The organism is Streptomyces sp. YIM S03343 (assembly GCF_054729195.1).
Genome location: NZ_JBPUKX010000001.1, coordinates 1,309,031 through 1,424,373, shown reverse-complemented (window position 1 = coordinate 1,424,373; position 115,343 = coordinate 1,309,031). Strand labels below are relative to the sequence as shown.

At 70.9% G+C, this 115,343-nt stretch carries 95 protein-coding genes, 2 tRNA genes, 5 pseudogenes and 1 riboswitch (2 of these 103 running past the window's edge); of the genes and pseudogenes, 62 read left to right on the top strand and 40 right to left on the bottom strand.

Annotated features, from left to right (window positions below; genetic code table 11):
• From ACSYGN_RS06395 to ACSYGN_RS06385, 3 genes are all read left to right on the top strand, one after another.
• Positions 1–15: the final stretch of a hypothetical protein gene (locus tag ACSYGN_RS06395; protein ID WP_460392722.1), read on the top strand. 666 nt of this gene lie to the left of the window's left edge; 15 of the gene's 681 nt are visible here — the last part of the coding sequence; its start codon lies beyond the left edge, outside the window; its stop codon occupies positions 13–15.
• Positions 16–300: 285 nt separating this feature from the next.
• Positions 301–2,355: a phosphocholine-specific phospholipase C gene (locus ACSYGN_RS06390; protein ID WP_460392720.1), complete on the top strand. Its 2,055-nt coding sequence runs from the start codon at positions 301–303 to the stop codon at positions 2,353–2,355.
• A 52-nt stretch (positions 2,356–2,407) separates the two neighbouring features.
• Positions 2,408–3,226 (top strand): phospholipid scramblase-related protein, encoded by an 819-nt coding sequence (locus ACSYGN_RS06385; RefSeq protein WP_460392718.1) that lies wholly within the window; start codon positions 2,408–2,410, stop codon positions 3,224–3,226.
• Between the two features lie 44 nt (positions 3,227–3,270).
• On the opposite strand, the gene ACSYGN_RS06380 is transcribed toward ACSYGN_RS06385, so the two are convergent.
• Entirely contained in the window at positions 3,271–4,377 is a 1,107-nt protein-coding gene (locus ACSYGN_RS06380) for a DMT family transporter (RefSeq protein ID WP_460392716.1), read from the bottom strand.
• Positions 4,374–5,390, bottom strand: coding sequence for a phosphatase PAP2 family protein (locus ACSYGN_RS06375; protein ID WP_460392714.1), 1,017 nt, complete (start codon positions 5,388–5,390; stop codon positions 4,374–4,376). The genes ACSYGN_RS06380 and ACSYGN_RS06375 overlap by 4 nt, the downstream gene beginning before the upstream one ends.
• Before the next feature lie 377 nt (positions 5,391–5,767).
• Here ACSYGN_RS06375 and ACSYGN_RS06370 point away from each other — a divergent pair, with 377 nt between their 5' ends.
• Positions 5,768–6,421: a TetR-like C-terminal domain-containing protein gene (locus ACSYGN_RS06370; protein WP_460392712.1), complete on the top strand. Its 654-nt coding sequence runs from the start codon at positions 5,768–5,770 to the stop codon at positions 6,419–6,421.
• 110 nt (positions 6,422–6,531) lie between these two features.
• Here the strand turns inward: ACSYGN_RS06370 and ACSYGN_RS06365 are convergent, their stop codons facing one another.
• A complete protein-coding gene (locus ACSYGN_RS06365; protein ID WP_460392710.1) occupies positions 6,532–7,683 on the bottom strand; it encodes a DUF2510 domain-containing protein in 1,152 nt (383 codons plus the stop codon).
• Between the two features lie 513 nt (positions 7,684–8,196).
• On the opposite strand from ACSYGN_RS06365, the gene ACSYGN_RS06360 reads away from it, so the two are divergent.
• Positions 8,197–10,881, top strand: a complete 2,685-nt coding sequence (locus ACSYGN_RS06360; protein ID WP_460392708.1) for an ATP-binding protein — start codon at positions 8,197–8,199, stop codon at positions 10,879–10,881.
• 236 nt (positions 10,882–11,117) lie between these two features.
• On the opposite strand, the gene pcaDC is transcribed toward ACSYGN_RS06360, so the two are convergent.
• From pcaDC to ACSYGN_RS06330, 6 genes are all read right to left on the bottom strand, one after another.
• On the bottom strand, positions 11,118–12,251 hold the full coding sequence (pcaDC, locus tag ACSYGN_RS06355; RefSeq protein ID WP_460392706.1) for a bifunctional 3-oxoadipate enol-lactonase/4-carboxymuconolactone decarboxylase PcaDC: 1,134 nt from the start codon (positions 12,249–12,251) through the stop codon (positions 11,118–11,120).
• On the bottom strand, positions 12,248–13,606 hold the full coding sequence (gene pcaB / locus ACSYGN_RS06350) for a 3-carboxy-cis,cis-muconate cycloisomerase (RefSeq protein ID WP_460392704.1): 1,359 nt from the start codon (positions 13,604–13,606) through the stop codon (positions 12,248–12,250). Before pcaB ends, pcaDC begins: the two co-directional genes overlap by 4 nt.
• The gene (pcaG, locus tag ACSYGN_RS06345) at positions 13,603–14,208 is read right to left on the bottom strand and encodes a protocatechuate 3,4-dioxygenase subunit alpha (RefSeq protein WP_460392702.1); all 606 of its coding nucleotides are present in this window, start codon (positions 14,206–14,208) and stop codon (positions 13,603–13,605) included. The genes pcaB and pcaG overlap by 4 nt, the downstream gene beginning before the upstream one ends.
• Before the next feature lie 6 nt (positions 14,209–14,214).
• Positions 14,215–14,988: a protocatechuate 3,4-dioxygenase subunit beta gene (gene pcaH / locus ACSYGN_RS06340; RefSeq protein WP_460392700.1), complete on the bottom strand. Its 774-nt coding sequence runs from the start codon at positions 14,986–14,988 to the stop codon at positions 14,215–14,217.
• 108 nt (positions 14,989–15,096) lie between these two features.
• Complete coding sequence (locus ACSYGN_RS06335) at positions 15,097–15,765, bottom strand: CoA transferase subunit B (protein ID WP_460392698.1); 669 nt, start codon at positions 15,763–15,765, stop codon at positions 15,097–15,099.
• Positions 15,765–16,520: a CoA transferase subunit A gene (locus tag ACSYGN_RS06330; protein WP_460392696.1), complete on the bottom strand. Its 756-nt coding sequence runs from the start codon at positions 16,518–16,520 to the stop codon at positions 15,765–15,767. Before ACSYGN_RS06330 ends, ACSYGN_RS06335 begins: the two co-directional genes overlap by 1 nt.
• 220 nt (positions 16,521–16,740) lie before the next feature.
• Here ACSYGN_RS06330 and ACSYGN_RS06325 point away from each other — a divergent pair, with 220 nt between their 5' ends.
• A complete protein-coding gene (locus ACSYGN_RS06325; RefSeq protein WP_460392694.1) occupies positions 16,741–17,205 on the top strand; it encodes a MarR family winged helix-turn-helix transcriptional regulator in 465 nt (154 codons plus the stop codon).
• Positions 17,206–17,299: 94 nt separating this feature from the next.
• Here ACSYGN_RS06325 and ACSYGN_RS06320 read toward each other — a convergent pair whose 3' ends face one another.
• Positions 17,300–18,262 (bottom strand): DUF3048 domain-containing protein, encoded by a 963-nt coding sequence (locus ACSYGN_RS06320; RefSeq protein WP_460392692.1) that lies wholly within the window; start codon positions 18,260–18,262, stop codon positions 17,300–17,302.
• A 201-nt stretch (positions 18,263–18,463) separates the two neighbouring features.
• Positions 18,464–19,540: an ATP-dependent DNA ligase gene (locus ACSYGN_RS06315; RefSeq protein ID WP_460392690.1), complete on the bottom strand. Its 1,077-nt coding sequence runs from the start codon at positions 19,538–19,540 to the stop codon at positions 18,464–18,466.
• A gap of 202 nt (positions 19,541–19,742) precedes the next feature.
• Here ACSYGN_RS06315 and ligD point away from each other — a divergent pair, with 202 nt between their 5' ends.
• Both ligD and ACSYGN_RS06305 read left to right on the top strand, forming a co-directional pair.
• Positions 19,743–20,795 (top strand): non-homologous end-joining DNA ligase, encoded by a 1,053-nt coding sequence (ligD, locus tag ACSYGN_RS06310; RefSeq protein WP_460403258.1) that lies wholly within the window; start codon positions 19,743–19,745, stop codon positions 20,793–20,795.
• A gap of 113 nt (positions 20,796–20,908) precedes the next feature.
• Positions 20,909–21,994, top strand: a complete 1,086-nt coding sequence (locus ACSYGN_RS06305) for a LacI family DNA-binding transcriptional regulator (RefSeq protein ID WP_460392688.1) — start codon at positions 20,909–20,911, stop codon at positions 21,992–21,994.
• A gap of 112 nt (positions 21,995–22,106) precedes the next feature.
• Here ACSYGN_RS06305 and ACSYGN_RS06300 read toward each other — a convergent pair whose 3' ends face one another.
• Positions 22,107–22,892, bottom strand: coding sequence for a VOC family protein (locus tag ACSYGN_RS06300; protein ID WP_460392686.1), 786 nt, complete (start codon positions 22,890–22,892; stop codon positions 22,107–22,109).
• A 280-nt stretch (positions 22,893–23,172) separates the two neighbouring features.
• On the opposite strand from ACSYGN_RS06300, the gene ACSYGN_RS06295 reads away from it, so the two are divergent.
• Positions 23,173–23,436 (top strand): WhiB family transcriptional regulator, encoded by a 264-nt coding sequence (locus tag ACSYGN_RS06295; RefSeq protein ID WP_460392684.1) that lies wholly within the window; start codon positions 23,173–23,175, stop codon positions 23,434–23,436.
• 129 nt (positions 23,437–23,565) lie between these two features.
• Here ACSYGN_RS06295 and ACSYGN_RS06290 read toward each other — a convergent pair whose 3' ends face one another.
• From ACSYGN_RS06290 to ssgD, 4 genes are all read right to left on the bottom strand, one after another.
• Positions 23,566–24,543: an acyl-ACP desaturase gene (locus ACSYGN_RS06290; RefSeq protein WP_460392682.1), complete on the bottom strand. Its 978-nt coding sequence runs from the start codon at positions 24,541–24,543 to the stop codon at positions 23,566–23,568.
• Between the two features lie 281 nt (positions 24,544–24,824).
• Positions 24,825–25,601 (bottom strand): dimethylargininase, encoded by a 777-nt coding sequence (ddaH, locus tag ACSYGN_RS06285; RefSeq protein ID WP_460392680.1) that lies wholly within the window; start codon positions 25,599–25,601, stop codon positions 24,825–24,827.
• A 146-nt stretch (positions 25,602–25,747) separates the two neighbouring features.
• On the bottom strand, positions 25,748–27,391 hold the full coding sequence (locus ACSYGN_RS06280; RefSeq protein ID WP_460392678.1) for an ABC-F family ATP-binding cassette domain-containing protein: 1,644 nt from the start codon (positions 27,389–27,391) through the stop codon (positions 25,748–25,750).
• Between the two features lie 296 nt (positions 27,392–27,687).
• Complete coding sequence (ssgD, locus tag ACSYGN_RS06275; RefSeq protein WP_460392676.1) at positions 27,688–28,101, bottom strand: spore wall synthesis regulator SsgD; 414 nt, start codon at positions 28,099–28,101, stop codon at positions 27,688–27,690.
• Between the two features lie 167 nt (positions 28,102–28,268).
• Here ssgD and ACSYGN_RS06270 point away from each other — a divergent pair, with 167 nt between their 5' ends.
• A complete protein-coding gene (locus ACSYGN_RS06270) occupies positions 28,269–28,958 on the top strand; it encodes an endonuclease V (RefSeq protein WP_460392674.1) in 690 nt (229 codons plus the stop codon).
• 150 nt (positions 28,959–29,108) lie between these two features.
• Here ACSYGN_RS06270 and ACSYGN_RS06265 read toward each other — a convergent pair whose 3' ends face one another.
• Positions 29,109–30,287 (bottom strand): saccharopine dehydrogenase family protein, encoded by a 1,179-nt coding sequence (locus ACSYGN_RS06265; RefSeq protein ID WP_460392672.1) that lies wholly within the window; start codon positions 30,285–30,287, stop codon positions 29,109–29,111.
• A gap of 281 nt (positions 30,288–30,568) precedes the next feature.
• Between ACSYGN_RS06265 and ACSYGN_RS06260 the strand changes: the two genes are divergently transcribed.
• The 5 genes from ACSYGN_RS06260 (at position 30,569) to ACSYGN_RS06240 (ending at position 37,998) form a co-directional block, all read left to right on the top strand.
• Positions 30,569–31,705, top strand: a complete 1,137-nt coding sequence (locus ACSYGN_RS06260) for a CaiB/BaiF CoA transferase family protein (RefSeq protein WP_460392670.1) — start codon at positions 30,569–30,571, stop codon at positions 31,703–31,705.
• 59 nt (positions 31,706–31,764) lie between these two features.
• Complete coding sequence (locus tag ACSYGN_RS06255; protein ID WP_460403256.1) at positions 31,765–32,907, top strand: acyl-CoA dehydrogenase family protein; 1,143 nt, start codon at positions 31,765–31,767, stop codon at positions 32,905–32,907.
• 72 nt (positions 32,908–32,979) lie between these two features.
• The gene (locus tag ACSYGN_RS06250) at positions 32,980–34,194 is read left to right on the top strand and encodes an acetyl-CoA C-acetyltransferase (protein WP_460392668.1); all 1,215 of its coding nucleotides are present in this window, start codon (positions 32,980–32,982) and stop codon (positions 34,192–34,194) included.
• A gap of 95 nt (positions 34,195–34,289) precedes the next feature.
• On the top strand, positions 34,290–36,491 hold the full coding sequence (locus ACSYGN_RS06245) for a 3-hydroxyacyl-CoA dehydrogenase NAD-binding domain-containing protein (protein WP_460392666.1): 2,202 nt from the start codon (positions 34,290–34,292) through the stop codon (positions 36,489–36,491).
• Positions 36,492–36,657: 166 nt separating this feature from the next.
• Positions 36,658–37,998 carry a glycoside hydrolase domain-containing protein gene (locus ACSYGN_RS06240; protein WP_460392664.1) on the top strand — a complete coding sequence of 447 codons (1,341 nt, stop codon included), beginning with the start codon at positions 36,658–36,660 and terminating at the stop codon, positions 37,996–37,998.
• 14 nt (positions 37,999–38,012) lie between these two features.
• Here the strand turns inward: ACSYGN_RS06240 and ACSYGN_RS06235 are convergent, their stop codons facing one another.
• Positions 38,013–38,798, bottom strand: a complete 786-nt coding sequence (locus tag ACSYGN_RS06235; protein WP_460392662.1) for a MerR family transcriptional regulator — start codon at positions 38,796–38,798, stop codon at positions 38,013–38,015.
• Positions 38,799–38,895: 97 nt separating this feature from the next.
• On the opposite strand from ACSYGN_RS06235, the gene ACSYGN_RS06230 reads away from it, so the two are divergent.
• Both ACSYGN_RS06230 and ACSYGN_RS06225 read left to right on the top strand, forming a co-directional pair.
• Positions 38,896–39,381 carry a macro domain-containing protein gene (locus tag ACSYGN_RS06230; RefSeq protein ID WP_460392660.1) on the top strand — a complete coding sequence of 162 codons (486 nt, stop codon included), beginning with the start codon at positions 38,896–38,898 and terminating at the stop codon, positions 39,379–39,381.
• Between the two features lies 1 nt (position 39,382).
• Complete coding sequence (locus tag ACSYGN_RS06225) at positions 39,383–40,306, top strand: PfkB family carbohydrate kinase (protein WP_460392658.1); 924 nt, start codon at positions 39,383–39,385, stop codon at positions 40,304–40,306.
• A 46-nt stretch (positions 40,307–40,352) separates the two neighbouring features.
• On the opposite strand, the gene ACSYGN_RS06220 is transcribed toward ACSYGN_RS06225, so the two are convergent.
• A complete protein-coding gene (locus ACSYGN_RS06220; RefSeq protein WP_460392656.1) occupies positions 40,353–41,855 on the bottom strand; it encodes a M1 family metallopeptidase in 1,503 nt (500 codons plus the stop codon).
• Positions 41,856–42,155: 300 nt separating this feature from the next.
• On the opposite strand from ACSYGN_RS06220, the gene ACSYGN_RS06215 reads away from it, so the two are divergent.
• Complete coding sequence (locus ACSYGN_RS06215; RefSeq protein WP_460403254.1) at positions 42,156–44,075, top strand: Xaa-Pro dipeptidyl-peptidase; 1,920 nt, start codon at positions 42,156–42,158, stop codon at positions 44,073–44,075.
• 15 nt (positions 44,076–44,090) lie between these two features.
• Here the strand turns inward: ACSYGN_RS06215 and ACSYGN_RS06210 are convergent.
• Positions 44,091–45,114 (bottom strand): annotated as a pseudogene (locus ACSYGN_RS06210) (FAD-dependent oxidoreductase).
• A gap of 99 nt (positions 45,115–45,213) precedes the next feature.
• On the opposite strand from ACSYGN_RS06210, the gene ACSYGN_RS06205 reads away from it, so the two are divergent.
• Positions 45,214–46,854, top strand: coding sequence for an ABC-F family ATP-binding cassette domain-containing protein (locus ACSYGN_RS06205; RefSeq protein ID WP_460392654.1), 1,641 nt, complete (start codon positions 45,214–45,216; stop codon positions 46,852–46,854).
• A gap of 257 nt (positions 46,855–47,111) precedes the next feature.
• Here the strand turns inward: ACSYGN_RS06205 and ACSYGN_RS06200 are convergent, their stop codons facing one another.
• The 3 genes from ACSYGN_RS06200 to ACSYGN_RS06190 all read right to left on the bottom strand — a co-directional run bounded on the left by ACSYGN_RS06200 (position 47,112) and on the right by ACSYGN_RS06190 (position 51,357).
• Positions 47,112–49,523: a Tex family protein gene (locus tag ACSYGN_RS06200; RefSeq protein ID WP_460392652.1), complete on the bottom strand. Its 2,412-nt coding sequence runs from the start codon at positions 49,521–49,523 to the stop codon at positions 47,112–47,114.
• Positions 49,524–49,691: 168 nt separating this feature from the next.
• A complete protein-coding gene (locus ACSYGN_RS06195) occupies positions 49,692–50,561 on the bottom strand; it encodes an SCO6745 family protein (RefSeq protein ID WP_460392650.1) in 870 nt (289 codons plus the stop codon).
• A gap of 49 nt (positions 50,562–50,610) precedes the next feature.
• Positions 50,611–51,357, bottom strand: coding sequence for an enoyl-CoA hydratase/isomerase family protein (locus tag ACSYGN_RS06190; protein ID WP_460392648.1), 747 nt, complete (start codon positions 51,355–51,357; stop codon positions 50,611–50,613).
• A gap of 295 nt (positions 51,358–51,652) precedes the next feature.
• Between ACSYGN_RS06190 and ACSYGN_RS06185 the strand changes: the two genes are divergently transcribed.
• Positions 51,653–52,144, top strand: coding sequence for an ATP-binding protein (locus ACSYGN_RS06185; RefSeq protein ID WP_460392646.1), 492 nt, complete (start codon positions 51,653–51,655; stop codon positions 52,142–52,144).
• A 56-nt stretch (positions 52,145–52,200) separates the two neighbouring features.
• Here ACSYGN_RS06185 and idi read toward each other — a convergent pair whose 3' ends face one another.
• Together idi and ACSYGN_RS06175 are read right to left on the bottom strand one after the other, a co-directional pair.
• On the bottom strand, positions 52,201–52,794 hold the full coding sequence (gene idi, locus ACSYGN_RS06180; RefSeq protein WP_460392644.1) for an isopentenyl-diphosphate Delta-isomerase: 594 nt from the start codon (positions 52,792–52,794) through the stop codon (positions 52,201–52,203).
• Between the two features lie 172 nt (positions 52,795–52,966).
• Positions 52,967–53,905, bottom strand: a complete 939-nt coding sequence (locus ACSYGN_RS06175) for a cation diffusion facilitator family transporter (protein ID WP_460392642.1) — start codon at positions 53,903–53,905, stop codon at positions 52,967–52,969.
• Between the two features lie 662 nt (positions 53,906–54,567).
• Between ACSYGN_RS06175 and ACSYGN_RS06170 the strand changes: the two genes are divergently transcribed.
• From ACSYGN_RS06170 to ACSYGN_RS06075, 20 genes are all read left to right on the top strand, one after another.
• Positions 54,568–56,397 carry a DUF5941 domain-containing protein gene (locus tag ACSYGN_RS06170; protein WP_460392640.1) on the top strand — a complete coding sequence of 610 codons (1,830 nt, stop codon included), beginning with the start codon at positions 54,568–54,570 and terminating at the stop codon, positions 56,395–56,397.
• Positions 56,394–57,146: a phosphocholine cytidylyltransferase family protein gene (locus tag ACSYGN_RS06165; protein WP_460392638.1), complete on the top strand. Its 753-nt coding sequence runs from the start codon at positions 56,394–56,396 to the stop codon at positions 57,144–57,146. The genes ACSYGN_RS06170 and ACSYGN_RS06165 overlap by 4 nt, the downstream gene beginning before the upstream one ends.
• Positions 57,134–58,195 carry an iron-containing alcohol dehydrogenase family protein gene (locus ACSYGN_RS06160; protein ID WP_460392636.1) on the top strand — a complete coding sequence of 354 codons (1,062 nt, stop codon included), beginning with the start codon at positions 57,134–57,136 and terminating at the stop codon, positions 58,193–58,195. Before ACSYGN_RS06165 ends, ACSYGN_RS06160 begins: the two co-directional genes overlap by 13 nt.
• On the top strand, positions 58,173–58,952 hold the full coding sequence (locus tag ACSYGN_RS06155) for a CDP-alcohol phosphatidyltransferase family protein (RefSeq protein ID WP_460392634.1): 780 nt from the start codon (positions 58,173–58,175) through the stop codon (positions 58,950–58,952). Before ACSYGN_RS06160 ends, ACSYGN_RS06155 begins: the two co-directional genes overlap by 23 nt.
• Positions 58,949–59,842, top strand: coding sequence for a glycosyltransferase family 2 protein (locus ACSYGN_RS06150; protein ID WP_460392632.1), 894 nt, complete (start codon positions 58,949–58,951; stop codon positions 59,840–59,842). Before ACSYGN_RS06155 ends, ACSYGN_RS06150 begins: the two co-directional genes overlap by 4 nt.
• 93 nt (positions 59,843–59,935) lie before the next feature.
• Positions 59,936–60,862 (top strand): ABC transporter permease, encoded by a 927-nt coding sequence (locus ACSYGN_RS06145; protein WP_460392630.1) that lies wholly within the window; start codon positions 59,936–59,938, stop codon positions 60,860–60,862.
• A complete protein-coding gene (locus ACSYGN_RS06140) occupies positions 60,855–61,634 on the top strand; it encodes an ABC transporter ATP-binding protein (protein ID WP_460392628.1) in 780 nt (259 codons plus the stop codon). The genes ACSYGN_RS06145 and ACSYGN_RS06140 overlap by 8 nt, the downstream gene beginning before the upstream one ends.
• A gap of 370 nt (positions 61,635–62,004) precedes the next feature.
• Complete coding sequence (gene hpnC, locus ACSYGN_RS06135) at positions 62,005–62,907, top strand: squalene synthase HpnC (protein WP_460392626.1); 903 nt, start codon at positions 62,005–62,007, stop codon at positions 62,905–62,907.
• Positions 62,904–63,854 (top strand): presqualene diphosphate synthase HpnD, encoded by a 951-nt coding sequence (gene hpnD, locus ACSYGN_RS06130; protein ID WP_460392624.1) that lies wholly within the window; start codon positions 62,904–62,906, stop codon positions 63,852–63,854. The genes hpnC and hpnD overlap by 4 nt, the downstream gene beginning before the upstream one ends.
• Positions 63,854–63,994: a DUF6380 family protein gene (locus tag ACSYGN_RS06125; protein ID WP_460392622.1), complete on the top strand. Its 141-nt coding sequence runs from the start codon at positions 63,854–63,856 to the stop codon at positions 63,992–63,994. The genes hpnD and ACSYGN_RS06125 overlap by 1 nt, the downstream gene beginning before the upstream one ends.
• A complete protein-coding gene (hpnE, locus tag ACSYGN_RS06120) occupies positions 63,991–65,499 on the top strand; it encodes a hydroxysqualene dehydroxylase HpnE (RefSeq protein ID WP_460392620.1) in 1,509 nt (502 codons plus the stop codon). The genes ACSYGN_RS06125 and hpnE overlap by 4 nt, the downstream gene beginning before the upstream one ends.
• Before the next feature lie 74 nt (positions 65,500–65,573).
• On the top strand, positions 65,574–66,638 hold the full coding sequence (locus ACSYGN_RS06115) for a polyprenyl synthetase family protein (RefSeq protein ID WP_460403252.1): 1,065 nt from the start codon (positions 65,574–65,576) through the stop codon (positions 66,636–66,638).
• Between the two features lie 116 nt (positions 66,639–66,754).
• Positions 66,755–68,761, top strand: coding sequence for a squalene--hopene cyclase (gene shc, locus ACSYGN_RS06110; RefSeq protein WP_460392618.1), 2,007 nt, complete (start codon positions 66,755–66,757; stop codon positions 68,759–68,761).
• Positions 68,761–69,402 carry a phosphorylase family protein gene (locus ACSYGN_RS06105; protein WP_460392616.1) on the top strand — a complete coding sequence of 214 codons (642 nt, stop codon included), beginning with the start codon at positions 68,761–68,763 and terminating at the stop codon, positions 69,400–69,402. Before shc ends, ACSYGN_RS06105 begins: the two co-directional genes overlap by 1 nt.
• Before the next feature lie 5 nt (positions 69,403–69,407).
• Positions 69,408–70,430, top strand: coding sequence for an adenosyl-hopene transferase HpnH (hpnH, locus tag ACSYGN_RS06100; RefSeq protein ID WP_460392614.1), 1,023 nt, complete (start codon positions 69,408–69,410; stop codon positions 70,428–70,430).
• A gap of 4 nt (positions 70,431–70,434) precedes the next feature.
• Entirely contained in the window at positions 70,435–71,592 is a 1,158-nt protein-coding gene (ispG, locus tag ACSYGN_RS06095) for a flavodoxin-dependent (E)-4-hydroxy-3-methylbut-2-enyl-diphosphate synthase (RefSeq protein WP_460392612.1), read from the top strand.
• 27 nt (positions 71,593–71,619) lie between these two features.
• A complete protein-coding gene (dxs, locus tag ACSYGN_RS06090) occupies positions 71,620–73,827 on the top strand; it encodes a 1-deoxy-D-xylulose-5-phosphate synthase (RefSeq protein WP_460392610.1) in 2,208 nt (735 codons plus the stop codon).
• A gap of 36 nt (positions 73,828–73,863) precedes the next feature.
• Complete coding sequence (locus ACSYGN_RS06085) at positions 73,864–75,249, top strand: aspartate aminotransferase family protein (protein WP_460392608.1); 1,386 nt, start codon at positions 73,864–73,866, stop codon at positions 75,247–75,249.
• Positions 75,250–75,409: 160 nt separating this feature from the next.
• The gene (locus ACSYGN_RS06080) at positions 75,410–76,042 is read left to right on the top strand and encodes a helix-turn-helix domain-containing protein (RefSeq protein WP_460392606.1); all 633 of its coding nucleotides are present in this window, start codon (positions 75,410–75,412) and stop codon (positions 76,040–76,042) included.
• Positions 76,039–76,158: a DUF6126 family protein gene (locus ACSYGN_RS06075; RefSeq protein WP_360951234.1), complete on the top strand. Its 120-nt coding sequence runs from the start codon at positions 76,039–76,041 to the stop codon at positions 76,156–76,158. The genes ACSYGN_RS06080 and ACSYGN_RS06075 overlap by 4 nt, the downstream gene beginning before the upstream one ends.
• 62 nt (positions 76,159–76,220) lie before the next feature.
• Here the strand turns inward: ACSYGN_RS06075 and ACSYGN_RS06070 are convergent, their stop codons facing one another.
• Positions 76,221–77,018 carry a tyrosine-protein phosphatase gene (locus ACSYGN_RS06070; RefSeq protein ID WP_460392604.1) on the bottom strand — a complete coding sequence of 266 codons (798 nt, stop codon included), beginning with the start codon at positions 77,016–77,018 and terminating at the stop codon, positions 76,221–76,223.
• A gap of 216 nt (positions 77,019–77,234) precedes the next feature.
• Between ACSYGN_RS06070 and ACSYGN_RS06065 the strand changes: the two genes are divergently transcribed.
• From ACSYGN_RS06065 to ACSYGN_RS06005, 13 genes are all read left to right on the top strand, one after another.
• Positions 77,235–79,334, top strand: a complete 2,100-nt coding sequence (locus ACSYGN_RS06065; protein ID WP_460392602.1) for an alpha-galactosidase — start codon at positions 77,235–77,237, stop codon at positions 79,332–79,334.
• A 374-nt stretch (positions 79,335–79,708) separates the two neighbouring features.
• Positions 79,709–79,874: riboswitch (cyclic di-AMP (ydaO/yuaA leader) on the top strand.
• Positions 79,875–79,878: 4 nt separating this feature from the next.
• A complete protein-coding gene (locus ACSYGN_RS06060) occupies positions 79,879–80,841 on the top strand; it encodes a M23 family metallopeptidase (protein ID WP_460392600.1) in 963 nt (320 codons plus the stop codon).
• A 286-nt stretch (positions 80,842–81,127) separates the two neighbouring features.
• Positions 81,128–81,913, top strand: a complete 786-nt coding sequence (locus tag ACSYGN_RS06055) for an SGNH/GDSL hydrolase family protein (protein WP_460403250.1) — start codon at positions 81,128–81,130, stop codon at positions 81,911–81,913.
• Positions 81,914–82,216: 303 nt separating this feature from the next.
• Complete coding sequence (locus ACSYGN_RS06050; protein ID WP_460392598.1) at positions 82,217–83,500, top strand: MBL fold metallo-hydrolase; 1,284 nt, start codon at positions 82,217–82,219, stop codon at positions 83,498–83,500.
• A 537-nt stretch (positions 83,501–84,037) separates the two neighbouring features.
• Positions 84,038–86,089 (top strand): sensor histidine kinase, encoded by a 2,052-nt coding sequence (locus ACSYGN_RS06045; RefSeq protein ID WP_460392596.1) that lies wholly within the window; start codon positions 84,038–84,040, stop codon positions 86,087–86,089.
• Positions 86,090–86,184: 95 nt separating this feature from the next.
• Positions 86,185–86,628: a roadblock/LC7 domain-containing protein gene (locus ACSYGN_RS06040; RefSeq protein ID WP_460392594.1), complete on the top strand. Its 444-nt coding sequence runs from the start codon at positions 86,185–86,187 to the stop codon at positions 86,626–86,628.
• A 2-nt stretch (positions 86,629–86,630) separates the two neighbouring features.
• Positions 86,631–87,002: a DUF742 domain-containing protein gene (locus ACSYGN_RS06035; protein WP_460392592.1), complete on the top strand. Its 372-nt coding sequence runs from the start codon at positions 86,631–86,633 to the stop codon at positions 87,000–87,002.
• Complete coding sequence (locus ACSYGN_RS06030; RefSeq protein ID WP_460392590.1) at positions 86,980–87,612, top strand: GTP-binding protein; 633 nt, start codon at positions 86,980–86,982, stop codon at positions 87,610–87,612. Before ACSYGN_RS06035 ends, ACSYGN_RS06030 begins: the two co-directional genes overlap by 23 nt.
• Positions 87,613–87,702: 90 nt before the next feature.
• A complete protein-coding gene (locus ACSYGN_RS06025; RefSeq protein WP_460403248.1) occupies positions 87,703–88,278 on the top strand; it encodes a GAF domain-containing protein in 576 nt (191 codons plus the stop codon).
• Between the two features lie 220 nt (positions 88,279–88,498).
• On the top strand, positions 88,499–89,530 hold the full coding sequence (gene tdh, locus ACSYGN_RS06020; protein WP_460403246.1) for an L-threonine 3-dehydrogenase: 1,032 nt from the start codon (positions 88,499–88,501) through the stop codon (positions 89,528–89,530).
• Between the two features lie 27 nt (positions 89,531–89,557).
• The gene (locus ACSYGN_RS06015; protein ID WP_460392588.1) at positions 89,558–90,751 is read left to right on the top strand and encodes a glycine C-acetyltransferase; all 1,194 of its coding nucleotides are present in this window, start codon (positions 89,558–89,560) and stop codon (positions 90,749–90,751) included.
• A gap of 76 nt (positions 90,752–90,827) precedes the next feature.
• Positions 90,828–91,736 carry a LysR family transcriptional regulator gene (locus ACSYGN_RS06010; RefSeq protein WP_460392585.1) on the top strand — a complete coding sequence of 303 codons (909 nt, stop codon included), beginning with the start codon at positions 90,828–90,830 and terminating at the stop codon, positions 91,734–91,736.
• Positions 91,737–91,800: 64 nt separating this feature from the next.
• Positions 91,801–92,160, top strand: a complete 360-nt coding sequence (locus tag ACSYGN_RS06005) for an MmcQ/YjbR family DNA-binding protein (protein WP_460392583.1) — start codon at positions 91,801–91,803, stop codon at positions 92,158–92,160.
• Positions 92,161–92,183: 23 nt separating this feature from the next.
• Here ACSYGN_RS06005 and ACSYGN_RS06000 read toward each other — a convergent pair.
• Positions 92,184–93,099: pseudogene (locus tag ACSYGN_RS06000) on the bottom strand (transketolase family protein).
• A gap of 129 nt (positions 93,100–93,228) precedes the next feature.
• Entirely contained in the window at positions 93,229–93,936 is a 708-nt protein-coding gene (locus ACSYGN_RS05995) for a transketolase (RefSeq protein ID WP_460392581.1), read from the bottom strand.
• A 156-nt stretch (positions 93,937–94,092) separates the two neighbouring features.
• Here ACSYGN_RS05995 and ACSYGN_RS05990 point away from each other — a divergent pair.
• Positions 94,093–94,166: transfer RNA gene (locus ACSYGN_RS05990), tRNA-Pro, on the top strand.
• A 119-nt stretch (positions 94,167–94,285) separates the two neighbouring features.
• On the opposite strand, the gene ACSYGN_RS05985 is transcribed toward ACSYGN_RS05990, so the two are convergent.
• The 5 genes from ACSYGN_RS05985 to ACSYGN_RS05965 all read right to left on the bottom strand — a co-directional run bounded on the left by ACSYGN_RS05985 (position 94,286) and on the right by ACSYGN_RS05965 (position 99,190).
• A complete protein-coding gene (locus ACSYGN_RS05985; protein WP_460392579.1) occupies positions 94,286–94,810 on the bottom strand; it encodes a site-specific integrase in 525 nt (174 codons plus the stop codon).
• The gene (locus ACSYGN_RS05980; protein ID WP_460392577.1) at positions 94,797–95,351 is read right to left on the bottom strand and encodes a hypothetical protein; all 555 of its coding nucleotides are present in this window, start codon (positions 95,349–95,351) and stop codon (positions 94,797–94,799) included. The genes ACSYGN_RS05985 and ACSYGN_RS05980 overlap by 14 nt, the downstream gene beginning before the upstream one ends.
• A 60-nt stretch (positions 95,352–95,411) precedes the next feature.
• A complete protein-coding gene (locus ACSYGN_RS05975) occupies positions 95,412–95,894 on the bottom strand; it encodes a hypothetical protein (RefSeq protein WP_460392575.1) in 483 nt (160 codons plus the stop codon).
• A 57-nt stretch (positions 95,895–95,951) separates the two neighbouring features.
• Entirely contained in the window at positions 95,952–97,874 is a 1,923-nt protein-coding gene (locus ACSYGN_RS05970; protein ID WP_460392573.1) for a hypothetical protein, read from the bottom strand.
• Between the two features lie 566 nt (positions 97,875–98,440).
• Positions 98,441–99,190, bottom strand: coding sequence for a hypothetical protein (locus ACSYGN_RS05965; RefSeq protein WP_460392571.1), 750 nt, complete (start codon positions 99,188–99,190; stop codon positions 98,441–98,443).
• Positions 99,191–99,625: 435 nt separating this feature from the next.
• On the opposite strand from ACSYGN_RS05965, the gene ACSYGN_RS05960 reads away from it, so the two are divergent.
• Positions 99,626–103,003 carry a pyruvate carboxylase gene (locus ACSYGN_RS05960; protein ID WP_460392569.1) on the top strand — a complete coding sequence of 1,126 codons (3,378 nt, stop codon included), beginning with the start codon at positions 99,626–99,628 and terminating at the stop codon, positions 103,001–103,003.
• 78 nt (positions 103,004–103,081) lie between these two features.
• Here the strand turns inward: ACSYGN_RS05960 and ACSYGN_RS05955 are convergent, their stop codons facing one another.
• Positions 103,082–103,618, bottom strand: coding sequence for an NUDIX hydrolase family protein (locus ACSYGN_RS05955; RefSeq protein WP_460392567.1), 537 nt, complete (start codon positions 103,616–103,618; stop codon positions 103,082–103,084).
• Between the two features lie 72 nt (positions 103,619–103,690).
• Positions 103,691–104,542 carry an SAM-dependent methyltransferase gene (locus ACSYGN_RS05950; RefSeq protein WP_460392565.1) on the bottom strand — a complete coding sequence of 284 codons (852 nt, stop codon included), beginning with the start codon at positions 104,540–104,542 and terminating at the stop codon, positions 103,691–103,693.
• Positions 104,543–104,729: 187 nt separating this feature from the next.
• Between ACSYGN_RS05950 and ACSYGN_RS05945 the strand changes: the two genes are divergently transcribed.
• Positions 104,730–105,620, top strand: a complete 891-nt coding sequence (locus tag ACSYGN_RS05945; protein WP_460392563.1) for a Cof-type HAD-IIB family hydrolase — start codon at positions 104,730–104,732, stop codon at positions 105,618–105,620.
• 72 nt (positions 105,621–105,692) lie between these two features.
• On the opposite strand, the gene ACSYGN_RS05940 is transcribed toward ACSYGN_RS05945, so the two are convergent.
• Positions 105,693–106,553, bottom strand: coding sequence for a lysophospholipase (locus ACSYGN_RS05940; protein WP_460392561.1), 861 nt, complete (start codon positions 106,551–106,553; stop codon positions 105,693–105,695).
• 163 nt (positions 106,554–106,716) lie between these two features.
• Here ACSYGN_RS05940 and ACSYGN_RS05935 point away from each other — a divergent pair, with 163 nt between their 5' ends.
• The 3 genes from ACSYGN_RS05935 (at position 106,717) to ACSYGN_RS05925 (ending at position 109,695) form a co-directional block, all read left to right on the top strand.
• Entirely contained in the window at positions 106,717–107,904 is a 1,188-nt protein-coding gene (locus ACSYGN_RS05935; protein ID WP_460392559.1) for a thiolase family protein, read from the top strand.
• A gap of 209 nt (positions 107,905–108,113) precedes the next feature.
• Positions 108,114–108,887: a sulfite exporter TauE/SafE family protein gene (locus tag ACSYGN_RS05930; protein ID WP_460392557.1), complete on the top strand. Its 774-nt coding sequence runs from the start codon at positions 108,114–108,116 to the stop codon at positions 108,885–108,887.
• Between the two features lie 49 nt (positions 108,888–108,936).
• Positions 108,937–109,695, top strand: a complete 759-nt coding sequence (locus tag ACSYGN_RS05925) for a cobalt-precorrin-6A reductase (protein ID WP_460392555.1) — start codon at positions 108,937–108,939, stop codon at positions 109,693–109,695.
• A 74-nt stretch (positions 109,696–109,769) separates the two neighbouring features.
• Here ACSYGN_RS05925 and cobF read toward each other — a convergent pair whose 3' ends face one another.
• Positions 109,770–110,573, bottom strand: coding sequence for a precorrin-6A synthase (deacetylating) (cobF, locus tag ACSYGN_RS05920; RefSeq protein WP_460392553.1), 804 nt, complete (start codon positions 110,571–110,573; stop codon positions 109,770–109,772).
• A 217-nt stretch (positions 110,574–110,790) separates the two neighbouring features.
• The gene (locus ACSYGN_RS05915; protein ID WP_460392551.1) at positions 110,791–111,294 is read right to left on the bottom strand and encodes a DUF309 domain-containing protein; all 504 of its coding nucleotides are present in this window, start codon (positions 111,292–111,294) and stop codon (positions 110,791–110,793) included.
• A 180-nt stretch (positions 111,295–111,474) separates the two neighbouring features.
• Between ACSYGN_RS05915 and ACSYGN_RS05910 the strand changes: the two genes are divergently transcribed.
• Positions 111,475–111,548: transfer RNA gene (locus ACSYGN_RS05910), tRNA-Pro, on the top strand.
• A 192-nt stretch (positions 111,549–111,740) separates the two neighbouring features.
• Here the strand turns inward: ACSYGN_RS05910 and ACSYGN_RS05905 are convergent.
• Positions 111,741–111,818: pseudogene (locus ACSYGN_RS05905) on the bottom strand (integrase); the annotation flags it as partial.
• A 430-nt stretch (positions 111,819–112,248) separates the two neighbouring features.
• On the opposite strand from ACSYGN_RS05905, the gene ACSYGN_RS05900 reads away from it, so the two are divergent.
• Positions 112,249–112,974 carry a glycoside hydrolase family 11 protein gene (locus ACSYGN_RS05900; RefSeq protein ID WP_460392549.1) on the top strand — a complete coding sequence of 242 codons (726 nt, stop codon included), beginning with the start codon at positions 112,249–112,251 and terminating at the stop codon, positions 112,972–112,974.
• A gap of 497 nt (positions 112,975–113,471) precedes the next feature.
• On the opposite strand, the pseudogene ACSYGN_RS05895 reads toward ACSYGN_RS05900, so the two are convergent.
• Positions 113,472–114,656, bottom strand: a pseudogene (locus ACSYGN_RS05895) (PucR family transcriptional regulator); the annotation flags it as partial.
• Here ACSYGN_RS05895 and ACSYGN_RS05890 point away from each other — a divergent pair.
• Positions 114,656–115,343 (top strand): annotated as a pseudogene (locus tag ACSYGN_RS05890) (Hsp70 family protein) (its annotated part continues 29 nt past the right edge of the window); the annotation flags it as partial. The pseudogenes ACSYGN_RS05895 and ACSYGN_RS05890 sit on opposite strands and share 1 nt — an antisense overlap.

The following is a 115,343-nucleotide window of genomic DNA, read 5'->3' as shown; positions in this document are numbered from 1 at the left end:
GCCGCGACAGGCTAGGACCTGTCGCTCGGATCAAGTCGCAGCGTCTGCGGCGTGATCCAAACGACAATCCCCGCTCATCGGGGGATCGACTCGTCGGCGGTCGGCGGTCGGCGGTCGGCGGTCGGCGTCATGCGGTGGCGCGGGCCGGCTTCGACATGCGGATCCCGCACGTACCGCCGGGTTTCACGCGGATGCCATCGCACCCTTCCCTGACGTTCGCCGCTCTTGGAACACTCGCACCGCGCTCCACAGTTCGAGGTCCGGACATCCGGCACGACAGGACGAGAGGGTTCCTACGCCATGCCCGAGGTCAACCGGCGTCGTTTTCTCCAGCTCGCGGGCGGTACCGCGGCGTTCACCGCGCTCTCCAGCAGCATCGAACGGGCCGCCGCGCTGCCCGCCAACCATCGCACCGGGTCGATCGAGGACGTCGAGCACATCGTCGTCCTGATGCAGGAGAACCGCTCCTTCGACCACTACTTCGGCACCATGAGAGGGGTCCGCGGCTTCGGCGATCCGCGCCCCGTGGCCCGGCCGGACGGCAAGCCGGTCTGGTACCAGTCCGACGGGAGCAGGGACCTGCTGCCGTTCCGTCCCGACGCCGACGACCTGGGCATGGCCTTCATCCAGGACCTTCCGCACGGCTGGAACGACGGCCACGCCGCCGTCGACGGCGGCCGGTACGACAAGTGGGTGCCGTCCAAGGGCGCCACGACGATGGCGTACCTGACCCGCGACGACATCCCGTTCCACTACGCGCTCGCCGACGCCTTCACCGTCTGCGACGCCTACCACTGCTCCTTCATCGGCTCCACCGACCCGAACCGCTACTACATGTGGACCGGTTACACGGGCAATGACGGCAGCGGCGGAGGTCCCGTTCTCGGCAACGACGAGGCCGGGTACGGCTGGACGACCTACCCCGAGCGCCTGGAGAAGGCCGGGATCTCCTGGAAGATCTACCAGGACGTCGGCGACGGCCTCGACGCGAAGGGCAGCTGGGGGTGGATCCCGGACGCCTATCGCGGAAATTACGGGGACAACTCCCTGCTCTACTTCAAGCAGTACCAGACCGCCCAGCCCGGCGAACCCCTCTACGACAAGGCCCGCACCGGCACCGACGCCCGCAAGGGCGAGGGCTTCTTCGAGCAGCTGAAGGCCGATGTCCAGGGCGGCACGCTGCCGCAGATCTCCTGGGTCGTCGCGCCCGAGGCGTTCACCGAGCACCCCAACTGGCCCGCCAACTACGGTGCCTGGTACGTCGCGCAGGTCATCGACGCGCTCACCTCCGCCCCCGAGGTGTGGGCGAAGACGGCCCTGTTCATCACCTACGACGAGAACGACGGCTTCTTCGACCACCTGGTCCCGCCGTTCCCGCCCGGTTCGGCGGCGCAAGGCAGGTCGACCACCGACGTCGGCCCCGACGCCTTCAAGGGCGACGGCAGTCATGTGGCCGGTCCCTACGGGCTCGGCCAGCGGGTGCCGATGCTCGTCGTCTCCCCCTGGAGCAAGGGCGGGTTCGTCTGTTCGGAGACCCTCGACCACACGTCGATCATCCGGTTCATGGAGCGGCGCTTCGGCGTGCACGAGCCGAACATCTCGCCCTGGCGGCGCGCGGTCTGCGGCGACCTCACCGCCGCCTTCGACTTCTCCCGCCGGGACACCCGCCCCGTCGCCCTGCCCGACACCGACGGCTACCAGCCTCCGGACAAGGTCCGCCACCCGGACTATGTGCCGACCCCGCCGGCCGATCCGGCGCTGCCGAGGCAGGAGCGCGGACTGCGTCCCGCCCGGCCGCTGAAGTACGCCCCGGTGGTGGACGGTTCGGCCGACCCGGCCGCCGGGAGGTTCGGACTCACCTTCCGCTCCGGCCCCGCGGCCGGTGCCGCCTTCCTCGTCACCTCCGGCAACCGCACCGACGGACCGTGGACCTACACCACCGAGGCGGGCAGGTCTCTGTCCGACACCTGGAACTCCGCGGTTTCCAACGGCTCGTACGACCTCACCGTGCACGGCCCCAACGGCTTCCTGCGTGTCTTCAAGGGGCCGGGCGGCACCGCCGGACCGGAGGTCACCGCGCGCCAGACCGGCGACGACATCGAACTGACCTTCACCAACAAGGGCGCCTCGACGGTCGAGTTGAGGCTCACCGACGGCTACGGCAGACGGCGTGCCACGACCTTCCGGGTACGGCCCGGCGCCACCGTACGGCACACCGTCGATCTCTCGTCGAACCGACGCTGGTACGACCTGAGCGTCACCGCCGGTGCGAATTCGGGGTATTTGAGGCGGTTTGCCGGACATATCGAGAACGGGCGTGCCGGGGTGAGCGATCCCGGAATCGTGACGGTCTGATGCACGCCACGGAGTTGGTTGCTTTCCAGCCGCCTCGCGGTAGTGTGCCCCGGTGACCACGCAATCGAACACACCTCCAGGCTGGTACCCGGACCCGCACGGGGCAGCCCAGACGCAGCGCTACTGGGACGGCACCCAGTGGACGGAGCACACCCAAGTCGCCCAGGGCCAGCCCGCGCCGCAGATACCGCAGCAGGCCGCCGGGCACGACCCGCGTGTCCAGCAGCAGGTCCAGCAGCAGGCCGGTGTCGCACCCAGCGGCGCCGGCGGCGGCACCCTGTTCACCGAGCCGGTCCTGGTGGTGAACCAGAAGGCCAAGCTCATCGAGGTGACCAACGAGTACAAGGTCTTCGACCAGGCCGGCAACCAGATCGGCTCGGTCACCGAGGTCGGGCAGAGCGCGTTCAAGAAGGTCCTGCGCTTCGTCTCCAGCCTCGACCAGTTCATGACACACAGGCTGGAGATCCGCGACTCCTACGGCCAGCCGCAGTTGACGCTGACCCGGCCCGCGAAGTTCTTCAAGTCCCGCGTCATCGTGACGCGTCCGGACGGCTCGCCGGTGGGTGAGATCGTCCAGAAGAACATGATCGGGAAGATCAACTTCGCCATGATCGCGAACGGCCAGGAGGTCGGCGCGATCAAGGCGGAGAACTGGCGGGCGTGGAACTTCGCGATCGTCGACCACACGGACAAGGAGGTCGCCCGGATCACCAAGACCTGGGAGGGCCTCGCCAAGACCATGTTCACGACGGCGGACAACTACGTCCTGCAGATCCACTTCCAGCTGCCCGAACCGCTGCGCAGCCTGGTCGTGGCGACGGCGCTCACCGTCGACACCGCACTCAAGCAGGACTCGCGCGGACTGGGCTGACGATCCGTCATTTCTTACCAGGGCGCGTGCTGCTCCGGCACCGGCTACGGCCGGGGCGGCATCACCGGTTCCACGGCGACCGCGTACGGCAGTGCCACCGCGGACAGGGCCACTGCGAACACCGGTGCCGGTACGACGGCCGCGGGCGACGACTGCGCCTCGCGGCCGTCGGCGTGTGCGGGCGGAAGCGGCGCGAGTGCGGTGGCGGGTGCGGGTATGAGGTCCGGCAGCGGTGCGGGTGCGGGTACGAGGGCCGGTGCGGGCGTCGTGCTGGGTGTGACGTCGGGAGCGGCCGAGGCGGTCCCCGCAGCTTCCGTGACCGTCGTGGCCGACCCCGCCGCCCGGGTCAGCAGCATCACGCCCCACGACGCCAGCGCCGCGCCCGCCAGCGCCAGTAGAACGCCCGCCACGCCGCCGCGCAGTTCTTCGCCGAGCAGCGCGAGTCCGATCGCCGCCGCGGCCACCGGGTTGGCCAGCGTCACCACCGCCAGCGGGGCTCCGAGGCCGCCCCGGTAGGCAGTCTGCGACAGCAGCAGGCCGCCCGTGGCGAACGCGGCGACGAACAGCGCCACCACGACCACCCGCACATCGAGCACCGGGCCCGAGCGGTCGGTCGCGGCCACCGTGACCGTCTGGGTGAGCGCGGATGCCACGCCCGAGGCGACACCGGACGCGGTCGCGTGCCGCAGCCCGGGCCGGGCACCGGGCCACGACAGCATGCCGATCAGACCCGTCGTCGTAGCGGCGACCGCCAGCGCCCCCGGCAGACTCAGCCCCTCGTCGGGCGCCGGACCCGACGCCGTGACCAGGATCGCGGAGAGTCCGAGCAGGGTCAGCGCCGTGCCGCGCCACTCCACCGGGCTGACCCGCCGACCCGCCGCCCTTGCGCCCATCGGCACCGCCGCGACCAGAGTGAGCGCGCCGAGCGGCTGGACCAGGGTCAGCGGCCCGTACTTGAGCGCGACGACGTGCAGCAGCGCGGCCGAGGCGTTGAGCATCACCGACCCCCACCAGGCGCCGTCGGCCAGCAGCCGCAGCGTGCCGGTGCCGTCGGGGGAGCGGGCGGCGAGCCGTTCCTGGGCGACGGCCGCGGCGGCGTACGCCACGGCGGAGACGAGCGAGAGCGCTACGGCGACGAGCGGGGCGTTCACCGGCTGGCTCCGACCGCTCTGCCCGGGCCGACCGGAGTGCCCGGGCCGACCGGTGTTCCGGCGCCGACCGTGACGGCGCCGACCGGTCTGCCTGGGCCGACCGGTGTGCCTGGTGCGGTTCCTCCGGCCTCTCCCACCGCTCCGACCAGGACGTCCTCCCCGCTGGTCCCGCCGTTCCCGCCGTTCCCGCCGTTCCCGCTGGAGGCCGCAGCCGGCCGGGGTGCCGTCCCCTCGGCGGTCCGCGCGGGGGGTACGAGGCCGCGCAGGCCGTGGCCCGCCGTGGTGGCTGTGCGGTGCGGCCCGGGTATCAGCGCGAGTGCGACGCCGAGCATGGCGGTCGCCGCGATCGCGTCGAGCCAGTAGTGGTTCGCCGTGCCCACGATCACCAGCAGTGTCACCAGCGGGTGCAGCAGCCACACCGCCCGCAGGCGCGAGCGGGTGGCGGCGATCAGGCCGACGGCGACCATCAGGGCCCAGCCGAAGTGCAGCGACGGCATCGCGGCGAACTGGTTCGACAGATGGTCGCTGCTCGGCGGGCCGTAGACCGAGGGGCCGTAGACACGCGCGGTGTCCACCAGACCGGTGGCCGCCAGCATCCGCGGCGGGGCGAGCGGGAACGTGAACGGCAGGACCAGCGCGGCGGCCGTCACCGCGGCGAGCACGCGGCGGGCCCATATGTAGTGCGCGGGGCGTTTGAGGTAGAGCCAGACCAGGAAGGCCGCGGTGGCCGGGAAGTGGACGGTCGCGTAGTAGGTGTTCGCCACGCGTACCACGGTGTCGCCGTGCAGCATCAGGGACTGCACGGCTCCCTCGCCGGGCAGGTCGAGCACCCGCTCCAGGTGCCAGACGCGGCCCGCGTTGTGCAGCGCCTCGGTGGTGTGGCCGGTGGCCAGTTGGCGCCCGGCCTTGTAGACGAGGAAGAGCCCCGCCACGAGCAGGAGCTCGCGGACGAGCGGCGGCCGGGCCGCGCGGCCCGGCCGCCCCGCCCGGACAGGCTCGGTTAGTGCATCCATCCCCCCGGCCCCTTCACTTCACTGACCGTCCGTGTGCGCTGCCGGCGTGGGTGCACGCCGTCGCGCCGCTGTCTCGTGCTGAGACCCGGGAGGTGACCCGGACTCATCGGCACGGCATCGTCCGAAACGCTCCCGTCCCGAAACGCGAGCGTGCCGAAACGCTGTCGTACCGATACGGCAGTGTACCGATACGATCGAGTACCGGTACACTTCCGTATCGGTACACTGACGTATCGCTGGGAGTTCGCCTAGACATTCCCGGTTCAGGGAAGAAAAACCGGACCTGGGACCGGGGTCCATACAGGACCGGAGACCGGGTATCCGGTAAATGGGCTGTGGCGGGCAGCCGGACCGCAGCGAGGCGAGGAGAAGAGCAGATGACGTCGCAGGCCGCGAAGGGACCGGAGACGGTTGCCGCCTCGCGCCGCTCCAAACTCACGCCGGAGCGTGAGCAGGAGTTCTTCGACGCGGTGCTCGACCAGATCCGCCAGTGCGGTTACGACTCCGTCACCATGGAGGGCGTCGCCGCCAGCACCAGATGCAGCAAGTCGACGCTGTACCGGCAGTGGCACACCAAACCGCAGTTCGTGGCGGCGGCACTGCGCGCCAGCCGCCGGGTGCGGTTCGCCGGTATCGACACCGGGTCGCTCGCCGAGGACCTGCGCCAGGCGGCACGGGCCGCCGGGGACTGGTCCGGCCAGGACACCCGGCTGCTCCAGGCGCTCGGCCACGCGGTCACGGAGGACATGGGGCTGGCGCAGGCACTGCGCGAAGCCCTCGTCGACCCCGAGGTCGGCGCGCTCGAGGACATCCTGCGGCGCGGGGTGGACCGGGGCGAGGTGGCTGCCGGGCACCCTGCGCTGGAGTATCTGCCCGCCATGATGTTCGGCGTGCTGCGTGTACGGCCCATGCTGACCGGGAAGTACGCCGACGCCGGCTATCTGGTCCGGTTCGTGGACGCCGTAGTGCTGCCCGCACTGGGGTTCCCGTACGACGGGCCCTTGGACCCAGGTCGCCGTCCCCAGGGATGAGCGGACGGTGACCTGCCTGCGCCGCACCGTGGGGACGGGGGCGGCGCACACCCCCCGGCCGGGTGGGGTTCCTCTGGAGCGGAGGGGCGCCCCACCCGGCCGACCCGGTCTCAGACGTCCTGGCCGCTGCCGCTGCCGGAGGACACCTTGATGCCTTTGGTGATCTCGTCGATGACGGACTCGTTCTGGCCGACGTCGATGCCGAAGCGCACCACGACCATCTGGTTCGAGCTCGACGGCGACGGGAAGGCCAGCGACTCGACGATCCCGTCCGCGCCCTTGCTGGTGACCGCCTTCCAGCGGACCAGATATCCCTTCTGACCGGCCACGGTCACCGCCTCGGAGGCCAGCACCTTGTGCGAGGTGATCGAGCCGTAGGTGGTGCCGCCGTAGGACTGCTTGGCGTTCGCCGCGATGTCCGCCTTGGCGACCTCCTCGGCTGTGCTGCCGCTGGTGCCGAGCGCCACGGCGGGCGCGGAGTAGGCGCCGCCGGTCGTGCAGCTCTTCGAGGTGTTGCCGGGGCACTTGTAGGTGCTGTCGGACGTCACCTCCGCACCGACGGTGATCGACTGCCCGGTCCACTTCTGCGGCACGGGCAGGCTGATCCCGTTGATCGTGTCGGAGACCGTGCCGCCACCCTCGACCTTGGGTTGCGCCGACTGGCTCGGCGACGGCGTCTGGCCGTCCGTGCCGCCGGAACCGCCCTGACCGTCGCCCGGCGCGCCGAAGGGCCCGCCCTGGCCGCCCTCCGTCCCGCCCTGGCCGCCGGGAACCTGCTGCGAACCGGCGGTTTTGCCGTTGCCGCCGCCGTCGTTCGTCAGCGCGAACACCCCGACCCCGATGCACGCCAGTACGGCGGCCGCCACACCGACGGCTATCCCCGTACGCATCCCGCGCCGCGGGCCGGCGGGCGGCTGACCGGGGTACGGCGGATAGGCCCCGTAGGCCTGATACGCGGGGTACGGCTGGGCCGGCCCGAATCCCTGCCCGTAGCTCTGGGCCGGGTCCTGATGCGGACCCTGCCCCTGGTCCTGCCCCTGGTCCAGCCCCTGTCCCTGGTCCAGCCCGTGCCCTGGGTCCTGTCCCTGGCCCGGCTCGGCCCCGGCGGGCGACGGCTGCGGCGGGGGACCCCATACGGCGGCCGACCCCACGGGGCGGGTCTGGTCCGTCCATGCCTTGCCGTCCCACCAGCGCTCGGTGGGGGGAGCGTCACTTGTCTGCCCCGGGTCGGGGTACCACCCGGGGGGAGTCACCTGCGTCATGCCCCCACCGTATGAGGCATCGGTGAAAGAGGGATGAGAGGACCCCACTCCGATCCGCGAAGAACCCCTCCCCGACCCAAGGGCGACCCGGGAACGGTGGGACAGACCGGGACATACAGTCCCGTCTGGGTGACGCAGGGGAGCCCGCACGGCGTTGCCCGCCCCGAACTGTGCCTGCCCTCTCCAGGTGCCACCAACACCCTGAAGGGGCGCGGGGAACTGCGCGACAAGCCACAACCGGCCCGGACCCGACAAAACAACCGAACCCCCCACCCTCCAGGGGCGCGGGGAACTGCGCGAGAAACCACAGCGGATCTGCACCCGACGAAAGAATCCCGCCAACTCCCGTGCGAGCCAGCAGAATCGTCACGTCGGCTGGACGCATGTGCCCCTATCATGCACCCCCCTTCCCCCCTCCCGGCAACACCTGGCGAGACCCGCCTCCCGGTGCGCGGGGCGCGGGCTACGCTCGAGTACGGTACGGCGGTCGGGCGACTCGGGGAGGGGTACGGGATGACGGAGGAACGGCCCGCCGCGGCCGCCTCGGCCTCCCTGTGGGAGCGTGACGCGGAAATCCGTCTCGTCGCCGCGGCGCTCGACGAGCTGTGCGCGGACCGCTCGTCCGCGGGCAGTGTGCTGGTGTTCCGGGGCGAGGCAGGGCTCGGCAAGACCGCGCTGCTCGCCGAGACCCGCAGGCTGGCCGAACTGCGCGGCTGCGCGGTGTGGTCGGCGCGTGGCGCCGAGACCCTGAAGTCCGTCCCGTTCACCGTGCTGCGGCAACTGCTCCAGCCCGCCCTCGTCACCCTGCTGCCCGAGGAGGCCCGCGAGTATCTCGGCGACTGGTACGACCTCGCGGGCCCCGCCCTCGGCGTCACCGACCCGGGCGAACGCCAGGCCGATCCGCAGGGCGTCGTCGACGGACTCGTCGCCGCCGTCCGCAGGCTCGTCGAGCGCGAGTACCCGCTGGTCCTGCTGATCGACGACGCCCACTGGGCCGACCAGGAGACCCTGCGCTGGCTCGCCGCGTTCGCCGAACGGCTCGGCGACCTGCCGGTGCTGGTCGTGGTGGCCCGCAGGACCGTCGACGTCAGCGGCACCGGCGCCCGCCTCCTCGACGCGGTGGCCGCCGCCGCGCGCGGCCCCGTCAGCGACCTCGCCGCGCTCACCCCGGACGCCACCGCAGGGCTCACCCGCGCCACCCTCGGCCCGCACGCCGACGCCCCGTTCTGCCGCGAGGTGTGGGCTGTCACCGCGGGCAACCCCTACGAGACCGTCGAACTCCTCGCCAAGGTGCTGGACACCGAACTCGAACCGGTCGAGGCGCAGGCCGGCGATCTGCGCGCCCTCAACCGATCGGCCCGTGGCGGCGGACTCGTCTCACGCCTCAAGAGCCTCGGCATCGACGCCACCCGCTTCGCCTGGGCGGCCGCCATCCTCGGCACCGGCATCACGGTCGCTCTCGTGGCCAAGCTGGCCACCATGGACGAGCGGGACGCTGCCCGCTGCGCCGAACTCCTGTGCACCGCCCGCATCCTGACCGAACCCGACCCGGCGAACCGCCAACCCGCCGACGGCGACCTGGTGTTCGTGCACCCGCTGATCGCCACCGCCGTCTACAACTCGATCCCCGAAGCCCTGCGCACCGCCATGCACGGCATCGCCGCCAAGGTCGTCACCGACAGCGGCTCCGGAGCCGCGGCGGCATCCCGGCATCTGCTCCAGGTGCACCCGGACGACGACGGCGAGGTCGTCGACCAACTCCGCGAGGCGGCAAGGGAACACCTCGCCGTCGGCGCGCCCGACGCCGCCCGCCGCTGTCTGGAACGCGCCCTGCGTGAACCGCCCGCCTCCGACATCCACGCCCATGTGCTCTACGAACTGGGCTGCGCCACCCTCCTCACCGCGCCCGCCACCACCATCGGCCACCTCCGCGCGGCGCTCGGGATGCCCGGGCTCGACTCGGCAACGCGCGTCGACGCCGTCGTACGGCTCTCCCAGGCCCTGCTGCACAACGACCAGTTGGAGGACGCCGTCCGCACCGTCGAGGCGGAGGCCGCCCGGCACGAACCCGGCCCGGTCCGGCTGAGGTTGCAGGCCGTCCAGTACATGTGGGAGGGCATCCACGCCGGAGAGGGCACCTCGCCCGGACGCTCCGAACGGCTCGCCGGACTCGCCGCCACCTGTACCGGACGCGACAACGCCGAACGAGCGCTGCTGATCCTGCGCGGCTTCGACGCCCTCGCCCACGGCGAGAACGCCGAGGAGGTCGCCGAACTCTGCGACCGCACCCTGGTCAACGGCCGCCTCGCCCCCGGTCTCGGCTGGACCGACACCGAGTGGGGCATCGAACTCCTGCTGATGCTGGCCAACACCTACGCCTACACCGACCGCCTCGACCGTGCCGAAGCCCTCTACACCGAGGCCCTGCGCACCTACGAGACCGCGGGCTGGAGCGGCGGCCATCTCGCCCTCGCCCATGGCTACGTAGGCCTGGGACACCGCAGGAGGGGACGGCTCAGGGAGGCGGAGACATCGCTGCGCGAGGCACTGCGCCTCGCCGAACGCGTGGGCCGCGGGCTGCCGTTGTACTGGACGGCGATCTGCAACCTCATCGACACCCTGCTCGCCCGCGGCCATGTCGACGAGGCGTGGTCGGTCGCCGAACGGCACGGCTTCAAACCGCCCTACCCGTCCATGATCGTGCTGCCCGACCCCCGCTCCGTGCGCGGCCGGCTGCTGCTCGCCGCCGGCCGCACCGCCGACGGCATCTGCGAACTCGAGGCCGCCGAGAAGGCCGCCGCCCTCCGCGGCCACCACAACCCGGTGATGGTGCCCTGGGCCATCGACCTGGCCCGAGCCCTGGCCGTCCGGGAGCCGGCCCGTGCCGCACAACTCGCCGCCGACGCCCGCCGCCAGGCCGAACACTTCGGCACGGACACCGCGATAGGCGAGGCCCTGCGTTGCGCCGCCGCCCTGGAGACCGGCCAGCGCGCGGTACGGCTGGCCGCCCAGGCCATGGCCTATCTCGCGGCCTCGCCCTGCCAGTACGAACACGCGGCGGCCTGCGTCGAGTACGGCATGGCCGCCCGCTCCACTCCCGATCTCCACCGGGGCCTGGCACTGGCCCGCTCCTGCGGGGCCGACGGACTGGTCGCACAGGCGCGGGAAGCGCTGCGGGCGAACGGCGCCCTCGGCTGAGCAGGCATCGGTCGAGGGCGCCCGCCGCGCCGGACGCGGTCGGGTTTTCGCCCCCGCCGCCCTTCCCGTTCCCGTCCCTGGGGGCTGCGCCCCCAGACCCCCCTGGTCGGCCCTGCGGGCCTCGTCCTCAAACGCCGGACGGGCTGAAGATCAGCCCCTCCGGGGTTTGAGGAGCGGGGGTACGGCGGCGACCCAGCCGGGCCCGGCCGGAGACGGCGGGCCAGCCACCCCGCGGCTCAGGCGTCTTCCTCCTCCGCCAGCACCCGCTGCGCCGTCGCGAACGCCGTGTTGGCCGCCGGGACCCCGCAGTACACGGCCGTCTGGAGCAGCACGGCACCGATCTCCTCCGGCGTCAGCCCGTTGCGCCGCGCCGCCCGGACATGCATCGCCAGCTCGTCGTAGTGCCCGTGGGCGACCAGCGCGGTCAGGGTGATCATGCTGCGCTCGCGGCGGGTCAGTGTCGGGTCGGTCCAGATCTCGCCCCAGGCGTAGCGCGAGATGAAATCCTGGAAGCGGGCCGTGAACGGCGTCTGGCGGGCCTGCGCCCGGTCCACATGGGCGTCCCCGAGCACCTCGCGCCGTACCGCCGTGCCACGCCCCGTGCCACGCCGGACGCCGTCGCTCAGGTGCGCCCGCAGGGCTGTCAGCACCGCCTCCGGGCACTGTGCGGGTGCCAGGTGCGAGGCGCCGGGGATCTCCACGAGCGCGGCGCCGGGCACCGCGTCGGCGATCTCCCTCAGGTGCGCGGGCGGGGTCGCCGGGTCCTCGCGGCCCGCGACCAGCAGCGTCGGCACGGTGATCGAGGCCAGCCGCCCGGTCACGTCGAAGGCGGCGAGCGCGTCGCAGCAGGCGGCGTAGCTCCCGGGGTCGGCCTCCCGGTGATCGCGTACCAGCTCCGGCACGGTGAAGCCGTGCGTGAACCAACGGGCGTCCGCGCTCTCCACCAGCCACTCCAGCCCCTCCCGCCGTACCCGCTCGGCCCGTTCCTGCCACGGTCTGCTGCCGTTGAAGTGGGCGGACGAGCAGATGATTGCGAGCGAGGTGAGCCGTTCCGGCCGGCTGAGGGCGAGTTCGAGGCCGACCGCGCCGCCGAGTGACACCCCGGCGTACGCGAACCGCTCGATGCCGAGCGAGTCGGCGAGCGCCAGCACCAGCTCGGCGAGGTCGCCCACGGTGGCGCCGGGGCCGATCAGACCGGCGGGGGAGCCGCCGTGCCCGGGCAGGTCCCAGCGCACCACCCGGTGGGTGGCGGTGAGTTCGGGCGCGACCCGGTCCCACAGGGCGTACGACGTGCCGAGCGACGGACCCAGCAGCAGCGCGGGAGCAGAAGCGGGGCCCTCGGCGAGGTGGTTGAGCATCGCGCGTGTCAAAGTCGCTCCAGGGCGAGGTCGGTGAGGGCTCCGGCCGAGCCGGTGTAGCGGGCGGAATCGGTGAGTGCGTCGAGGTCGAGACCGGTGTCCCGCAACTCCGGTACCTCGGCGAGGAGTCCGGCGAGGTCACGGTTCTCGGCGTGGCTGCGCCGGGCGAGTTCCGTGAGCAGCTCCTTCGCGCGGGCCCGGCCGAGCAGCGGGGCCAGCTCGGCGGACAGCCGCTCGGAGACGATCAAGCCGTGGGTGAGATCAAGGTGTTCGCGCATCGCCGCCGTGTCCACCCGTAGCCCCTCGGCCAGTTCGGCCATGTCATGGGCCGCCCCGCCCACCAGCCGCAGCAGGTCCCGCAGCGGCTCCCACTCGGCGTGCCAGGCCCCGGCGGGGCGTTCGTCCTCGGCGACGAGACAGCCGTAGAGCGTGGCGGCGAGCTGCGGGGCGCGCCGGGCCGCCGCCGCGATCATGGTGGTGCGCACCGGGTTCGCCTTGTGCGGCATGGCGCTCGATTCTCCGCCGCCGCCCTCGGCGATCTCGCCGATCTCCGTACGGGCCAGGGTCAGCACATCGACGGCCGTCTTGCCGAGCGCTCCGGCCGTGAACGCCAGCCCACCGGCGAGGTCGGCGACCGGCGTGCGCAGCGTGTGCCAGGGCAACGCAGGCTCCTGGAGCCCGAGTTCACGGGCGTACACAGCGGGCAGCGCCGTTGCGTCGGTGGCGCCGTACGCAGTGAAGGCGGCCAGTGTGCCGGCCGCGCCGCCCAGTTGGGCGGGCAGGGAGTCGCGTACGGCGGTGAGGCGGTCGCGGGCGTCGAGGACCAGGGAGCGCCAGCCGGCCGCCTTCAGCCCGAACGTCGTCGGCACCGCGTGCTGGGTGAGCGTCCGCCCCGGCATCGGGGTGTCGCGGTGCGCGGCGGCGAGCCGGGCCAGCGCGGCCCCGGCGCGGCCGAGATCGGCCAGGACCAGGCCGAGAGCACGGGCGGCGACCAGCATCATCGCCGTGTCCATGATGTCCTGGCTGGTCGCGCCACGGTGGACGTACGGCCCGTGCTCCGCACCGACGGCCCTGGTGAGATCGGCGACCAGGGGAATGACCGGATTGCCGCCGGACCGGGCGCGGGTGGCAAGGGAGTTCACGTCGAAACCGCTGCCGCCCGCCCCTTCCGCCACCGCCTTCGTCACCGCCTCCGCCACCGCCTGTGCCGCGGCGGCCGGGGCGAGCCCCAGCTGGGCCTGCACGCGGGTGAGCGCGGCCTCGGCGTCGAGCAGCGCCCGCAGGAACGCCGTATCGCCGGTGGCGGAGGCTGCCGGGGAGCCCGCCCAGCCGGGGCCGAGCAGGCCGCTGTCGTACGCAGATGTCACTCGAACTCCAGGAAGACCGTCTCGCCCTCGCCCTGAAGGCGGATGTCGAAACGGTAGGTGCCGTTCCCCTCGTCCTCGGCGATCAGCGTGGCCCGGCGCGCCTCGTCCAGCCGGGACAGCAGCGGGTCGGCGGCCAGTACGGTCTCGTCGCCCGGCAGATAGATCCGGGTGAACAGATGCTTCATCAGACCGCGCGCGAACACGCACACGCTGAGATACGGCGCGCCCGTGCCGCGCGCGCCGGGGCGCAGGGTGCGTGCCGTCCACTGTCCGCTCCAGTCCACCTGGGCCCGGCCCCAGCCGGTGAACTCGACACCGTTGCGGCCCGCGAAGCCGCCGCTGGTCGGGTCGCGCCGCATCGAGCCGTCGACCCGCGGCACGGAGCCGTCGGGGCCGGGACCCCACAGCTCCACGAGGGCGTCGGGCAGCGGGGCGCCCTCGCCGTCGTACACACGGCCGTGCAGGGTGATGGTGTCGGGGTGGCCGTCCGGGGCGATGTCACCGCCGCCGGGGAACGGCAGTGCGAAGCCGTAGAAGGGGCCGACCGTGTGCGACGGCGTGGGCAGGACGGACTCCGGCCTGCTGGTGTCGATCCTCGTCATGGCGGGTCAGCGTCCTTCCTCGATCCAGGTGGCCGCGGGGCCGTCGAGCACGATGTCCCAGTGGTAGCCCAGGGAGAACTCCGGGACCGACAGATCGTGGTCGTAGGTGGCGACCAGCCGCTGCCGCGCCGCGTCGTCCGTCACGGCCTGGAGGATGGGGTCGTAGGGGAACAGCGGGTCGTTCGGGAAGTACATCTGCGTCACCAGCCGCTGGGTGAACGCCGTGCCGAACAGCGAGAAGTGGATGTGCGCGGGGCGCCAGGCGCCCAGGTGGTTGCGCCAGGGGTAGGGGCCCGGCTGGACGGTGGTGAAGGTGTAGGTGCCGTCGGCGCCGGTCAGGGTGCGGCCCGTGCCGGTGAAGTGGGGGTCGAGCGGGGCGTCGTGCTGCTCGCGCTGATGGGCGTAGCGGCCCGCCGCGTTGGCCTGCCAGATCTCGATGAGCTGCCCGCGCACCGGGCGTCCGGCGCGGTCCAGGAGTCGGCCCGAGACCGTGATGCGCTCGCCGATCGGCTCGCCGCGGTGCTGCTTGGTGAGGTCGTTGTCGATCTCGGTGATGTCACGCTCGCCGAACGCGGGAGAGGCCAGCTCCACCAGCTCCGGGTTCCTGGTGACGTCGATGGAGACCGGCGGCTGCCTGGGGTGGCGCAGGACCGAGGAGCGGTACGGGGCGTAGTCCCGGCGCGGATGGTGCTCGGCGGGGGCGCCGTCGGCGATCCGCTTCTCGTACGCGGAGTGCTCGGCCGCGATCTCGCGGTCGATGTCGCGCTGGGTCAGGGGCATGGGGGCTCTCCTTCGGGTCGTACGGGCCTGGGGGAGGGGCGAGTCGGGCGAGCCGGGGCGTCCACGCCGATGCGGGGCCGTCGGGCCGGGCCGGGTCCGTGGCGTCGGTCAGGCCGGGTCCGTGGCGTCGGCGGCCTTCAGGTCCTGGGCGAGCGTCAGCTTGGCGTCCGTGCGGTCCGCGACCTGGTCGGCGGTGACTCCGGGCGCGGTTTCGGTGAGCAGGAGTCCGTCGGGGGTGATGTCGAGGACGCCGAGGTCGGTGATGATCCGGTTCACACAGGCCCGGCCGGTCAGCGGCAGCGTGCACTCGGTGAGGATCTTCGGGCTGCCGTCCTTCGCGGTGTGCGTCATGACCACGATCACCGTGCGGGCCCCGTGGACCAGGTCCATCGCGCCGCCGATCCCCGTCACCATCCGGCCCGGCACCGCCCAGTTCGCCAGGTCCCCGGACGCCGACACCTGCATCGCCCCGAGCACGGCCACATCGATGTGCCCGCCCCGGATCATCGCGAACGACAGCGCCGAGTCGAAGAACGACGCCCCCGGCAGCACGGTGACGGTCTCCTTGCCCGCGTTGATCAGATCCGGGTCGACTTCGTCCTCGGCGGGGTAGGGGCCGGTGCCCAGGATGCCGTTCTCCGACTCCAGGACCACCTCCACACCCTCGGGTAGATGGTTCGGGATCAGCGTCGGCAGGCCGATCCCGAGGTTGACGTACTGCCCGTCCTCGAGTTCGCGGGCCGCACGGGCGGCCATCTCCTGGCGTGTCCAGGCCATCAGCTGCTCACCGTCCGCTGCTCGATCTTCTTGTCCGCCGCCTGCTCAGGCGTGAGCGCCACCACCCGCTGCACGAAGATCCCCGGCAGATGCACCGCGTCGGGGTCGATCTCGCCGGGCTCCACCAGTTCCTCCACCTCGGCGACCGTTACCCGGCCGGCCATCGCCGCGAGGGGGTTGAAGTTGCGGGTGGACTTGTTGAAGAGCAGGTTCCCGTGCCGGTCGCCCCTCGCCGCCCGCACCAGCGCGAAGTCCGTGCGGATGCCCCGCTCCAGCACGTACTCGGTACCGTCGAACTCCCGCACCTCCTTCGCCGGCGACGCCAGCGTGACCCCGCCCGAGCCGTCGTACCGCCACGGCAGACCGCCCTCGGCCACCTGCGTCCCCACCCCCGCCGGGGTGTAGAACGCCGGGATTCCCGCGCCCCCGGCGCGCAGCCGCTCCGCCAGGGTGCCCTGCGGGATCAGCTCCACCTCCAGCTCACCGGCCAGGTACTGGCGCGCGAACTCCTTGTTCGCCCCGATGTACGAACCCGTCACCCGGGCGATCCTCCCCGCCGCCAGCAGCACCGCCAGGCCGGACTCCATCGCCCCGCAATTGTTCGACACCACGCTCAGCCTGGACACGCCCCTCTCGTACAGCGCCCGGATCAGCACGTCCGGCACACCGCTCAGCCCGAAACCGCCCACCGCGAGCGACGCACCGTCCGGCACATCCGTCACCGCCTCCACAGCCGTGGCGACCACCTTGTCCATCCCAGAAGCCCCATCTCTTCCGAGCGCCCAGACCTCTCATTAGTCAGGGCACTGACTATCCGGGCGAGGTTTCCTTCACGCTGCCATCGGGGCGATACGGCGTCAAGACCTCGGACTCTCCGGGAGTCAAGGGGCCCATGGGCCTTGAGGCGACCCCGCTCGGAGGGGATATTGTTCAGTACACCGACTAAATCCGGTGCCGACGACGACGGGAGCGCGCATGGCCGCCGTGGACCTCGCCACCCACCCCGGGCATCTGGCCCGGCGGCTCCAGCAGGCGCACTATCTGCTGTGGAACGTGATGGTCTCCGAGGAGATCACCTCACCGCAGTTCGCGGTCCTGAACGCGCTCGTCGGTGAGCCGGGCCTGGACCAGCGCACCGTGGGGGAGCGGGTGGGGCTCGACCGGTCCACCATCGCCGAGGTGATCAGCCGGCTCAGCCGCCGCGGGCTGCTCGACAAGGTGCGCGATCCGCAGGACGGCCGCCGTTCCCTGCTGCGGCTGACCGAGGACGGCACCCGCGCCCACCGCAGACTGGCGGTCCGGACGGCCCGGATGAACCAGGTGTTCCTCGCCCCCCTGTCGGCCGAGGAGCAGGTGGTCTTCCTCGACCTCATCCGGCGGGTCTCGGACGCGGCCGAGGGGCTGCGCCACCCGGCGGAACCCCTGGCCACGCACCACTGATCGGCCGACCCGCCGACCCGCCGATCCGCCGATCCGCCGATCCGCCGATCCGCCGATCCGCGTATCAGCCGCCCCGGCCCCGGGCGGTGCCCGCTCACCCCGCCTTGACGAACACCACCCACACCTGGCCCTCGGCGAAATCCAGGGGAGCGCCGTCCACGCCGGTGAACTCCGTGCCGTCGCTCGCCCGGGCGCGCTGCCAGTGGGCGTCGTAGGACCGCCCGTCGCGCAGGACTTCGGCCCGCCCCGAGCCGACCGTCTCGGTGTACGGCGTGTTGTTGCCGAGTACGTCGTGGTACGCCGACGCGCGCACCGTCACGTGCTGCACGACGACCGTCGCCGGAGCCACCCGTTCGCCGTCCGTCGTGACGGTCGGCGTGCCGTCCATCGAGACCAGCCAGCGTGCCCGGCTCGAGGACCAGGTGAAGGTGAAACGGGCCGCCGGATAACGCACGGTGCGCGAGGTCTCCGGGGTGCCGCCCGCAGGGGCCGTGCCGAAGCGGAAACCGGTCGTGAGGGCCGCCGCACCCGGCGCCGACGGCATCAGCTTGTCCGGGTGCAGATAGAGATTGTGCGGGGCGGCCCGGTCCGCGCCGCGGTAGTAGGCGCCGGATGCCGCTCCCTCCGCGGGCTCTGCCTCCAACGGGGCCTTGTCGATCAGCGGCAGCAGCTTGCGCTGCGCGCCGGAGAAGGCGAGCGTCGGCCGGGTGAACTGACCCAGCAGCTCCAGATCGGACTCACGGGCGCTGCGCACCGGTCCGACGGACTTGGGGAACCTGGTGGCGTACACCGCCATCAGGCGGCTCAGTCCGCCCTCGACCTGCTCGGCGTAGACCACGTCGGCGGTGTCGAGTCCGGTCTGCGGGCGGGCAGCCGATGCGTTGTCGATCTTCACGGCGAGGACCGGGCCGCCGGCCCGCGACCGGCTCGGGCTCGCGCTCGGCTCATGGCTGCGTCCGTCGTCCTTCGTGCCGTTCGTCCCGCTCGTGCAGCCGGTCGCCAGTGACAGTGCCGCCGTGGCGGCCAGTAACGCCGCCGCCGTCGCGACGCGTCTCATACGTGCCCTCGGACCACTTATGCCCACCAGTGCCCCCCGTGTTCTTGGATTGTGTGCTCTCCGGCTCACAGCTGGCCATACCCGATCTTTTCTGATCGCGCACGTGGAGTGAGCCGACCGGCCTACAACGGTGACGTCCCGTCGGGCGGGCTCCCCGCGGACCGGCTGCCGGGAGCCCCCGCGGACAGTCCGCCGACGCGGTCAGTCCCCCGTCTGTCCTCCGAAGACCTCCGCCAGGTCGTAGCGCACCGGCTCCTCCAACTGGCCGTAGGTGCAGCTCTCCGGGGTGCGGTCGGGGCGCCAGCGGCGGAAGCGGGCCGTGTGGCGGAAGCGGGCCCTGTTCTCCATATGGTCGTACGCCACCTCGGCGACCCGCTCCGGCCTCAGCGGCACCCAGGACAGGTCCTTCTTGCCCGACCAGCGGCTCGGCGCGCCGGGCAGTCGTGCCGACTCATGGGCCGCCTCGTCCGACCAGGCGGCCCACGGGTGCCCCTCGGCGTCGGCCATGCGCAGCGGCTCCAGTTCGTCGATCAGTTCCGCGCGCTGCTTCATCGGGAAGGCGGCCGACACCCCTACGTGCTGGAGGCGGCCCCCGGCGTCGTACAGACCGAGCAGCAGCGAGCCGACGACGGGCCCGGACTTGTGGAGGCGGTAGCCCGCGACGACCACATCGGCGGTCCGCTCGTGCTTGACCTTGAACATCACGCGTTCGTCCTGCCGGTAGCGCAGATCGAGCGGCTTGGCCACCACCCCGTCGAGCCCGGCGCCCTCGTACTGCTCGAACCACCCTTGCGCCACCTCGACATCGGTCGTCGCGGGCGCCAGATGCACCGGCGGGGTCACCCCCGTCAGCGCCGCGGCCAGCAGCGCGCGGCGGTCGGTGAGCGGGACGTCGAGCAGCGATTCGTCGTCCAGGGCCAGCAGATCGAAGGCCACGAACGACGCCGGGGTCCGCTCGGCCAGGGTGCGCACTCGGGAGTCCGCCGGGTGGATGCGCTCGGTCAGCGCGTCGAAGTCCAGCCGCCCGCCCCGGGCGATCACGATCTCGCCGTCCAGCACACAACGCACCGGCACCCGCTCCGTCAGCGCCCTGACCAGTTCGGGAAAATACCTGGTCAGCGGCTTGCCGGTGCGGCTTCCCAGCTCGACCTCGGGCCCGTCACGGAACACGATCGCCCGGAAACCGTCCCACTTCGCCTCGTATTGCATGCCCGGCGGGATCCTCGCCACCGACTTGGCGAGCATCGGCTTGACCGGAGGCATCACCGGCAGGTCCATGCCTTCGATTCTGCGCGCGTGATCCGCGGCCCGCCTTCCCGCGGGAGGCCCACTCGTACGACCGCCATCCGCCGTGCGAGGCCCGGACCGTCCGCCGTGCGAGGCGAGGACCGTCCGCCATGCCGGGCCCGGACTCCGCCATGCCGGGCCCGGACTCCGCCGTGCGGGGCCCGGACCGCGCGCCTACCGTGGCCCCATGGCCATGGGCGAAGCGGTGGAACTGACGGCGGGCGGCCGGACCGTACGGCTCTCCAGCCCGGACAAGGTCTTCTTTCCGGAGCCCGGTTTCACCAAGCTGGATGTCGCCCGCTACTACCAGACGGTCGGCCCCGGCATCCTGCGCGCCCTGCGCGACCGCCCGACCACCCTCCAGCGCTACCCGGACGGCGTCGGGGGCGAGTCGTTCTTCCAGAAACGCGCGCCCAAGAACATGCCCGACTGGATCCCGACCGCCCACATCACCTTCCCCAGCGGCCGCAGCGCCGACGAGATGTGCCCCACCGAGGAGGCGGCCGTGCTGTGGGCCGCCCAGTTCGGCACGCTCACCTTCCATCCCTGGCCGGTGCGCCGCGCCGATGTCGAACACCCCGACGAGCTCCGTCTCGACCTCGACCCGCAGCCCGGAACCGACTACACCGACGCCATCCGCGCCGCCCATGAACTGCGCGCCGTCCTCGACGAGTTCGGCGGGCTGCGCGGCTGGCCCAAGACCTCCGGCGGCCGGGGACTGCATGTCTTCGTGCCCATCACACCGCAGTGGACCTTCACCCAGGTCAGACGCGCCGCGATCGCCGTCGGGCGGGAACTGGAACGGCGTATGCCGGACCAGGTGACCATGCGGTGGTGGAAGGAGGAACGCGGCCGCCGCATCTTCCTCGACTACAACCAGACCGCCCGGGACCGCACCATCGCCTCCGCCTATTCCGTACGGCCCCACCCGCACGCCCCGGTCTCCGCGCCGCTGCGCTGGGACGAGGTCGACGACGCCCGGCCCCGCGACTTCGACATCGCCACCATGCCCGCCCGCTTCGCCGAACTCGGCGATGTGCACGCCGACATGGACGAGCACGTCTATTCCCTCGACGCCCTCCTCGACCTCGCCCGCCGCGACGAGCACGAACACGGCCTCGGAGATCTGCCGTACCCTCCGGAGTACCCGAAGATGCCCGGCGAACCCAAACGGGTGCAGCCGAGCCGGGCCCGCAAAGACGGAACGGACGACTCCGAAACAGACGGCTCCGGGGCGGACGGCTGACCGCCGCCTCCCGACAACCGGCCACGACCGGGACACGCAGAGTGTGGAGAGCGCTCTCAATTCGCCCGGTCCGGGACTATTCTGATCGGCAACCGCCCAGGAGGAGTCCCGAAGTGACCGAGACAGCGTCCCGTCCCACGCTGGAGGCCGTGGCAGCGCGGGCCGGGGTGTCCAGGGCAACCGTGTCGCGCGTCGTCAACGGCGGCGACGGGGTCCGGGAACCCCTTGTCGAACGGGTTCGGCGAGCCGTCGAGGAACTCGGCTACGTCCCCAACCAGGCCGCCCGCAGCCTGGTCACCAAGCGGCACGACGCGGTCGCCGTCGTCATAGCGGAACCCGAGACCCGTGTCTTCGCCGACCCTTTCTTCGCCCTCCAACTGCGGGGCATCAGCAAGGAACTGACCGCGCACGACTCCCAGCTCGTACTGCTGCTCACCGAGGGCCGCGCCGACCACGCACGCGTCGGCCGCTATCTCGCCGGCGGCCATGTGGACGGCGCGCTGGTCTTCTCGCTGCACCTCGACGACCCGCTGCCCGGGCTGATCCGCAGGGCCGGGGTGCCGGTCGTGTTCGGCGGCCGGCCGGGCTGGAGCGAGGGGGTCCTGCCCGACGGTCCCGGCTCGGCCCGGGCGGAGGGGCTGCCCGGTTCCGCTCCCACCGTGTATGTCGACAGCGACAACCGGGGCGGCGCCCGTACCGCCGTACGGCATCTCAGCGGCCTCGGCCGCACCCGGATCGCGCACATCACCGGTGCCCTGGACCAGACGTCCGCCGTGGACCGGCTCGACGGGTTCCGCGATGTCATGCCCGACGCCGATCCCCTGCTGATCGCGGAGGGCGACTTCACCCCGGCCGGCGGCGAGCGCGCCATGCGTGAACTCCTGGACCGCCGCCCCGACATCGACGCCGTGTTCGCCGCCAGCGACCTGACCGCCTCGGGCGCCCTGCGGGTGCTGCGTGAGCGCGGGCGGCGGGTGCCGGAGGACGTCGCGGTGATCGGGTTCGACGACATGCTGCCCGTCGCCGAGCAGACCGACCCGCCGCTGACGACGATCCGTCAGGACATCGAGGAGATGGGCGGTCTGATGGCCCGTCTTCTGTTGCGCAGTCTCGACCGCCGCCCCGGGGCGGGCGGCGCGACGGCCACGTCGACCAGCGTCGTCACCCCGACGACCCTGGTCCGGCGTGCCTCCGCCTGACACCTTTGCCCGAGTCCGACCATTCCGCCCGAGTCCGGTCCTGTCTGCCTGAGTCCGGCCCGTCTGCCCGGGGCCGGCCGTCTGTCCGGGGTTCCCGGAGCCTCCCGGTGCCTCAGCTCTGCGGCATTTCGCTCTTGATGACCGCGAAGCGCGCCCCGTACGGGTCCGTGAGGCGAGCGATACGGCCCACGCCCTCCATGCTGGTGGCCGGCATGGTCACCTTGCCGCCCAGCTCCTGCGCCTTGGCGACCGCGGCGTCCGCGTCGGCGACCTCGAAGTACGGCAGCCAGTGCGGGCCCGACCCGGTCGGGTCCATCTCGGTCGGGACGATGCCGCCGAACATGGCGTCCTCACCGCCCTCGGCGGGGTTGATGCAGGTGTACTCGCCGCCGGGGAAGGACACGGCAGACGTCTCCAGACCGAGCGTCGCGTTGTAGAAGGCTGCCGCCGCCGCGATGTCCGGGGTGTAGAGCTCCACCCAGCACAGGGAGTTGGTGTCGCCCGCCACCTCCACACCCTTGGTGAGACCCGGCTGCCAGATGCCGAACGCGGCGCCCGCCGGGTCGGCGAAGACCGCCATGTGACCCTGGCCCATCACATCCATGGGCTGGAACAGCACCGTGCCGTGGGCCCCGTCGACGGCCTTCGCGGTGGCCTGCGCGTCCCCGCTCTGGAAGTACACGGTCCAGGTCGGCGGGGCCTGGCCCGGCTCCACAGGCATACCGCCGGCCACCGTCTTCCCGTCCAGCTGGAAGAAGCCGTAACCGCCGGCGTCCGGGCCGGCCGACTGGAACCGCCAGCCGAACAGACCGCTGTAGAAGGCGACGGCGCCGTCGATGTCGGGTGAGCCGATGTCGACCCAGTTGGGAGCGCCGTTGACGAAATGTGTGGTGAGCATTTTCGCCCTCCTTCGAGGGGTCTCGTCCCATTCACTGCCGAGTCTTGCATCCGCCACTGACAATCGCGCCCGGAGCATGGACGCACCGGGAACGCTCGCCCGCGCTCACCGTGGGTCACGCTGTGAATTCGCCGGGTTTTCGTTTTCGGCGGCACGCCCGCGCGCCGCCGTGCGCTGCGCACCATGGCGGGGGCACCATGCGGTGGCCGGACGGCCCTCGGCCGACGTCGTTGATCCGGCGTTGATCGGACGTTTTTCCGCGTCCGGCACGATCCTGGGCATGCACATACAGACGATCACTTCGCCCGACCTGGACTGGCAGCAGGAGGCGTTGTGCGCGCAGACCGGGGGAGACTTCTTCTTCCCCGAGCCCGGCAGCTCCGTACGGGAGGCCAAGCGCATCTGCGGCCTGTGCCCGATCCGCACTGCCTGCCTCGAGTACGCCCTCAGCAACGACGAGCGGTTCGGTGTCTGGGGCGGGCTGTCCGAGAAGGAGCGCCTCCAGATCCGGCGCCGCCGCGAGCCGCTGCGCAACTGCTCCTGAGAGCAGCTCAAGACCTGCGGCGGACACATCGACCGGGCGTACCGGCGAGCGGTACACACCAGCGGGGAGCGAGGGGTGGACACAACGGCGGGGCGTACCGGCGCACCGGTACGCCCCGCCGCCGGACTGTCAGGCCGCGGCCCGGGCCGCCATCCGCGCCTTGCGCGCCGCCAGCTTCTCGTCGAACTTCACGGCCTCCGCGTCCAGCCCGCCCATGAACATCCCGAGTTCCTCCTGCGCCTGCCGCCCCTCGGGGCCGAGGCCGTCGATCTCCATGACCTTCAGGAAGCGCAGCACAGGCTGCAGCACGTCGTCGTGGTGGATGCGCAGGTTGTAGACCTCGCCGATGGCCATCTGCGCGGCGGCCCGCTCGAATCCGGGGATGCCGTGGCCGGGCATACGGAAGTTCACCACGACGTCCCGCACCGCCTGCATCGTCAGATCGGGGGCGAGTTCGAAGGCCGCCTTCAGGAGGTTGCGGTAGAAGACCATGTGCAGGTTCTCGTCGGTCGCGATACGGGCCAGCATGCGGTCGCACACCGGGTCGCCGGACTGGTGGCCGGTGTTGCGGTGCGAGACACGGGTGGCCAGCTCCTGGAAGGCGACATAGGCGACGGAGTGCAGCATCGAGTGCCGGTTGTCCGACTCGAAGCCCTCGCTCATGTGCGCCATACGGAACTGCTCCAGCCGGTCGGGGTCCACCGCGCGCGAGGTGAGCAGATAGTCGCGCATCACGATGCCGTGCCGGCCCTCCTCCGCCGTCCAGCGGTGCACCCAGGTGCCCCAGGCGCCGTCGCGGCCGAACAGGGTGGCGATCTCATGGTGGTAGCTCGGCAGGTTGTCCTCGGTCAGGAGGTTGACGACCAGGGCGGTCCGGCCGACCTCGGTGACCTTGGACTGGCCCTTCTCCCAGGCCTCGCCGTCCTCGAAGAAGCCGGGGAAATTGCGGCCGTCGCTCCAGGGCACGTACTCGTGCGGCATCCAGTCCTTCGCCGCCTTCAGATGCCGGTCGAGCTCTGTCGCGACGACCTCCTCCAGCGCGTACAGCAGCCGGGTGTCGGTCCAGACGGTGGACGGGCTGCCGAGGGAGGAGGAGGCGATCGACACAGGAACTCCAGTAGGACGTAACGCGGGCAGGAAGGTGTCCGGCGAGCGGGAAGCCGGAACCTACGGTTCCGTAGGCTACGATACCGTAGGCTACGAAGCCGTAGGTTACGGACCCGTAGGTTAAGGGCGCTGTAAAGAGCCCCCGGGCACACCGAAAGGCCCCGGAAACCCCAGGTCCCGGAGCCCTTCACCGCGACTCGCCGACCGCGTCAGCCGCGCACGACAGTTCGGCCGAACGGGTTACGCCGGCCGAGCAGGACCGGTCAGTCGTACGGGTCCTGTCAGTCGTACAGCTCCCGCAGGCGCACCGAAAGACACGTCACGCAGCCTTCCAGCTTCTCGAACTCGCCGATGTCCACCAGGACCGGCTCGTGCCCGAGGTCGGCGAGCAGTTCGGCGGTCTGCGGCGCGCTCGCCGCCATCAGCAGCTTGTCGCCGCCGAGGAGCACGACGTGCGCGCCGGACTCCTCCGGCACCGCCAGGAAGCGCGGGAACAGCGACGGGCGGTCCACGTTCGGGATGTGCCCGATGACCGTTCCGTCGGGCAGCGCCGTGACCGCCGACTTCAGATGCAGCACCTTGCTCACCGGCACCGCCACCACCCGCGCCCCCAGTGGCTCGAACGCGGCCCGCAACTGCTGTACCCCGGCCGCGTCGGTGCGCCCGCCGCGGCCGACGTAGATGTCGTCGCCGATCTTCAGTACGTCGCCGCCGTCCAGCGTGCCCGGTTCCCAGACCCAGTTCACCGAGCAGCCGAGCCGCGCCACGGCCTCCTCGACCCCGGCCGTCTCCCCTCGCCGGGACTCGGCACCGGGGCGGGTGATCAGGGCGACGTTCTTGTACATGACCACCGTGTCCTCGACGAACACGGAGTCCGGGCAGTCGTCGGCCGGGTCCACCTCGATCGTCTCCCAGCCGTGCGCGACGAGCGCCTGGACATAGGCTTCCCACTGCTCCAGGGCGAGTTCTACGTCGACCTTCTCCCGCTCGATATGCGTGACCAGCCCTTCGGCGAGACGGGGGCTGGGGCGGCGGACGAGGGCCTTCTTGGTGGGCACGACGGATCTCCGAATCGGCGGGGCACTTCCTGGTGTCTTGTAACCGGCACCGGTTCGTCATCATGCGCCACCTCACGGCGCGGACAAAAGCCCCGCTGACACCCTGTGCCCCACCTGAGACTCGCGGCACGCGCGCGCGTGGCCGGTCAGTCCGGTTCCCGGACCGACTCCAGGGTGGTTTCCCGCAGCTCACCGTCCATCAACAACCAGCGTGTGACGCCGATCGACGCCAGGAACGGCAGATCGTGGGAGGCGACGACGAGCGCTCCCTCGTACGACTCCAGAGCCGTCGTGAGTTGTCGCACACTCGCCATGTCGAGGTTGTTGGTCGGCTCGTCCAGCATCAACAGCTGCGGGGCGGGCTCGGCCAGCATCAGCGCGGCCAGCGCAGCCCGGAAGCGCTCGCCGCCCGACAGTGTCGCCGCCTTCTGGTCGGCCCGGGCGCCGCGGAACAGAAAGCGTGCCAGCCGCGCCCGCACCCTGTTGTTCGTGGCGCCCGGCGCGAACCGGGCCACGTTCTCGGCGACCGTCAGATCGCCGTCCAGCACGTCCAGGCGCTGGGGCAGAAAACGCACCGGCACATGCGCGCGCGCCTCGCCCGACACCGGCGCCAGTTCCCCGGCGATGGTGCGCAGCAGCGTCGTTTTCCCCGCGCCGTTACGTCCGACCAGCGCGACACGCTCGGGACCGCGCAGTTCGAGACCGCCCCGCGCGCGTGCGCCGTAGGCCAGTTCGAGGTCCTGGAGGGTGAGCACGGTCCGGCCCGGCGGCACGGCCGTGAACGGCAGGTCGACGCGGATCTCGTCGTCGTCCCGTACGGCCTCCACCGCGTCGTCGAGGCGCTCCCTGGCCTCGGCGAGCCGCTCCTCGTGCAGGATGCGGTGCTTGCCCGCGGACTCCTGCGCCGCGCGCTTGCGCGCACCCATGACGATCTTCGGTTCGCGGCCCTGGTCCCACATCTTCTGCCCGTACCGTCTGCGGCGGGCCAGCTTGACCTGGGCGTCGGCGAGTTCGCGTTTCTGGCGGCGCAGATCGGCCTCGGCGACACGCACCATCCTTTCGGCCGCGTCCTGCTCGACGGCCAGCGCCTCCTCGTACTGGGTGAAGGTGCCGCCGTACCAGGTGATCTCCCCTGCGCGCAGGTCGGCGACCTGGTCGACCAGGTCGAGGAGCTCCCGGTCGTGGCTGACCACCACCAGCACCCCGGACCAGGACGCCACAGCCGCGTACAGACGGCGGCGCGCGTACAGGTCGAGGTTGTTGGTCGGCTCGTCCAGCAGCAGCACGTCCGGCCGGCTCAGCAGCAGCGCGGCGAGCCGCAGCAGCACCGACTCGCCGCCCGAGACCTCGCCGACGGCGCGGTCCAGCCCGATGTGGCCGAGCCCCAGCTCGCCGAGCGTGGCGAGCGCGCGCTCCTCCACGTCCCAGTCGTCGCCGACCGTCTCGAAGTGTGCCGCGCTCGCGTCTCCCGCCTCGATGGCGTGCAGCGCGGCCCGCCGGCCGGCGATACCGAGCGCCTGGTCGACACGCAGGGCGGTGTCCAGGGTGACGTTCTGCGGGAGGTACCCGACCTCGCCGGTGACCCGCACGACGCCGTCGGACGGGACCAGCTCACCGGCGATCAGCTTGAGCAGGGTGGACTTGCCCGACCCGTTGACGCCGACCAGACCGGTCCTGCCGGGACCGAAGGCGACGTCCAGGCCGTCGAAGACGGTGGTGCCGTCGGGCCAGTCGAAGGACAGGGACGCGCAGGTGAGCGTGGGGGAGGAAGAGGAGAAGGAAGATGACATGCGGGCCTCGCGGTCGCTCGATGCGGAAGGGACACACGCGTATCGAGACACCGCGGGGCGAAAGAGATCCTGGGCGGGCGGCGGGGCGGGGCCCGCGCTGCGGAGGACGGCTCGTGCGCCGAGGTCGTACGAACGCCACGCACACACCTCACCGGGTGTGTCGCGGTGTCTCGGGACCTCAGACGAGCAACGTCCTTCTCCAATCGGCGGCAACAGGACCGCCGTACACGCTAGGAGGGCGGTACGGCGGCGTCAACGGAATTACGGCCCGCCGGAAAACGCCGCCCGGGCGCGTGTCAGAAGTCCCGCACCAGCTCCGCCAGCTCCTGGTCCAGGTCGAGGTGGAGATGCTCCAGCCCGACGGCCACAAGCTCGTCGGTGTCCTGGAGGAAGCGGCGTATCTCATCGGTGCGCACATGGACCACGGCGGTGCCCTCGGGCGCGTGGAACTCCAGGACGGTGCGGTCGTAGCCGTACGGCCGCACCCGTACGTCGCCGTAGCCCTCCGGGCCCTCCAGACCGGCGGTGAGCAGTTCCCGGGAGAAGGTCCAGCACACGTCGACCCCCTCCAGGGTCGCCGGGGCCGGGAAGGTCATCCGGACGGCGAACGGATCGCTGCGGTCGTAGTGCAGCGTGGCGGGGATGCTCAGCATCTGCGGTGCGGCGGCGACGAGGCGGGCCTCTACGGGCTGCTCGATGACGGTGGACAACGCCTTGCTCCCTCACGACGCTCGGACGGCTCCGGCCGGTGGCTCGGTGGCCCGGAGACCGGACGGGAATCCGGATACAACAAGAGACGCGGGAACCGGCCGAACAGTGCTCACGAATCAAGTGACCTGTGTCACCGGGCGCCCGGGGTCGTACGCTCGTGTCCGCCATGACGACCGTACGCACACCCGCGGGCTGGCCCGCGACCGAGGAACAGGCCCGCGCAGTCCAGGACGCGCTACGGGCACAGGTGGTTCTCGACGAGGAGGGGCCACCACCCGGATCCGGCCATGTCACCGGCGTCGACGTGGCCTACGACGACGCACGGGACGTCGTCGCGGCGGCGGCCGTCGTCCTCGACGCGGCGACCCTGGACGTCGTCGCCGAGACCACCGCGGTCGGACGGATCTCCTTCCCGTACGTGCCGGGCCTGCTCGCCTTCCGGGAGATCCCCACCGTCCTGGCCGCCCTGGAGGCGCTGCCCGTGCCGCCGGGACTGGTCGTCTGCGACGGCTACGGCCTCGCCCACCCCCGGCGCTTCGGCCTCGCCAGCCACCTCGGCGTCCTCACCGGCCTGCCCACCATCGGCGTCGCCAAGAACCCGTTCGCCTTCGACTACGACGAGCCGGGCACCCGGCGCGGCTCCATGTCACCGCTCAGGGCGGGCGACGAGGAGGTCGGCCGCGCCCTGCGCACCCGGGACGCAGTCAAGCCGGTCTTCGTCTCCGTGGGCCACCGCACCACCCTGCCCAACGCCTGCGCCCACACCCTGACCCTCACCCCGACCTACCGCCTCCCGGAAACAACCCGAAGAGCAGACGCACTGTGCCGCAGGGCACTACGCGAGGCGACGACGTAGCCACAGGGGCACGCGCCCCTTTCCAGGGTGCGAAGCACCCTGGAAAGGGGGCGCGGGGAACTGCGCGACCAAAACAACCCGCACTCCGCGACGGACAGAACCCGGCAGCTACTGCCCGAGAACCGCGACACACGTCAGAACCGACGCACGTCAGAACATCGCGGCAACGCGGAACGAGATCCCCACCGAACTCAGACGCGCCGTCAACGCCTCACCCATGGCCACGGCAGTGGTGACCTGCCCTGCAGTCTCCGGCAAATCGTCAAGTACCAGCGACAGCGCAGACTCCCCGAACATCTTCGCCGTCTCCCCGTACCCCGGATCACCCCCCGCGACCTCGGTGAACACCCGCCGCCCCGCGCCCTCGCCGACGAACCGCACGGAGAACCGGCTGCGCGCGCGCCGCTCGGCGCTCGGCCCCTCGCCCGGTTCGAGGCGGCCCGACAGCCAGCGCCGCGCGGCCGGTACCTGGGCCGCCGCGACGGCCGCGCCGACCGCCGCGACCCCGCCCACCGCTGTCGGGAGGTGCTTGACGGCGGCGTAGTGGCGGTAGCGGAAGTCGGGGCCGTAGCGCTCCAGGGCGCGGGCCGAGCGGCGCACGATCTGCGGGTCGATCGTCGGCAGCGGCAGCGCCCAGGCGCCGACCTCCTTCGCGAAACGCGGCACGCCGGAGGGAGCGGACGCGCGGCGTGTCACCAGGCGCGGCTCGTGCCGCCCGCGGTCCCGGGCGGCGGCCCGCATCTGGCGCCCACGTGCGAACTGGTTGAGCGCGGAGGCCAGCGTGCCGCCGGAGAAGGTCGCGTCCACCTGCACGAAGCCGTCCACCGTCAGCGGCACGCCCTCCGGCAGTTGCCGCACGGTGAAGTACACGCCCAGGTCGTGCGGTACCGAGTCGAAGCCGCACGCGTGCACCAGGCGGGCGCCGGTCTCCCGCGCGCGTGCGTCGTGCCGTACGTACACCAGGTCGACGAACTCCGGCTCGCCCGAGAGGTCGAGATAGTCCGCTCCGGTGTCCGCGCAGGCGGCGACAAGTTCCTCCCCATGGGTGACATAGGGGCCGACCGTGGTGGCCACCACGCGCGCGTGCTCGGCGAGTGCGCGCAGGGAGGCGGGATCGGAGGTGTCCGCGTGCAGGACGCCGATGTCCGCGCCGCCGGGCAGCCGTTCGCGCAGCCGCTCCAGCTTCTGGGCGCTGCGTCCGGCGACCGCCCAGCGCAGCCCTATGGGCGCGTGCTCGGCGAGGTGCTCCGCGGTGAGCGCCCCGACGAAACCCGTGGCTCCGAAGAGCACGATGTCGTACGGACGGTCCGTCCTTTTCAGCCTGGTCATGACACCCCTTGATGCCGCGGCGCACGCCGCTGTCGGTGGCTGAGGCTAGCGTGAGAGGTCCGGCGCCTGATCACCCGGACCCTCTGTCGCGCACCCGCCACAGCCGCCGCGCGGGCGGTGAGCCGCCGTACGGGGGACATCCGCGCCGTTCCGTCCGGTATCCGTGCGGTATGACGGCACTTCACTAAGCGCTTGCTCGTTCAGGTCTTGTGCGGGCTGGGACCCGTTCCTAACATCACATCACTGGTGTTACATCGGTTGTGTCACAGCGAGGGGGCTGGATGACGACGGCAGACGAGCCGGGGCGAGGACCGCTCTCCGGCGTGCGCGTGCTCGAACTGGCCGGGCTGGGGCCGGGCCCCTTCGCCGCCATGCTGCTCGGCGACCTGGGCGCCGATGTGGTCCGCGTCGACCGGCCGGGCGGCGTCGGCCTCGGTATCGACCCCGCGTACGACGTCACCAACCGCAACAAGCGCTCGGTGCTCGTCGACCTGAAGTCCCCTGACGGCACGGCCCGCGTCCTGGACCTGGCCGCCCGCGCCGACATCCTCGTCGAGGGATACCGGCCCGGCGTCGCGGAGCGCCTGGGCGTCGGCCCCGACGACTGCCGGGCGCGCAACCCGCGGCTGGTCTACGGCCGGATGACCGGTTGGGGCCAGGACGGACCGCTCGCCCCGCGCGCCGGTCACGACATCGCCTACCTCGCCCTCACCGGCACCCTCGGCATGATCGGCAACCCCGGCGAGCCGCCCCCGCCCCCGGCCAATCTGCTCGGCGACTACGCGGGCGGCTCCCTCTATCTCGTCGTCGGTGTCCTCGCCGCGCTCCACCACGCGCGCGCGACCGGCGTCGGCCAGGTCGTCGACGCCGCCATCGTCGACGGCGCCACCCATCTGTCCGCGATGATCCACGGGATGCTCGCCGCGGGCGGCTGGCAGGACCGCCGAGCCGCCAACCTCCTCGACGGCGGCTGCCCCTACTACGGCACCTACGAGACCGCCGACGGCAAGTACATGGCCGTCGGCGCGCTGGAGCCGCAGTTCTACGACGAGTTCCTGCACCTGCTCGGCATCGCCGGCCAGGCACCCGCACGCAAGGACCTGGCCCGCTGGAGCGAACTGCGCGCGGCGATCACGGGCCGCTTCAAGTCCCGTACCCGCGACGAGTGGACGGCCGTCTTCGCGGACTCCGACGCGTGCGTGGCGCCCGTCCTGACGCTGCGCGAGGCCCCGCACCACCCGCACCTGGCGGCCCGCGGCACCTTCACCGAGCACGCCGGCATCACCCAGCCCGCCCCCGCCCCGCGCTTCTCCGCCACCCCCGCCGCACTCCGCACCGGCCCCGCACAGCCAGGCGCGCATGCGTCCGAGATCGCCCGTGACTGGGACGTGCCCCGGCTCCTGGAGGACGGCGTCTGATGGACGAGGACGAGCAGAAAGCCAAGGCGAGCCGCGAGGACAACCACAGGGAGACAGGCATGGAACGGCGTATCTTCACCTCCGACCACGAGGCGTTCCGCGCCACCGTGCGCACCTTCCTGGCCAAGGAGGTGCTGCCGCACTACGACCGGTGGGAGAAGGACGGGATCGTCTCCCGGGACGCCTGGCCGGCGGCCGGGAAGCAGGGCCTGCTCGGCATCGCCGTGCCCGAGGAGTACGGAGGCGGCGGCACCCCCGACTTCCGCTACGCCGCGGTCCTCGCCGAGGAATTCACCCGCGCGGGCGCCTCCGGCCTCGCGATCGGCCTGCACAACGACATCATCGGGCCCTACCTCACCTCGCTGGGCACCGAGGAGCAGAAACGGCGCTGGCTGCCCGGCTTCTGCGACGGCACGCTCGTCACCGCCATCGCCATGACCGAGCCCGGCGCGGGCTCCGACCTCCAGGGCATCACCACCCGCGCCGAGGACAAGGGCGACCACTGGCTGCTCAACGGCGCCAAGACCTTCATCTCCAACGGCATCCTCGCCGACCTGGTGATCGTGGTCGCCCGCACCACACCCGAGGGCGGCGCCCACGGACTCTCCCTGCTCGTCGTGGAACGCGGGATGCCCGGCTTCGAGCGCGGCCGCAACCTCGACAAGATCGGCCAGAAGGCCCAGGACACCGCCGAACTGTTCTTCACCGACGTCCGCGTGCCCAAGGAGAACCTGCTCGGCGAGCTCAACGGCGCCTTCCTGCACCTGATGACGAACCTCGCGCAGGAGCGCCTGGCCATCGCCGTCACCGGGATTGCGGGCGCGGAGCACGTCCTGGAGCTCACCACCGAGTACGTCAAGCAGCGGGAGGCGTTCGGCCGGCCGCTTGCCACCAAGCAGCACATCCGCTTCGAGATCGCCGAAATGGCCACCGAGTGCGCCGTCACCCGGGCCTTCCTCGACCGCTGTATAGAGGACCACGCGGATGGTCGCCTCGACGCCGTGCACGCGTCCATGGCCAAGTGGTGGGCGACCGAACTCCAGAAGCGGGTCGCCGACCGCTGCCTCCAACTGCACGGCGGCTACGGCTACATGACCGAGTTCCCGGTGGCCAGGGCGTTCACCGACGGCCGTATCCAGACCATCTACGGCGGGACCACCGAGATCATGAAAGAGATCATCGGCCGCTCGCTGCTCGGATAGAACCCACAGACCGGACAGACAGCCCCAGGGCACACGACTTTCGCGCAACCACCCTCACCGAAAGGCTGATCAGTGAGCACCGAAGCGTACGTGTACGACGCGATCCGCACCCCGCGCGGACGCGGCAAGGCGAGCGGCGCCCTGCACGGCACCAAGCCCATCGATCTCGTCGTCGGCCTCATCCACGAGATGCGCACCCGCTTCCCCGGGCTCGACCCGGCCGCCATCGACGACATCGTGCTCGGCGTCGTCAGCCCGCTCGGCGACCAGGGCTCCGACATCGCCAGGACCGCCGCCATCGCGGCCGGACTGCCGGACACCGTGGCGGGCGTCCAGGAGAACCGCTTCTGTGCCTCGGGCCTGGAAGCCGTCAACCTGGCCGCGGCCAAGGTCCGTTCGGGCTGGGAGGACCTGGTGCTCGCGGGCGGCGTCGAGTCGATGTCCCGCGTCCCGATGGGATCCGACGGCGGCGCCTGGTTCAACGACCCGCTGACCAACCTGTCCGTCGGCTTCGTACCGCAGGGCATCGGCGCCGACCTGATCGCGACGATCGAGGGCTACACCCGCCGGGACGTCGACGAGTTCGCGGCGCTCTCCCAGGAACGGGCGGCCACCGCCTGGAAGGAAGGCCGCTTCCAACGGTCCGTCGTCCCGGTGTGCGACGCCGGCGGACTGGTCGTCCTCGACCACGACGAGCACCCGCGCCCCGGCACCACCGCCGACTCGCTGGCCGGGCTGAAGCCGTCCTTCGCGGACATCGGCGAACTGGGCGGCTTCGACGCGGTGGCGCTCCAGAAGTACCACTGGGTCGAGAAGATCGACCACGTCCACCACGCGGGCAACTCCTCCGGCATCGTCGACGGCGCCTCACTCGTCGCCATCGGCTCCCAGGAGGTCGGCGAACGCCACGGGCTCACCCCGCGCGCGCGGATCGTCTCCGCCGCCGTCTCGGGCTCCGAGCCCACCATCATGCTCACCGGCCCCGCGCCCGCCAGCCGCAAGGCCCTCGCCAAGGCCGGGCTGACCATCGACGACATCGACCTCGTCGAGATCAACGAGGCGTTCGCGGCGGTCGTCCTGCGCTTCGTGCGCGAGATGGGCCTGTCCCTCGACAAGGTCAACGTCAACGGCGGCGCGATCGCCCTCGGCCACCCGCTCGGCGCCACCGGCGCGATGCTCCTCGGCACGCTCATCGACGAGTTGGAGCGCCAGGACAAGCGCTACGGCCTCGCCACGCTGTGCGTCGGCGGCGGCATGGGCATCGCGACCGTCGTCGAACGCCTCTGAATCTCCCCGCGGAAACCCGACAAACGCCTCTGAATCTCCCGCGGAAACCCGACAACAGACTTCCGACTTCCTCAACGGAGACGAGAACACCTGCCATGACGACCGAGAGCACCACCATCCGCTGGGAGCAGGACGACACCGGCGTCGTCACCCTCGTCCTCGACGACCCGGACCAGTCCGCCAACACCATGAACCAGGCCTTCCGCGACTCTCTTGCCGCGGTCGCCGACCGCCTGGAGGCCGAGAAAGACGGCATCCGGGGCGTCATCTTCACCTCCGCCAAGAAGACCTTCTTCGCGGGCGGCGACCTGCGTGACCTGATCCAGGTCACACCCGAGACCGCCCAGCACGCCTTCGACGCCAGCATGGCCGTCAAAAAGGACCTGCGCCGTATCGAGACCCTCGGCAAGCCCGTGGTGGCCGCCCTGGGCGGCGCGGCCCTGGGCGGCGGATACGAGATCGCCCTCGCCTGCCACCACCGGGTCGCCCTCGACGCGCCCGGCACCAAGGTCGGCTGCCCCGAGGTCACCCTCGGCCTGCTGCCCGGCGGCGGTGGCGTCGCACGCACCGTCAGGATGCTGGGCATCGCCGACGCCCTCCTCAAAGTTCTCCTCCAGGGCACCCAGTACAGCGCCCGCCGCGCCCTGGAGAACGGCCTGGTCGACGAGGTGGCCGACAGCCCGGAGGACCTGCTCGCCAAGGCGCGCGCGTTCGTCGACGCCCACCCCGAGTCGCAGCAGCCCTGGGACCGGCCCGGCCACCGCATCCCCGGCGGCACCCCCGACGACCCCAAGTTCGCCGCCAACCTGCCCGCCTTCCCTGCCACTCTGCGCAAGCAGACCGGCGGCGCGCCCTATCCCGCCCCGGAGGCCATTCTCGCCGCCGCCGTCGAGGGCGCCCAGGTCGACTTCGAGACCGCGCAGATCATCGAGGCGCGGCACTTCACGGCGCTGGCGACCGGGCAGACGGCGAAGAACATGATCCAGGCGTTCTTCTTCGACCTCCAGGCCGTCAACTCCGGCGCCAACCGCCCCAGGGACATCGCACCCCGCACGGTCCGCAAGGTCGCCGTCCTCGGTGCCGGAATGATGGGCGCCGGCATCGCCTACGCGTGCGCCCGCGCGGGCATCGACGTCGTCCTCAGGGACGTGTCCGACGAGGCCGCCGCCAAGGGCAAGGGCTACTCCGAGACGCTGTGCGCCAAGGCCGTGACCCGGGGCCGTACCACCCAGGGGAAGGCCGACGCGCTGCTCGCGCGCATCACCCCCACCGCCGACCCGCAGGACCTCGCGGGCTGCGACGCCGTCATCGAGGCCGTCTTCGAGGAGCCCGCGCTCAAGCACAAGGTGTTCCAGGAGATCCAGCACATCGTCGACCCCGACGCGCTGCTGTGCTCCAACACCTCCACCCTCCCCATCACCGCCCTCGCCGAAGGCGTCGAGCGCCAGACCGACTTCATCGGACTGCACTTCTTCTCCCCGGTCGACAAGATGCCCCTCGTCGAGATCATCAAGGGCGAACGCACCGGAGAAGAGGCGCTGGCCCGCGCCTTCGACCTGGTCCGGCAGATCGGCAAGACCCCGATCGTCGTCAACGACTCGCGCGGCTTCTTCACCTCACGGGTGATCGGCCACTTGATCAACGAGGGCGTCGACATGGTCGGCGAGGGCATCGAGCCCGCCTCCGTCGAACAGGCGGCCGCGCAGGCCGGTTACCCGGCCAAGGTGCTCTCCCTGGTGGACGAGCTGACCCTCACCCTGCCCCGCAGGATCCGCAGCGAGACACGGCGCGCCGTCGAGGAGGCGGGCGGCACCTGGACCGTGCACCCCGCCGAGACCGTCCTCGACCGCATGATCGACGAGTTCGGCCGCACCGGCCGCAGCGGCGGCGCGGGCTTCTACGAGTATGCCGAGGACGGCGGGCGCGGCAGGCGCGGCGGGCTGTGGCCGGGCCTGCGCGAGCACTTCACCGAGCCGGGCCGTGAGATCCCGTTCCGCGACATGCAGGAGCGCATGCTGTTCGCGGAGGCCCTCGACACGGTCAGACTCCTGGAGGAGGGCGTCCTCACCTCGGTCGCCGACGCCAACATCGGCTCCCTGCTGGGCATCGGTTTCCCCGGCTGGACGGGCGGAGTCCTCCAGTACATCAACGGCTACGAGGGCGAGGACGGCCGTGGCCTCCCGGCGTTCGTCGCCCGCGCCCGCCAACTCGCCGAACGCTACGGCGAACGCTTCGAACCGCCGGCGCTGCTGGTGACGAAGGCAGAGAGGGGAGAGACCTTCACGGACGCCCGCTGACACCGGGGGACCCGAACCCGGAACCATCCCCTGAGCCGTTCTCGTCCGTAGGAGTGACGGTTGCCGGTCCGTACGGACCGTCGGCCGGGCCTACCGGTGCCTTTCGCACCAAGGCCCCTACGGTGACTCTGACACCAGGTCAAGAGAACGACTCAGGGGGGTCGTCATGTCCCATCCGCGCTCCCTGCCGAGACTGAGAAGACTGCTCGCCGCGTCCAGCGCGTGCGTCCTGGGCGGTGCCGCCGCCCTGGCCGTCGCCCCGCCCGCCGCCGCCGAACCCGCCACCCCGGCCGGTTACCCGTCGAGCGCCACCGCCACCCGCTACAGCGGACTCGCCTTCGACGCCTGCACCGCGCCGCCGCTGTCCACGATCCAGGCGTGGAACGCCTCGCCGTACCGCGCCCTGGGCGTGTACATCTCCGGCGTCAACCGCACCTGCACCCAGCCCGAGCTGACACCGGGCTGGGTGGCCTCCGTGTCGAAGCTGACATGGCGTCTGCTGCCCGTCCACAAGGGTCTCCAGCCCCCGTGCGGAGCCCGCCCGACCGACGACAAGATCAGTACGACCCCGGCGACCGCCCGCTCCCAGGGCACCGCCGCGGCCCAGGAGGCCGTCAAGGCCGCCAAGGCCCTCGGGATGCTGCCCGGCAGCGCCCTCTACAACGACATCGAGAACTACCCCCAGACCGACACCACGTGCCGCACCGCCGTGCTGAACTACGCCTCGGCCTGGACCAAGGAACTCCACCGCGTCGGCTATGTGTCCGGCCTCTACATGAACCTCAGCCTCGGCGCCGGGCAGCTCGCCGGTGTCTACACATCGACGTCGTACGCCCGCCCCGACGCCCTCTGGATCGCCCGCTACGACGGCACCGGCACCCTGACCGGCTGGAGCGGGATCTCCGACGCCAAATGGTCCGTCCACCAGCGCGCCAAGCAGTACCTCGGCAGCCACGACGAGACCTACGGCGGCGTCACCGTCAACATCGACAACGACCGCCTCGACGCACCGGTGGCCACCGTTGCCTACCCGTACAAGGCGACCAGCCCCACCCCGCTCAACGCCCGCACCGGCCCGTCGACCACCTACCCGGTCACCGCGACCTACGCGCCCGGCGCGACCCTGAGCGTGGTCTGCCAGACCGCGGGCTCGAAGGTCGGCACCACCACGGTCTGGGACAAGCTCAGCAACGGCGCCTACGTCTCCGACCACTACGTCGACACCCCGTCCACCACGGGCTACAGCACCCCGCTGCCCCGCTGCACCTACCCCTACCAGACCTCCGCGACCTCCGGCCTCACCCAGCGGACCGGCCCCGGCGGCAGCTACGCCTCCGCCGGCAGCCTCCCCAACGGCTCGCTGGCGTGGGTGACATGCCAGAAGGCCGGGACGACGGTGGGCACCACCAAGGTCTGGGACCGTCTGGAGAGCGGCCGCTACGTCACCGACTACTATGTGGCGACCCCGAGCAACACCACCTACAGCAAACCGGTACCGCGCTGCTGAACCGCGGCCCCGCCCTACCGGTGTTCGTCCTGCCCGCGCCCGGGCGACCCCTCGTTCTGCGACTCGCTGAGCCACTCCCGCAGCTCCTCCCTGAGGGAGCGCTGGAACGTCGTCAGCAGAGCCTGCACGACGAGGGGTTGCATGTCCGCGGACAGCGACTTGACGTCCCGGGCGTCGCGTTGGGCGACCTCGTCGCGCAGCAGCCGCGACAGTTCGTGCGCCGCCGCGCGGGAGTGCTCCAGAAGGACGGTGCGGGCGGCGAGGATCGACTCGTGGGACAGCGGCATGTCGAGCAGCCGGACGCCGAGCCGCAGCAGCCCCGAGTCCACCCGGAACGACTCGCCCTCCGCCGTGAGCATGCCCATGGCGGCGAGCCGCTCCAGATCGGCCTCGTCCAGCGCCCGCCCCGCGCGCTGCTCCAGTTCCACCCGGCTCACCGTGTCCACGGTGTCCGGCGCCCAGGACGCCACCACCGCCCGGTGGATCGCCAGGTCGCGCGCGCTGAGCCCGGGCGGCAGCTGGCGCAGATACCGCTCGATGGCGGCCAGCGTCATCCCCTGATGCTGGAGCTCCTCGATCAGCGCGAGACGGCCCAGATGCAGCATGCCGTAGTGCCCCACCCGGCGCGGACCGATCTCCGGCGGCGGCAGCAGCCCCTTGGTCCCGTAGAACCGGACGGTACGCACGGTGACCCCTGCACGGGCGGCCAGCTCGTCGATGGTGAAGCTGCCGCCCTCACCCTGCTCGTCACCCCGCTCCCCGGCCCGCTGCCCCGTCTGGTCCCCGGTGTCGGTCGTCATGTGCAGCAGTATCGCTGTCACACCTGTGCTGTGACACCCCGGGCCGGTGAAATGGCAGGCCAGACCCATTGTCAGTGGTGTCACCTACGGTGGCGTCATGTCGGGGATCGCATATGTCCGGGGTGACGCCACCGCGCCCGCGGTGAAGGGCGTCAAGGTGATAGCGCATGTCTGCAACGACAGCGGGGGCTGGGGCAAGGGCTTCGTGCTCGCCCTCTCACGGCGCTGGTCCGCCCCGGAAGCGGACTACCGCGCGTGGTACCGCGCCCGCGCGCAGAACGACTTCGGGCTCGGTGCCGTCCGGCTGGTGCAGGTCGAGAAGTACGTATGGGTGGCCAACATGATCGGGCAGCGGGGGACCCGGACCGGCAGCAAGGGGGTGCCCGTGCGGTACGAGGCGATCGACACGGCGCTGGCGGCACTGGCCGACGAGGTGATCGCGCTGGGTGCGTCCGTGCACATGCCCCGCATAGGGTGCGGGCTGGCGGGCGGGACATGGCCGCGCGTCGAGCCGCTGATCACCGAGCGGCTGGTGCGGCGCGGGATCGCGGTGACGGTGTACGACCACGGAGAGGGGACCTGAAGTGGGCCGGGAGATCGACGTACTGGTCATCGGCGGCGCCGGAGTGGACACCGTCGTGCGTGTTCCCGAGCTGCCGTTGCCCTACGCCGACAGTTACATGATCGACTCCGGTGTGGTCACCCGTGCCGGGCAGACCGGGGACTTCGTGTCCGTGGGGCTCGCCGCCCTCGGACTGCGGGTGCACCATCTCGATCTGCTCGGCGACGACCCCGAGGGGGACCTCGTGCGTGCACTGCACCGGAGGCACGGCATCGGCCTCACCGCGATCCCGCAGCCCGCCGGGACCAAACGGGCCGTCAACCTCGTCGGCCCCGACGGGCGGCGGCTGTCGCTCTACGACACCAGCCGCTCCCGCCCCGGCGACCGCTTCCCGGAGCCGACGGTCCGCGCCCTGGCCGGGGCGAGCCGCCATGTCCACGTGACCATCACCCAGCCCTCCGACGAGGCACTCCCCGTGCTGCGGGAGTCCGGCGCCACCCTCTCCACCGACCTGCACGACTGGGACGGAACCAACCCCTACCACGAGCCCTACGCCTACGCGGCGGACGTCGTGTTCCTCTCCGCAGCCGCCCTCACGGACCCGGAGGCGACGATGCGTCGTATCGCCGGGCGCGGCCGTGCCGAGGTGGTCGTCGCCACCGCTGGCGCGGAGGGCGCGTATCTGCTCGCAGACCGGGAGCTGACCCGCGTCCCGGCGGTGACGCCCCCCGCGCCGGTCGTGGACTCCAACGGCGCGGGCGACGCCTTCGCGGCGGCCTTCCTCCAGGGCTGGCTGAACGGCGAACCGCCCGCCCGCTGCGCCCTGTACGGCGCGGTGGCAGGAGCGCACGCCTGCACGGTGCCCGCGACGGAGACGGAGGCGATAGGCCGGGCGGAGCTGCTCGCACGGGCCGCCGTCGCGGCGGAGGCCAGCGCGAGCAACTGAGGCGGCCCGGAGCAGCCCCGCCCGGCCCCCTCCCACCCCGCTTCGGTCAGCGGCCCGCGTGCACGTCGTTCGTCGCCTCGATCGCCTTCCACGACTTCGGCTGTACGACGGCCTTCGCGCCCTTCACCGACCGGACCGACCCCGGAACGGCCGCCCCCGCCGCCGGCTTCGACGGCTGGAACAGCCAGGTGTCGAACAGCGCCCCCAGCGACCGCCCCGACACCCGCTCGGCGTACGCCTGGAAGTCGGCCACGGACGCGTTGCCGTAGGCGTGTTCGCGCGGCCAGCCCTTCAGCACGGCGAAGAAGGCGTCGTCGCCGATCTCGTTGCGCAGCGCCTGGACGGCGAGGGCGCCCCGGTCGTACACGGCGATGTCGAACTGGGCGTCGGGACCGGGGTCACCGGGCTTCACGGTCCAGAAGGCGTCGTCGGCCGGGTGCGAGGCGTAGACGTAGTCGGCGAGTTCCTGAGCGGTGCCCTCGTCCTCGTGCTCGGACCACAGCCACTGCGCGTAACGCGCGAAGCCCTCGTTGATCCAGATGTCCTTCCAGCCCTTCAGCGACACGCTGTCCCCGTACCACTGGTGGGCCAGCTCGTGCACCACCACGGAGGCGTTGGAGCCGTTCGCGAACTGCCGAGGGCTGTAGTACACCCGGGTCTGCGTCTCCAGGGCGAACCCGGTGGTGGTGTTGGGGACGTAGCCCCCGGCGCTGCTGAACGGATAGGGGCCGAAATAGCCGCTCAGCCAGTCGACCAGTTCCCCGGTCCGCTCGACGCTCGCCCGCGCCGCGCCGTCGTTGTCGCCGAGGTCCTTGCTGTACGCGTTGACGAGCGGGACGCCACCCTCCGATGTCCCGGTCGTGATGTCGAACTTCCCGAGCGCGAGAGTGGCCAGATAGGTGGCCTGCGGCTTGTTCTCGCGCCAGTTCCAGCGGGTCCAGCCGAGTCTCGAACTCGTCGACTGGAGTGTGCCGTTGGAGATCGCCTGGGTGCCGTCGGGCACGGCGACCGACACGTCGTAGGTGGCCTTGTCGCTGGGGTGGTCGTTGCTCGGGAACCACCACCAGGCCGCCTCGGGCTCGTCGGCCGCGATCGCGCCGTCCGGGGTGCGGTGCCAGGTGGTGAAGCCGTACGCGCTCTTCGTGGACGGCACCCCGCTGTAGCGGACCACGACCGTGACCGACGTGCCCTTGGCGAGCGGCGCCTTGGGGGTGACGACCAGTTCGTGCTGGCCGGAGGTGGTGAAGGAGGCCGTGGTGCCGTTGACCCGCACCTCGGAGACGCCCAGCAGGAAGTCCAGGTCGAAGCTGGACAGATCCTGCGTGGTGGTCGCCAGGATCGTGGCCGTGCCCTCCAGCTCGTCCGTCGCGGGCTGGTACTTCAGCCGGAGATCGTAGTGCGAGACGTCGTAACCGCCGTTGCCGTAGTACGGGTAGTAGGCGTCGCCGATGCCCGGTGCGCCGGGGGCGTAGCCTGCGGCCGAGGCCGGGACCGCCAGCAACAGGGAGGCCGCCGCGAGTGCTCCCGGCGCGAAGATTCTGCGGTGCACGAGAACTCCAAGTCGTAGAGACGCGAGGTCTGTCAGGACTTTCCGGAGCCTATTGAGTCCCGGCGGCCGCACAGGTGTCCATGGCCGCCCCTGTCACACGATCGCCATTCGGCCGACATGGGTGCCGGGCCACGCGACTCACCGGTTGCCCTCTTCTGCACGGGAGTTGACCCCTGTACCGTCCCCGCCATGCCGATTCACATGCGCTTCACAGGCCGGACCGGGAACGGGAGCCGAAGCCGGAGCCGGCCCTGGCGCCGAGGCTGGAGACCACTGGTGACGGCGGTCGCCGCCGTCCTCATGGCCGCTTTCCTCACCCCGGCCGTGACCGCCCACGCCGCAACGCGCGAGACGTACGAGACGCGCACTCCCAGCGAGAGCCGCCCGGTCTACTCCTACGCCGACGCCGTCCGCGAGGCCGTATGGGTCGACACCGGGCTCGACGGCGACGGCGACGGGAAGACCGACCGCGTCGCCGCCGACATCGTCCGGCCCCGCGAACCCGCCCGGCAGGGCCGCAAGATCCCCGTGATCATGGACGCCAGCCCCTACTACTCCTGCTGCGGACGCGGCAACGAGAGCCAGCTCAAGACGTACGACGCGAACGGCCATGTCGTCCGGATGCCGCTCTTCTACGACAACTACTTCGTGCCCCGCGGCTACGCGTTCGTCGGCGTCGACCTCGCCGGCACCAACCGCTCCGACGGCTGCGTCGACATCGGCGGCCGCTCCGACATCCGGTCCGCGAAGGCCGTCGTCGACTGGCTGAACGGCCGCGCCAAGGGCTACACCAGCCGCACCGGCACCACCACGGCCAAGGCGACCTGGACCAACGGCAGAACCGGCATGATCGGCAAGAGCTGGGACGGCACCATCGCCAACGGTGTCGCCGCCACCGGCGTCAAGGGCCTGAAGACCATCGTCCCGATCAGCGCCATCTCCTCCTGGTACGACTACTACTTCGCCAAGGGCGCCCCGCTCTACGACTCCGGCCCCGACTGGCTGTCCGACGCCGTCGAGAGCCCGGACGCCCGCGCCCACTGCGCCGCCGTCCAGCAGAAGCTCGTCGACGGCGCCCCGCGCACCGGCGACTGGACCCCGCTGTGGACCGAACGCGACTATGTGAAGGACGCCGCCAAGGTCAGGGCCAGCGTTTTCCTGGTCCACGGGATGCAGGACCTCAACGTCCGCACCAAGCACTTCGGCCAGTGGTGGGACGCCCTCGCGAAGAACGGCGTCGAGCGCAAGATCTGGCTCTCCCAGACCGGCCATGTCGACCCCTTCGACTACCGGCGCTCCGCCTGGGTCGACACCCTGCACCGCTGGTTCGACCACGAACTCCTCGGCTACGACAACGGCATCGACCGCGAGCCCATGGCCGACATCGAACGCCACCCGGACCAGTGGGCCACCTCGACGGTCTGGCCGCCGACCACCACCAGTACCACCACCCTGCGCCCGGCCCAGGGCGCCCGTCCCGGCGTCGGCACCCTCGGCCGCACCCCCGGCCGCGGCACCGAGACCTTCACCGACGACCCCGCGCTCGGCGAGACCGACTGGGCCGCCCAACTCCTCACCGCCACCCCCGCCAAGGCGGGCTTCCTCACCGGCCCCCTCACCCGGGATCTGCGCGTGTCCGGCTCCTCGAAGGTCACCGTCACCGCGACTCCGACCACGCCCACGGCCCATCTCTCCGCCGTCCTCTTGGATCTCGGCCCCGACACGATCCGGGACTACGCCGACGACGCCGAGGGCATCACCACCCTCACCGACCGCACCTGCTGGGGAGCGAGCACCACCGGGGACAGCGCCTGCTTCCTCACCACCCGGGCGAAGACCAAGGCCGTCGACTACACCGTCGTCAGCCGCGGCTGGGCCGACCTCGGCAACTACGCCTCCGGCAAGGGCGTCCCGCTCACCCCGGGCAAGGCCTACACCATCACCCTCGACCTCGCGGCCACCGATCATGTCGTGCCCAAGGGCCACCGGCTGGCGCTGATCGTCGCGGGCACGGACCGCAACCTCATCGACCCCCCGGCCGACAAGCCGACGTTCACTCTCGACCTGGCCCGCACCTCGGCCCGCGTCCCCCTTGTCGGGGGTGCGGCGGCGTTCGACCGGGCCACGGCCGGGTCGGCGTGGGGCGCGGCCGGGACGGGCGACCTGGACGGCGTACGGTCACCGTCGACCGCCCAGCGGGTGCCGGGCACTGACCGATGACCGTCTGAACCTCGCTCAGGAGGCGGCGGTCACGAGATCCGCCGCCTCCTGAGCGCACCCCCACGCCACCGTGACGCCTGCCCCGCCGTGCCCGTAGTTGTGCACCAACACCCCGCCGCCCGGCAGGAGTTCACGCTCCAGCCGGACCGTGTCCCGGACCGGCCGCAGCCCCACCCGGTGCCCCAGCACCCGCGCCCCGGCGATCTCCGGCCGTAGGGCCTGACGCCGCCGGGCCCGCCCTTCGGGCGGACGACGGGAATGTGACGACAGGCCCTAGCGCCGCGCACCGCCCTACGATCGCCCCGGCCACCGCCGGATCCGGCGTCAGCGACCACGCGTCCTCGTCCGCCGTGCCGCCCAGCAGCAGCCTGCCGGGCTGCGGGAACAGGTACGCCATCTCGCCGTCCGCACCGGTGGACACCAGCCAGGTGTCGATGCCCGGGTTCTCCACCACGACCAGCTGTCCCCGCACCGGCCGCACGGCCGGATCCGGCACCAGCTCACGGGCGCCGAGCCCCGTGCAGTTGACCACGACCGGCGCTGCCGCGAAGCCCTCCGCCGGGCTCGCCACCGTACGGTCCTCGACCGTGCCGCCCGCCGCGATCAACCGGCCCCGCAACCAGGCCAGTTGCACCGGCATGTCGATCAGTGGCAGCCGGGCCCGGACCCCCGTGCCGCCGTACTCGCCGGGCGTGGCCGCCCGCAGTCCCGGCAGCCGCGCCGACAGCCACGCCAGCTTCTCGTCCAGCTCCACCTCACCCAGTACGCCCTCGACCATCCGTACGCCGGTCTCCGCGGGCCGGGCGGCCAGTTCCTCGTACACCTCCAGGGAACGCAGTGCCCATGCCCGTGCCCGGCCGATCGGCCGGATCCGGTACGGCCACCACAGCGCGCCCGCGACCGCAGAGGTGGTCTCCTCGGCGGGCTCCCGCGTCCACACCCGCACCCGCAGCCCGCGCTCCGCCAGTACGAGGGCCGTCGTCAGCCCGGCCACCCCGCTGCCGACCACCACCACGTCACCGCTCGCTCCACCGGCCATGCGGGGACGGTAGCGGACCGGGTGCCGCCGTGGCCGCGGGGCAAGGCCGTCGGGGCGAGGCCATGAGTCAGGCGGCGGGGCCATTAGGATCGTCGCCTGATGACCGCCACCCTCGTCGCCAAGAACCTCGCCGCCGGACACGGCGACCGCGCCCTGTTCTCCGGGCTCGACCTCGTCGTCGCGCCCGGCGATGTGATCGGCCTGGTCGGCGCCAACGGCGCGGGCAAGTCCACGCTGCTGCGGATGCTGGCCGGGCTGGCCCGCCCCGAACAGGGCGAGCTCAGGCTCTCCCCGCCGGCCGCCACCGTCGGACACCTCCCGCAGGAGCCGGACCGCCGCCCCGGCGAGACCGTACGGGAGTTCCTGGCCCGCCGCACCGGCGTCACCGCCGCGCAGCGTGCCATGGACGCCGCCACCCAGGCCCTGGTCGAGGGCGCCCCCGGCGCCGACGACGCCTACGCCACGAGCCTCGAACGCTGGCTCGGCCTCGGCGGCGCCGACCTCGACGAACGCGCCGAGGAGATCGCCGACGGCCTCGGACTGGCCGTCGGCCTGGACCAGCCGATGACCTCCCTCTCCGGCGGCCAGGCCGCCCGCGCCGGACTCGCCTCCCTGCTGCTCTCCCGCTACGACGTCTTCCTCCTCGACGAGCCCACCAACGACCTCGACCTCGACGGCCTGGAACGCCTCGAACGCTTTGTGACCGGACTGCGCGCGGGCACCGTGGTCGTCAGCCACGACCGCGAGTTCCTCACCCGCACCGTCACCAAGGTCCTCGAACTCGACCTCGCCCAGCGGCAGATCAACCTCTACGGCGGCGGCTACGACGCCTACCTGGAGGAGCGCGCCACCGCCCGACGGCACGCCCGCGACGACTACGAGGAGTACGCCGACAAGCGCGCCGCCCTCCAGGACCGCGCCCAGATGCAGCGCTCCTGGATGGACAAGGGCGTCAAGAACGCACGCCGCAAGGCGAGCAACGACAACGACAAGATCGGCCGCAAGTTCCGCAGCGAGGCCAGCGAGAAGCAGGCCGCCAAGGCCCGCCAGACACAGCGCATGATCGAGCGGCTGGAGACCGTCGAGGAACCCCGCAAGGAGTGGGACCTGCGGATGGAGATCGCCTCCGCGCCGCGCTCCGGAGCGGTGGTGGCAACCCTGCGCGACGCCGAGGTACGGCGCGGCGGCTTCACCCTCGGGCCGGTGTCCCTCCAGATCGACTGGGCCGACCGGATCGCCGTGACCGGCGCCAACGGTGCGGGCAAGTCCACGCTGCTCGGCGCCCTTCTCGGCTGTGTCCCGCTGGCCGCCGGGCACGCCGCGCTCGGCTCCGGTGTCCTGGTCGGCGAGGTCGACCAGGCCCGCAAGCTGTTCCACGGGCCGCAGACCCTGCTGGACGCGTTCCGCTCCGCGGTCCCGGACACCGAGCCGGTCGAGGTACGGACGCTGCTCGCCAAGTTCGGGCTCAAGTCGGACCATGTGCTGCGGCCCGCGGACACGCTGTCGCCGGGCGAACGGACCCGTTCCGCGCTCGCGTTGCTCCAAGGGCGAGGCGTGAATCTGCTCGTTCTCGACGAGCCTACGAATCATCTCGATCTGCCGGCCATCGAGCAGTTGGAGTCTGCGCTCGACGCGTACGAGGGCACGTTGCTGTTGGTCACGCATGACCGGCGGATGCTTGACGCTGTCCGCGTGGGGAGGCGGCTTCAGGTGTCTGACGGGACTGTCAGCGAGAGCTGAGGGCTGTCAGGTATTCGCCTGGCTGCGGCGGCGTGGGGGCTGGTCGCGCCCACGCGGCGGAGCCGCATATCGATAGAGCCCCGCGCCCCTAGGGAACTGCCGGACCTGGAGTGCCATGGTCAGGTACTCCAGGTCCGGGCTGCGTCACCGATGCTGAGGCCGGTCAAGGCACGGGGAACTTGTCAACTGGCGGCTGGCCAGCCCCCTAGGGGCGCGGGGAACTGCGCGACCAGCCCCCACGCGCCCGCAGACGAAACTCAGCCGCGCCCGTTCTTAGGGTTGAGCAGGCCGGCACGGCGCAGCGCGTCGGCCATGGCGCTGTTGGCCGGGGGAGGCGGGGCCTGGCGTCCCCCGCCCTGGCCACGCTGCTGAGGTCGGCCACCCCGCTGCGGCTGGCCGCCCGCCCCCCGCTGCTGCCCGGCACCCCGCTGCTGACGCCCGCCGGCGGGTGCCGCCTCGTCGTCCAGGCGCAGCGTCAGCGAGACCCGCTTTCTCGGGATGTCCACGTCCAGGACCTTCACCTTCACGATGTCGCCCGGCTTCACGACATCCCGCGGGTCCTTGACGAACGTCTTCGACATCGCGGAGACATGGACCAGCCCGTCCTGGTGGACGCCGATGTCCACGAAGGCGCCGAAGGCCGCCACATTGGTGACCACGCCCTCCAGGACCATCCCGGAGGAGAGGTCGGAGAGCTTCTCGACGCCCTCCTTGAAGGTGGCCGTCTTGAACGCGGGACGCGGGTCGCGGCCGGGCTTCTCCAGTTCCCTGAGGATGTCGGAGACGGTCGGCAGACCGAACGTGTCGTCCACGAAGTCGCCCGGCTTCAGCGACCGCAGCACCGACGTGTTGCCGATGAGGGCCGCCACCTCCTGCCCCGAGTTCTTCACCATGCGCCGGACCACCGGGTACGACTCGGGGTGCACACTCGACGCGTCCAGCGGGTCGTCGCCGCCGCGGATGCGCAGGAAGCCCGCGCACTGCTCGTACGCCTTCGGGCCGAGCCGCGCCACCTTCTTCAGCTCGCCGCGCGAGGTGAACGGGCCGTTGGTGTCACGGTGCGCCACGATGTTCTCGGCGAGACCGGAGGAGATGCCGGACACCCGCGAGAGCAGCGGCACGGACGCCGTGTTGACGTCGACGCCGACGCCGTTCACACAGTCCTCCACCACCGCGTCCAGGGAGCGCGACAGCTTCATCTCGGACAGGTCGTGCTGGTACTGGCCGACGCCGATCGACTTGGGGTCGATCTTCACCAGCTCGGCCAGCGGGTCCTGGAGCCGCCGGGCGATGGAGACCGCGCCGCGCAGCGACACGTCCATGCCGGGCAGCTCCTGGGAGGCGTACTGCGACGCCGAGTACACCGAAGCGCCCGCCTCCGACACCATCACCTTGGTGAGCTTCAGCTCCGGGTGCTTGGTGATCAACTCGCCCGCGAGCTTGTCGGTCTCGCGGGACGCCGTGCCGTTGCCGATCGCGATCAGCTCGACCGAGTGCTGCGCGGCCAGCCGGGCCAGCTTGGCGAGCGCCTCGTCCCACTTGTTCGCCGGGACGTGCGGGTAGATCACGTCGGTCGCGACGACCTTGCCGGTGGCGTCGACCACGGCGACCTTCACACCCGTACGGAAACCGGGGTCCAGGCCCAGCGTCGAGCGCGTGCCCGCCGGGGCGGCGAGCAGCAGGTCGCGCAGGTTCGCCGCGAACACGCCGACCGCCTCGTCCTCGGCGGCCGTACGCAGCCGCAGGCGCAGGTCGATGCCGAGGTGCACCAGGATGCGGGTGCGCCAGGCCCAGCGGACCGTGTCCTGGAGCCACTTGTCGGCGGGCCGTCCGCGGTCGGCGATCCCGAAGCGGGCGGCCACGATCGGCTCGTACGACGACATCGCCGCGGCGGACCCGACGGACTCGTCGGACCCGGCGGGCGCCTCTGGCTCCAGGACGAGGTCGAGGACCTCCTCCTTCTCACCGCGCAGCATCGCCAGGATGCGGTGCGAGGGCAGCTCGGTGAACGGCTCGGCGAAGTCGAAGTAGTCCGCGAACTTCGCGCCCGCCTCCTCCTTGCCGTCGCGCACCTTGGCCGCCATCCGTCCGCGCACCCACATGCGCTCGCGCAGTTCGCCGATCAGGTCGGCGTCCTCCGAGAACCGCTCGGTGAGGATCGCCCGCGCGCCGTCCAGGGCGGCCTGCGGATCGGCGACGCCCTTGCCGGCGTCGACGAAGGCGGCGGCAGCGGCGAGCGGCACCACGGCCGGGTCGCCGAGCAGTCCGTCGGCGAGGGGCTCCAGGCCCGCCTCGCGCGCGATCTGCGCCTTGGTCCGCCGCTTGGGCTTGTAGGGCAGATAGACGTCCTCCAGACGCGCCTTGGTCTCGGCGCCCCGGATCTGTGCCTCCAGTTCCGGGGTGAGCTTGCCCTGCTCCCGGACCGAGTCGAGGATCGCCGTCCGCCGCTCCTCCAGCTCCCGCAGATAGCGCAGTCTCTCCTCAAGCGTGCGCAGCTGCGCGTCGTCGAGCATCTCGGTCGCTTCCTTGCGGTAGCGGGCGATGAAGGGCACCGTCGAACCGCCGTCGAGCAGCTCCACCGCGGCTCTCACCTGCCGCTCCCGTACGCCGAGCTCCTCGGCGATCCTGCCTTCGATGGACCCTGCTGCGAGGGACCCGGGTGTCGTCACGATCCGGTACCGCCTGCCTTCTCCACTACGGGTTGCGCGGCAATTGTGGCAGGTGACACTGACAACCGTGGATCAGGGCGCGGATCAGGGGCGGATCAGGACGCGGATCGGGACGCGGATCAGGACGCCGCCGGGCGCGGTGCCGCGAGCGGTCCGGCAGGCCCCGGGTCACCGCTTTCCGACCAGGTCGGCGGGGAAGGCGCCCGCCGTCAGGGCCGCGCGGGCGAAGCCGGTGCCCAGTTCGGTCAGCCGGGCCACGCCCTCGGCGCCGAGGTGCTCGTACGGTGCCCGGTCCAGCCGGTCCGTCTCCGCCTCGATGTGGGTGCGCAGCAGCCCGCCCCGCTCGGTCAGCTCGCCCTCGGCGTCCAGCAGGCCGCGCTTCTGCAGCCGTAGGACAGCAGCCTCCCAGTCCTCATGGCGCCAGCCGCGCGTGTCACGCACCCACTTCGGTGTCATGCCCTTGCCGGTCGCGGTGTGGGTCACCACCGCCTCGAGACCGTCGAGCTCCGCCGACATCAGCACCGCGATGTGCCCGTCGCCGCGGTGCTCGCGCAGCAGGGTCGCCGCATGCCAGTACGCCACATGCGGCTTCTCGGGCACGGGGAGGTCGGCGTGGGCGGCGTACAGTGGGCGGCCGCTGCGGGAGCACGCCTCGGCGGCCCGCAGGGCGAGCCGCGCGGCCTCCGCCATCTCGGCCGACTCCGCCGCGTCCGCGCCCAGCAGCCGCCGCAGCGACGCGTCGACGGCACGCGCGCGGGCGGCCAGCACGGCGCCGGGGGCCGCCGTCTCCCATAGCGCGGGCACATGCCTTGCGACGAGCGCATAGCTGTAGTTGTAGAACGCCGCCGCCACCGTCCCGGCCCCGACCGGTCCCAGCGCGGCCGAGCGCACCGCGAAGTTGACGGCACGTGGATGCGTGATGCCGAGAGCTGCCAGTTCCCGCCCCAGCTCGGGCGCGAAGTAGTGCGTTGCGTGCAGCGAATTGAGCACGTTGTGACAATGGCGTCCGGCGCGTGGTCCGAGGATGACGGTGGTCATGCCCAAAACGTTACCGACGGGTCGGTGAACCCGTTCAGGGGGGCCGGGTTCAGGGGGTCCAGGAGAAACGCGCCTGCCTGCGCTCCAGGAAGGCCGCCACACCCTCCGCGGTGTCGGCGGCGGCGGACCGTGCCTGCTCGGCCCAGTGCGCGTCGCGGTCCGTACGGCCGTCCGTGAACTCCTTGGCCGCCGCCTGGGTCAGCTGCGAACGGGACACCAGGATCCGGGTGAACTCCGCCACTCGCTTGTCGAGTTCGCCCTCGGCCAGCACCTCGTCGACCAGACCGGTGCGCAGCGCCCGCCCGGCGTCGATCAACTCGCCGGAGAAAAGCAGGTACTTGGTGGTCGCCGGGCCCACCAGCGCGGTCAGGCGCCGGGTCGAGGACGACGGGTACACGATCCCGAGCTTGGCCGGTGTCACCCCGAACACCGCGCCCTCCTCCGCGAACCGCAGATCGCAGGCCGCCGCCAACTGGGCGCCGCCGCCCACACAGTGCCCCCGGATCGCCGCCAGCGTCGGTTTGGGGAACGCGGCCAGCGCGTCCTCGGCCGCCACGGCGAGCCGCTGCGCCTCCTCCGGGGAGCCCTGGAGCGTGGAGATGTCGGCCCCGGTGCAGAACGTGCCGCCCGCCCCGGTGAGGACCAGCACCCGTACGGCGGGGTCGGCGGCGAGCGAGTCGAGCAGCGGCGGCAGCGAGCGCCACATCGCGGCCGTCATGGCGTTGCGCTTGACCGGATGCTCGATGACGACGGTGGCGACCGAGTCGGCCACCCCGTGCAGCAGCTGGGGCTCCATGTGCCGGATGGTATCCGGCGCGTGCGCACCCGGCCGTACGCGCGTACGCACCCGGTCGTACGCACCCGGTCGTACGGGCGATGTCGTACCAGCGTCGTTGTACGAGCGCCGTTGCACGGCCGGTGGCAGCCGTTCGTGCTGCCGTACAAACCGAAGAGTTCCCGAAACCGGCACCGGCGGCGCAGATGTGATCCGTTGAGCGACGTTGCCGCACGCCGACGATCAGAACCGCTCGATATCTGCTGACTTCTGTTCAGCCCTCGGGAGCCGAGGGGGCCGTCTCCACACTCGATGCGTGGTGACAATCGAGCGCAAGGGCGGCGACCGGCCGATGGAGAACTCCGAGCCGCCGAGTCCACTGCCGTACGAAGGAGTGTGGCGGTTCACCGCCCCCGCCGTCGATGTCTCGGTCCCGCAGGCCCGGCACGCCGTACGGGACCTGCTCGTCCGACAGGGCGTCCCCGTCTCCGACGAACTGGCCCAGGGCCTGCTCCTGATCGTCTCCGAGCTGGTCACCAACGCGGTCAAGCACGCGGCGCTGCTGTCGCCGATGCTCGCCGTGGAGGTCGCGGTCGGCGCGGAGTGGGTGCGGGTGTCCGTGGAGGACAACCACCCCTACCGGCCCACTGCCCTGGAGGCCGCCCACAGCGAGACCGGCGGCCGGGGGCTGCTGCTGGTGAGAGAGATCACCCTGGAGGCGGGAGGGGTGTGCGACGTCGAGCACACCGCGGCCGGCGGCAAGGTGATCTGGGTCGCGCTGCCGCTCAGACCGTCACCGGTGACATGACATCGCGTGCCGGGCGGAGGGGTGCCGGTAGTGGTGCCGCTGGTGCCGGTGGGCGCTCACCAGCCTGCGGCGGGACCCGTCAGCTCGCGGACCGCCGGACGCGCGGCGTCGAGGACGGTGAGGAACCACGCCGAGAAGGTGTCCTTCGCATGCCGCTCCGCCAGCTCGTCAGGGGTCACGAACGCCGTCGCGCCGACCTCCTCCGGGTCCGGCCGCAGCGGGGCCTGCACCAGGCCGACGAACAGATGGTTGTACTCCTGCTCCACCAGACCCGAGTCCGGGTCCGGGTGGTTGTAGCGGACCGTGCCCGCCTCCGCCAGCAACGCCGGGGACACGCCCAGCTCCTCGTACGTCCGCCGGGCCGCCGCCGCGAAGGGCGCCTCACCCGGGTACGGGTGACCGCAGCAGGTGTTGGACCACACCCCGGGGGAGTGGTACTTGCCCAGTGCCCGCTGCTGGAGCAGCAGCCGGCCGTGCTCGTCGAAGAGGAAGACCGAGAAGGCCCGGTGCAGTTGCCCGGGTGGCTGGTGGGCGTCGAGCTTCTCCGCGGTGCCGATCGTCACGCCGCTCTCGTCGACCAGTTCCAGCAAAATCGCGTCTGCGGTACCGCTCGACGAACTGTGCGTCGTAGTGGCAGGTGTGATCGGCATACCCATCCTTCGCATCGGTCCTCATGGCCAAGTCTGCCGTACGAACCCGGCACCCCTGGCACTTTGATGATCGTTCCCGGCTCGGCGGGCGGGGAACCGTCGGACATGAGGACGCGCGTCCCGGCGAGGTCCCGGCGAGGTCCCGCCGGGGGTGAGTGCGGGCGTGGGCAGGTCAGTGGCAGAGCCGTGCCTCGTGCTCCGCGTGGCCGCCCGGCTCCAGCTGGAAGGTGCAGTGCTCCACATCGAAGTGGCCGCCGAGGCACTCCTGGAGCTCGTGCAGCATCTTCTCGTGGCCGATGGTGGTCAGCACGTCCGACGTCACCACCACATGCGCGGACAGCACCGGCAGACCCGAGGTGATCGTCCACGCGTGCAGGTCGTGCACGTCCTCCACCCCGTCGAGCGCCAGGATGTGGGCCCGTACTTCCGCCATGTCCACGTCCTTGGGCGCCGCCTCCAGCAGCACGTCCAGCGTCTCGCGCAGCAGCTTCAGCGTGCGGGGTACGACCAGCACCCCGATGAAGATCGACGCGATCGGGTCGGCCGCCTGCCACCCCGTGGTGAGGATCACGGTCGCCGAGATCAGCACCGCCACCGAGCCGAGCGCGTCCGCGGCCACCTCCAGGAACGCGCCCCGCACATTCAGACTCTCCGCCTGGCCCCGCATCAGCACCGTGAGCGAGATCATGTTCGCCACCAGACCGAACAGACCGAACGCGATCGTCAGCCCGCCCGCCGTGTCCGCCGGTGTGACGAACCGCTCGATGGCTTCGTACAGTACATAGCCGCCCACGCCCAGCAGCAGGAGGGCGTTGGCGAGCGCCGCCAGGATCTCCGCGCGGGCATAGCCGAAGGTGCGGGTCTCGCTGGGCGGGCGGTTCGCGAAATGGATCGCCAGCAGCGCCATGGCCAGGCCGACCGCGTCCGTCGCCATGTGCGCGGAGTCCGCGATCAGGGCCAGCGAATCGGCGAGCAGCCCGCCGATCACCTCCACCACCATCACGGTGAGCGTGATCCCGAGCGCGATCCGCAGTTTGCCGCGGTGCGCGGCACCGGCGGTGGCGGGGCCGGCATGGCCGTGCCCGTGCGCGTGGTCGTGTCCGGCGCCCATGTGACTCCGCCCTCCTCTGATCGGCCTCATGCCTTGTCTGCGGTGCCAGTGAACTACGGGCGGGGGGTATGGGGCAACGCGGTACTGAAGACCGTTGTCATGTGCTGTGACCAGGGGTTTTGGGTGGCGTTGTTCAGATGGCGTTTCTGTATTACGGCTGGCGTGCGCGTTTTTTGGCTCGGTCGCCTCCGGGGCGCTTTGTGCCGGTGTCGAGACGCCGACCGTGCTCAGCACTTCGTGCCTCCGCGCGCTCGGCGTCTCGACACCGGCGCGCCCCTACGGCTCCCTCGCGGTCGGCGCGTAGGGACAGTGCACGTGGGTGGGCCCTCGCCCTTGGGATACGTGACGCCGTTGGGTGTGGCGGGGTGGGGTGAAGGGGCCGACCGGTGGGTTGAAGGGGCGGACCTGTCCTGCTCCATGCGGTATGTCATCTATGTCTGATCGGGCCCGCAGTTTGGAGCGCAGGCGGGGGATCACCGATGATGATCGCGGCAACGGTCGGCCCGGTTTTCGCTGAGCGATCCGTGAACGGGCGGTGAACGCAGGCTTCTCACCATCCGCTAACCTCAGCCGTCATGCCGCCCCGGGTGCCGCACGTATGGGGCGCCCCCCTATCAGCACACCGCCGGCGCGGACGCGTCGGCACCAGGGAGTGAGTTCGGTTGTCGACCGCAATCCTCACCGGTCAACCGGTCCCCGGATCGTCGATCGAAGGTGATCTGCGGGCACTCGGCTTCGACGTCCAGGTCGCCTCCGACGCCTCCGCCGCCGAGGCCCTGCTCGCCGGGGTCCCCGCCGACCAGCGCGTGGCGATAGTGGACGCCCGTTTCGTGGGCCACCCGCACGCACTGCGCCTCGGTCTGACCGACCCCCGTTTCGACCTCGCCGCGGTCACCGGCGCGGTGACCGCCCGTCCGGCGGCGCGGGCGGCGCTCACCCGGGCGCTGGTCCGTGAGGCCGTCGCCACCCCGGGCGCGACGACGGACAGCCCGACGGCGGCCGCCCCGCTCGCCACCGCCACCGCGGCCGACAGCCTCGCCGACCGTCTCTCCGCCGCACTGGACGCCGACGGCGCCGCCCTGCACCGGCCCGAGCTCGGCAGTCTGGTCGCCGCCGTACCCTCCGACCCGCAGTCCCGCAACGAGGCCCGGCAGGCCGTGGACGCCGTCGACGACGAGGCCGTACGCCTGAAGTCGGCCGTGAAGTCCCGTGACGGGTTCTTCACCACCTTCTTCATCAGCCCCTACTCCCGCTACATCGCCCGCTGGTGCGCACGGCGCGGTCTGACCCCCAACCAGGTCACCACCGCCTCCCTGCTCACCGCGCTGATCGCGGCGGGCTGCGCGGCCACCGGCACCCGACTGGGGTTCGTCGCGGCCGGTGTGCTGCTGATCGCGTCCTTCGTACTGGACTGCACCGACGGCCAGCTCGCCCGCTACGCCCTGAAGTACTCGACGCTGGGCGCCTGGCTGGACGCCACCTTCGACCGGGCCAAGGAGTACGCCTACTACGCGGGGCTCGCGCTCGGCGCGGCCCGCGGCGGTGATGACGTCTGGGCCCTCGCGCTCGGCGCGATGGTGCTCCAGATCTGCCGGCACGTGGTCGACTTCTCGTTCAACGAGGCCAACCACGACGCGACCGCCAACACCAGCCCGACCGCCGCGCTCTCCGACAAACTGGACAGCGTCGGCTGGACGGTGTGGGTGCGCCGGATGATCGTGCTGCCGATCGGCGAGCGCTGGGCCATGATCGCCGTTCTCACCGCCCTCACCACTCCCCGTATCACCTTCTACGCCCTGCTCGTCGGCTGTGCTCTCGCCGCCACCTACACCACCGCGGGCCGGGTGCTGCGCTCGGTGACCCGCAAGGCGCAGCGCACCGACCGGGCCGCCGGCGCCCTCGCCGACCTCGCCGACAACGGCCCGCTGGCCGGACTTGTCGCCCGCCGCACCGCCAGGCTGCGCTCCCTCAGCCCCGTGGTGACAGCCGCCGCCGGTGTCGTCGTCCTCGGCGCCACCCTCGCGACCGGGACGTCCTGGGCGCCCGTGATCGGTGCCCTCGTCTATGTCGTGGCCTCCGGGCAGGCCCTCGTGCGGCCGCTGAAGGGCTCTCTGGACTGGCTGGTTCCGCCGCTGTTCCGCGCCGCCGAGTACCTCACCGTCCTGGTACTTGCGGCCCACGCCGATGTGAACGGAGCCCTTCCGGCGGCTTTCGGGCTGGTGGCCGCCGTCGCCTACCATCACTACGACACGGTGTACCGCATCCGCGGCAACGCCGGAGCGCCCCCGGCCGGGCTGGTGCGCGCCATCGGGGGGCAGGAGGGGCGGACGCTGCTCGTCACCGTCCTCGCCGCACTGCTCACCGGCCATGGGTTCACGGTCGCGCTCACGGCGCTGGCCGTGGCCGTCGCCCTGGTGGTGCTCGCCGAGAGCATCCGGTTCTGGGTGTCCGCAGGGGCGCCCGCCGTACACGACGAAGGAGACACCGCATGATCGGCCTCGTGCTGGCGGCAGGCGCCGGACGGCGCCTGCGCCCCTACACCGACACGCTGCCGAAGGCGCTGGTGCCGGTGGGGCCCGCGGGCATAGAGGGCGAGCCCACGGTCCTGGACCTGACGCTCGGCAACTTCGCCGAGATCGGGCTCACCGAGGTCGCGGTCATCGTCGGCTACCGCAAGGAGGCCGTCTACGCGCGCAAGACCGCGCTGGAGGCCAAGTACGGGCTGTCCCTCACCCTCATCGACAACGACAAGGCCGAGGAGTGGAACAACGCCTACTCCCTGTGGTGCGGCCGTGACGCCCTCAAGGACGGTGTGATCCTCGCCAACGGCGACACCGTCCACCCCGTCTCCGTCGAGAAGACGCTGCTGGCCGCGCGGGGCGACGGCAAGAAGATCATCCTCGCGCTCGACACCGTCAAGACGCTCGCCGACGAGGAGATGAAGGTCGTCGTCGACCCCGAGCGCGGCATGCGGAAGATCACCAAGCTGATGGACCCGGCCGAGGCCACCGGCGAGTACATCGGCGTCACCCTCATCGAGGGCGACGCCGCCCCCGAGCTGGCCGACGCGCTCAAGGCCGTGTGGAAGACCGACCCGCAGCAGTTCTACGAGCACGGCTACCAGGAACTCGTCGACCGCGGTTTCCGGATCGACGTGGCGCCCATCGGCGACGTCCAGTGGGTGGAGATCGACAACCATGACGATCTCGCCCGCGGTCGGGAGATCGCGTGCCAGTACTGACCCGGCTCATTCCGTCCCCGCTGGTCGTCGACATCCGCCCGGGTGCCCTCGACGATCTGGCGTGCGTGCTCGCCGACGAGCGCATCTCGCAGTCCGGGCGCCTCGCCGTCGCCGTCAGCGGCGGGTCGGGTGCCCGGCTGCGGGAGCGGATCGCTCCCACCCTGCCCGGCGCCAGCTGGTACGAGGTGGGGGGCGGCACCCTCGACGACGCGGTGCGGCTGGCCGGTCAGATAAAGGCGGGGCACTACGACGCGGTCGTCGGCCTCGGCGGCGGCAAGATCATCGACTGCGCCAAGTTCGCCGCGGCGCGCGTGGGCCTGCCCCTGGTCGCCGTACCGACGAACCTCGCGCACGACGGACTGTGCTCCCCGGTCGCCACCCTCGACAACGACGCGGGCCGCGGCTCCTACGGCGTGCCCAACCCGATCGCGGCCGTCGTCGACCTGGACGTCATCCGCGACGCCCCCGTCCGCTTCGTACGCGCCGGGATCGGCGACGCGATCTCCAACATCAACGCGATCGCCGACTGGGAGCTCGCCCATCGCGTCAAGGGCGAGAAGATCGACGGTCTGGCGGCCGCCATGGCCCGGCAGGCCGGCGAAGCGGTGCTGCGGCATCCCGGCGGTGTCGGCGACAACGGCTTCCTCCAGGTGCTCGCCGAGGCGCTGGTCCTCACCGGTATCGCCATGTCGATCTCCGGTGACTCCCGGCCCGCCTCCGGCTCCTGCCACGAGATCAACCACGCCTTCGACCTGCTGTACCCCCGGCGCGCCGCCAGCCACGGCGAGCAGTGCGGGCTCGGTGCCGCCTTCGCCATGTATCTGCGCGGCGCCCACGAGGAGTCCGCGTTCATGGCCGAGGTGCTGCGCCGCCACGGGCTTCCGGTGCTGCCGGAGGAGATCGGCTTCACGGCGGACGAGTTCGTCCGGGTCGTGGAGTTCGCCCCGGAGACCCGGCCCGGCCGCTACACGATCCTCGAACACCTCGACCTCAAGACCGAACAGATCAAGGACACCTACGCCGACTATGTCAAGGCCATCGGTAGCTGAACTCCGACCGGTCGTCCACCCCGCCGGGGTGAAGGACCGGCGCAGCGGTGAGCACTGGGCGGGACGCCTCTATATGCGCGAGGTGTCCCTGCGGATCACCCGTCGTCTGGTGAACACCAGGGTCACGCCCAACCAGCTCACCTATCTGATGACCCTGTTCGGCGTCCTCGCCGCACCGGCCCTGCTGGTGCCGGGCGTCGCGGGCGCCGTCCTCGGTGTGCTGATGGTCCAGATGTATCTGCTGCTCGACTGCGTCGACGGCGAGGTCGCCCGCTGGAAGAAGCAGTTCTCGCTCGGCGGGGTGTATCTCGACCGCGTCGGGGCCTATCTGTGCGACGCCGCCGTGCTCGTCGGACTCGGGCTGCGGGCCGCCGACCTGTGGGGCGGCGGCCGGATCGACTGGCTGTGGGCCTTCCTCGGCACCCTGGCCGCGCTCGGCGCGATCCTGGTCAAGGCCGAGACCGACCTCGTCGGGGTCGCCCGGCACCAGGCCGGGCTGCCGCCGGTCAAGGAGGCGGCGTCCGAGCCGCGCTCCTCCGGTGTGGCGCTGGCCCGCCGCGCCGCCGCCGCGCTCAAGTTCCACCGGCTGATCCTCGGCATCGAGGCGTCCCTGCTGATCGTGGTGCTGGCGATAGCCGACCAGGTCCGCGGCGACCTGTTCTTCACCCGGCTCGGCACCGCGGTGCTCGCCGGTATCGCCCTGGTGCAGACCGTGCTGCACCTGGTGTCCGTCCTCGCGTCGAGCAGGCTGCGGTGAGCGCGGCCATGCGGGTCGGCGCGGTGATCATCACCATGGGCAACCGGCCGGAGGAACTGCGGGCGCTGCTCGACTCGGTCGCCAAGCAGGACGGGGACCGTGTCGAGGCGGTGGTGGTCGGCAACGGCTCGCCGGTGCCCGACGTGCCCGAGGGGGTGCGGACCGTCGAGCTGCCCGAGAACCTCGGCATACCCGGCGGCCGCAATGTCGGTATAGACGCTTTCCGAACGGGCGGCGACGACGGCTTCGATGTGGACGTCCTGCTCTTCCTCGACGACGACGGCCTGCTCGCCCGGCAGGACACCGCCGAGCTGTGCCGGGAGGCCTTCACCGCCGACCCCGAACTCGGCATCATCAGCTTCCGTATCGCCGACCCGGAGACCGGGGTGACCCAGCGCCGCCATGTGCCGCGCCTCAGGGCCGCCGACCCGATGCGCTCCTCCCGGGTCACCACCTTCCTCGGCGGCGCCAACGCCGTACGCACCAAGGTGTTCGCCGAGGTCGGCGGACTCCCGGACGAGTTCTTCTACGCGCACGAGGAGACCGATCTGGCATGGCGGGCCCTCGACGCGGGCTGGATGATCGACTACCGCTCCGACATGGTGCTGTACCACCCCGCCACCGCCCCCTCGCGGCACGCGGTCTACCACCGCATGGTGGCCCGCAACCGCGTCTGGCTGGCCCGCCGCAACCTCCCTCTTCTGCTGGTCCCCGTCTATCTGGGGGTCTGGATGCTGCTCACCCTGGTCCGCCGTCCCTCCCGGTCGGCGCTGAAGGCGTGGTTCGGCGGCTTCCGGGAGGGCTGGAGCACGCCGTGCGGGCCCCGCAGGCCCATGAAATGGCGTACGGTCTGGCGGCTCACCCGGCTGGGCCGGCCCCCGGTGATCTGACAAGCTCGACCTGAGAGCACCCGGAGCACACAGACGGCTCCGCACCGTGCCCGGCCGGCCAGGCCGCTCATCTCGAAGACGAAAGTTTCCACCGTGAGTGAGACAACGCAGGACGCAATCGCCATGAGCATGACGCCGTCGCCCGACGGCGGACTGAGCAGGGCCCAGCTAGCAGCGAAATACGGTCTGGCCGTCAGCGGCGCCAGGCCCTCGCTGCCCGAGTACGTCCGCCAGTTGTGGGGGCGGCGCCACTTCATCCTCGCCTTCTCCCAGGCGAAGCTGACCGCCCAGTACAGCCAGGCCAAGCTGGGCCAGCTGTGGCAGGTGGCGACGCCGCTGCTGAACGCGGGCGTGTACTACTTCATCTTCGGTGTCATCCTGCACGCCAGCCGCGGCATGTCCCAGGACGTCTACATCCCGTTCCTGGTGACCGGCGTGTTCGTGTTCACCTTCACCCAGAGCTCGGTCATGTCCGGCGTCCGCGCGATCTCCGGCAACCTCGGCCTGGTGCGCGCGCTGCACTTCCCGCGCGCCGCGCTGCCCATCTCCTTCGCGCTCCAGCAGCTCCAGCAGCTGATGTTCTCGATGCTCGTGCTGTTCGTCGTCGCCGTCGGCTTCGGCAGCTACCCGGACCTGTCCTGGCTGCTGATCGTGCCGATCCTCGCCCTCCAGTTCCTGTTCAACACCGGGCTCGCGATGACCGTGGCGCGGCTGGGTGCCAAGACCCCGGACCTGGCCCAGCTGATGCCGTTCATACTGCGGACCTGGATGTACATGTCCGGCGTGATGTTCTCCATCAGCAAGATGCTGGAGGGCCGCTCCCAGGTGGCGGCCCGGGCGCTCCAGGTGAACCCCGCCGCCATCTTCATGGACCTGATGCGCTTCGCGCTGATCGACGGCTACGGCGCCTCCGACCTCCCGCCGCATGTGTGGGCGCTCGCCATGACCTGGGCGGTCGTCCTGTTCGCCGGCGGCTTCGTGTTCTTCTGGAAGGCTGAGGAGCGTTACGGCCGTGGCTGACAAGAACAGAGGGGCCCACGTCCCCACCGTGATCGCGGACGAGCTGCACATCGTCTACCGGGTGCACGGTGCCAAGACCGGCAAGGGCAGCGCCACCGCCGCCCTAAGCCGGATCATCAAGCGCGGCGAGGAACGCGGGGTGCGCAAGGTGCACGCCGTGCGCGGGGTGTCGTTCGTCGCCTACCGCGGTCAGGCCATCGGGCTGATCGGCTCCAACGGCTCGGGCAAGTCCACCCTGCTGCGGGCCATCGCCGGGCTCCTGCCCGCGGAGAGCGGCAAGGTCTTCACCGACGGCCAGCCCTCCCTGCTCGGTGTGAACGCCGCCCTGATGAACGACCTCACCGGCGAGCGCAATGTCATCCTCGGCGGGCTCGCCATGGGCATGACCCGGGAGGAGGTCAAGGAGCGCTATCAGGCCATCGTCGATTTCTCCGGAATCAACGAGAAGGGCGACTTCATCACCCTGCCCATGCGCACCTACTCCTCAGGAATGGCGGCCCGGCTGCGTTTCTCCATCGCCGCCGCCAAGGACCACGACGTCCTGATGATCGACGAGGCCCTCGCCACCGGCGACCGCAAGTTCCAGAAGCGCTCCGAGGACCGCATCCGCGAGCTGCGCAAGGAAGCGGGCACGGTGTTTCTGGTCAGTCACAACAACAAGTCGATCCGCGACACCTGTGACCGTGTGCTGTGGCTGGAACGCGGTGAGCTGCGCCTGGACGGCCCCACCGACGAGGTCATCGCGGAGTACGAGAAGTTCACCGGCAAGTAGGCCGGAATGCGGTATTGATTTCCCGGGGCCTGCCGGAACTGTGCCGGTGGGCCCCTGCGTCTGCAAAGGAAGCGTCAACTCGGGCCGGTCGAAGGAATCTTGAAGCCGATCGGTGTGTTGTTGTGATGTGCAGGACACCCTGACAGGGGTGGCGGCGATGTACAACATAAGCTGTAGCGGTCCCTAAAGACGGCAATCAGGGCGATAATGCCCGACACACCCCAGCGGTCCGCCGCGCGGACAGCCGGGCGGCGTGTCCGAAATAGTGAGTATCGGGTCGGCGGTGTAGAACGGGAGATGTGACGGCAATGGCTACGGAAACTCCCCAGCTCAACGCAGCATGTGCCGTCCCTGCCCCGGGCAGCAGGCGATGACGGGAAGGGCCGGGGTGCGCCACCGGGACCCGGAGCGCGCCACCCTCGACAAGGCCGCGGGAGAGAACTTCCCCGTGGCTCCGTTCTTCCTGCCCCGGGACTGGCGCGCCGACCTCATGGCGGTCTACGGCTTCTGCCGCCTCGTCGACGACATCGGCGACGGCGATCTCGTCCCCGGCGGCGTCGACGCCCGGCTGCTGGGCGTCGCCCCCGAGCAGGCCGAGGACCGGCTGGTCATGCTCGACGCCTTCGAGGCCGATCTGCGCCGCGTCTTCGACGCCACCCCGCGCCACCCCCTGCTGCAGCGCCTCCAGCCCACCGTCCGCCGCCGCTCCCTCACCCCCGGCCCGTTCCTCGGGCTGATCGCGGCCAACCGCCAGGACCAGCTGGTCGGCCGGTACGAGACCTACGACGACCTGCTCGCCTACTGCGAACTGTCCGCCAACCCCGTCGGCAGGCTGGTTCTCGCCGTCACCGGCACCACCACCCCCGAACGCGTCCGCCGCTCCGACGCGATCTGCACCGCGCTCCAGATCGTCGAACATCTTCAGGACGTCGCCGAGGACCTCGGCCGCGACCGCGTCTACCTGCCCGCCGAGGACATGAAACGCTTCCACGTCCAGGAGACCGACCTCGCCGCACCGACCGCGGGAGCCTCCCTGCGCGCACTGATCGCATACGAAACAGGACGCGCCTGCGATCTCCTGAATGAAGGCGCCCCTCTGGTGGGTAGCGTCCACGGCAGGTTGAAGCTGCTGCTCGCGGGGTTCGTGGCGGGGGGACGGGCGGCCGCCGGTGCCATCGCCGCCGCCGGATACGACGTACTTCCCGGCCCGCCCAAGCCCGGCAAAGCCAGGCTGCTGCGCGAGGTGGGCGTGACTCTGCGAGGAGAGGGGTGATCCGGACCGTGGAGCTCCAGCCGCATGTGTCCGCACCGGTACTCGCCGCCTACAGCTATTGCGAGGCCGTCACCGGAGCACAGGCCCGGAATTTCGCGTACGGCATCAGACTGCTGCCGACGCCCAAGAGACGCGCCATGTCGGCGCTGTACGCGTTCTCCCGGCGGGTCGACGACATCGGCGACGGCCCGCTGGCGCACGACACCAAGGTGGCCCGTCTGGAGGACACCAGGAGTCTGCTCGCCCGGGTGCGGGCGGGCGAGGTCGACGAGGACGACACCGACCCGGTCGCCGTGGCCCTCACCCACGCCGCCGAGCATTTCCCGATCCCGCTCGGCGGCCTCGACGAGCTGATCGACGGCGTGCTGATGGACGTGCGCGGTGAGACCTACGAGACCTGGGACGACCTGAAGCGGTACTGCCGCTGTGTCGCCGGGGCCATCGGACGCCTCTCGCTCGGCGTCTTCGGCACCGGTGCCGGGGTGCGCGGCGCCGAACGCGCCCCCGAGTACGCCGACACCCTGGGTCTCGCCCTCCAGCTCACCAACATCCTCAGGGACGTCCGCGAGGACGCCCAGGGCGGGCGCACCTACCTGCCCGCCGACGACCTCGCCAAGTTCGGCTGCTCGGCCGGGTTCACCGGACCCGTGCCACCGGAGGGCGCCGACTTCGCGGGCCTGGTGCACTTCGAGGTGCGGCGGGCCCGCGCGCTCTTCGCCGAGGGCTACCGGCTGCTGCCCATGCTCGACCGGCGCAGCGGCGCCTGTGTGGCCGCCATGGCCGGGATCTACCGCCGCCTTCTCGACCGCATCGAGCGCGAACCGGAGGCCGTGCTGCGCGGCCGTGTCTCGGTGCCGGGCCGTGAGAAGGCCTACGTCGCCGTGCGCGGTCTGTCCGGACTGGACGCACGGCATGTGTCCCGCAGGACCGTCAGGAGGCGCGCCTGATGGACAAAGCGGTCCAAGGTGATGGAAGTGACGAGAACCGGCAGGCAACCCTCCGCGTCCCGGCGGCGTCCCTGACTGCAACGGCCAGCAGCCCGCGGCTTCGCCACCGCGGCCGGCAGGCAGGGGAGGGCGCACGATGACCGACGGCATGCGGCCCGCGGGGCCGCCCGCGGACCCTTCCGGGCGTGCCGGGCACAGCGTCGTCGTGGTCGGCGGCGGGCTCGCCGGGATCACCGCCGCGCTGGCGCTCGCGGATGCGGGGATCCGCGTCACCCTGCTCGAGGGCAGGCCGAGACTGGGCGGCCTGGCCTTCTCCTTCCGGCGCGGCGAGCTGACCGTGGACAACGGCCAGCACGTGTACCTGCGCTGCTGCACCGCCTACCGCTGGTTCCTCGACCGGATCGAGGGCACGGCGCTGGCACCGCTGCAGGAACGTCTCGACGTGCCCGTCGTCGACGTCACCAGGCCCGAGGGCAGGCGGCTCGGCAGACTGCGGCGCGACCCGCTGCCGGTGCCCCTGCATCTGGGCCGGAGCCTGGCCGCGTACCCGCATCTCACGCTCGCCGAGCGTGCCGCCGTGGGCCGTGCCGCGCTCGCGCTCAAGGGGCTCGACCTCGCCGATCCGACCCTGGACACCCAGGACTTCGGCAGCTGGCTGACCGCGCACGGTCAGTCGGCGCGTGCCGTCGAGGCCCTGTGGGACCTGGTCGGGGTCGCCACCCTCAACGCGGTCGCGGGCGACGCCTCGCTGGGGCTCGCCGCGATGGTGTTCAAGACCGGTCTGCTGTCCCACCCGGGCGCGGCCGACATCGGCTGGGCCCATGTACCGCTGGGAGAACTGCACGACCGGCTCGCCCGCAAGGCGCTCGACTCCGCGGGCGTCCGTACCGAAGGCCGTACACGCGTCACCTCCGTCTCCATCAACGAGAACGGGACCTGGAGCGTTCAGGTTCCCGGCGAGGCGCTCGAAGCGGACGCCGTCGTCCTCGCCGTACCCCAGCGCGAGGCCCTTGACCTGCTGCCCCCCGGCGCGCTCGACGCCCCGGAAAATCTTGCGGCCATCGGCACCGCGCCGATCCTCAACATCCACGTCGTCTACGACCGGAAGGTCCTCGACGTGCCCTTCCTCGCCGCGCTCGGCACCCCGATCCAATGGGTGTTCGACCGCACCCGCAGCTCCGGACTCGGCGAGGGCCAGTACCTCGCGCTGTCCCAGTCCGCCGCGCAGGACGACATCGACGCACCCGTCGCCTTACTGCGCGAGCGCTATCTGCCCGAACTCAGCCGGCTGCTGCCCGTCGCACGCGGCGCCCGGGTGAGGGACTTCTTCGTGACCCGGGAGCGCACCGCCACGTTCGCTCCCGCCCCCGGCGTCGGACGGCTGCGGCCCGGCGCCCGCACCAAAGCACCCGGCCTCGCTCTGGCCGGGGCGTGGACCGCCACCGGGTGGCCCGCGACCATGGAGAGTGCGGTCCGCAGCGGCGTGAACGCGGCGGACGCCGCGCTCACCGCCCTGGGCCGGCCCCGCCCCCGCCGCCCCTTCCCGATCGAGGAGGCGGCGTACCACGCCGCTCGGGGGAACATCCCCCGGATCCCCGGCCGTCGGCCCAAAACCGGCACCTCGCAGCGAGGTGCGCTCCGGTGAACGGCGCACGGCACGGCAGGGCGGCAGGCCCCCGCACTCCCGGCACCGCTACAAGAGGAGAGACTGTGCCCACTGTGCCCCCGGCCTCGAAGGCTGCTCGAGAGACCGCGGTCGATGTGACCGCGCTCCTGGAGCGCGGCCGGACCCTGGCCACACCGGTACTGCGGGCGGCCTGCGACCGCCTCGCACCTCCCATGGACACCGTCGCCGCCTACCACTTCGGCTGGATCGACGCCGAGGGCAACCCCACCGCGGGCGACGGCGGCAAGGCCGTACGGCCCGCCCTCGCCGTGCTCTCCGCCGAGGTCACCGGGGCCGCCCCGGAGACCGGCGTGCCCGGCGCCGTGGCGGTCGAACTCGTTCACAACTTCTCCCTGCTGCACGACGACCTGATGGACGGCGACGAGCAGCGCCGGCACCGCGACACCGTCTGGAAGGTGCACGGCCCCGCCCAGGCGATCCTTGTCGGCGACGCCCTGTTCGCCCTCGGCAACGAGGTCCTGCTGGAACTCGGCACGGTCGAGGCGGGCCGCGCCACCCGCCGGCTGACCACCGCCACCCGCGCCCTGATCGACGGCCAGGCCCAGGACATCTCCTACGAGCACCGCGACCGCGTCAGCGTCGAGGAGTGCCTGGAGATGGAGGGCAACAAGACCGGCGCCCTGCTGGCCTGCGCCAGCTCCATCGGAGCCGTGCTCGGCGGCGCCGACGACCGCACCGCCGACACCCTGGAGCGGTACGGCTACCACCTCGGGCTGGCCTTCCAGGCCGTCGACGACCTCCTCGGCATCTGGGGCGACCCGGAGTCCACCGGCAAGCAGACCTGGAGCGATCTGCGCCAGCGCAAGAAGTCCCTGCCGGTGGTCGCCGCGCTCGCCGCGGGCGGCCGCGCCTCCGAGCGGCTCGGCGAGATCCTCGCCGCCGACGCCAAGAGCAGCGACTTCGAGAACTTCTCCGAGGAGGAGTTCGCCGCCCGCGCCGCTCTGATCGAGGAGGCGGGCGGCCGCGCGTGGACCGCCGACGAGGCCCGCCGCCAGCACACCATCGCCCTGGAAGCCCTGGACGCCGTCGACATGCCCGGCCGGGTGCGGGAGCAGTTCGCGGCGCTCGCCGACTTCGTCGTCGTACGAAAGAGATGATCATTATCGGTCGAAGAACCCTCGCGTAGTCGCCGGCCGGTGCCCCGCACACCAGCGCACCGGCCGACGGCGGACCCACAGCAGCACGACTTGCACGACTGCACGAAGGGGAAGCCATGACAGCGACGACCGACGGAAGCACCGGGGCCCTGCAGCCCCGAGTGCCCTCGGCCAGCGAAACCGACATCACCACCACCGAGGCGGCCGCAGTGCAAGAGGCCGCCGCCCGCGCGGTCCACCGCGCCACCGACTTCCTGCTGGCCCGACAGGACGCCCAGGGCTGGTGGAAGGGCGACCTCGAGACCAACGTCACGATGGACGCCGAAGACCTCCTGCTGCGCCAGTTCCTCGGCATCCGTGACGAAGCCACGACGCGCGCCGCCGCCCTGTTCATCCGCGGCGAGCAGCGGGGGGACGGCGCCTGGGCCACCTTCTACGGCGGGCCCGGCGAACTCTCCGCCACCATCGAGGCGTACGTCGCCCTGCGGCTGGACGGAGACGACCCCGAGGCGCCCCACATGGCGCGGGCCTCCGCCTGGGTCCGCGAGCGCGGCGGGATCGCCGCCGCCCGGGTCTTCACCCGTATCTGGCTCGCTCTGTTCGGCTGGTGGAAGTGGGAGGACCTGCCCGAACTCCCGCCGGAGCTGCTCTACTTCCCCAAGTGGTTCCCGCTCAACATCTACAACTTCGGCTGCTGGGCACGGCAGACCATCGTGCCGCTCACCGTGGTCTCCGCCAAGCGCCCGGTGCGCCCGGCGCCCTTCCCTCTCGACGAACTGCACACCGACCCCGCGCGCCCCAACCCGCCGCAGCCGCTCGCCCCGGCCACCTCCTGGGACGGACTGTTCCAGCGCCTCGACAAGGTGGTCCGCGGCTACCGTCCCGTCGCCCTGCGCTCGCTGCGCCGCTCCGCGCTGGGCAGCGCAGGCCGCTGGATCATCGAGCGCCAGGAGAACGACGGCTGCTGGGGCGGCATCCAGCCGCCCGCCGTGTACTCGGTGATCGCCCTCCACCTGCTCGGCTACGACCTCGAACACCCCGTGATGCGCGCGGGCATCGAGTCCCTCGACCGGTACGCCGTGTGGCGCGAGGACGGGGCCCGGATGATCGAGGCCTGCCAGTCCCCGGTGTGGGACACCTGCCTCGCCGTCATCGCCCTCGCCGACGCGGGCCTGCCCGCCGACCACCCGCAGCTTGTCAAGGCGGCCGACTGGATGCTCGGCGAGCAGGTCGTACGGCCCGGCGACTGGTCCCTCAAGCGGCCCGGACTGCCGCCCGGCGGCTGGGCGTTCGAGTTCCACAACGACAACTACCCTGACACCGACGACACCGCCGAGGTCGTCCTGGCCCTCCGCCGGGTGCGCCACCACGACCCGGAGCGGGTGGACAAGGCCGTCTCGCGCGGCGTGCGCTGGAACCTCGGCATGCAGTCCAGGGAGGGCGCCTGGGGCGCCTTCGACGTCGACAACACCTCCAAGTTCCCCAACCGGCTGCCGTTCTGCGACTTCGGCGAGGTCATCGACCCGCCGTCCGCCGACGTCACCGCGCACGTCGTGGAGATGCTCGCCGCCGAGGGGCTGTCCCACGACCCGCGCACCCGGCGCGGCATCCAGTGGCTGCTGGCCGAACAGGAGCCGGAGGGTCCGTGGTTCGGCCGCTGGGGCGTGAACTACCTCTACGGCACCGGGTCCGTGGTGCCCGCTCTGACCGCCGCCGGACTCCCCGCCGCGCACCCGGCGATCCGGCGCGCGGTGACCTGGCTGGAGTCGGTGCAGAACGACGACGGCGGCTGGGGCGAGGACCTGCGCTCCTACAGACATACCAGGGAATGGTCCGGCCGCGGCGCCTCCACCGCCTCTCAGACCGGCTGGGCGCTGCTCGCCCTGCTGGCGGCGGGGGAGAAGGACTCCAAGGCCGTCGAGCGGGCCGTGGCCTGGCTCACGGCGACCCAGCGGGAGGACGGCTCCTGGGACGAGCCCTACTTCACCGGCACCGGCTTCCCCTGGGACTTCTCCATCAACTACCACCTCTACCGCCAGGTCTTCCCGCTCACCGCGCTCGGCCGCTATCTGCACGGGGATCCCTTCACCAAGACGTCCCGCACCGAGGTCGAGGGGGGCTGATGAGCACGCAGCCCGCCCCGGCGCCGCTGCTGATCGCCTGCGCGCTCGGCATCGAGCACCTCGCCCTGCGCATGAGCGACCACAGCGGCGCAGGCGGGCCGGTCACCGTGCTGCGCACCGGCATGGGGCCGAAAGCGGCCGAACGGTCGGTGACCCGGGCGCTGGCCGACCCGGTGCTCACCGACGCCGTCGTGCTCGCCACCGGCTTCTGCGCCGGGCTCGCGCCCGGGATGCACCCCGGCGACCTCGTCGTCGCCGAGGAGACCCGGGACCCGCGCGGCCGGGTGCCGTGCGTCGGCACCGAACTGCTGGTCAAGGAGCTGACCCGCGCCCTGCCGGGCCGCACCGTCCACACCGGGCCGCTCACCGGCTCCGACCACGTGGTCCGCGGCCATGAGCGGGCCGATCTGCTCGCCACGGGCGCGATCGCCGTCGACATGGAGTCCGCGGCGACCCTGCTGACCGCCGTGCGCGCCGGGATGCGCCCGGTTGCGGCCGTACGGGTGGTGGTGGACGCTCCAGAACATGAACTTGTCCGGATCGGAACGGTGCGCGGTGGAATATCTGCCTTCCGCGTCCTTCGCTCCGTACTTCCCGCTTTCTTCGAATGGCACCGTTCTTTGCTGCTCCCCCGGAGGTGAGCCAGATGGCCATGCCGCTGCGTCAGTCCGTCAAAGTCGCCACATATTTGGCCGAGCAGAAGATCCGTAGGCGCGACAAGTTCCCCCTCATCGTCGAACTGGAGCCGCTGTTCGCCTGCAACCTCAAATGCGAGGGCTGCGGCAAGATCCAGCATCCTGCTGGAGTGCTGAAGCAGCGCATGCCCGTCGCCCAGGCGGTCGGCGCCGTGCTGGAGTCCGGTGCCCCGATGGTGTCCATCGCCGGCGGCGAGCCCCTGATGCATCCTCAGATCGACGAGATCGTCCGCCAGTTGGTGGCCAAGCGCAAATACGTCTTCCTCTGCACCAACGCCATGCTGCTGCGCAAGAAGATGGACAAGTTCAAGCCGTCGCCCTATTTCGCCTTCGCGGTGCACATCGACGGGCTGCGTGAGCGGCACGACGAGTCCGTCGCCAAGGAAGGCGTGTTCGACGAGGCGGTGGAGGCCATCAAGGAGGCCAAGCGGCGCGGTTTCCGGGTGACCACCAACTCGACCTTCTTCAACACGGACACGCCGCAGACCGTCGTCGAGGTGCTCAACTTCCTCAACGACGAGCTGAAGGTGGACGAGATGATGATCTCGCCCGCCTACGCCTACGAGAAGGCCCCCGACCAGGAGCACTTCCTGGGCGTGGCGCAGACCCGCGAGCTGTTCAAGAAAGCCTTCTCCGGCGGCAACCGGGGGCGCTGGCGCCTCAACCACTCCCCGCTGTTCCTCGACTTCCTCGAGGGCAAGGTGGACTTCCCGTGCACCGCCTGGGCGATCCCCAACTACTCCCTGTTCGGCTGGCAGCGGCCCTGCTACCTGATGAGCGACGGCTATGTGCCGACGTACCGCGAACTCATCGAGGACACCGACTGGGACAAGTACGGCCGCGGCAAGGACCCGCGCTGCGCCAACTGCATGGCGCACTGCGGCTACGAGCCCACCGCCGTGCTCGCCACCATGGGCTCCCTCAAGGAGTCCCTGCGGGCCATGCGCGAGACCGTCGGCGGAAACCGTGAGTGACGCGATGACGACGGTTCCCCTCGGCATGCCCGAGGTCCCGCCCCGGCCGCTCGCCGAACGGCGCGTGTCACGGCGTATCGACGTCGGGTCCGTGCCGGTCGGCGGCGGCGCGCCGGTGTCGGTGCAGTCGATGACCACCACCCGCACCTCCGACATCGGCTCCACCCTTCAGCAGATCGCCGAACTGACCGCGTCGGGCTGCCAGATCGTGCGGGTGGCGTGTCCCACCCAGGACGATGCGGACGCGCTTGCGGCGATCGCGTCCAAGTCGCAGATCCCGGTGATCGCGGACATCCACTTCCAGCCGAAGTACGTGTTCGCCGCGATCGAGGCGGGGTGCGCGGCGGTGCGGGTGAACCCGGGCAACATCAAGAAGTTCGACGACCAGGTCCGGGAGATCGCGAAGGCGGCGAAGGACCACGGCACGCCGATCCGGATCGGGGTGAACGCGGGCTCGCTGGACCGTCGGCTGCTGCAGAAGTACGGCAAGGCCACCCCGGAGGCGCTGGTGGAGTCGGCGCTGTGGGAGGCGTCGCTGTTCGAGGAGCACGACTTCCGGGACATCAAGATCTCGGTGAAGCACAACGACCCGGTCGTGATGATCGAGGCCTACCGGCAGCTGGCGGCGCAGTGCGAGTACCCGCTGCATCTGGGGGTGACGGAGGCGGGTCCGGCGTTCCAGGGCACGGTGAAGTCGGCGGTCGCCTTCGGCGCGCTGCTGTCGCGGGGGATCGGTGACACGATCCGGGTGTCGCTGTCGGCGCCGCCGGTGGAGGAGGTCAAGGTCGGCAACCAGATCCTGGAGTCGCTGGGCCTGAGGCCGCGTCGGCTGGAGATCGTGTCGTGTCCGTCGTGCGGGCGGGCGCAGGTGGATGTGTACAAGCTGGCGGAGGAGGTCACGGCGGGGCTGACGGGTATGGAGGTGCCGCTGCGGGTGGCCGTGATGGGCTGTGTGGTCAACGGTCCCGGCGAGGCGCGGGAGGCCGACCTGGGTGTGGCCTCCGGCAACGGCAAGGGGCAGATCTTCGTCAAGGGCGAGGTCATCAAGACCGTCCCGGAGTCGAAGATCGTCGAGACCCTGATCGAGGAGGCCATGAAACTGGCCGAGCAGATGGAGCAGGACGGCACCGGGTCCGCAGAACCCGCCGTCACCGTGAGCTGAACAGCACGGACCGAGAGGGGGCCGAGCGTGAGCATTCTCGAGAACATCCGGGGACCACGCGACCTGAAGGCGCTGTCCGAGGCGGAACTCGGTGAACTGTCGGAAGAGATCCGGGAGTTCCTGGTGCATGCGGTCACCAGAACCGGAGGACACCTCGGACCCAATCTGGGCGTGGTGGAGCTGACCATCGCGCTCCACCGGGTGTTCGAGTCACCCGTCGACCGCATCCTCTGGGACACCGGCCACCAGAGCTATGTGCACAAGATGCTGACGGGCCGTCAGGACTTCTCCAAGCTGCGCCACAAGGGCGGCCTCTCCGGCTACCCCTCGCGCGAGGAGTCCGAGCACGACGTCATCGAGAACAGCCACGCCTCCACCGCGCTCGGCTGGGCCGACGGCCTCGCCAAGGCCCACCGGGTGCAGGGCGAGAAGGGCCATGTGGTCGCGGTCGTCGGTGACGGCGCGCTGACCGGCGGCATGGCCTGGGAGGCGCTCAACAACATCGCGGCCGCCAAGGACCGGCCGCTGATCATCGTCGTCAACGACAACGAGCGCTCCTACGCGCCCACCATCGGCGGCCTCGCCAACCACCTCGCGACCCTGCGCACCACCGACAGCTACGAGAGGGTGCTCGCCTGGGGCAAGGACGTCCTGCTGCGCACCCCGATCGTCGGCGCCACGGTCTACGAGTCCCTGCACGGCGCCAAGAAGGGCTTCAAGGACGCCTTCGCGCCCCAGGGCATGTTCGAGGACCTGGGCCTGAAGTACGTCGGCCCGATCGACGGCCACGACATCAGGGCGGTGGAGTCCGCGCTGCGCCGCGCCAAACGCTTCCACGGCCCGGTCCTGGTGCACTGCCTCACCGAGAAGGGCCGCGGCTACGAGCCCGCCCTCGCCCACGAGGAGGACCACTTCCACACCGTCGGCGCGATGGACCCGCTCACCTGCGAGCCGCTCACGCCCTCCGGCCCCCCGTCCTGGACCGAGGTGTTCGGCGACGAGATGCTCGCCATCGGCGAGGAACGCGACGACGTCGTCGCCATCACCGCGGCCATGCTGCACCCCGTGGGCCTGACCAAGTTCGCCGAGCGGTTCCCCGACCGGGTGTGGGACGTCGGCATCGCCGAGCAGCACGCGGTGGTCTCCGCGGCGGGCCTCGCCACCGGTGGACTGCACCCGGTCGTCGCCGTCTACGCCACCTTCCTCAACCGCGCCTTCGACCAGCTCCTGATGGACGTCGCCCTGCACCGCTGCGGGGTCACCTTCGTCCTCGACCGGGCCGGGGTCACCGGCGCCGACGGGCCGTCCCACAACGGCATGTGGGACATGTCGATCCTCCAGGTCGTGCCCGGCCTCAGGATCGCCGCCCCGCGTGACGCCGCCCAGCTCCGCGCCCAGCTCCGCGAGGCGGTCGCCGTCGACGACGCGCCCACGCTGGTGCGCTTCCCCAAGGAGTCCGTCGGACCCGACATCCCGGCCGTGGCGCACGCCGGCGGCGTCGACGTGCTGCACCGGGCCCCCGGTGCGGACGTCCTGCTGGTCGCCGTCGGGGTGATGGCACCGGTCTGCCTCCAGGCCGCCGAACTGCTGGAGGCCCGCGGCATCGCCTGCACGGTGGCCGACCCGCGCTGGGTCAAGCCCGTCGACCCCGCCCTGCCCGGCCTCGCCGCCGAGCACCGGCTGGTCGCCGTCGTCGAGGACAACAGCCGCTCTGCCGGGGTGGGCGCCGCGGTGGCGCTGGCTCTGGGCGACGCCGAAGTGGACGTGCCGGTACGGCGGTTCGGCATCCCGGAGCAGTTCCTCGCGCACGCCAAGCGCGGTGAGGTGCTCGCCGACATCGGACTCACGCCCGTCGAGATCGCCGGCCGGATCAGCGCCAGCCTAGTGCCCCGGCAGGCAACGTTCGCCCCGTCGCGACGCCCGGCACGCACTCTCGCCGCACCGGCCGAAAGCCCAAGTACGTCCAGTACGAGGGCTTCCGGCCGGCACGCCGAGAGCACGCACCGGACGCCGCTCCTTGACGGGCAAACGTTGCCTGCCGGGGCACTCGCCGTCAAGGAGGCCGAGGAGACACTGGCGGTGAAGGAGGCCGAGGAGACCTTCGCCGTACGGGACGCCGAGCAGGCGCGCGCCGCCCGTGAGGCGCCGGTCGCCGAACCCGCCGTACCGCCGCCACCGCCACTTCCGCCGGAGCGGGACGAGGCGGACGGCGCAGCCGGGGGAAAGCCCGAATGACCGGGGAACGATCCGAATGACCGAGGAGAAACCCGAATGACCGAGGAGTTCGACCTCGGCGCCCTCCTCGCCGAGCGCGGCGCGGAGCGCTACGAGCTGCACGCCAAGTACCTCAACCACCAGCTCCCGCGCATGCTGCACACCATCGGCTTCGACAAGGTCTACGAGCGCGCCGAAGGCGCCCACTTCTGGGACGCCGACGGCAACGACTACCTGGACATGCTCGCCGGGTTCGGGGTGATGGGCCTCGGCCGCCACCACCCCGTCGTCCGCAAGGCGCTGCACGACGTCCTCGACGCCCAGCTCGCCGACCTCACCCGCTTCGACTGCCAGCCGCTGCCCGGCCTCCTCGCCGAACGGCTTCTGGCACAGAGCCCGCACCTGGACCGGGTGTTCTTCGGCAACAGCGGCACCGAGGCCGTCGAAGGGGCCCTGAAGTTCGCCCGGTACGCCACCGGGCGGCCCAGGATCCTCTACTGCGAGCACGCCTTCCACGGTCTGACCACCGGCTCGCTCTCCGTCAACGGCGAGGCTGGCTTCCGGGACGGCTTCGCGCCCCTGCTGCCCGACACGGCCGTCCCGCTCGGCGATCTCGACACCCTCGCCCGCGAGTTGAAGAAGGGCGACGTCGCCGCACTGATCGTCGAGCCCGTCCAGGGCAAGGGCGTCCACGAGGCACCGCCCGGCTATCTGCGCGCCGCGCAGGAGCTGCTGCACCGGCACAAGGCGCTGCTGATCGCCGACGAGGTGCAGACCGGCCTCGGCCGCACCGGCGACTTCTACGCCTACCAGCACGAGGACGGTGTGGAACCCGATCTGGTCTGTGTGGCCAAGGCGCTCTCCGGCGGCTATGTGCCGGTCGGCGCCACCCTCGGCAAGGACTGGATCTTCAAGAAGGTCTACTCGTCGATGGACCGGGTGCTCGTCCACTCCGCGAGCTTCGGGTCCAACGCCCAGGCGATGGCGGCCGGTCTCGCCGTGCTGTCCGTCATGGAGAACGAGCAGATCGTTGCCAACGCCCGCGCCATGGGGGAGCTGCTGAAGTCCCGGCTCGCCGCGCTGACCGACAAGTACGAGCTGCTCGCCGACGTCCGCGGCCGGGGCCTGATGATCGGCATCGAGTTCGGCAGGCCCAGGTCGCTCGGGCTGCGCAGCCGCTGGACCATGCTCCAGACCGCCCGCAAGGGACTGTTCGCGCAGATGGTCGTCGTACCGCTGCTCCAGCGCCACCGGATCCTCACCCAGGTCTCCGGCGACCATCTGGAGGTGATCAAGCTGATCCCGCCGCTGGTCCTCGACGAGGCCGACGTGGACCGGTTCGTCGACGCCTTCAGCGAGGTCATGGACGACGCCCACGGCGGCGGCGGACTGATGTGGGACTTCGGCAAGACACTGATCAAGCAGGCGGTGGCCAACCGTTAGGCGACCGGGGCGGGAACACCGGGGGACAGAAGGCCCAGGCGTCCGGGACGGAAGGCCCGGGTGGGCGGGACGAAGGGCCCAGAGACAAACGGCGAAGATCGGGTTTGCCTCTGTGGCAATAAATTTGCCACAGAGGCAAACCTTCGGCTGAATGGAGGGCATGAGCCCTTCCGAAGCCGAGCTTGATCGCTCGGCGGGGCCGGTCGACGACGACCTGCCCGCCGTCGCGCCTCAGCTGCGCGCCCTGCGCCGCCGTGCCTTTCTGACCCTGGAGGCCGCGGCCAGAGCCGCCGGACTGTCGCCCGCCCACCTCTCCCGACTGGAGACGGGGCAGCGTCAGCCCTCCTTGCCCATGCTGCTCGCGCTCGCTCGTATCTACGGTACGACGGTCTCCGAACTGCTCGGTGAGCGGGTCCCCGACCGCGACGCCGTGGTGCGCTCCGCCTCCATGGAGCCCACCGCGGCAGGCGGCTGGAGCTACTGGCAGGCCGGCGCCCCCGGCCGCGGGATGCAGGCGCTGCGCGTCCATGTCCCGTACGGCTCACAGGGCGACATCGTGCGCGTGCATCCCGGCGAGGAGTGGCTGTACGTCATCGAGGGGCAGCTGGTGCTGCGCCTCGGCGACGCCACGCACCGTCTCGACCCGGGCGACAGCGCGCACTTCGACTCGCTCACCCCGCACCGTCTCGCCGCCGCAGATCGAGGCGGCGTCGACCTGCTGTTCGTGCACACCCTCTTGCAGAGTCCCGCCGCCGCCCTGTGTCTGGGCCCCCACACCGGAGAGATGCCATGAGCAACATGGAGGAGAAGTTCCCCCGTGCCCTGTGGATCCGCCTGATCATCTACATCGCCGTCGGCCATCTCTTCGCGGCTTTCATCTATCTGCTGTTCTCGGTGGGCGCCAAGTAGCCCACCGGGAAACCGCGGTGACCGGACGAAAGAACCGGTCAGGAACCGGCGCCGGTCGATTCCTAGTCGAGCAGCCGGTCCCGCAGCCGTTCCCGGACCTGCGGGGTGACCCCGAGCCCCCGTTCCAGATAGGTGTCGACGCCGCCCCAGGTCTCCTCGGCGGTCTCCAGCGCCGCCGTCAGATATTCGGCCCGTGCGTCGAACAGCGGGCTGATCAGCTCCATGACCTCGGGGGAGTACGCCGAGTCGACGCTGCCGTTGCGGTGCACCTTGTAGCGGCGGTGCTTGGCGTTGGACTCCAGATAGTCGGTGAAGATCGCCTCGCGCTCCACGCCCAGCGCGAGCAGCGTGACGGCTATCGACATGCCCGCGCGGTCCTTGCCGGCCGCGCAGTGCATCAGCGCCGGGACGCTGTCCTCGGCGAGCGCCGCCAGCACCTGTGCGTGCTCCGCGGTGCGGTCGGTGACGATCGCCCGGTAGGAGGCGATCATCCGGCCCGCCGCCTTGCCCTCGCCGAGCAGGGTGCGCAACTGGTCGAGGTCGCCGTCGCGGATCATCTTCCAGAACTCGGCGCCGTCCGCCGGGTCGCTCAGCGGCAGGTTCACATTGCGCACCCCGGGCAGGTCGACGTCCGGGCCCTCCAGCCTGCGGTCGGCGGCATTACGGAAGTCGAAGATCGTGTGCAGCCCCAGCGAGGCCAGGAATACGGTGTCCTCGTCCGTCGCGTGTGCGAGATGACCGCTGCGGAACAGCACCCCCTGCCGCACCCGGCGGCCGTCCACGGTCGGCAGGCCCCCCACGTCACGGAAATTGCGCACACCGGCCAGTTCTGGTTCGGTCGACGGGACCTGCTGCGTCACGGAGGCTCCTCTCATCGGCTCCACCGGTGCTCGGCGGGTGGACCGGCGGATGCGACTTCGACGATACGGCACGGTTTCCCTGGGCAATGAGCTGTCCACAGGCAGGGGCAAACGAGTTCCCGCGAGTTTTCCACAGACGTTGCTTCGCTGCTCGCCGCCCTTGAGCATGGATCATGTGGGAGTCTGAGCGGGCTTGTCGGGAACTGTGGAGGCGCAGTGCTGGAGATCGCCGGAAACGGACGTACGTGGCTGCTGACGGGGCCCAAGAGCGGCTACGCCGTCCACCTCACGGACGACGACGTACTCCTGCATCTGCACTGGGGTCCCAGAATCACCCTCGCCGACGCCGAGTCCCTCATCGAGGGCATTCTCCCTCCTTACCGCCCCTTCGAGTCCGCTCTCGACGGCCGTGAGGAGTACCCGGTCGAGGGCGGCGCCCGCTTCGTACGGCCCGCCCTGTCCGTGCGCTCCGCCGAACGACGCGGCACCGAATGGCGATTCGAGACCTACGAGCATGATGCGCCTGACGCGCACGACGGGTCCGAGGGCGACGAACTGCGGCTGCGCTTCAGGGACGACGGCCTGACGATCGTCCTGCACTACCGGATGCGTGACGACGTGGTCGAGCGCTGGGTGACCCTCGGCAACGAGGGCGCGGAGCCACTGGAGCTGCTGCGCGCCGACCCGGCCACCTGGACCCTGCCCGAGCGTGAGGGCTGGCGGCTGTCCCAACTCCACGGCCGCTGGGCCGCCGAGTCCCGGCTCGCGAGTGCGCCGCTCACCTACGGCGACAAGGTCATCGGCAGCCGCCGGGGCCACACCGGGCACCAGCATCTGCCCTGGGTCGCGCTCGACACCGGCGCCACCGAGGAGTTCGGCGAGGTCTACGGCTGCGCGCTGGGCTGGTCCGGTTCCTGGCGTATCGCGGTCGCCCAACTCCCCGACGCGCGCGTACAGATCACCGGCGGCGCCGGGTACGACGACTCGGGGCTGCTGTTGCTCGCGCCGGGCGAGTCGTACACCACGCCCGTCTTCGCGGGCCTGTGGAGCGGCGCCGGTTTCGGCGGGGCCAGCCGCGCCTGGCACGCCTATCAGCGCGCGTACGTCATTCCGGATGCCGAGCGGGACCGGCCGGTGCTGTTCAACTCCTGGGAGGCCACGCACTTCGACATCACCGAGGAGCAGCAGAGCGTGCTCGCCCGGCGGGCCGCCGCGATCGGGGTCGAGCTGTTCGTGGTGGACGACGGCTGGTTCGGCTCGCGCACCTGTGACCGCGCCGGGCTCGGCGACTGGCGTCCCAACCCCGACCGCTTCCCGGGCGGCCTCAAGCCCCTCGCCGATTATGTGCACGCCCTCGGAATGCAGTTCGGTATCTGGGTCGAGCCCGAGATGGTCAACGCGGACAGCGACCTCTACCGGGCGCACCCCGACTGGGTGCAGTACCAGCCGGGGCGCAAGCGCACGGAGTTCCGCAACCAACTGGTGCTGAACCTCGCCCGCGAGGATGTCCAGGAATATCTCTGGGAGCAGTTGGACGACCTGCTCGCGTCCACTCCCGTCGACTATGTGAAGTGGGACTTCAACCGCTGCTTCACCGACGCCGGCTGGCCGGGCGAGCCGTATCCGCAGCGGCTGTGGGTCGACCATGTCCGCGCCTTCTACGGCCTTCTCGACCGGCTCAGGTCCGCCTATCCGGACGTGGCCTTCGAGTCCTGCTCGGGCGGTGGCGGCCGGATCGACCTCGGTGTGATGAGCCGTACGGACCAGGTGTGGACCTCGGACAACACCGACCCGCTCGACCGGTTGGAGATCCAGCACGGCTTCAGCCAGATCCACCCGGCCCGGGTGATGGCCGCCTGGGTCACCGACAGCCCGAACATCCAGCTCAACCATCGCTCCAGCAGTCTGCGTTTCCGGTTCGTCAGCGCCATGGCCGGAGTGCTCGGAATCGGCGGGCACCTCAGCGACTGGAGCGAGGAGGAGCTGGCCGAGGCGCGCGGCTGGGTGGAGCTGTACAAGGAGATCCGGCCCGTGGTGCAGCGCGGCGACCAGTACCGGCTGCGGCCGCCGGACGGCGGGCTGAGCGCGGTGCAGTACTCGCTCGGCGACGAGACGGTCCTCCTCGCCTGCCTCCAGGCCCAGCACTACGGCGAACCCGTTCCGTCGCTGCGGCTGCGCGGACTTGACCCGACAGCGGCGTACGAATGCCGCGAAACGGGCGAAGTTCACCGGGGCGCGGTGCTGCAGCATCACGGTCTGCGCACCGGGCTGAGCGGCGACCTGGACGCAACAGTCCTGCGGCTGCGGCGAATCTGAGGCTTCTGTCCTAATTAGGGCATTAGCTCACCTTCATTTGCTTTAGATTGTCTTCGTTGGACTTCGCTGCCGTTCCAATGCTTTCATTGTCCTTCATTCCAACTCGGCCAGGAATGGGGGGCGGTGGAGAAGGGGCGGGTGAGGAGGCTCATATCCGTGACGGTGAGTCGTCCGTCATGTTCACGTAATTCATAAGGTTTTCCTTGGGAATTGCCAGGAGAAATCGGGGCGGAATTCACGGAGGGTGACCGTGAATTCCGGGAAAAGATCAAGGGAAACGCGTATCCCGGGAACCACCGGCTTGTTGATTCGCGTCCTGGTCGCCTACGTTCGCCATCAATCCGGACGGACCGCCGAATCCTGCCACCGACCGGACTCCGCACACACTCACCCGCGTACGGCAGGAGCGGGGGACCCACAGGTACGACTGCCTGGTCCGGTCTCCGGCACAGGCTCGGGGTGAAGCCGTGACCCTTCGTCATGGCCGGGCAGCTCCAGCCCGAACCCGACAGCTCACCTCGCAGGCGCCGGAGAGGAATTCGCCATGCCCGCGAAGGGTAAGCACCGCCGCCCCAAGTCCCAGCGCTTCACCCGCTCCATAGCCGTCGCCGGAACCGGCGGCGCGGCGCTGGCCCTGCCGCTCATCGGCGCCGGGGGCGCGCACGCCGCGACCCCGCAGTCGGCCGTCCAGTCGGCCACGCAGTCCGTCTCGCAGTCGGTCGCGCAGACGGCTCCGGCACAGACCGTCCAGGCCGCGCCGGTCGCCGCGCACCAGGCCGGACGGGCGTCCGACGCGAAGAGCACGCGGACGAAGATCTACACCGTCCACACCGGCGACTACCTCGCGAAGATCGCCGCCGAGCACCGGGTCCGCGGCGGCTGGCACCGCCTCTACCGGGACAACCGCGAGGCCGTGGGCGGCAACCCCTCCCTGATCCACCCCGGTCTGAAGCTCACCCTCGGGCGCCATGCCACGGCCGCCACCGCCGAGTCGAAGCCGACGCCGTCGTCCGCACAGTCCGCACAGTCCGCGCCGTCCGCGCCGTCTGCCTCCGCCGGCACCGCGACCGCCACGAATGCCTCCGCCCCCACGGGCTCCGGTTTCACGCTGCCGGTCGTCGGCGGCACCGTCGGTACGTCGTACCACGTCGCGGGCAGCATGTGGTCCAGCGGTTACCACACCGGCGTCGACTTCGTGGTCCCAACCGGTACCTCCCTCAAGGCTGTCGGCGCGGGCACCGTCGTCTCGGCAGGCTGGGGCGGCGCGTACGGCAACCAGGTCGTGATCCGGCTCGCCGACGGCCACTACGCGCAGTACGCGCACCTGTCCCAGCTGTCCGTCTCCGCCGGTCAGTCCGTGACGACGGGTCAGCAGGTCGGTCTCTCGGGTGCGACCGGCAATGTGACGGGCCCGCACCTGCACTTCGAGATCCGTACCACCCCCGACTACGGCTCGGACATCGACCCGGTCGCCTGGCTCCGCGAGCACGGCGTAGCCGTCGGCTGACACCCGCCCGCCGCACACCCCCGCAATCCGCCGAAGGCCGGACCACGATCCCCGGGTCCGGTCTTCGGTCTGCCCGGGCGCCGGACCGGCACCGGCCGGGCACCTCCGGGCTCCGGGCCTGCCGAGCCGACAACACCCCAGGTAGAACAGGTATTCCGGGTTGGCAAACGCTTTACGAGTGGCCTTTGTCACCGCCCGTCAAGCCTTGCCTACGGTCGCGTAGGTCACATCGAAGGGTGAATCATGGCCGCTTGTGGCAGACGATTCGAAGAGTGACAACAGATCAGTGATCGGGTCGTACGTGGCGGTGGGGGACAGCTTCACCGAGGGAGTGGGTGACCCCGGCCCCGACGGCCAGTTCGTCGGATGGGCCGACCGGTTCGCCGTACTGCTCGCCGACCAGCGGCCCGAAGGCGATTTCGATTACACCAGCCTTGCCGTACGCGGCAAGCTGCTCGACCAGATCGTGGAGGACCAGCTCCCGAGGGCCGTGGCGCTCGCACCGGACCTGGTCTCCTTCTGCGCGGGCGGCAACGACATCATCCGCCCGGGCAGCGACCCGGACGAAGTGGCCGAGCGCTTCGAGGCGGCGGTCGCCCAACTCACCGGGGTGGCCGGCACGGTCCTCGTGACCACCGGCTTCGACACCCGCGGCATCCCCGTGCTCAAGCATCTGCGGGGCAAGATCGCGACGTACAACGGGCATGTGAGGGCGATCGCCGACCGGTACGGCTGCCCGGTGCTCGACCTGTGGTCGCTGCGGTCGATCCAGGACCGCCGGGCCTGGGACGACGACCGGCTGCACCTCTCGGCGGAGGGCCACACCCGAGTTGCCCTGCGCGCCGGACAGCTGCTCGGCTACGACGTCCCGGCCGACCCGGAGCAGCCCTGGCCCGCGCTGCCGCCCCGCGGCACGCTGGAGATGCGGCGGGACAACGTGACCTGGGCGCGTGACTACCTGGTGCCGTGGATCGGCCGACGGCTGCGCGGGGAGTCCTCCGGCGACCATGTGACGGCGAAGGGCACAGTGTCGCCCGACGCCATCAAGATGCGGATCCGCTCGGTGGCTTAGGGCCTATCTGGCAGATCATGCCGGAGACGCGGGCGCCGGGACGACCGGACGACGGGCGGCCGTACCGACACGGGTACGGCCGCCCGCGCCGTGTGGCAGGTCAGGCGGACCGCCACTCGGGGCATGGCCATGACCACCCAGCGAAGTCCAAGACTTCTCCAAGGTTGGATGTTTCCGCAGGTCCAGGGCACAAGATCGGCGCTGCGGGCGTTATACGGCGTGGCGGACGGCCGGGACAGGACCCGGGTTGACCAGATCGTCCGACCATAATGGAAAGCCTGACCGACTCGACCAGGAGGCAATGTGACCGGTTTGGGTTCCCTGAGCTCCGGGCTCCGTTCGCTGCAGCCCGCGGCCTTCGGCGCGGACCCGAGCGGCGAGCGCATGGCCCGTATCCGCAGATCACCCCATTTCAAGGACGGCGTCTTCCAGAATCCCGAGGGCACCGCCCGGCCCCGGCCGTCGGGATCGATGCTGGACTTCGCCAAGATCTATTTCGACCGCGAGCTGCGGCCGCGCCGCGCCCCGCAGGACTCGATCCCCGTGCACCCCACCACCCTCGCCGACCTGGCCAGGCAGCCCGTCACGGGCCTGCGCCTGACCTGGATGGGCCACTCCAGCGTGCTCGCGGAGATCGACGGGCGGCGCGTGCTGTTCGACCCGGTCTGGGGCCAGCGCTGCTCCCCGTTCGCGTTCGTGGGGCCCAAGCGGCTGCACCCGGTCCCGCTGCCGCTGGCCGCGCTCGGCCCGGTCGACGTCGTGGTCATCTCGCACGACCACTACGACCACCTGGACATGCCCACGATCAAGGCGCTGGCCGGCACGGACACCGTGTTCGCCGTGCCGCTGGGCGTGGGCGCCCATCTGGAGCACTGGGGCGTCTCGGCAGGCCGGCTGCGCGAGCTGGACTGGCAGGAGTCGACGGAGATCGCCGGCCTCACCCTGACCGCCACCCCCGCCCGGCACTTCTGCGGGCGCGGGCTGCGCAACACCCAGCACACCCTGTGGGCCTCCTGGGCGGTCGCGGGTGAGGAGCACCGGATCTACCACAGCGGTGACACCGGCTACTTCAAGGGGTTCCAGGAGATCGGTGCCGCCCACGGCCCGTTCGACGCCACGATGATCCAGATCGGCGCGTACTCCGAGTTCTGGCCGGACATCCACATGACCCCCGAGGAGGGCATGCGCGCCCACCTCGACCTCCAGGGCGGGCAGCCGTCCGGAGTCATGCTGCCGATCCACTGGGGCACCTTCAATCTGGCCCCCCACCCCTGGGCCGAGCCCGGCGAGGGCACGGTCAGCGCGGCGGCCGCGGTCGGCGCGAGTGTCGCCCTGCCCCGCCCCGGCCAGCCGTTCGAGCCGACCGGCGACTTTGTCCCGGCCGAGCCCTGGTGGCGCGGTGTCTCCGTCGCCCCGGAGGGCGGCTGGCCCGCGGTGACGGGGCTGCCGCACGTGGTGACCGAGCTGGAGGGCGAGTCGGAGGTCCGGCGCACGGCCCGTGAGGCCGAGGCGGCCGACACGCCCGGTGACATATCCGGCCGCAAGGGCGCGGACAGCGGGGACCCGGAAGCCGTACCCGCGAGCTGACCGCGCGCCGCGCGAAAGCCGTTCAGGAGGGCCGGGGAGCGAACAGCTCCCCGGCCCTCGTCGTTGCGCGCCCGACCGGTTGCGACCAGGTCGGATCGTGTTCCGATCGGACTTTTTCGCGGGCCTCGACGGGAGAGTCGGTCGTGTGTACGGCGCCTCATACCAGAGTGGGACGCACGGCGCGGGACTTTGCCGACTGAGCGCCGCACATGATGCGTTGGCGACTACTGTGAGTGTCCGTCGAGTGACGCGCTCGACCGGCGCCGCGACGGCGCACGCCCTTCCCGCGTGCGCCTGGTGCTGTGACCGGAAAGGTTTGCCGGAAAGCCCGCGGCGTCCGGTGCGGTGCATCGCAAGGCGGAGCATCGCCCGCGTACTGGACGTACTCGGGTGATGCGACAACGCGGCGAGGTGCCGTGCCGGACGCTGCGGGCCGGTGAACCTTTCCGGTCGCAGCACTGGCCCCCGCCCGGCAGGCCACCGGCCCGACAGGCCCGACGGACCGGCCCGACAGATACGGACGCAACGAGGAAGCAGATGTCTCACCTCCGTGCACCGGCCCCACGCGCAGACCGCCGCGAGGGCGGACGGCACGGGCGGCCGGTCAACCGCACCGCCCCCGCGCTGCCCGACACCCGGATACGGCCACAGCTGCTGCGCCTCGCCGTGCTGCCGCCCGTCGCGGTGGCCCTCTGCGGCTGCGCGGCCGTCCTGTTCACCGTCCGCGCCGGTGGCGCACGCCCCGGCTCCACCGTGTGGGCCGTCCTCGCGGGCGCCCTCTCGGTGGCCCTCGCGGCCGTCCTGATCGCCGCCGTCGCTGCGGGCCGCGCCGCCGCGTCCGTCAGCGAGCGCATCGGCGCCCTGCGCCGCAACACCGCGCGCGGCGAGGCCGATCTGAAGGCCCTCGTCGAGGCGCTGCGTCGTGGGGAGGGCCCGCCCGGCCGCAGAGCGCGCAGCGGACCGCCCGACGACGCCGACGAGTTCGAACTGCTCGCCGCCGATCTCGCGCGCGCCCAGGAAGCGGCCGTCGCCACCGTCGTCCGGGCCGCCCAGCTCTCCAGCCGGACCAGCAGCGAACAGAAGCTGGAGGTGTTCGTCAACCTCGCGCGCCGCCTTCAGTCCCTGGTGCACCGCGAGATCTCCATCCTCGACGAGCTGGAGAACGACATCGAGGACCCCGATCTGCTCAAGGGCCTCTTCCACGTCGACCACCTCGCCACCCGGATCCGCCGCCACTCCGAGAACCTCGCCGTCCTCGGCGGTGCCGTCTCACGCCGCCAGTGGAGCAACCCGGTCTCCATGACCGAGGTGCTGCGCTCCGCCATCGCCGAGGTCGAGCAGTACTCGCGGGTCCGGCTCGTGCCGCCCATCGACGGAGAACTGCGCGGGCACGCCGTCGCCGACGTCATCCATCTGCTCGCCGAACTCATCGAGAACGCCACGGTGTTCTCCGCGCCGCACACCCAAGTGCTGCTGCGCGCCAGCCTCGTCACCTCGGGGCTCGCCGTCGAGGTCGAGGACCGCGGCCTCGGGATGCCGCTCGGCGAACAGCAGCGGATGAACGCCCTGCTCGCCGACCCCGACCAGGTCAATGTCGCTGGCCTGCTGGCCGACGGGCGCATCGGGCTGTTCGTGGTCTCCCAGCTGGCCAAGCGGCACGGCATCCTGGTCCGGCTCCAGACCAACATCTACGGCGGGGTCCAGGCGGTGCTCGTCGTACCGGCCGCACTGCTCGGCCCGGCACCGGCGACCGTTACCGCGCCCCAGCTTCCGCACTCCGCGGGGCACACTGCCGTACCGCACCAGATGCCCCCGGCATCCCACCGGCCGGCCGTGGAACGACCCGACCGGCCGGCCGTGGAACCGGCCGCCGTACCCCGGCAGCAGGCGGGCGCGCAGCCCGCCCTGCCCCAGGCGTCCCAGCAGGTGCCGCGGTCGGACCGGCGGCCCCAGCAGGTGCCCCAGCAGGTGCCGCAGTCGGCCCGGTCGCCCGAGCAGGTGCCGCAGCCGGTGGCCCAGCCGCCCGCCCCGCACCGGCAGTCGTCGGCCCCACCCGCCGCCGCGGCACCCTCCGCGCCGCCCGGCGCGGACCGGAGTGCGGACCGGAGCGAGGACCACCCGGCGCCGCTGCCCGTGCGGGGCAGCCACGAGGGGCGGCGCACCCCCGCCGAGGCCCGGCCCGGCATCCGGGCCGACGACCGGGAGGCCGTCGCCGAGCACACCGCCGCCCCGCCCACCCCGCGTGTCGGCGTCGTGCGCGGCACCATGGACCGGCCGGGGCTGCCCCGGCGGCGCGCCCAGGAGAACCTGGTGCCCGAGTTGCGCGGCGGCCCGGTGCCGCGGCCGGACGCCGAACCCGTCGGACACGACCCCGGCCTGATGGCTGCCTTCCGGCGGGGCATCAGCCTCGCCGAGACCCAGGAGGCGCGGCAGCAGGACCCGGCCGCGCCCCGCGGTGAGACCACCGCCACCACGGCCACCGCCGCCACCGCGACGCCGACGTCCTCCGCCCTCCTCGATCTCACCGCGGCGCGCGCCGCCCGCGCCGAACTGCCCACCCGGCACGGCGGGAACGAGCCCGCCGGATGACCACGACGGCCCTCCCCGCCCCAGGGCGTGTCTCGAAAATCCCGCCTGCCCCCACCGCTCCCGCAGACCTTCGTACCCCAAGGAGTCGATCCACCATGGCGAGCGAAGCGCCGACCGGCACCGCCCACGCGTCCGACCTCGACTGGCTGATGACCGGCCTCGTCCAGCGGGTGCCGCACACCACCAGCGCCGTGCTGCTCTCCAGCGACGGCCTGGTGAAGTCGGTCCACGGGCTCGACCCCGACAGCGCCGACCACATGGCTGCCCTGGCCTCCGGTCTCTACTCCCTCGGCCGCAGCGCGGGCGTGCGTTTCGGCGACGGTGGGGAGGTCCGCCAGGTCGTCGTGGAACTCGACTCGACGCTGCTGTTCGTCACCACCGCGGGCTCCGGCACCTGTCTCGCCGTGCTCGCGGGCCGTGACGCCGACGCCGCCGTGCTCGGCTACGAGATGGCCATGCTCGTCAAGAGCGTCCGCCCCTACCTGGAGACCGCGCCCCGCCAGCAGCCCGCCGCCGAACCCCCGGCGATGAGGCCTTGAACGTGACGGCGGCCGGTGACACGCCCTGGCTCGACGACGCGGCCGGACGGCTGGTGCGGCCCTTCACCGTCAGCAACGGCCGCACCCGGCCCACCGTCGAACTCGACCTGATGTCACAGGTGATGGCCACCGGAGCCACCCCCTTCGGCTATCTCGGTCCCGAGCACGCGCTGGCCCTCGACCTGTGCCTCGCGCCCGTCTCGGTCGCCGAGATCGCCGCCCATCTCAAGCTCCCGGCGGTGGTCACCAAGGTGCTGCTGTCGGACCTCGTCGACTGCGGGACGCTCACCACCAGGTCCCCCGCCCACCACCACAACCCCACTGACCGGTCCCTTCTGGAGGCAGTGCTCGATGGACTACGCCGGCAGCTCTGAGTACCGCAGCGCCGAGTACGACGACGGCCCGGACCCCTTCCCCACCGCGTTGAAGATCCTGGTGGCGGGCGGCTTCGGGGTGGGCAAGACGACCTTCGTCGGCGCCGTCAGCGAGATCGCGCCGCTGAGCACGGAGGAGCTGCTCACCACCGTCAGCGCCCGGACCGACCGGCTCGACGGCATCGAGAACAAGGTCGAGACGACCGTCGCCATGGACTTCGGCCGCATCACCCTCGACCCGCGGCATGTCCTGTATCTGTTCGGCACACCCGGACAGGAGCGGTTCTGGTTCATGTGGGACGAGCTCTCCGCGGGCGCCCTCGGCGCGATCGTCCTCGCCGACACCCGCCGCCTGGAGGAGTGCTTCGCCGCCGTCGACTTCTTCGAGCGGCGCGGTCTTGGATTCATCGTCGCCGTCAACGAGTTCGACGGCTCCTTCCGCTACGACCCGGAGGAGGTGCGCTCGGCGCTCGACCTCGCCCCCGAGGTCCCCGTCGTGTGCTGTGACGCCCGGATCTCCAGCTCCGGCATCCAGACCCTGCTCACCCTCGTACGCCACCTCATCGCCCATGCCCCGGCACCCGCCACGGGCCAGGGCGTGGCGCGCTGAACCACCCGAACACCGCCGACGGAGGCCGTGAATGCCCGACGTGACCGACTGCCGCAGCCCCCACGGTGCGGGAGGCCGCCGATGAGCCCCATGAGGTACGAACCGGCGCGACCCGCCCGGGGCCTGCTGCTCACCCCCGAGGACCGGGAGGCCCCCGCCCGCACCCGCAGACTGCGCGAACTCGGCCTCGGCCAGCACCCGGACCCCGCCCTCGACGCCTACGCCGACCAGCTCGCCGAACTCGGCGGGGCGCCGTACGCCATGGTCAACTTCATCGACGAGGAACAGCAGTTCTTCGCCGGGCTGCGCATACCGTACGCGGGGGCGGTGGTGAAGCCCGACGGCACCCGGCCGGAGCTGGGACGGCGGCTGCCGCGCGACCACGGCTTCTGCCCGCATGTGGTGGTGCGGCGCCACGCACTGGTCCTGGAGGACGTGCGCGACTATCCGCGGTTCGCGGGCAACCCGGTCGTCGACGAGTACGGCATCCGCTCCTATCTCGGCGCCCCGCTCATCGACAGCACCGGCATGGTCCTGGGCACGGTGTGCGTGGCCGACGTCCAGCCCCGGGCGTGGGGGAGGAGCGGTCTGGACACCATCAAGGCGACGGCCGCGGAACTCGCCGTACGGCTGGAGCGGCGAGGGGCGGACGGCTTCCCGCTGTGACCCGGCCGGTGCCACCTGGTCCGGTTACTGCGGTCCGCCCCGCCGGGCGTGCACGAGAGCTGCCGGGCGTGAAGGAGAGCTGAGGAGGCGGTTAAGAAAACCTCGATGGACCCCGCCTTGCGAATACGGCAGATTGCTGCCGGAATCCACCCCTCCCCGCGGCACGGGCGCCGTCCCCGGCGTACCCCGCACCGGGACGTCACACATGGGAGCCGTAGCGTTGAAGGCGCTGGTCAAGGAGAAGGCGGAGCCGGGCCTCCGGCTCATGGACGTCCCGGAGCCGCAGCCCGGCCCCGGTGACGTACTGATCAAGGTGCTGCGCACCGGCATCTGCGGCACCGATCTGCACATCCGGTCGTGGGACGGCTGGGCGCAGCAGGCGATCCGTACACCGCTGATCGTGGGACACGAGTTCGTCGGCGAGGTCGTCGAGACGGGCCGGGACGTGACCGACGTCGCCGTCGGCGACCGGGTCGGCGGCGAGGGCCACCTGGTGTGCGGGAAGTGCCGCAACTGCCTCGCCGGGCGGCGGCATCTGTGCCGGGCGAGCGTCGGCCTCGGGGTGGGACGGGACGGCGCCTTCGCCGAGTACCTGGTGCTCCCGGCCGGCAATGTCTGGGTGCACCGCGTCCCCGTCGACCTCGACATCGCGGCGATCTTCGACCCGTTCGGCAACGCCGTGCACACCGCGCTGTCCTTCCCGCTGGTCGGGGAGGATGTCGTGATCACCGGCGCGGGCCCGATCGGCCTGATGGCGGCGGCCGTCGCCCGGCACGCGGGGGCCCGGCACGTCGTCGTCACCGACGTCAGCGAGGAGCGCCTGGAACTGGCCCGCAAGGTCGGCGCGAGCCTCGCGCTGAACGTCTCCGGCGCCTCCATCGCCGACGGGCAGCGGGAGCTGGGGCTGCGCGAGGGCTTCGACGTCGGCCTGGAGATGTCCGGCCGTCCCGAGGCGCTGCGCGACATGATCGCGAACATGACGCACGGCGGCCGTATCGCCATGCTCGGGCTGCCCACCGAGGAGTTCCCGGTCGACTGGGCGCGGATCGTCACCTCGATGATCACCCTCAAGGGCATCTACGGCCGTGAGATGTTCGAGACCTGGTACGCGATGACGGTCCTCCTGGAGGGCGGCCTCGACCTCTCCCCGGTGATCACCGGCCGCTACGACGTCGGCGACCACGAGGCGGCCTTCGCCGACGCGGCCGGCGGCAGGGGCGGCAAGATCATCCTCGACTGGACCGCCGCGTGACGCACTGACGACTTCAGGAGCCTGACCATGTTCGAAGCCGTGCGCGACGACCTGCGCGCCACCCTCGACGAGATCCGCGCCGCCGGTCTCCACAAGCCCGAGCGGGTCATCGGCACCCCGCAGTCCGCCACCGTGCGGGTCACCGCGGGAGGCCGCCCCGGCGAGGTGCTCAACTTCTGCGCCAACAACTACCTCGGCCTGGCCGACCACCCCGAGGTCGTTTCCGCCGCCCACGAGGCGCTGGACCGCTGGGGCTATGGCATGGCCTCCGTGCGCTTCATCTGCGGTACGCAGGAGGTGCACAAGGAACTGGAGGCACGGCTCGCCGCCTTCCTCGGCCAGGAGGACTCCGTCCTGTACTCCTCCTGCTTCGACGCCAACGGCGGTGTGTTCGAGACCCTGCTCGACGAGCGGGACGCGGTGATCTCCGACGCCCTCAACCACGCCTCCATCATCGACGGCATCCGCCTCTCCAAGGCCCGCCGGCTGCGCTACGCCAACCGCGATCTCGCCGATCTGGAGCGGCAGTTGAAGGAAGCGGCGGGCGCCCGGCGGACGCTGGTCGTCACCGACGGCGTGTTCTCCATGGACGGCTATGTGGCCCCGCTGCGCGAGATCTGCGACCTCGCCGACCGCTACGGCGCGATGGTCATGGTCGACGACTCCCACGCCGTGGGCTTCGTCGGCCCGACCGGACGCGGCACCCCCGAACTGCACGGCGTCATGGACCGGGTCGACATCGTCACCGGCACGCTCGGCAAGGCGCTGGGCGGGGCGTCCGGCGGCTATGTGGCCGCCCGCATGGAGATCGTCGCCCTGCTGCGCCAGCGCTCCCGGCCCTATCTCTTCTCCAACACCCTGGCCCCGGTGATCGCGGCGGCCTCGCTGAAGGTGCTGGACCTGCTGGAGTCGGCCGACGACCTGCGGGTACGGCTCGCCGAGAACACGGCGCTGTTCCGCGGGCGGATGACGGAGGAGGGCTTTGACGTCCTGCCCGGCGACCACCCCATCGCCCCGGTGATGATCGGTGACGCGGCACGGGCGGCGCGGCTGGCCGAACTGCTGCTTGAACGCGGTGTCTACGTGATCGGCTTCTCGTACCCGGTGGTGCCCCAGGACAAGGCGCGGATCCGCGTCCAGCTCTCCGCGGCGCACTCCACGGCGGACGTGCGGCGCGCGGTGGACGCGTTCGTGGCGGCGCGCGCCGAGCTGGGGGACTGACCGGGGGACCCGATCGGGGGACCGACCCGCGCGGAGCCGGTCCGGCTGCGGCCACCGGGGGCGCGATAATCGGGGCATGATCGAAGCGCGGCGGCTGCACATCCTCCGGGCGGTGGCGGACCACGGCACCGTGACGGCGGCGGCCGCCGCGCTGTATCTCACCCCGTCCGCCGTGTCCCAGCAGTTGGCGGCCCTGGAGCAGGAGACCGGCCACCGGCTGGTGGAGCGCGGCGCCAAGGGCGTACGGCTCACCCAGGCCGGCGAGATCCTGCTCGGCCACACCAACGCCGTCCTCGCCCAGTTGGAGCGGGCGGAGGCGGAGCTGGCCGCGTACGGCTCCGGCGCCGCGGGCACGGTCACGGTCGCCTCCTTCGCGACCGGCATCGCCCTGGTCGTCGCCCCCGCGGTGGCCCGGCTCGCCGAGTCGGCGCCCGGCATCCGCATCCGGGTCCGGGATGCCGAGGGCGACGCCAGCCTGCCGATGCTGCTCGACCGTCAGGTCGATGTCGCCGTCGCCGTCGAGTACCGCGGGGCGCCCCCGGCCGGCGATCCCCGCCTGGCCCATGTCCCGCTGTACGCCGAGCCCTTCGACGCCGTCGTACCCCTCACCCACCGGCTCGCCGACGCCGCCGAGGTGGACCTGGCGGACCTCGCCAAGGACCCGTGGATCGGCCCCTACCCCGGCAATCCCTGCCATGACGTGGTGGTCCTGGCCTGCGAGAACGCGGGATTCCAGCCCCGCCTGGAACACTCCTCCGACGACTTCCGCGCCGTGGTCGCCCTCGCCTCGGCCGACGCCGGCGTCGCCCTCGTACCCCGCTCGGCGCTGCGCGGCATGGACCTGACCGGCGTGGTCGTCCGCCCGGTCGACGGCGTGGCCCCCACCCGCCGGGTCTTCGCGGCGGTACGGCGCGGAGCCGAGGAGCACCCGCTGATCCGCCCGGTCCTGGACGCCCTGGGCGAGGCGGCCTGTCCGCAGCCCTGACCAGGCAGGCTCTGCAGACCGCCCCGGCGGGTGATTGTCAGTGGCGGTGGCTACGGTTTCTGACATGCCGGATGCCGAAGACGTACGCCGTATAGCCCTGTCCTTGCCGGACACCACCGAGAAGATCGCGTGGAGCATGCCCACGTTCCGGGTGTCCGGGAAGATGTTCGCCACATTGCCCGAGGACGAGACGTCCATCGCCGTGCGCTGTCCCAAGGAGGAGCGCGACGAACTGGTTCTGGCCGAGCCGGACAAGTTCTGGATCGCCGGCCACGAGGCCCAGTTCGCCTGGGTGCGGGTCAGACTCGGCGCGCTGGAGGACGAGGCCGAACTGCGCGACATCCTCGCCGACTCCTGGCGCCAGGCGGCCACGCCCCGCCTGCTGGACGCCCACCCGGAACTGGGGGTGCCGGCGGGGGAGTGACCCGCGTCCGCGCGCGGCACCTGTCACCCCACGGCCGCGACCCGCCCCGTGAGGAACGCCCCGATCCGCTCCCGCAGCGACGCCGCGTCCAGCCCGTGCGCCACGGCATGCTCCTCGGGGCTGCCGTAGCGCCGCAGCTCCTGGCGGCCCACGCCCAGCGCCAGCACCCGGTGCGGCAGATCGGCGAGCGCCTCGTTCACGGCGCCCGCGGAGGTGCCCGCGAGATACGGCTCGACGAGGACGACGTCGCTGCCCGCGGCCGAGACGGCGTGCCGTAGGGCGGCCGAGTCGAAGGGCCGCACGGTCGTGCCGTAGAGGACGGTGACGTCGAGGCCCTCGGTGGCCCCGAGCACGGCGTCCAGCACGGGCCCGACGGCGACGACGACACCGGAGCGTCCCTCACGAACGGTGCGGAAGCGGGCGCCGTCGACGGCCACGGCGGCCGCGTTGGACTGCACGGACAGCCGGACGCACCTTGTCGTCGCCCGCGCCGACCGCGTGCCGCAGCAGCGTCTCCGCCTCGTCGGGATGGCCCGGCACATGGACGGTCCAGCCGTCGAGGGTGTCAAGCAGGGCGACATCGCCCGGCGCCATATGGGTGTAGCCGCCGGAGGACACGTCGTACGACGCCCCGGCACTGACCAGCACCGCGCCCGCGCCTTGGTGCCCGAGGTCCAGTTTGACCTGCTCGAAGGGCCGCTCGACGAGGAAGGAGGCGAAGGTGTGGAGGACCGGCCGCAGCCCGGTGAGCGCGAGCCCCGCGCCGACCCCGACCAGCAGTTGCTCGCGGATGCCGACGTTGATCACCCGGTCGGGGTGCCGCCTACGGGCCCCCTCGAAAGCGGCCGCGCCGATCTCGGCGAGCACGAGCGCGACGCGCGGATCCTCGTCGAGCAGCCGGGAGAGAACGGGAGCGAACCGGTCCCGCATGGTGTCCATGAAGCCGGAGCCTTTCTGTGTGGTGAGCCGATACGCGGTGCGGACCATGAGACTTTTCGGACTGTGGGAATTCGGGCCCTGGGAGTTCGGACCGGGGGATTCCGGACCGTGGGACTCGGACCGTGGGATTCAGGCGCCCTTGTCCTCGACGCGGGCCACGACCGCGTGCGGGCGTCCCGGATGCGGCGCGGTGAAGGCGCCGTGGAGCGCGTCATGGTCCCGTCCGTCGACGGAGACGGCTGACCAGCCCGCGGTCTCGAAGCGCGCCGCGATCCCGCCGGGCCGCCGGTGACTGGCCGAGGCGTTGTCGACGACGACGGTGTGCAGCCCCTCCAGCCCGACGGCACCGGCGAAGGCGATCGCCTCGTGGTTGCTGCCCTCGTCCAGCTCGGCGTCCCCGACGAGCACCCACACCCGAGGCCCGGTCCGCCCCTGGGCACGCAGCCCCAGCACCTCACCGACGGCGATGGGCAGCCCGTGCCCCAGCGACCCGCTGGAGATCTCCGCCCCGGGCACGAGCACGCGGTCGGGATGGTGCCCGAGCGGCGAGTCGTACGCCCCGAACCCGGGCAGCCACTCCACCGGTACGAAGCCCTTGGCGGCGAGCACGGCGTAGTACGCCATCGGCCCGTGCCTCTTGCTCAGCAGGAACCGGTCCCGCTCCGGATCGTCCGCGCTCCCGGGCCCGACCCGCAGCACCCGGTCGTAGAGCACCCACAGCACATCGAGCGTGGAGGTCGCCGCGGGCCCGTGCTTCTCGTCGCCGGTCATCAGGCTCATCAGCCCGGGCAGATCCGCGTGGGTGTACGTCCGTCCCTGTCCCTCGGTGATCGTCATACCGACGATCGTGCAACCTCAATCGGACTTGAGGTCAACCGCCACAGTGGCGGCCCGCCGCGGCCCGCCGTACAAAACGGGTGCGCGATCACCCAGTCGAGTGCGGTATGGTTTCCCTGCACGTTGTGACCGGGGAAACCCCAGGTCAAACGGCACCGGGACGTGGCGCAGCTTGGTAGCGCACTTGACTGGGGGTCAAGGGGTCGCAGGTTCAAATCCTGTCGTCCCGACTACTACAGGACTATGTAGTCGCAGGTCAGGGCTTTGGATCACATCATGTGAGACAAGGCCCTTGATCGTTTTCTGAGGTCGCGTCTCACGATTTCTCACAAACGCAGGCAGATGATCTTCACCCGAGCAGCTCCCCGAGCTTCTCCGAGCCTGCCTTGAGGCTCTGGGGATCAGGGTGGACGTACACCCGCTTGGTGAAGGACAGGTCGCTGTGCCCGGCCCAGGCCGAGACGACCGTGTCGGGAACACCGTTGTTTGCCATCCAGGACAGGCAGGCGTGACGTGCATCGTAGAGACGGACTCGTCGCACCCCTGCCTCCTCCATCAGCTTCTGCGCTTCGCGGCGAAGCTTGTCCGTCTTAAACGGTCTGCCCAGCTCGTCAACCACGACGTAGCCGGAGTCCTCGTAGGCCTCTCCGGCCGTTGCCTTCTCCTGCTCCTGGCGAGCACGAAACGCCGTGAGCGCCGTGTGGACTGGCTTGGGCAGAGGCAGTACCCGCTTGCCGTTTTGGGTCTTGGGCTGCTTCTCGACGACCTTGTTTCGTAGACCTCGCTCCAGGCTTCGGTCATAGACGATGGTTCGGGTATTCCCAACGGCGATTGTCCCCTCACCCGTCAGGTCAACATCCTCACGCGGGTACACGCTGGATCATCGGGCGTTCGTCAGGGAAGGCGCCGGGTGCGCGCTGCAGGGCGGCCTTCACCGGAGGCTTGGGGCCGGCGACTACGTCCGGCGGTGACTCCTGCGGCTCTGTGGCGGCAGGTTCTGCAGGCGTCTGGACGGCATCATGGGTGGTGATGATCTGCGCGGTGTCCTCAACGTCCTGGGGAAGTCCCGACACGGAGACGGGGCCAGTGTCCACCTGGTACCCCAGTGTCAGCGCACCATCGGGATGAAGAGCCACCGTTGAATGCTCGTGGTCCTGGTCCTTCTGCATGAAGACGATGCCCTCGTCCTCGACGTGGGGGAGTGAGCCTCCAAAGAGCTCGATCCTCGCACCCTTGGTGGTGATGCGGGAGACGCCAGCCTCGGGGAAGGTATCGAGACTCAGAAACGCTTTGTCCGATCGCACTTGGAAGTGCTGTCCGTCGCCGTAGGCGGGATCGGTGACCTTCTGGGCTTTGGTGCCAAGTGCCTTGGCGACTGCCTGTTGATCAAATGTAGGTCTTGCTCGTTCTGCCATACGAGGACGGATTATACGAGACGAAACAGAGAAAAGATGTATGATATATTACAGAAAACGTTACCGCATCCGGCGAAAGATTTTACCCCAAGATCGCCTGCGGCGCTGAAGTTCATAATGAATATGAGCTACGCCCTCTCGTGCCTCACCCGCCTCACCTATTAGCTGAGTAACTTCATCATGTAGCCCTTGGACCTCTTGGCGAGCGGCATTAGGTGTATCTGATTCGCTCGTTTGCTTGGGTTGGGAGGCGCCGTGCAAGTTGCTTTGTTTGCCTAGTGCCTTTTGAAGAACTGCGTACCTCAAATTACCCTTTGCTTGCTGCTGCCCTTCCGGCAACTCAAACCATGGTTTCCCCGCATGAGCTGGAGTGGCCAGTAGATCCCCTGATGGTCCTGAATCGATAGCCACAGCGGCATCCTGAAGGCCCCCAGGCACGTTAGCGTTGACGATATTTTCAGTCATATCGCTCATGTTGTACCCATTTCGTTTTTTCCTAGAGCGCTTCTCTCTCAGCCAGTGTCGCTTCTTGTCGTTTTCCATAAAGAGCCTTGATTATAAACGAAGTCGTGTTGATTTTCAACCCCTTCACGGCGATTCTTACGCTACGCCATAATTGGACCGACGTTTCACGTCGCGCAAATATCTATAAGTTCGACAAATCAAGATCACCGTAAGCGTTATGGTTATCAGAAGAGAAGCGCATGAAAGTCCTAGCCACCAAAGATTAACACTATGCAACGTCCAAAAGCCGAGAATGGTGATCGTGTCTGTCGCTTTCTTCATCCACCTAAGATTGAAGTAGAGAAAGGCACCGAAGAGGTAGGTGGCGACCAAACCCAATAGACCAAGGCGAGCCGATGCCGACGCACGCAAAACGCTGTCTCGATCCGTTGCTATGCCAAACAGCGGAATCGCGGCAATAACCAGGCCGAATATGAGGCCGGGGAGTGCACTTTGCGGAGTGAGGAGCGCATTATATCGTATACTCAATAGCGTGAAACAAGTTATAAAGAGCGTCATTAGTGCATTGGAGATGGTTGCCATGCCCAAAACGCCAGGGGGCACTTCCGTGAAGCGTATGATTGACAAAACCCTGGCTATCTGAGGCGCCCGCGCCAAGCCCCTTATATAGAATAGAGTGTATGGTAGCCCCGATGGAGGCTGAGAGCGAAAATAGGGTTCTATCTCCGGTGGTGGTTCTTCAGCAGCGGCCACAGGGAACTGCCTCCAAACAGTTTCGCTGTCTCTCCTGCAAAGCAAAGATGCCCCAGTTATATATTGATCATCAGACCCACGAACAGTGAGTCGGTATGCACGAGCCAAAAATGGTACCCAAATAGGCAAGAAAATCTTATTCGGGTGGCCCCCGGTTAGGAGGCGAATATGGGAATAGACTCGACTCTCAGAGCCGATACTGGGCGAGCCAACAGTCGTAGTCAAACCCCAAGCTACTGGTAGTGTCCGCTTATACCGAATGATACATCGCGAGTACGTCTTAACTTCAGCCAAAATTACGTAGTAATCGCACAAAATCTTATACAGGGCAATGAGTCTTTCATGGGCAGGCTGCGCCGCTTGTGTATCGTTAGCTCCATGACCAAGCCTTTTGTTAAGTTTGTTCAGCACGTCCTCACGATCTGCAGTATCGAGGGGTCCTACCGTCCAGACGTGATCCACAAGAGTATTGCGGAGAGCGCGGTCATCCTTCGAGTCTGGGAGGTCGCCACGACAATAAGCTTCGCAAAAAAGCGACTCAATAACAATGCTTAGTATGGCTTTTGTTTGTCCCTGGGTAAGTCTCGGGAGGTATTTATTTTCCCGATCTGTCAGCTCAAGATCTTGTTGAACTGATCCCTTCTGAGCCCAAATCACGGGAAGAAACAAGTTTTTCCCGTGATCGATCTGCGGGATATTGTAAGTGAGGGAAACGTTCGCCTCGATGCTGTGGTGTTTAATAGTCACGCAAGTCTCGGCGTAATCCAGGTAAGCATCAGGAGTGGTAATCGCCTCCTCTACCGTCAACAAGAAATGCTGCATCCCGGTGAGGTCCTTTTGGAACTCGTGGTTCAAGAAATGATCCAATGACTCTATTGCCCTCGCGCGCTGTAGCTGCGTGAATCCGACAGGCCTTGATTGATCTTGTGGAATGCTTTGTGGATTTATTAGGCTCCGACGTTTAAGCTGTGCAAGCAAAAGGCCAAACAGGCACGCCACTCCAGCAAAACCCGCGAGTAGTCGATAATTCCAGGGGGTGGCAGATAGGTTATCGACGATGGCGTACGTAGAGAATAGTAGGGCCAAGATGAAAAGGCTCCATTTGGCGCACAGCCATACGTGAGCGTTATTCCAAGCGGTCTTGAAGAAGAAAGTCCATGCCTTCTGTGATATCAGACGCTTAAGAATCCTCTCCTTGGATATTTCGTCTGGCGGGCGGCGGATCGCGAGGAATGCAAAGTATGAAATGGCGCTGCATGCCGACAGCGCGAATGTGGCCGCTGCTAGCCAGAGTGTAAGAGTCACGGAGATCACCTGGCGAAACGTTGAGGACTGCAATCCAAATTCTGGCCCGTATCGCCCAGTCTGCCCAATCAATACGAACCCTGCATCTCGTAGCAGTGGTGTGTAACTGTGCGTATACAGAGAATGGTGTGAGTACTCTTATCTGACACAGGGTGTAATTGATTGATGCTCAATGTTGAACTGAAAAATTGTGCTCTATGAGTCAACTGGTACCAGGGGAGCCCTGGCCGGGCGAACCGTGGCGCAAGCACAGATCAGGGGCGAGCTGAAGCTCCGTGTAGATCCACTAAGCAGGCGCTTCGCGCCTCATTGATCAAGGAACTCGACTGCGTGGCAGCTGCGCCTCTATGGGGCTCTGGTGACCCCAAGAGACACCGCTGCGTGAGAGGCTCCGGCGTCTCACGCATCTCTCACAGACCATCGCACGGCAGCACACCGACCAGCCCCCTGACCTGGACGTTTGCCGGACTTCCTGGACTGTACGGACCCCCTGACCTTGGTGTCAGCTTCTGGGGGTCAAGGGGTCGCAGGTTCAAATCCTGTCGTCCCGACGGTGCGAAGGGCCTTCACGGGCGGATGTCCGTGAGGGCCCTTTCTTTGGTCGGTCCTGCGGACGGCGTCACACCGTCTCGTCGATGGGGATGCATCTGTTCGGTTCGACCTTGACGAGCGCAGAACGAGGACGACGTCCCCCACGTCGAGACGACAGCCACCAGTTTCTGTCGGGCCGCCAGTCCGAGGGCCCGCTGGTACCGGGCCCGCAGCGGCAGACTCCGGATGATCCGGTCGTGCACCGGGTCACCGACCACATGGGTGACGGGCAGCACCTCCGGGCAGTGCCGTGCCAGATCGGACCGGTCGGTCCGGTGGGCGAGGGCCACGGCGGCGGGCAGCCGGCTGCCGGGGGTGAGATCCTGTCTGCGCAGTCCGGCCACGCCCGGGTGCGGGCCGGAGACCAGCCGTTTGAGACAGCAGGCGCCGTGCGGCAGCGTGAGCACGGGCGCGGAGAGCTTCTCCACGCCGCGCGGACCCGCGGCGGGGGCGAGATCGAACGTCATCCTCACCGCCTCCTCCCAGGGCACCACGGCGCCGCCGAGCCGCCGCAGGAAGCGCGGGACCTCGTCGCCGAACACATGGGGCGGTGCCGTGAAGACCACCTGGAGCCTGAAGTCGTCCTGGAGCACCGCCAGGACGTCGACCAGTCGCTTTCCGTAGGTGAGCGTGTGCACCACGACGAGCACGGTCCCGCGTTCCAGCAGGGTCCGCCACTCGCCCTCCTCCATCAGAGGCCGGGTGATCCCGCGCAATGCCGGCAAGGTGTTTCCCCCGTTGTCCGTGCGGGCCCTGGGCGGGTCCGCTGCCGAGCGTGTGCCCGGCGCGCCGGACGGAACCCTTGCCCCGGCCTTGCGGAGACCTTGCGGAAAGCTTGCGGGGCCCGCCGGAAGAGGCGAGCCGTGGCACGGCGGCGGAGGCGGTCTCCGGCGCAGCCGCGAGGTGCGCCCCGGCGCCGCCCGCGCGAGACACAGAACACATCCCCCGGCGGGGGCTGCGCACACCCCGTGCCATCAGGTACAGAGAAGGCCGGGGCGTGGAGGACCGCGTCCCGCAACGCCGAGGGAACAGAGAAGGCCGGGGCGCGGACGACTGCGTCTCGCAAACGCCGAGGGAACAGAGAAGGCCGGGGCGCGGACGACTGCGTCTCGCAAACGCCGAGGGAACAGAGTGTCGCTTCCCTGACGCCGAGGAGTCGGATGTTCACCAAAGTGCTGGTCGCCAACCGGGGCGAGATCGCGATCCGGGCCTTCCGGGCCGCGTTCGAACTCGGGATCTCCACCGTGGCGGTGTTCCCCCACGAGGATCGCAACTCCCTGCACCGGGCGAAGGCCGACGAGTCGTATCTGATCGGAGAACGCGGGCATCCGGTGCGGGCCTATCTCTCCGTCGACGAGATCATCAGGGCGGCCCGGCTGGCCGGTGCGGACGCCGTCTACCCCGGTTACGGGTTCCTGTCCGAGAACCCCGCGCTGGCGGCCGCCTGCGCCGACGCGGGCATCACCTTCGTCGGGCCGCCCTCGTCCGTCCTCAACCTCACCGGCAACAAGTCGCACGCGGTGGCGGCGGCGCGAGAGGCGGGCGTGCCGGTGCTGGCCTCGTCGGCGCCGTCCCGGGACCTCGGCACACTGCTCGCCGCCGCCGCCGAGGTCGGCTTCCCGCTGTTCGTGAAGGCCGTCGCGGGCGGCGGCGGACGGGGCATGCGGCGCGTCGCCCGGCGCGGCGAGCTGCGGGAGGCCATCGAGGCGGCCGTACGGGAGGCGGAGTCCGCGTTCGGCGACGGCACCGTCTTCCTCGAACGGGCGGTGGTCGACGCCCGCCACATCGAGGTGCAGATCCTCGCCGACGACGAGGGCAATGTCGTCCACCTATACGAGCGGGACTGCTCGGTGCAGCGCCGCCACCAGAAGGTCGTCGAGATCGCCCCGGCACCCAACCTCGACCCGGCCCTGCGCGAGCGGATCTGCGCCGACGCCGTCGCCTTCGCCCGGCACATCGGCTACGTCAACGCCGGCACCGTCGAGTTCCTGGTCGACCAGGAGGGGCGGCACGTCTTCATCGAGATGAACCCGCGCATCCAGGTCGAGCACACCGTCACCGAACAGGTCACCGACCGGGACCTGGTCATCGCGCAAATGCGTATCGCCTCCGGTCTGACCCTGCCCGAACTCGCCCTCACCCAGGACGACATCGAGCTGACCGGCGCGGCCCTCCAGTGCCGTATCACCACCGAGGACCCCGCCAACGGCTTCCGCCCCGACACCGGCCTGATCTCCGCCTACCGCTCCCCGGGCGGCCCCGGCGTCCGGCTCGACGGCGGCACCGTGCACACCGGGGCGCAGGTCAGCGCCCACTTCGACTCCCTGCTGGTGAAACTGAGCTGCCACGGCCACGACTTCCAGAACGCCGCCCGCCGGGCCCGCCGCGCCATCGCCGAGTTCCGTATCCGCGGTGTCGCCACCAACCTGCCGTTCCTCGCCGCCGTGCTCGACGACCCGGACTTCCAGGCCGGGCACATCACCACCGGCTTCATCGACGAGCGGCCCCAACTGCTCAGGGCCAGGCCCTCGGCCGACCGCGGCAGCCGCATCCTGCACCACCTCGCCGCGACCACCGTGAACAAGCCGCACGGCCCCCGCCCCCATGTCGTGGAACCCGCGGACAAGCTGCCCCCGGCCGACCTCACCGTGTCCCCGCCGCCCGGCTCCCGCCAGCGCCTGGCCGAACTCGGCCCCGAGGCGTTCGCCGCCGAACTGCGGGCCCGGCGGGCCGTCGCCGTCACCGACACCACCTTCCGCGACGCACACCAGTCGCTGCTCGCCACCCGGGTACGCACCCGCGACCTGCTCGCCGTCGCCCCGTACGTCGCCCGCACCGCGCCCCAGTTGCTGAGCCTGGAGTGCTGGGGCGGCGCCACCTACGACGTCGCCCTGCGCTTCCTCGCCGAGGACCCCTGGGAGCGCCTCGCCCGGCTGCGCGCGGCGGTGCCGAACATCTGCACCCAGATGCTGCTGCGCGGCCGCAACACCGTCGGCTACACGCCCTACCCGACCGAGGTCACCGACGCGTTCGTCGCCGAGGCCGCCGCCACCGGGATGGACATCTTCCGTATCTTCGACGCCCTCAACGACGTCTCCCAGATGCGCCCCGCCATCGACGCCGTCCGCGCCACCGGCACCGCCGTCGCCGAGGTCGCCCTCTGCTACACCGGCGACCTGTCCGACCCGGCGGAACCGCTGTACACCCTCGACTACTATCTGCGGCTCGCCGAGCAGATCGTCGAGGCCGGAGCCCACATCCTGGCCGTCAAGGACATGGCGGGACTGCTGCGCCCGCCCGCCGCCCGCACCCTGGTCGCCGCCCTGCGCGAGCGCTTCGACCTGCCCGTCCACCTCCACACCCACGACACCGCGGGCGGCCAGCTCGCCACCCTGATCGCCGCGATCGACGCCGGGGTGGACGCCGTCGACGCCGCCGTCGCCTCCATGGCCGGCACCACCAGCCAGCCCTCGCTGTCCGCGCTGGTCGCCGCCACCGACCACACCGAGCGGGCGACCGGGCTGTCGCTGGACGCCGTCGGCGACCTGGAACCGTACTGGGAGGCCGTCCGCAAGGTGTACCGGCCCTTCGAGTCGGCCCTCGCCTCGCCCACCGGCCGTGTCTACCACCACGAGATCCCCGGCGGCCAGCTCTCCAACCTCCGCCAGCAGGCCATCGCCCTCGGCCTCGGCGACCGCTTCGAGCTCATCGAGGACTGCTACGCCGCCGCCGACCGTATGCTCGGCCGGCTGGTGAAGGTCACCCCGTCCTCCAAGGTCGTCGGCGACCTCGCCCTGCACCTGGTCGGCGCGGGCGTCGAGGCGTCCGCCTTCGAGTCGGACCCCGCCAAGTTCGACCTGCCGGACTCGGTGATCGGCTTCCTGCGCGGCGAACTCGGCGACCCACCCGGCGGCTGGCCCGAGCCGTTCCGCACCCGCGCCCTGGAGGGCCGCCCCGCCGCGGCGCCCGCGCCCGCGCTGACCGAGGAGGACCGCCGAGGGCTCGCCGAGAACACCCGCGCCACCCTCAACCGGCTGCTGTTCCCCGGCCCGACGAAGGCGTTCGACACCCACCGCGAGACCTACGGCGACACCTCGGTGCTCACCACCAAGGACTTCTTCTACGGCCTCGAACCCGAGACCGAGCACACCGTGACCCTCGGCCAGGGCGTGACGCTGCTGATCCATCTGGAGGCGATCTCCGAGCCGGACGAGCGCGGCTACCGCACCGTGCTGGCCAGCCTCAACGGGCAGCTCCGGCCCGTCTCGGTGCGCGACACCTCCGTCGCCTCCGAGGTCAAGGCCGCCGAGAAGGCGGACCGCGGCGACGAGCGGCAGATCGCCGCGCCGTTCGCCGGGGTCGTCACCCTCCAGGTGGCGGAGGGGGCCAAGGTGTCGGCGGGGCAGACCGTCGCCACCATCGAGGCCATGAAGATGGAGGCCGCCATCACCACCCCGCGCGCCGGGACCGTCGTCCGTCTCGCCATCGGCGCCGTGCAGCAGGTCGAGGGCGGCGACCTGCTGCTGAAGATCGAGTAGTCGCCCCCGACAGGGGTGCCCCCGGCAGCGACGCCTCCGGCAGCGATGCCCGGGACAGCGGCGGCCCCGGCGCGCGGTTCAGGACACCAGTCCCACGTGCGCCAGGGCCTGCCGCAGCAGCACACTGTGCCCGCCCGGCATCTCGCTCAGCACTCCGGGCGACAGCGCGTCCTGCGGGGTGAACCAGACCAGGTCCAGCGCGTCCTGCCGGGGCCGGCAGTCACCGGCCACCGGCACGATGTACGCCAGCGACACCGCGTGCTGGCGCGGGTCGTGGTACGGCGTGACACCCATGGTCGGGAAGTACTCCGCGACGGTGAACGGCTGGAGCGCGGCCGGCACCTGGGGGAGTGCCACCGGGCCGAGATCCTTCTCCAGATGACGCAGGAGTGCGTCACGGAGCCGTTCGTGGTGCAGGACGCGGCCGGAGACCAGGGTCCGGCTGACCGTGCCGTCCGGGCCGATGCGCAGCAGCAGTCCGATGCTGGTGACCTCGCCGCTGCCGTCGACCCGCACGGGCACGGCCTCGACGTACAGGATCGGCATCCGGGCGCGAGCCAGTTCCAGCTCGTCGTCACTGAGCCAGCCGGGCGTGGTTTCCGTCATGTCAGACATCGTTGGATCATACTTTCAGGAGATGGCGGAAAGGCGGTCCTGCGACGCCGGACACACGTCCCGGCCGGGGCGTCAGGGTTTCACCGCCACGGCGCCGAGCTGAGGCACCGCGACGGCGTCCGCCCCGGCGCGCCACTGCGAGCACGGCACCAGGCCCGGTTCCAGCAGGTCGAGACCGGCCAGGAACGCGGTGATCTCGGCGTGGCTGCGGGCGGTGATCGGCGGGGTGGCGTTCTCGTTCCAGAATGCCATCGCGGGCACATTGCCCTCGCCGCCGTACTCGGCGTCGAAGGTGGGGTGGGTCAGCACCAGATGGCTGCCGGACGGCACCGCCGCCATGATCCTGCCCACGATGTCCCGCGCCTCCTCCGTGTCCAGCACGAAGTTCAGGATGCCCAGCATCATCACGGCGACCGGCCGGTCGAGGTCCAGGGTCTTCGCGGCCTGCTCGACGATCGCGCCGGGGTCGTGCACATCGGCGTCGATGTAGTCGGTGAGGCCCTCGGGCGTGCTGGTCAGCAGGGAACGGGCGTGCGTGAGGACGATCGGGTCGTTGTCGACGTAGACGATCCGTGCGTCGGGAGCGATCCACTGGGCGATCTCGTGGGTGTTGTCCACGGTCGGCAGTCCGGTGCCGACGTCCAGGAACTGCCGCACCCCGCGCTCGTCCGCAAGGAACGTCACCGCCCGGCCCAGGAAGTCGCGGTCGGCGCGGGCCACGTCCCGGATCACCGGGAACATCGTCTCCACCTGCTCGCCGACCGCCTGGTCGACCTCGTAGTGGTCCTTGCCGCCGATCCAGTAGTTCCACACGCGTGCGTTGTGCGCCACTGCGGTGTTCAGCCTCGGTGATCCGCCCGTCGGGGGGTGAGTGTTCGTCACATCGTCGCCCTTCGTCGTAACTGCGGCCCGTCCCGGCCTCATTGTGCACAACGATGATCAGCTCTGTCCGGTGAACGGCCACGGCCGACTGCGGCGGCCGGGTCGGCAGGGGAGGCGGACCGCGGCGGCAGAGGCCGTGAGGGGACGGTGCGGGGGCGGCGAGGGGGCGGGACATGCGGACACATACGGGAGAATGGTGTGCGCAACCGTCCCCTACCGGAAGCAGGACATGCCCTACTCCCTCGCGCCCGGCCCGGTCACGTCCGCCGCCATCGCCGCCCCCGAGACCCCCGAGGAACCCGCCGACATACGGCTGATCGTGACCGACATGGACGGCACGCTCCTGGACGACGACAAGCGGATCCCGCCCGGCCTGTGGGACACGCTCGCCCTGCTGCGTGAGCGGGGCGTCCTGTTCAGCCCGGCGAGCGGCCGTCAGTACGCGACGCTGGCACACCAGTTCGCCGAGGTCGCGGAAGGTATGGCGTTCATCGCCGAGAACGGCACCTATGTGGTGCGCGACGGGGTAGAGCTCCACTCGGACCCGCTCGACCCCGATGTCGTCGCCCGGATCGTGCGGACCGTACGGCGGCTGGTGGCCGACGGGGCCGACGTGGGCACCGTCGTCTGCGGCAAGCGGGCCGCGTACGTCGAGCGCACCGACGAACCGTTCCTCGCCCAGGTGGTGCCCTACTACGCCGAGCACCGCATCGTCGATGACGTCTCCGCCGTCGACGACGACGTCATCAAGGTCGCGCTCTACGACTTCGGTTCCGCCGAGCACGGCACTGCCCCGGCCATCGCCGATCTCACCGTGACCCACCAGGTGGTCGTCTCGGGCGAGCACTGGGTGGACGTGATGAACAGGACCGCCAACAAGGGCAGCGCCCTGCGCGGCCTCCAGCGGGAGCTGGGGATCACGCCCGCGCAGACCATGGTGTTCGGCGACTACCTGAACGATCTGGAGATGCTGGACGCGGCCGACTGGTCGTTCGCCATGGCCAACGCCCACCCGGCGGTGATCGGCCGCGCCCGCCACCTCGCTCCCGCCAACAGCGACAACGGTGTCCTGCGCACCATCGCCAGGCTGCTGCACCTGCCGCAGCCGGACGGCTGCTGAGCCGCCGTACGCTCGGCCGAGCACCGCGTCGCGGAAAGACGCTCAGCCGAGCACCGCGTCGAGTAAGGATCCTCAGCCGAGCACCCCGTCGAGGAAAGTGGTCAGCGCCGCCAACACCTCGGCGCGGTTGGTCTCGTGGAACACCTCGTGCCGTGCGCCCGGGAAGATCCGCTCGGTGAGCGCGCCGCCGCCGAGACGCCGCACCCCTGGTCGGCTGCCGGTGAGCGGCACCAGGCGGTCGCTGCTGCCGTGCAGCCACAGCACCGGCAGACCGCCGAGACCACCGGCCCGCTCGACGGTCCGAAGGGTGCGGGCGAACGCCTCCACGGTGGGCCGCTTCATGCCCTGGTGCCACACCAGCGGATCGGCCGCGTAGGCGGCGCCCACCGCCGGGTCCCGGGAGAGCGCGGACGGGCTGACCGGGGTGTCCGGGATCTCGTCGAGGGCGAGCAGTCGGCCCGGCAGCGCCCAGTCGCCGATCACCGGCCCGGACAGCACCAGCGCGGCCAGTCCGGCGCCGTACCGCTGGGCGTAGCGGGCGGCGATCAGTCCGCCCATGGAGTGGCCGACCAGGACGAGCGGCGGGTCCGGATGGGCGGCGCGGACCAGCGCGGCCACGGTGTGCAGATCGGTGACCACGTCCTCGAAGTCCGGCACGAGCGCCCGCTCGCCCGCCGATCTTCCGTGGCCCATGTGGTCCGGCGCGAACACGGCCGCCCCGTGTGCCACCAGCACCCCGGCCGGTTCGTCGTAGCGCCCGGCGTGCTCGCCGTAGCCGTGGGCGAGGAGGACGAGAAACCGCGGCCGGTCGTTCGGCCACTCCCGTACGACGATCCTGCCGCGCGTGCCGGACAGGACGTGCTGGCGGACCTCGCGGACCTCGCGGACCTCGCGGACCTTGCGGACTTCGCTGATGTCGCGGCCGTCGGCCATGGCTGGTCCGCCCTTCCTCCGCCGTGTCGGGCCCGGGTCGTTGCGGTTCGCCGGGATCTTCCCAGAGTGCCCGGTGCCGGTCTATAGTCCGGAACCAGCAACAAAACTAGCAGTGCTAATTAAATGCTCATGGTGCCCGACGTCCCGGTCAGGAGAAGTCCACGTGCGTCCCGTCCACTTCGCCGCCGCCCGCCGCACCCCCATCGGCAAGCTGCGCGGGGCCCTGTCCGCCGTAAGGCCCGACGACCTCGCCGCGAGCGTGATCCGCGCCCTGGTGGCCGACGTGCCCGCCCTCGATCCCGCCAGGATCGACGACGTCTACTGGGGCGCCGCCAACCAGTCCGGCGAGGACAACCGCAACGTCGCCCGGATGGCCGTGCTGCTCGCCGGACTGCCCGAGTCGGTGCCCGGAGGCACCGTCAACCGACTGTGCGCCTCCGGCATGGAGGCCGTCACCGGCGCCGCCCGCGCCATCGCCTCGGGCGAGGCCGACATCGTGCTCGCGGGCGGCTCCGAGTCGATGAGCCGCGCCCCCTTCGTGCTGCCCCGCCCCGACGAGGCGCTGCCGCACCGGATCGAGACCGCCGACACCCGCCTCGGCTGGCGGCTGGTCAACCCGGCGATGAAGGACCTGCACGGACTGCTCTCGATGGGCGAGACCGCCGAGGAGGTCGCCGAGCGCCACGGCATCCCGCGCGAGCGACAGGACGAGTTCGCGCTGCGCAGCCACCGGGGCGCCGCCGACGCCCGGAAGAACGGCCACTTCGACAGCGAACTGCTGCCCGTCCAGCGGCCCGACGGTGTGGTCGTGGACACCGACGAGTGCGTCCGCGAGGACACCTCGCTGGAGAAACTAGCCCGCCTCAAGCCGGTCTTCCGGCAGGGCGGCACGGTCACCGCGGGCAACGCGTCCCCGATGAACGACGGCGCGGCCGGACTGCTGCTGGTCAGCGAGGAGGCACTCGACGAACTGGGGCTGGAGTCCCTCGGCCGCTATGCCGCAGGGGCCTCGGCGGGCGTCCACCCCGATGTCATGGGTCTCGGGCCCGTGCCCGCCACCCGCAAGGCGCTGGCCCGCACCGGCTGGAGCATCGGCGACATCGAGGAGGCCGAGTTCAACGAGGCGTTCGCCGCCCAGGCCCTCGCCTGTGTCGACCAGCTCGGCATCGACCCCGAGCTGGTCAACCCCAGTGGCGGCGCCATCGCCCTCGGCCATCCGCTGGGCTGCTCGGGCGCCCGCATCCTCACCACCCTGCTGCACCGGATGCGCCGTACCGGCGCGGGGCGCGGTCTCGCCACCATGTGCGTGGGCGTTGGGCAGGGCAGCGCGGTGCTGGTGGAGCGCGGCTGAGCGGACCGCACCGGCGGCCGGTGCGGTGACCTGCGCCGGTGGCCGGGTGGCCGGGTGGCCGGGTGGCCGGGCGGCCGGCGGCCGGTGGCCGGTGGACATGGGCGACCCCGCACCGGTGGCCGGGCGGTCGGCACGGCCGTCGGCGGGGCAGTCATCTGGCGAGACGCGCCTTACGTCGGCCGATCGGTGCGCATACGATCAGTCTCCGCATGAACACGACGACTCTCTGGCACATCACCGGCTGGCAGTTCGCGGCGCTCGCCCTCGCCGCGCTCCTCGTCGGCTTCTCCAAGACCGCGGTGAGCGGCGCCAACACCATCAGCCTCGCGATCTTCGCGGCCGTACTGCCCGCCCGCGCCTCCACCGGGGTGCTGCTCCCGCTGCTGATCTGCGGCGATGTGCTGGCCGTCGCCACCTACCGGCGGCACGCCCACTGGCCCACCCTCTGGCGGCTGTTCCCGGCGGTCGCGGCCGGAGTGGTGGCCGGGACGCTGTTCCTGCTGTGGGCCGACGACGGCGTCGTACGCACCTCGATCGGCGCGATCCTGCTGCTGATGGCGGCCGTCACGGTATGGCGGCGCCGCACCGCCGAACGGGAACCGGAGCCCGACGAGGTCACCGGCGGCGCGGGCCGCGTCAAGGCACGCTCCTACGGCGTCCTCGGCGGCTTCACCACCATGGTCGCCAACGCCGGCGGACCGGTGATGTCGATGTATCTCCTCTCAGCGGGCTTCCGCAAACTCGGCTTCCTCGGCACCTCGGCGTTCTTCTTCCTCATCGTCAACGTCTCGAAGGTGCCGTTCAGCGCGGGGCTCGGCCTGATCGACGGCCACTCACTGCTCCTCGACGCCGCCCTCGCGGTGTTCGTGGTGCCGGGGGCGCTGCTCGGCAAGTGGGCCGTGGGCCGCATCAACCAGCGGCTCTTCGAACAACTGGTGATCGCGGCGACCGTGGTGGGCGGCCTGCAACTGCTGCTGCGCTGACAGCGGCCGTACATCGTCCTGTGGGCCTCGTCGCCGTAGGCTCGACGGCATGTCCCCGCACGTCCTCGTCCTCGGCGGTACCACCGAGGCGCGCGAACTCGTCGCCGGTCTGGCCGACCGGCCCGGAGTCCGGGTGACCACCTCGCTCGCGGGCCGGGTGGCACGGCCCGGCGTGCCCGCTGGGGACCTGCGCATCGGCGGCTTCGGCGGGGCGGAGGGCCTCGCCGCCTGGCTGCGCGAGCGGCATGTGGCGGCGGTCGTCGACGCCACCCATCCCTTCGCCGCGGCCATCACCGAGAACGCCGCCTGCGCCACTGCGGCCACCGGAGTGCCCCTGGTGGTGCTGCGCCGCCCCGGCTGGCAGCGGGGCCTAGGCGACCGCTGGCACTGTGCCGACTCCCTCCCCGACGCCGCGGACCTCCTCCCGCGCCTCGCAGCCCGCAGGGTCTTCCTCACCACCGGTCGGCTCGGCCTCGCCGCCTTCGCCCATCTCACCGACCAGCACTTCGTCGTACGCTCCGTGGAACCCCCCGAGCCGCCCCTGCCCCCGGACCTCACCCTGGTGCTCGCCCGTGGCCCCTTCACCGTCCCCGGCGAGACCTCGCTGCTGCGCGCGCACCGCATCGACACGGTGGTCACCAAGGACAGCGGCGGAACGGCGACGGCCGCGAAACTCACGGCTGCCCGGGGCCTCGGCCTGCCCGTCGTGATGGTGCGCAGACCGCCGCTCCCGGAAGGCGTCACCGCCGTACCGGACGTGGCGGCGGCAACGGCCGCACTGCACCGGCTGGGCATCGGCCCGCAGTGAACGCCCCGCAGCGAACGCCTCGTCGTGGTCGGTCAGCCGCGAACCGTCAGCGGCGAACTGCCAGTCGCAAACGATCACTCGACGTCTCCCGAACGCCCCTCCGCACCCGGCCCGTCCCCGCGCCTGCGCAGCAGATAGGTGTCCATGATCCACCCCTTCCGCTCCCGCGCCTCCGCCCGCAGCCGCTCGATGCGCGGACCGGCCTCGGCGATCGGACCGGAGACCAGCAGTTCGTCCGGGGTGCCTATGTACGCGCCCCAGTAGATGTCCATGTCCTCACCGGCATAACGCGCGAACGCCTGATGGGCGTCCAGCATCACCACCACGTCGTCCACCCCCTCCGGGAACCCCTCGGCCAGCCGCCGCCCGGTGGTGATCTGCACAGGCCGGCCCACCCGGTTCAGCCCCGTCCGATGCCGGGCGACCAGCGCGGAGACACTGCTGATACCCGGCACGACGTCGTACTCGAACGCGACCCGCCCCCGCTCCAGCACCTCCTCCAGCACCGCGAGCGTGCTGTCGTACAGCGCGGGATCGCCCCACACCAGGAACGCGCCGCACTCGTCGGTGCCCAGCTCTTGCGTCATCAGCCGCTCGTAGACATCGGCGCGTGCCCGGCGCCAGTCCCCGACCGCCGGAGAGTACGCGGCCCCGTCCGCGCGGCGGTCCCGCTCCGGGTCACGGGCCTCGACCAGCCGGTACGACCCCGGCGCCACATGCATGTCCAGCAGGTCACGGCGCAGCCGCGTCAGATCGGACTTCACCTCGCCCTTGTCCAGGACGAAGAACACGTCCGTGCCGCGCAGCGCCCTGACCGCCTGGAGGGTCAGCTGCTCCGGGTCGCCCGCGCCGATACCGATGACATGAATCTTTCGCACGCCCCCGAGTCTGACGCACGCCACTGACAACCTCCCCACCGCACCCGTCAGCCGCCCCCGCGCCCTGGGGCGTGTCTGACCATTCCCGCCGGGCGCGCGACGCCTGGCACGGCACCTCGCCGCGTTGTCGGATCACCCGAGTACGTCCAGTACGCGGGCGATCCTCCGCCTTGCGATGCACCGCACCAGACGCCGCGCGCTGATCCGACGCGAATTGTCAGACACGCCCCAGCCGAGGAGCACACCGCACCGCGTCCACGACCTCCCCCCGCTCCACCCGCTCCGCCAGCGCCCCCGCCCACCCCACCAGCCCGGCCAGATCCATCCCGTACGGCCGCTCCCGCCCGCTCACCGCGGCCCACTCCGCCACCCCGCCCGCCCCGCGCCGCAGCAGCCGGGCCCCGCCGGTGCGGTTGCCGCGCGCGGCATGGGTGAGCCCCACCGCAAGCTGAGCGAGGGCCCGCCACAGCTCCCGCTCGTCGTCGGGACCGGACTTCCAGGCGTCCTCGAACACCTCGTGGGCGTGGAACGGCCGCCCCCGCTCCAGCAGTTCCTGCGCCTCGGCGACCGTCTGCGCCGGGCTGCGCACCACGCCCTCGGGCTGCCGATCCACCCCCTGTGCGCCGTACGGCAGCGGCCGCCCCAGCCCGTCCCTCGGCCGGGCACTGCGCGCCCGCCCCTCACCGTCCCGGTCCCGCCCGCCTGAGATCACACCACCCATACCCCGATTGTCCCGCCCGGACCGTCACATCCGCCGCCCGGCCACCGTCCACCGTCCACCGGCCATCGGCTGCGCTGCGCGGTCGTCGGCTGCACCGCCCAGCGACCGGCCGCGGTGCCCAGCCGGGCGTACGGTAAAGTACTGATCGCGCGCTTTCGCGGATCACCACGGGCCGCGCACCGGGACGTGGCGCAGCTTGGTAGCGCACTTGACTGGGGGTCAAGGGGTCGCAGGTTCAAATCCTGTCGTCCCGACTGGAGACGGTCGCAGGGCAGGGCCGGTTTCGGAGGTGTCCGAAACCGGCCCTTGATCATTTTTGGGGACCAGTTGGGGACCGGCGCCCTTGACCGGGGTCAGCGGGTCACGACGATCGGGTTCGGCCCCGAGCGAGGTGCGCGGAGCACGCTGAGGTGTGCGGAGAGCGCCGCCCCGGCGGCCGTCCACTAGGTGGTGTCGATGTCCCCGACACGGCAGCCCGAGACCTCGCCGATCCGTGCGGCGGTGCACGCGGCGAAGATGACCACGAACGCGGTGACCCAGGCAGGCCGTTCAGCGCGCAGTCGTTCCCGGTGGGGCCGCCACAGGCGCGTCCAGGGGCCTTCGAAAGTTTCGAACCTCGCGCCCGCGCTTGCGTTACGCCCCTTTCTCTTCTCGTTCCATCGCTCGCAACGGTTCGCGTGAGAGGTCGCTTGACCAGCAAAGACATACTCGCCAAGACCTCTCCGGGTTAAGGGAATGTTTCCGAAAGATTATCGAAAGTGTTGACAGGGTCATGGCGTTCTATGAAAACTGTGGCCACCGAGCGACAGGAGACCGCCGTTCCCTTCGCGTCAGGTGACCGGAGACGGCGATCGGTCGTTGCGGCACGACGACGGGTGACCCCCGCCGTGTTCCATGCCAAGGCCGCGGGCAGCAGAAGCCGCCCGGCCCCACCAGCCTTCATCGGGAGGACGCATGAAGCAGGACGGCAGCCGGCAGGACCAGATCCGGCAGAACCCAGCTCCTTCCAGCGGCCCGAGCCGACGAGGCTTCCTCGCCGGCGCAGGCACCGTCGCGCTCGCCACCGCGTCCGGGCTGCTGCTGCCCGGCACGGCCCACGCCGCCACCACCATCACCACCAACCAGACCGGCTACGACGGCATGTACTACTCGTTCTGGACCGACGGCGGCGGCTCCGTCTCCATGACGCTCAACGGCGGCGGCAGCTACAGCACCCGGTGGACCAACTGCGGCAACTTCGTCGCCGGTAAGGGCTGGAACACCGGCGGGCGCAGGACGGTCCGCTACACCGGCTACTTCAACCCGTCAGGCAACGGCTACGGCTGCCTCTACGGCTGGACGTCGAACCCGCTGGTGGAGTACTACATCGTGGACAACTGGGGCAGCTACCGGCCCACCGGCGAGTACAGGGGCACCGTCTCCAGCGACGGCGGCACGTACGACATCTACAAGACGACGCGGTACAACGCCCCCTCCGTCGAGGGCACCCGCACCTTCGACCAGTACTGGAGCGTCCGGCAGTCGAAGGTGACCAGCGGCTCGGGCACCATCACCACCGGCAACCACTTCGACGCCTGGGCGCGCGCGGGCATGAACTTGGGCCAGTTCAAGTACTACATGATCATGGCCACCGAGGGCTACCAGAGCAGCGGAAGCTCGAACATCTCGGTCAGCGGCTGACCTCTGTCCGACGGACAACCGGCTGCGGGCTCCGTCCTCGTGGCGGGTCCCGCAGCTGTGGCGAACTCGCCACCGCGAGATGGGCCGACCGGTTCGACAACCGGCGCCTCTACACAGCGATCGGCGGTGCGCGACCTGGCGCTCACCCCGGTAGAGCGCCGGGGGAGTGGCCGGTCGCGGGCAGGAGGTGACGGCGCAACATTTCGTCGCGCAGTGCGGCGGAGCGCACCGCGCCGTCAGCTGCTCCGTGAACGTCACGCGAGGCTGTGACGGGGAGGGCCTGCACTCGTCAGGGCGACGCTCCACTGCCCGGCCTTCCGGGAGACCGTGACCAGGCCCCGGTTCTGCAGTGCCTGACAGGTGGTCTTGCAGGAGCTGCGCCGGGTGGTTCGAAGCAATTCGCTCGAACAAGGGCGACCCACCCACTGCAGTGCTGTCACAGCGCAGCCCGGCCAACTGCCGCCCGGTATCGCTCACACAGTAGTTCTAGCGATGTATCAGCTGTGTCCGCCCATCACGATCTTCCACACTCGGGTCGCCACCTGGAGGTTCAGTCGGTCCTCGACGTTCGCGAGGTCGTTGCCGCTGATGTCGCGGATGCGCTGGAGCCGGTAGCGTAGCGTGCTGCGGTGGATCGCGAGGGATTCGGCGGTCTCGTCGTAGTTGCCGCCGCAGTCGAAGTACCGGGACAGGGTCTCCACCATGGCCGCGTGGTGCTGAGAGTCGTAATCGATGAGCTGCCCGAGCCACTCGTGGACGAACGTCTGCAGTTCCCGGTAATCGTTGCCAGGTCCCAGGATGCGGTAGAGGCCAAGCTCGTCGAAGAACGTCGTGCCGTAGCGCTCGCGGGAGTGGCGGCGCACTTCCAGGGCACGCTGCGCCTCCTGGTAGCGGTGGGGGATGTCGTCCGGGGAGTCGGAAGGGGCGCTCACCCCGATCGTCCCGGACCGTGTCCCGGTCGCCCGGGCGAGCGCCTCGTACAGCGCGCGGGCGTGCGGCCTGTCGTCGGCGACCAGGACCACGTGGTCGGAACGTCGGGTCAGCAGCGAGCGCATGCCCACGGCAGAGGCCGCCCGGCCCACGGTCTGCGCGAAGGAATCGTCCGCAGTCCGGTCCGACCACTGCACCACGACGACGTAGTGACTGCGGTGCAGGTCGTGTCCGACTGCCTCGGACCGGGCGTAGGCGCTCGCCTCGTCCGTCCCTGCCAGGAGGTCGTCGACCAGCTCGCGGTGCAGCCTCAGTTCCACTTCGGCCAGATTGCGCAGGTGCTCCAGCTCCAGGGCGAGCGACGTGGCGGCGTATTCCAGCGAGAGCACGGTGTGCCCGTCGGCCTCGTTCCGGGCGTCGACCAGGGCCAGCACGCCCAGGATCTCGCCGTGCGGGCGGACCAGGGTGATCAGCCGGTCCTTTATCCGCACCGGCCCGACCTCCCGGGCGACGGCGTGCAGCATTTCCTCCTGGCGCACGGGGTCCGGTTCCGGATAGGGGTCGGGGCGGCTGGGGCCGGTCCAGGACCTCAGCCGACCGAAGCGGTCCTCGACCAGCGTGGGGAGTCCAGTGAGTCCGTGCAGTGCGCGGGTGATGGCTTCCTCGCCGCCGCCCGAGGCAGCGACATCGGCCATGAGCGCGTGAACGGCCCGCTGGTACCCCAGCTCAGCCGCGACGGAGATCAGCTGCCGCACGCGGTGGCGTGATGACGAAGATCATCGAGCGGAACACCACCATCCCCGTCCGCCGCACCGAAACCTTCTCCACCGCCGAGGACAACCAGCCCGCCGTCGACATCGTCGTCCTCCAGGGCGAGCGCGAACGGGCCGCCGACAACCGGGTGCTCGGCCGGTTCCAGCTCACCGACATCCGCCCAGCGCCGCGGGGCGAACCGCAGATCGAGGTCACCTTCGACATCGACGCCAACGGCATCCTCAACGTCAAGGCACGTGACCGGGACACCGGCAAGGAACAGGGCATCACCATCAGCGAGAGCTCCAACCTGGACCGCGGTGAGGTCGAACGCATGGTCCAGGAGGCCGAGCGCAACCGGGGCCAGGACCAGGCACTCCGCGAGGCCGTCGACGCCCGCAACGAGCTCGACGCCGTCGCCTACCAGGTCGAGAAGCGCCTCGCCGAACTGGGCGACGCAGCGCCCGCGCACGAGAAGGCACGCGCCGAGATGCTCGTGTCCGACGCCCGGGCGGCGGTCACGGACGAGGCGGGTGTGGAGCGCGTGCGGCCCCTGACCTCCGAACTCCAGCAGGTGCTCGCCGGGCTGGCGGCCCATCAGGGTGCCGCTACCACAGGCGGTCCCGGCCAGGACACGACCGGGGGCGGCGCGACCGGTGGCTCGAGCGGCGGTGGCGACGACGACG

Excerpts from the sequence above, each read along its gene's own strand:
- ACSYGN_RS06155 (WP_460392634.1), top strand. The coding sequence starts at position 58,173 with ATGTCAAGGCCATCGGTAGCTGAACTCCGACCGGTCGTCCACCCCGCC.
- ACSYGN_RS06370 (WP_460392712.1), top strand. The coding sequence starts at position 5,768 with ATGACGTCGCAGGCCGCGAAGGGACCGGAGACGGTTGCCGCCTCGCGC.
- ACSYGN_RS05950 (WP_460392565.1), bottom strand. The coding sequence starts at position 104,542 with ATGAGGCCGGGACGGGCCGCAGTTACGACGAAGGGCGACGATGTGACG.
- ACSYGN_RS06005 (WP_460392583.1), top strand. The coding sequence starts at position 91,801 with ATGCCGGATGCCGAAGACGTACGCCGTATAGCCCTGTCCTTGCCGGAC.
- ispG (WP_460392612.1), top strand. The coding sequence starts at position 70,435 with ATGACGACGGTTCCCCTCGGCATGCCCGAGGTCCCGCCCCGGCCGCTC.
- ACSYGN_RS06280 (WP_460392678.1), bottom strand. The coding sequence starts at position 27,391 with ATGTCATCTTCCTTCTCCTCTTCCTCCCCCACGCTCACCTGCGCGTCC.
- ACSYGN_RS06060 (WP_460392600.1), top strand. The coding sequence starts at position 79,879 with ATGCCCGCGAAGGGTAAGCACCGCCGCCCCAAGTCCCAGCGCTTCACC.
- ACSYGN_RS06270 (WP_460392674.1), top strand. The coding sequence starts at position 28,269 with ATGACGACCGTACGCACACCCGCGGGCTGGCCCGCGACCGAGGAACAG.
- ACSYGN_RS05960 (WP_460392569.1), top strand. The coding sequence starts at position 99,626 with ATGTTCACCAAAGTGCTGGTCGCCAACCGGGGCGAGATCGCGATCCGG.
- ACSYGN_RS06255 (WP_460403256.1), top strand. The coding sequence starts at position 31,765 with ATGGAACGGCGTATCTTCACCTCCGACCACGAGGCGTTCCGCGCCACC.
- ACSYGN_RS06260 (WP_460392670.1), top strand. The coding sequence starts at position 30,569 with ATGACGACGGCAGACGAGCCGGGGCGAGGACCGCTCTCCGGCGTGCGC.
- ACSYGN_RS06030 (WP_460392590.1), top strand. The coding sequence starts at position 86,980 with ATGGACTACGCCGGCAGCTCTGAGTACCGCAGCGCCGAGTACGACGAC.
- ligD (WP_460403258.1), top strand. The coding sequence starts at position 19,743 with ATGGGCGAAGCGGTGGAACTGACGGCGGGCGGCCGGACCGTACGGCTC.
- pcaG (WP_460392702.1), bottom strand. The coding sequence starts at position 14,208 with ATGACGAGGATCGACACCAGCAGGCCGGAGTCCGTCCTGCCCACGCCG.
- ACSYGN_RS06015 (WP_460392588.1), top strand. The coding sequence starts at position 89,558 with ATGTTCGAAGCCGTGCGCGACGACCTGCGCGCCACCCTCGACGAGATC.
- ACSYGN_RS05930 (WP_460392557.1), top strand. The coding sequence starts at position 108,114 with ATGAACACGACGACTCTCTGGCACATCACCGGCTGGCAGTTCGCGGCG.
- ACSYGN_RS06195 (WP_460392650.1), bottom strand. The coding sequence starts at position 50,561 with ATGACCACCGTCATCCTCGGACCACGCGCCGGACGCCATTGTCACAAC.
- ACSYGN_RS05955 (WP_460392567.1), bottom strand. The coding sequence starts at position 103,618 with ATGTCTGACATGACGGAAACCACGCCCGGCTGGCTCAGTGACGACGAG.
- ACSYGN_RS06190 (WP_460392648.1), bottom strand. The coding sequence starts at position 51,357 with ATGGAGCCCCAGCTGCTGCACGGGGTGGCCGACTCGGTCGCCACCGTC.
- ACSYGN_RS06265 (WP_460392672.1), bottom strand. The coding sequence starts at position 30,287 with ATGACCAGGCTGAAAAGGACGGACCGTCCGTACGACATCGTGCTCTTC.
- ACSYGN_RS06205 (WP_460392654.1), top strand. The coding sequence starts at position 45,214 with ATGACCGCCACCCTCGTCGCCAAGAACCTCGCCGCCGGACACGGCGAC.
- ACSYGN_RS06375 (WP_460392714.1), bottom strand. The coding sequence starts at position 5,390 with ATGGATGCACTAACCGAGCCTGTCCGGGCGGGGCGGCCGGGCCGCGCG.
- ACSYGN_RS06320 (WP_460392692.1), bottom strand. The coding sequence starts at position 18,262 with ATGAGACGCGTCGCGACGGCGGCGGCGTTACTGGCCGCCACGGCGGCA.
- ACSYGN_RS06365 (WP_460392710.1), bottom strand. The coding sequence starts at position 7,683 with ATGACGCAGGTGACTCCCCCCGGGTGGTACCCCGACCCGGGGCAGACA.
- ACSYGN_RS06230 (WP_460392660.1), top strand. The coding sequence starts at position 38,896 with ATGTCGGGGATCGCATATGTCCGGGGTGACGCCACCGCGCCCGCGGTG.
- ACSYGN_RS06360 (WP_460392708.1), top strand. The coding sequence starts at position 8,197 with ATGACGGAGGAACGGCCCGCCGCGGCCGCCTCGGCCTCCCTGTGGGAG.
- ACSYGN_RS06325 (WP_460392694.1), top strand. The coding sequence starts at position 16,741 with ATGGCCGCCGTGGACCTCGCCACCCACCCCGGGCATCTGGCCCGGCGG.
- shc (WP_460392618.1), top strand. The coding sequence starts at position 66,755 with ATGACAGCGACGACCGACGGAAGCACCGGGGCCCTGCAGCCCCGAGTG.
- ACSYGN_RS06045 (WP_460392596.1), top strand. The coding sequence starts at position 84,038 with ATGTCTCACCTCCGTGCACCGGCCCCACGCGCAGACCGCCGCGAGGGC.
- ACSYGN_RS06215 (WP_460403254.1), top strand. The coding sequence starts at position 42,156 with ATGGCCGCTTTCCTCACCCCGGCCGTGACCGCCCACGCCGCAACGCGC.
- ACSYGN_RS05975 (WP_460392575.1), bottom strand. The coding sequence starts at position 95,894 with ATGGAAAACGACAAGAAGCGACACTGGCTGAGAGAGAAGCGCTCTAGG.
- ACSYGN_RS05945 (WP_460392563.1), top strand. The coding sequence starts at position 104,730 with ATGCCCTACTCCCTCGCGCCCGGCCCGGTCACGTCCGCCGCCATCGCC.
- ACSYGN_RS06315 (WP_460392690.1), bottom strand. The coding sequence starts at position 19,540 with ATGGACCTGCCGGTGATGCCTCCGGTCAAGCCGATGCTCGCCAAGTCG.
- ACSYGN_RS05900 (WP_460392549.1), top strand. The coding sequence starts at position 112,249 with ATGAAGCAGGACGGCAGCCGGCAGGACCAGATCCGGCAGAACCCAGCT.
- pcaH (WP_460392700.1), bottom strand. The coding sequence starts at position 14,988 with ATGCCCCTGACCCAGCGCGACATCGACCGCGAGATCGCGGCCGAGCAC.
- ACSYGN_RS06125 (WP_460392622.1), top strand. The coding sequence starts at position 63,854 with ATGGACAAAGCGGTCCAAGGTGATGGAAGTGACGAGAACCGGCAGGCA.
- ACSYGN_RS06335 (WP_460392698.1), bottom strand. The coding sequence starts at position 15,765 with ATGGCCTGGACACGCCAGGAGATGGCCGCCCGTGCGGCCCGCGAACTC.
- ACSYGN_RS05980 (WP_460392577.1), bottom strand. The coding sequence starts at position 95,351 with ATGGCAGAACGAGCAAGACCTACATTTGATCAACAGGCAGTCGCCAAG.
- ACSYGN_RS06245 (WP_460392666.1), top strand. The coding sequence starts at position 34,290 with ATGACGACCGAGAGCACCACCATCCGCTGGGAGCAGGACGACACCGGC.
- ACSYGN_RS05925 (WP_460392555.1), top strand. The coding sequence starts at position 108,937 with ATGTCCCCGCACGTCCTCGTCCTCGGCGGTACCACCGAGGCGCGCGAA.
- ACSYGN_RS06010 (WP_460392585.1), top strand. The coding sequence starts at position 90,828 with ATGATCGAAGCGCGGCGGCTGCACATCCTCCGGGCGGTGGCGGACCAC.
- ACSYGN_RS06085 (WP_460392608.1), top strand. The coding sequence starts at position 73,864 with ATGACCGAGGAGTTCGACCTCGGCGCCCTCCTCGCCGAGCGCGGCGCG.
- ACSYGN_RS06040 (WP_460392594.1), top strand. The coding sequence starts at position 86,185 with ATGGCGAGCGAAGCGCCGACCGGCACCGCCCACGCGTCCGACCTCGAC.
- idi (WP_460392644.1), bottom strand. The coding sequence starts at position 52,794 with ATGCCGATCACACCTGCCACTACGACGCACAGTTCGTCGAGCGGTACC.
- ACSYGN_RS06175 (WP_460392642.1), bottom strand. The coding sequence starts at position 53,905 with ATGGGCGCCGGACACGACCACGCGCACGGGCACGGCCATGCCGGCCCC.
- ACSYGN_RS06165 (WP_460392638.1), top strand. The coding sequence starts at position 56,394 with ATGATCGGCCTCGTGCTGGCGGCAGGCGCCGGACGGCGCCTGCGCCCC.
- ACSYGN_RS06300 (WP_460392686.1), bottom strand. The coding sequence starts at position 22,892 with ATGCTCACCACACATTTCGTCAACGGCGCTCCCAACTGGGTCGACATC.
- ACSYGN_RS06235 (WP_460392662.1), bottom strand. The coding sequence starts at position 38,798 with ATGACGACCGACACCGGGGACCAGACGGGGCAGCGGGCCGGGGAGCGG.
- hpnC (WP_460392626.1), top strand. The coding sequence starts at position 62,005 with ATGACGGGAAGGGCCGGGGTGCGCCACCGGGACCCGGAGCGCGCCACC.
- ACSYGN_RS06105 (WP_460392616.1), top strand. The coding sequence starts at position 68,761 with ATGAGCACGCAGCCCGCCCCGGCGCCGCTGCTGATCGCCTGCGCGCTC.
- hpnE (WP_460392620.1), top strand. The coding sequence starts at position 63,991 with ATGACCGACGGCATGCGGCCCGCGGGGCCGCCCGCGGACCCTTCCGGG.
- ACSYGN_RS06295 (WP_460392684.1), top strand. The coding sequence starts at position 23,173 with ATGCACATACAGACGATCACTTCGCCCGACCTGGACTGGCAGCAGGAG.
- hpnH (WP_460392614.1), top strand. The coding sequence starts at position 69,408 with ATGGCCATGCCGCTGCGTCAGTCCGTCAAAGTCGCCACATATTTGGCC.
- ACSYGN_RS05915 (WP_460392551.1), bottom strand. The coding sequence starts at position 111,294 with ATGGGTGGTGTGATCTCAGGCGGGCGGGACCGGGACGGTGAGGGGCGG.
- ACSYGN_RS05940 (WP_460392561.1), bottom strand. The coding sequence starts at position 106,553 with ATGGCCGACGGCCGCGACATCAGCGAAGTCCGCAAGGTCCGCGAGGTC.
- ACSYGN_RS06080 (WP_460392606.1), top strand. The coding sequence starts at position 75,410 with ATGAGCCCTTCCGAAGCCGAGCTTGATCGCTCGGCGGGGCCGGTCGAC.
- ACSYGN_RS06240 (WP_460392664.1), top strand. The coding sequence starts at position 36,658 with ATGTCCCATCCGCGCTCCCTGCCGAGACTGAGAAGACTGCTCGCCGCG.
- ACSYGN_RS06390 (WP_460392720.1), top strand. The coding sequence starts at position 301 with ATGCCCGAGGTCAACCGGCGTCGTTTTCTCCAGCTCGCGGGCGGTACC.
- ACSYGN_RS06025 (WP_460403248.1), top strand. The coding sequence starts at position 87,703 with ATGAGGTACGAACCGGCGCGACCCGCCCGGGGCCTGCTGCTCACCCCC.
- ACSYGN_RS05995 (WP_460392581.1), bottom strand. The coding sequence starts at position 93,936 with ATGACGATCACCGAGGGACAGGGACGGACGTACACCCACGCGGATCTG.
- ACSYGN_RS06075 (WP_360951234.1), top strand. The coding sequence starts at position 76,039 with ATGAGCAACATGGAGGAGAAGTTCCCCCGTGCCCTGTGGATCCGCCTG.
- ACSYGN_RS06330 (WP_460392696.1), bottom strand. The coding sequence starts at position 16,520 with ATGGACAAGGTGGTCGCCACGGCTGTGGAGGCGGTGACGGATGTGCCG.